Source organism: Pseudomonas gingeri, from assembly GCF_013385635.1.
GTDB classification, from domain to species: Bacteria; Pseudomonadota; Gammaproteobacteria; order Pseudomonadales; family Pseudomonadaceae; genus Aquipseudomonas; species Aquipseudomonas gingeri_A.
Genome location: NZ_JACAPR010000012.1, coordinates 112202 through 224603, shown reverse-complemented (window position 1 = coordinate 224603; position 112402 = coordinate 112202). Strand labels below are relative to the sequence as shown.

Here is a 112402-nt window from a genome sequence, read left to right as displayed (position 1 = left end):
TCTTCGAGCAGTTCGCCGATGTGCAGCGGTTCTTCGAGGCTGGAGACCCCGGCATAGGACTGCTGGGTGGAAACGATGTCCTTGATGTGGTCGACGCTTTTGCCCAGTTGGCCCAGTTCGTCGGCCATGCTTTGCTGTTCCGTGGCGATGGCCTCGACAAGCTGGTTGAGGTAGCCCGGCAACAGCTTGCCCTTGGCGTCATGGGTGAGGAACTCGCCGAGGTCGTCGGCATGCTCGTTCATCAGCCCGACCGCACGCCCCAGGCCCAGCGCCTTGCTGGCGCGCAGCTTGCGGGCCACCAGGTCGGCGGAGATGTTCACGCTGTTGAGCACATTGCCGACGTTGTGCAGCACGTTGGTGGCGATCTCGGCCATGCCGGCGTGGCGGGCGGTATCCACCAGTTCGCTCTGCGCTTCGCGCAGCTCGCGGGTGCGTTCTTCGACCCGTTGCTCCAGGTATTCGTTGGCGGTTTGCAGGTCCCGGTTGATCTGGTTGATCTGAGCATAACTGCGGGCCAGGCGGCTGGCCATGTATAGCAGCAGGACAGCCATCAGCGCCGAGAAGATCAGCAGGTACAGATGGTATTGCTGGTCGATATGGTCGGCGATTTGCTGGTCCTGGTTCAACTGGTCGGTTATCGCATCCAGGCTCTCGGACACCGGTACGGCGGCGATATCGTCAAGCAGCGTGTTGACCAGGGGTTGCTCGCGCAGGATCAGTTGCACATGGTTGAGCAGGATGTCCATCGGCACCTTGAAGGCCGCGGGCAAGCGCTGCTGATCTACCGTAATCTGGTTGATCCCCAGCAGAATGTCGTTGGCTCGCTCGTCGGTGGTGGTCTGGGCAAACTCCAGGGTGCTGAGCAACAGGTCGTAGATATCGTTGGAAGTGGCCTGGAGCATCAGCTTGTCGTAGTCCTGCAGCCCGCTGAGCTGGCGCTGGATGTCGTCCTCCGCTGTCGGCAGGAACGCCAGGGAGTTGCGCAGCACCGCGTTATGCGACTTGAACTGTTCGACCAGCCGGCTTTTCTCGGCAAGCGCCTGTTCCAGGGTAGCCCGGCGATCCTTCCAGGCGCTGGAGCTGCTGCTTGCCTGCGTCAGCCCCAGGTTTTCGAACGTCTCCAGGTGTGTCTTCATACCGACCAGGGGCTTGATCAGCGGATCATAGTTGCGGGCCACCGCAATCCTTGCCTTGAGGATCTCTGTGTCCCACCGCGCATCCAGTTGCTTGGCATGGGCGATCAGATCGCGGGCACTGGCGTAGTCCTGGGTGCCTTCGCTGCGGGACATGAGGTAGAGGAACACCAGCACCGACGCCAACACGAGGGTGAGCAAGGGCAAGAGCACCCGGTTCAACAGGCGACGTGTCAGCTTCATAGCGGCTTGCCTCCCAGTTCACCGGTGAGGGTCTTGAGAAACAGAACGATCAGGCGTTTGTCCTCATCGGAAGGGATACGCCCCAGTTGGTAGGTGAACATCACCGTGACAGCCTCATCGAGAGTCTTGGCCGACGCGTCATGAAAGTACGGCGCGGTGAGGGCGACGTTGCGCAGGCTGGGGACCTTGAACACATAACGATCTTCCTCTGCCTTGGTCGTCAGATAGCGCCCCAGGTCGGCTTCGGTCGGGTTGCCGCGGGCCTTGAAGTAGTCGCCCATCACGCCGAATTTCTGATACATGTTGCCGCCGATATTCACTCCCTGGTGGCAGGCGATGCAGCCGTAGTCCTTGAAGCGCTGGTAGCCGTATTTCTCGTCGAGGGTAAGGACCTCGGTGTTGCCCTGCAGGTACTGATCAAACCGCGAGTTGGGCGTCAGCAGCGTGCGCTCGTAAGTGCTCAGGGCGTTCTGCACATTGACGGCGGTCACGCCATCGGGATAGGCGCCGCGAAAAGCGGCCTGGTAAGCCGGGTCCTTGACCAGGGTGTCGATGATGTTCGGCCAGGTGTTGCCCATCTCGATCGGGCTTTGCACCACCTCCTCGGCCTGGGCTTCCAGGCTCTCGGCGCGACCGTTCCAGAACTGGCGGAAGTTCAGTGCGGCATTGAGCACGGTCGGGGTGTTGATGCCGACAGTGGCGCCATGGAAACCGATGGACAGCGGCTTGTCATCGGCGCCACCTTTTTCCAACTGGTGGCAGGTGGCGCAGGACAGGCTGTTATTGACCGACAGGCGCTTTTCATTGAACAACTGGCGACCCAGTTCCACCCGGCGCGGGTCCTGTTGCGCAATATCCGGCAGCGGCTTGAGCGGTTCGTCCAGGGGCGCAGCCAGGGCAGGCAGGCACAGCGCCGTCCAGAGCAGCAACACAAGCGTTCCAGGTGATGACATCGCGTGCTTCCTTGGCGGTCAGGGCGGTGGTGTCAATCAGTCGTGTCCCGGCGTTTCGAAGCGCCGGTTCTTCAGCAGGCGGGCGAACTCGTCGGCTTCAACGGCTTTGCTGAAGTAGTAACCCTGGGCTTCTTCGCAGTCATGAGCCCTGAGAAAGTCCAGCTGTTCCAGGGTTTCCACACCTTCGGCGATGATGTTCAGGCTCAGGCTCTTGCCCAGGCTGATGATCGCGTTGACCAGTGCGGCATCGTTGCCGTCACCCTTGAGATTGCGCACGAACGACTGGTCGATCTTCAATACGTCGATAGGGAAGCGTTGCAGGTAGCTGAGGCTGGAATAGCCGGTGCCGAAATCGTCGATCGCCAGGCGGATACCCAGGGCCTTGATCTCACGCAACAACTCGACCGTGGCCTCGACGTTCTGCATCAGTACGCTTTCGGTGATTTCCAGTTCCAGCAGCCCGGGGGCCAGGCCGGTTTCCTCCAGCACCTGCTCGATACCCTTGAGAAAACCCCGCTGTCGGAAGTCGATCGCCGAGACATTCACGGACATGATGATGGGGGCCAACCCTTGCTGCTGCCAGCTCACGGACTGGGCACAGGCCTGGCGCAGTACCCAGCGGCTCAGCGGGACGATCAGGCCGCTGTCTTCGGCCACCGGGATAAACTCGCCGGGGTAGATCCAGCCACGTTCAGGGTGGCGCCAGCGGATCAGCGCTTCGGCGCCGACCACAATGCTCTGGCTCAGGTCCAGCTTGGGCTGGTAGTGCAACACGAACTCATCACGTTCCAGGGCCAGGCGGATACCGGACTCGATGGACTGCTGCTCGCGAGCGCGCTGGTTCATGTCTTCGATGAAAAAGGCGAAACCGTTGGCAGCGTGTTCCTTGGCGCTGCGCATGGCCGTTTCAGCCTTCTTGATCAGGCTCAGCGCATCCATGCCATCTTCGGGGTAGATGCTTATGCCCAGGCTTGCGGTGACCCGCAGATCATGCCCGGCCACCTCCAGCGGTGTGTTCACCGCGGCGAGGGCCTTTTCGGCGATCCCCTTGGTCTGGTGGGGATGGGCGATATCGGGCAGCACCAGGACAAACTCGTCGGAGCCGTAGCGAAACACCGAGTCCGACTGGCGCAACGCGCCGATCAAGCAGTTTGCTACATGCTTGAGCATTTCATCGCCGGCCGGATGGCCGAGCGCATTGTTGATGCGCTTGAAGCGATCCAGGCCGAGGAACATCACCGCCACCTGTTCATCGTGGCGCCGGGCCAGGGCGATCGCCTGGCCCAGGCGGTCACCGAGCAGGGTACTGTTGGGCAGTTCGGTCAGTACATCGAATTGCAGCAGGCGCGAGACCTGCAACAGTTCCTGGACCCGTTCCTCGATCGTCCGTTCCAGATCGGACATCCGTGTGGCCATGTCCTGGGCCAGTTGCCATTTCCAGGTCAGGGCACTGGCCATCTGGCGGATTTCCAGGCTGTCGAAGGGCTTTTTCAGGATCAGCAACTGATCGCCGAACTCCAGGCGGTCGGCCATGGATTCCCAGGAGTAGTCCGAATAGGCCGTACACAGGGCGATCTGCAGGTCCGGGGCGATCTTCCACAGCCGCTCGATGGTTTCCAGGCCGTCCCAGCCGGGTGGCATGCGCATGTCGATAAAGGCCATGGCGTAGGGGCGACTGGCGGCCTGCGCGAGTTTCACCAGTTCCAGGGCTTCCTGGCCCTGGTACGCGGAGTCCAGTTCGAAGGTCTGGCGCTGCGGCGTGGAAACACCGAACAGCAAGGTTTCGGTGGCGTCCAGGCTCAGTTCATCGTCCTGCTCCGGACCGAGGATCTTGCGAAAGTCATCATGAATCGAGGTGGTGTCATCGATGATCAGGATGCGCCGGTTGGCGGCGCCGGCCAGGACGTTCATCACTGCACCTCGCGATCGAACGGTGTTTCAGGGTTTATATTGCCCACCTGCAACAACTGCGAGGCGTGCTGGCTGTCGACGGCCTTGCTGAAGTAATAGCCCTGGGCGTTCATCGGTGAGCCGGTGGAAATCAGCGAGCTGCGCTGCTCCAGGGTTTCCACGCCTTCGGCGATGATGCCGATCCCGACTTCCCGGGCGAAGTTGATGATGGCACGCAGGGTATTGGCGCTCTCGGCATCCTGGGTCGCGTGATGGATAAACGACTGGGCCAGTTTCAGGTGATTGACCCGGTAGGTCCTGAGGTAGTCGAACGACGAATAGTCGGTGCCGAAATCGTCAATGGCGATCTTCACCCCGAGTTCGCGCAACTGCGGCAGCACGTCGTTCTGTGTCCATTTGGTCTGAGCCAGGGTCGCCTCGGTGACATCGAACTCCAGGTCCGCGGGCGAAATACCCCACTTGGCCGTGGTGTTCACCACGTCGCGAACCAGTTCGCCGCCACTCTTGAGTTGGACCAGTGACAGGTTGATCGCGATCACCGGCGGTGCCATGCCTTCGTCACGCCATTGGCGCATCTGCTGGCAGGCCCGGTCCAGCACCCAGTGACCGAGGGCGACGATGGTGCCGGTCTTTTCCGCCGCCGGAATAAACACATCGGCCCCGAGCAGGCCGCGTTCGGGATGGTTCCAGCGTACCAGCGCCTCCATGCCGAGGATCTTGCCGCTGGCCAGGTCGACTTCAGGCAGATAGTGCAACTCCAGCTCGTTGTGCTCGATAGCGTGTTTCAGGTCATTGGCAATGGCGACACGGTCGGTGACTTCCTGGTTGATCTCCTCGGAATGGAAGTGGTACTGGTTGCGGCCCTGTTCCTTTGAGCGGTACAGGGCCATGTCGGCCTGCACCAGCAGGGTGTCGGCATTATCGCTGTCCGGAGCGTAGGTGCTGATGCCGATGCTGACGGAGATCCGCACATCGTTGCCATCGAGGCTATAGGGTTCGACCAGGGCATTGCGGATCTTCGCCGCCAATGCCCCGGAGACGGCCGGGTCGCTCATTTCGGTTTGCAGCACGGCGAACTCGTCGCCGCCGAGTCGCGCCACGACGTCGGTTTCACGTGTACAGTTCTTGATGCGACGGGAGACTTCCTGCAGCAGCAGGTCACCCACCGGATGGCCGAGGGTATCGTTGATGCGCTTGAAGTGGTCCAGGTCGAGGTAGAACACCGCGAACGGCGAGGCGCCGCGCTGGGCGGCGGCGAAGCTCTGGTGCAGGCGCTCGATCATGGTCGAGCGGTTGGCCAGCCCGGTGAGTCCGTCGGTGCGGGCGAGCAGGGCGATCTTCTCCTCGGCCAGCTTGCGCTCGGTGATGTCGATGATGATGCCTTCGACCTCAAGCAGGCGACCTTCGCCATCGCGCACCGGCACGTAGCGGTTCTCGACCCAGCGCCAGTGGCCGTCGCCGGTGCGCAGGCGGTATTCGATGGAGGCACCCAGGGCGTCCTTGTCCAGGACCCGGGCCATGGCCGTGTCGACCTTGGCCTGGTCCTCGGCGTGAATCAGCACGTCGCGCCAATCGTCCGAGCCCACCAGTTCCTTGGCCACATGGCCGAACTTGGTGATGTTGTGGGAGATATACATCAGCGGAAACGACGGCTCGCCCCGCAGGCGGTAGAGAATGGTCGGGCTGTTCTGCACGATGATATTGGCATCGGACAATTCGCGGGTACGCTCTTCGACGGCTTGTTCGAGCTGGTCCATCTTCAGCGCCGCGTCTTCGGTCATCTGCCATTTGGCGGTCAGGGCGCTGGCCAGTTGGCGGATCTCGATCGCATCGAACGGCTTTTTCAGGATCAACAGGCGATCGCCCATGTCGACGCGTTCGTGCATGTCCTCCAGCGAGTAGTCGGAGTAGGCGGTGCACAGGGCGATCTGCAGCTTGGGGTCGACCTGCCAGAGCCGTTCGATGGTTTCCAGGCCATCCCAGCCGGGTGGCATGCGCATGTCGATAAAGGCCATGGCGTAGGGGCGATCCCCGGCCAGCGCCTGTTCGACCCTGGCCAGGCCTTCCTGGCCCTGGAACGCGGAGTCCAGTTCGAAAACGTATTGCGAACGGCTGACGGTGGTACCGAACAAGGCTTCCTCGGCCGATTGCAGGTCGTCTTCGACGACGTGCGGGCAGAGAATCTTGCGGAAGTCTTCATGGATCGACGCCGTGTCGTCAATGATCAGGATACGACGGTTAATCCGGTCCGCCACGCTGCTCATCACAGGGCCCGGATCGTATGACTGTCGAAATGTACCGAATGCATGCAGAAATCCTTTCCCGATGGGCACACAACGACTGCGCGCTCGACTGCCAGGAGCATAGATCGACTTGTGTACCGATGTCGAAATAGTTGCATCCATCGGTGGTCGCGGCGGCGATAAAAATCTACCCTAAGGGCGAAGACAGGGATCGTCGGCCATTTAGAGATCCCGCACTCGAAAGTCCTACGCTGACATGAGGTGCACCATGGATGAACCCGCCGTCGTTTCCGTGACCAGGCCCCGTGTCCTGTTGGTCGATGACGAAGAATCGATTATCAATAGCCTGCGCCGCCTGCTGCGCAGCCAGCCCTATGAGCTGTTCCTGGCCGACAGCGGGGCCAAGGCCCTGGAAATCATGGCCGGGCAATCCATTGACCTGGTCATCAGCGATGCACGCATGCCGAACATGGACGGTGCGACGCTGCTGGCGCGCATTCATGAGCTGTATCCCGCCACGCTGAGAATTCTGCTGACCGGTTATGCCGATATGGACATGATCATCAAGGCGATCAACGAAGGGCAGATCTACCGCTATATCAGCAAGCCCTGGAACGACGAAGAACTGATGCTGACGGTACGCCAGGCATTGGCATTCCAGCACTCGGAAAGTGAGCGTCAGCGTCTGCAAGTGCTGGCCCGGGAACAGAACCAGCAGTTGCAGACGCTCAACGCGACCCTGGAAAAACGCGTGCTGGCGCGCACCAGTGAAGTCCAGCAGACCGCCGACATGCTCGACCTGGCCTATGAAGAGCTCAAGCGCAGCTATGCGGTGACCGCCGAGGTGTTTTCGCGGATGGTCGAGTGGCGTCTGCCCCAGGACAAGCAGACCAACCGGGCGATCATCGATCTGGTGAAGGCCTGGTGCAAGGCCCACGAGATGGACGAAGCCGATACCCGTAACCTGGCCATGGCGGCCGCCCTGCACAATATCGGCAAGATGAGCTGGACCGACGGCATGATGGGCGCGCCGGCGGACCTGCTGCACCATACCGATCGCGAGCGTTATCGCAGCTATCCGAAACAGAGCGAGTCATTGCTGATGACCCTGGAGCCGATGCAGGACGCGGCCCGGTTGATCCTGCATCATCAGGAGCGCTGGGACGGCAGCGGTTTCCCCGACCACCTCAAGGGCGAGGCGATTCCCCACGGTTCGCGAGTGCTGAAACTGGCCGTCGATTTTGTCGAGTTGCAGCGCGGGCTGATTCTCGAACGGCAGATGAACAGCGACGAAGCCCTGGTGTTTATTCGCAAGTATGCGGGCCGCCTGTACGACCCGGAACTGGTCGAGGCCTTCGTCAAGGTCTGCGCCGACCACCTGAGTGACGTCACCGCCGGCGATCCGAGTGTCAAGGTCCTGGAGACCCGCGAGCTGGTGGCGGGCATGATCCTGGCGCGCAACCTCAATGCCGACAACGGCATGTTGCTGCTCAATGCCGGCAAGGTGTTGAGTGCTCTGCTGGTGGAGAAGCTGATCAGCTTCGAGGCCATGGAGAAAGCCAAGTACAGCGTTTTCGTCAAGGTGCCCGAGGAGGTGGCACAGCTGGAGCAGACAACCTGAACCTGCCCCGACGACGTGTAGGAGCCGGCTTGCCGGCGAGGCGTCCGGGTGGGCACCGCAAGGCTCGAAGGCCTCATCGCCGGCAAGCCGGCTCCTACAGTACGGCGTGCATCCGGACTTCCCGAGGTGTACGCGGTCGTTGTAGGGGCTGTGTTTGCGCTTGCCTGTCGGCCTCCCAGGATGTGATCCTGGCGGCCTTTTTCAGGACGGTGTCGAGACCATGACCGCCTTTTCCTCTTCCAGGACTATCCGTATCGCCGCCGCCCTGTTGATCGGTCCCGATGGCCGAACCTTGCTGGTGCGCAAGCGTGGCACCCAGGCCTTCATGCAGCCCGGTGGCAAAATCGAAGCCCATGAGCAACCGGCCAAGGCCCTGGCCCGCGAGCTTGAGGAGGAGTTGGGATTGCGCGTCGATCCCGCTGCCGTGCGCTACCTCGGGCAATTCTGCGCACCGGCCGCCAATGAGCCCGGTTTCGACGTCACTGCCGAACTGTTTCTGCTCACTATCACCGAAGCAGTCGAGCCTGCGGCCGAGATCGAAGAGGTGGTGTGGATCGATCCCGCTACCGACGGCAATCTGTGCCTGGCGCCATTGACACGGGACCTGATCCTGCCGTTTTATCGTGCCTCGCTGCAGGCCACTGTCTGATCCCGGCCGAACCTGTTTTTTGTCGAACAAGGACCGTCCATGATTCCCGCCCAAGAGTTGCTGCTGTTCGCCGCCGCCTGCCTGTTGATGGTCCTGACGCCGGGACCGAACATGATCTACCTGATTTCCCGCTCCATCTGCCAGGGGCCCAAGGCCGGGGTGGTGTCACTGCTCGGGGTGGTGGGCGGCTTCTTCATCCATCTGTTTGCCGCCGCGGTGGGGCTGACCGCAGTGTTCATGGCCGTGCCGGTGGCCTATGAAGTGCTCAAGTGGGCCGGTGCGCTGTACCTGCTGTGGCTGGCCTGGCAGGCGCTCAAGCCGGGTGCCCGCTCGCCGTTCGAGCCCCGCCAGTTGCCACCGGACTCGTCGGCGCGGCTGATCGCCATGGGCTTTCTCACCAGTGCCCTGAACCCGAAGATCGCGGTGTTCTACCTCTCGGTGTTTCCGCAGTTCATTACCCCGGAGCACGGTTCGGTATTCGCCCAGAGCCTGATGCTCGGCGTGACCCAGATCAGCGTCAGTTTCATCGTCAATCTGCTGATCGCGCTGTTCGCCGGCGGCCTCGCCGCCTGGTTCATGCACAACCCGCTGTGGCTGGCGGTGCAACGTTATTTCATGGGTTTCGTGCTGGCCGGGCTGGCCGTGCGCCTGATGCTCGAACAACGCCGTACGGCTTGAGCGGGAGTGATGGGTGTCAGCGGACCGCGCTGACGCCATCCAGGGTCGAGAACGAAGTGTCCTTGGCCGTCAGCAGGAAGTCGCGCATATAGGGGGCATCGAGCATGTCCGCGCGGATCGCCGCGTACAGCGTGGCGAACAGGCCTTTCTCACCCAGGCGCTTGGCCTTCACATAACCCCGTGAGCTGTATTCGTGCAGCGCCCAGTGGGGCATGCCGCAGACACCCCGGCCGCTGGCCACCAATTGCATCATCATCACCGTCAGCTCCGAGGTACGCACCTGGGCCGGTTCGATATCCGCAGGTTCCAGGAAGCGGGTGAAGATATCCAGCCGGTCGCGTTCCACCGGGTAGGTGATCAGGGTTTCCTTGAGCAGGTCCTCGGGCACGATATAGGCCTTGTTCGCCAGCGGATGCTGGTTGGCGACCGCGAGCATCGCCTCATAGGTGAACAGCGGCACATAGGTGATACCCGCCAGCTCCAGTGGGTCGGAGGTCACCACCAGGTCCAGGTCGCCGCGCGCCAGGGCCGGCAGCGGAGCGAAGGAAAAACCGGAGGCCAGGTCCAGTTCGACTTCCGGCCAGGCATCGCGGAACTGGTCGATGGTCGGCATCAGCCACTGGAAGCAACTGTGGCACTCGATCGCCATGTGCAGCCGCCCCGCGGTGCCGCCGGCCAGCCGCGCGATATCCCGTTCCGCCCCGCGCAGCAGCGGCAAGGTGGCGTCCGCCAGTTGCAGCAGGCGCAAACCGGCGCTGGTGAAGCGTACCGGCTTGGTCTTGCGCACGAACAATGGCATGCCCATGCGCTCTTCCAGTTCCTTGAACTGGTGGGACAAGGCCGACTGTGTCAGGTGCAGGCGCTCGGCGGCTTCCACCAGGCTGTCGGCTTCACGCAGGGCGTGCAGGGTTTTCAAGTGACGGATTTCCAGCACCAGGAGCTCCATGAGCAAAGTTTGTAATGAACGCGCAAGGGGTGAGTTTGTCTCATGCAGGGGCGGCTGTCGACCAGCAGCCGTCAGCCTCGGGGGCTGTGGCGTCTGATCGGTCGTCTTCGCTGGCAAGCCAGCTCCCACAGGGGCTACGGGTTCCACAGGTCCTGTGGGAGCCGGCTTGCCGGCGATGGCGTCCGGAAGGGCGGCGCAACACTCAAGGGACACATCCCTGGCAATCTTCATCAAACTGTCATTGAACTGTGGCAGCGCGCTTGAACAGATTTCATCAGACTCGCGCTCTACTGGGGTTCTGCGTTTCGGTGTTTTTTCATGCGTGTAGTTATTCTCCTGGCCGCACTGTTGTTCGGCCTGCCGTCCTTTGCGGCTTCTCGATGTGATGTCAATGTTCCAACCGAGCATGTCGACCTGGCTCAGGTCAGCCTGGCCTACCAGAGTATCGGGCGTGCCTCGGATCCGGCCTTGCTGCTGATCATGGGCCTGGGTGGGCAGTTGATCCACTGGCCGGATGAAGTGGTGGTCGCTCTCTGCCAGCAGGGTTTCCGGGTGATTCGTTATGACAACCGCGATGTCGGCCTGTCGAGCTGGCGTCAGGCGCCGGCGAGCGCCAACCTGACCTTCGAGGTCCTGCGCTACAAGCTCGGCCTGCCGGTGGCTGCGCCGTACAGTCTGACCGATATGGCCGGCGATGCGCTGGGCTTGATGGATGCCTTGCAGATCGAGCAGTTCCACGTGCTGGGCGCGAGCATGGGCGGCATGATCGCCCAGCATGTCGCGGCCATGGCCCCGCAGCGGGTCGAGAGCCTGACGCTGGTGATGACCAGTTCCGGCGCCGAAGGCCTGCCGGCGCCGAGTGCGGCCCTGGTGCAGTTGCTGTCGCGACGCAGTGCGCCGAATCGCGAGGTGGCGATCGAACAGCAGGCCGACCTGCTGGCGGCGCTGGGCAGCCCGGAGGTCCGCGATGACCGGCACAAGCTGTTGCAGCAGGCGGCGACGTCCTATGACCGGGCGTTCAATCCGGAAGGGGTGAAGCGCCAGATCATGGCCATTCTCGCCGAACCGAGCCGCGTGCCCTTGCTCAACCAGCTGCGGGTACCGACCCTGGTGGTGCATGGCACCGCCGATCCGTTGTTGCCGGTGATGCACGGGGTGCACCTGGCGGCGCATATCCAGGGCAGCCAACTGGTGCTGATCCCGGGGCTGGCCCACCGTTTCCAGGAGGCGTTCAAGGCGCCGTTGCTGGCGGCGGTGCTGCCTTATCTGCGTCAGCACCAGCAGGACGTCAGCCACTGGGCGCAACTCTGAGTCGGGTGTATCGTGCAGGCTTTACGGCGAATCAATGCCTGTGAGGTTGATCATGAGTACCCCGTTGAAAATCGATTTTGTCAGTGATGTTTCCTGCCCCTGGTGCGTGATCGGCCTGCGCGGCCTGACCGAGGCGCTGGATCGCCTGGGCGCCGAGGTCCAGGCCGAGATTCATTTCCAGCCGTTCGAGCTGAACCCGAAGATGGGCGCCGAAGGGCAGAACATCACCGAGCACATCACCCAGAAGTACGGCTCGACGCCGGAGCAGTCACAGAAAAACCGCGAGATGATCCGCGAGCGTGGGGCCGAGGTGGGCTTCAGTTTCCGCACCAGCGGCGACAGCCGTATCTACAACACCTTCGATGCCCATCGACTGTTGCATTGGGCCGGCCTGGAAGGGCGCCAGTACAACCTCAAGGAAGCCTTGTTCAAGGCCTACTTCACCGACCAGGGCAATCCGTCCGATCATGCCCAGTTGAGCCTGATCGCCGAGAGCGTCGGCCTGGACCGCCAGCGCGCCGAGGCCATTCTCGTCTCCGACGAGTATGCCGCCGAGGTCCGTGAGCAGGAGCAGTTGTGGGTATCGCGCGGGGTCAGCTCGGTGCCGACCATCGTCTTCAACGATCAGTACGCGGTGAGTGGCGGGCAGCCGGTGGAGACCTTTGTCGGCGCGATCCGGCAGATCATCGCCGAATCCGCCAAGGCCTGACCTTGATGGGGGAGCTGGCTGGTGCAGGAGCTGGCTGGTGTAGACGTGGGCTTGTGGGGAAATGGCTTGTTTGGGAGGTGGTCTTGTGGGAGGGGGCTTGCCCCCGAAGCTTTTGGCGCCCTTGAGGGCCTCTTCGCGGGCAAGCCCGCTCCCACACAAGCCCGCTCCCACACAAGCCATTTCCACACCAGCCCCTCTCACAGAGCTCCTTCCCGCGAGCCCCCTCTCACAGAATTCCTCCCTCAGGCGTTTGCTACCGTCGCTGCCCAGGATGTTCAGCGAATGATCTTGTCCACCTGGATCGCCAGCTTCTTCAGGCGATACCAGAAGCTGCGCTCGGAAATCCCGATCATCTGCGCCGCGGCGGCCTGGACCCCATTGGTTTCATGCAGCGCGGCGAGGATGTAGGCCTTCTCCACTTCCGCCAAGGCCGCGTCGAGGTCCTTCGGTACCGCCGCGCCGACGCTCAGGGCCGCCGCCGCGTTGCCCGGTTCCGCTGACTGCGGGGCAAACAGGTAGGCCGGCAGGTCGCTTTCCTCGATCACCGGACTGGCGGCGACAATGGTCGCCCGTTCCACGCAGTTCTGCAGCTCACGGATATTGCCCGGCCAGCTGTAGTTGGCCATGGCCTGCATGGCCTGCGGGCTGAAACCGCTGATGCGCTTGCCGGCGCTGGCCCCCAGCGAATGGGCGAAATGCCGGGCTAGCGGGGCGATGTCTTCGACCCGCTCGCGCAGGGCGGGCAGGGGAATCGGGAAGACGTTGAGGCGGTAATACAAGTCTTCGCGAAACTCCTTGTTCGCCACCGCTTCGAGCAGGTTCTTGTTGGTCGCGGCAATCACCCGCACATCGACCTTGCGTTCGCGCGGATCACCCACCGGCTCGATCACCCGCTCCTGCAGGGCGCGCAGGATCTTCGCCTGCAACGCCAGCGGCATGTCGCCGACTTCATCGAGGAACAGCGTGCCCTTGTCCGCCTGCATGAAACGCCCGACGCGGTCGGAGACGGCACCGGTAAAGGCGCCCTTGCGGTGACCGAACATTTCGCTTTCCAGCAGGCCTTCGGGAATGGCCGCGCAGTTCACCGCGACAAACGGCTTGTCGGCGCGGTTGCCGTGCTTGTGGATCGCCCTGGCGACCATTTCCTTGCCGGTGCCGCTTTCGCCGGTCAGCAGGATGGTGGCACTGCTGTCACGGACCGAGTCCACTGCTTGCAGGACCCGGCGGAAGGCCGGGCTGTCGCCCACCAGGCTGTCGATCTGCTGGTGTTCGTCGAGCTCGGCGCGCATCCGCGCGTTGTCGCGCAGGATGTCGCGAAACTGCAGGGCCTTGCTGACGGTGATGTCCAGCTCGTCGATATCGAAGGGCTTGGCGATGTAGTCGAAGGCGCCATTGCGCATCGACTGCACGGCGTTTTTCACGGTGCTGTAGGCCGTCATCACGATGACCGGCAACTGCGGAAAACGCAGTTTTATCTCGGCCAGCAGTTGCGGGCCGTCCATGCCGGGCATGCGCCAGTCGCTGATGACCAGGTCGATGTCTTCCTGATCCAGCACCACCAGGGCCTGGATACCGTTGCCGGCGGTGAATACCTGGATCTCGTTCTGGCTCAGGGCCGAACTGAGCAGGTCGCAGAGCTTGGGTTCGTCATCGACCACCAGCACCTTATGCGTCATCGTCGTGTTCCTCGTCATCCTCGACATCCAGGTCTTCGCCATGGGCCGGAATGTACAGCTTGAAGCTCGCGCCTGCATCTTTCTCGCTGATGCACTCGACCCGTCCGTCATGGTTTTCCATGATCGAGAAGACCTTCGCCAGGCCCAGGCCGGTGCCCGAGGCCTTGGTGGTGACAAACGGCGTGAAGATCCGTTCGATCATGTCCGGTTCGATACCCTGGCCGGTGTCGGAGACGCTGATGATGGTGTTTTCCTGGTCCTTGGCAATGCCCAGGGTCAGGCGGCCGCCCTTGGGCATGGCGTCGATGGCGTTGAGGATCAGGTTCAGGCAGGCCTGCTTGAGTTGCCGGGCGTCGGCGTACAGGGTGGCGCCGGGTGCCTGGTCGTCGATCCGTGCATCGATGTTGTGGGTGGCCAGCTCCGGCGCACAGAAACCGAGGATCTCCTCGGCCAGTTCCCGTGCCGGTTGGATCGAGCGGATCGGCGCGCTCGGCTTGGCAAAGTCGAGGAACTCGGTGATCAGGTCGTTGATCCGCGACACTTCGCTGATCACGTATTCCAGGTGGCGCTTGTCGGTATCCGGCAGGTTGGCCCTGCGGTGCAGCAATTGGGTGGCGGTCTTGATGATGCCCAGCGGGTTGCGGATTTCATGGGCCAGGCCCATGGCGACCTCGCCCAGCGCGTGCAGGCGATCGCGGCGGCGCAGCTGGGCTTCGAGATGGTGCAGCTCGCCCAGGCGTTCGGTCATGTGGTTGAAGGTATGGCTCAGCTCGGCCAGTTCGTCGCTGCCGGTGACCGGAATGCGCTTGCTGTAGTTGCCGGAGATCACCGCCCGCACGCCTTCGGAGAGGCCGCGCAACGGTTGGGTCAGGCGCTGCGAGACCAGCCAGCCGACGCTCAGGGACAGCGCCGAGCCCATCAGGAAGATCAGGATGAACAGGTTGCTCTGGTTGACCAGGCCGACCAGGCTGCTGTGGCGCAGCAGGCCGCTGAAGATCACGCCCTGCAGGTCACCGGTATCGTTGAAGATCGGCCAGTACAGGCCGCTGTAGCGGTTGGTGAACAGTTCGCTGGGCAGGCGGGTGTCACGCAAGGTCTTTTCGATTTTCGCCGGGATCTGCAACGGGTGGTCTTCGAAGCGCTGGGTCGAGAAAATCTCGGAAAAACCCTTGGAGTTCGCCAGGTACAGGCGCAGGTCGAGGGAGTGCACGTCCGCCACGCTGTTGAGGAAGCTGCTGTCCAGGTAGGTGGCGATCAACAGTTGGTAGTCGACGCCTTCCTGCGAGGTCTGGAAGGTCGAGACCACCACGCCGGTCGGTACCCCGGCGACCTTGATGGTCTGCAGGACCGCATTGGGCGCGAGGCTGATCTGGCTGACGATATCGTCGGGCTCGGTGGTGAACACCACCTTGTGGTCCTGGGTGCGGATCAGTGCCACCAGGTCGATGCCCATGGCATCGGCGATGTCGGCGGTAAGCTTGTCGTGCTTGGCCGCCTGGCGTGAGGTCGGCGGCCGGGTGTAGAGCAGGAACAGTTGCGCGACCCGGGCGTTGTCACGCTGGATCTCGCTGATCTCGTCCTTGACGATCTTGGTCGACTCCTGCAGCCAGATGCGCACGTTGCTGTCGAAGATCTGCGACAGGGTGGTCGCCGCCAGTTCGGCGGCGATCATGGTCGGCACCACGCTGACCAGCCAGAACGCCAGCAGCAGTTTGCGTTGCACACTCCAGCGCGAGATCGAGAAGGGGCGACGTTTACGGCGGCGTTCTGGAGTAGAAGTCATCAGGTTTCGCTTATCGCAGCAGCCATGGCAGGGTCGAATCGGTCCGGGCGGATAAACAGTTTGACCAGTCGTAGGACATTGTTGATCAGCCAGTTGCGATGGTGAAAGAACAGGTTGTTGCCCTGGAAGGTACAGCCCAGGCGAATCTTGCTGGCATAACCGGCCTGGCCGCATTCGTAGAGGGGGATGCCCTCACGGATACAGTACTCGACATTGGCCAGCCAACTGCGGAAATACAGGTTGTGCTCGCGGCTCTGATTCAAGTCATGGCCGAAGAATTTGTCGATCAGCCGTTCGCCGTCCAGCAGGATCAGGTTGAATGCCACCAGTTGCTCGTCGATCCAGTAAAGGACACAGGCCGCACGTTCGTCCAGGTGTTCCAGCACGCTGGTGAAGTAATCCGCCGGCAGGCGTTCGAACTGGGTCTCGCTGCGCTCCAGGGTCGCCTCGTACAGCCGCATGATCTGCGGCAGGACGTCATCGATATTACGTCGCCATTCGATCCGCGGTCCCGGCGCCCGCAGCTTGCGCCGCAGGTCCTTGCGGGTGGACTTGCCCAGGGTGCCCAGGTACGCGTCGACCGAACCGAACGGGATCGGCAGCAGCGCGCTGGGCAGGCTGAGGACCTTCTGGAAACCGGTGGCCTTGCAGCTGGCATTCCAGTCGTCGTCGGCGCTGGGCGCGTCCTTGACCGCGGTCAGGCGGATTTTCAGCGCCGTGGCGTCCTCGCGGGCCAGCACCAGCAGGCGCTCCAGCAACGCCTGGCGCTGTTGCGTGGGGACATGGCTGGCGGTGCCGGCACTGCAGCGTTCCGCCACCGGCGAACCGATGGCGTAAAGGGGAAATTCGAGCAAGCCCGGCAGGATCCGATTGATCCAGCCGGTAATGCGTTTACTGGTGCCTTGCACCGTGGTGTCGAGCTTGTAGCGGGTGATGAAGGCGGGGGCGACCGCCAGCAGCCGACCCTCCTCGAACAGCGCCAGGTAGCGCCATTCGAAGTCGTCGATGCGGGCTTTTTCCACCGCCAGGTAGTACTCCCAATTCTCCAGCGCACCCGGGAAACAGTCGTTCCAGGCTGCGCGTTCAATCGCCTCGATGCTAGAGAAGGCTTGGGCGGTAATCACGGGTCTTTCCTTAGGCCAGTTGCCGGTAGTCTTCGCGCACGCTCGGGACGTCACTCAGACGTTCGATGAAGTCGGCACTCAACTCGATCACTTCGCGGTACTGCAGGTCGACAGTGATCATGTGGTAGCAATTGTCGAGCATGACCTTGGTGACAGGGCCACCCAGGTGACGTTCGACGTAGTTGGCGTTCCACGGGCTGGTGATATCGTCCTCGACGGAGTGGATCACCAGCGCCGGGGTCTTGATCGACGGCATGCGCCGCATGACCACGGCGTTCATCCGGTGCAGTTCGCGCACCGTGATGCCTTCCATGGTCAACAGCCCGGCATCGCTGCTCTGGCCGGCTTTCATCTGGCGTTCGACAATCGCCCGCAGGCGTTCGTTCTTGATGCCATACGGCGGCTTCTCCTCGAAACGACAGATATGCACGCCGAACGGAATCTTCATCAGCAAGGGCGTCAGGAACGCCAGCTTGTGGATGCTCCAGCCGTCATAGCGCAGGGTGGTCGAATACATCAACAGGCCGGCCACTTGCCCGGGGAACTCGGAGGCCACGTACATGGACATCACCGCACCCATGGACAAGCCGCCGACGAACACCTGGGCATGACGCTGCTGCACACCGACGAACGTCTTGCGCACACCTTCGTACCAGTCCCGCCAGCCGGTGGCCTGCAGGTCCGCGTTGCCGCCGCAATGGCCGGGCAGGGTGGGCACGTAGACCGTGCAACCACCGCGCTTGACCAGGCCCTGGGCGACCCGGCGCAGTTCCGCCGGGGTGCCGGTCAGGCCGTGGATCAGCAAGACTCCGACCGGACCGTCGCCGAGGACGAAGCCCGCGTCGCCTTCGCCCAGATCGATCGCTGCCATGTTCACCGCTTCATGGCCCGGTTCAGCAACTGCTCGAGCAGTTTCAGGCCCAGGTCGATTTCCGCGTAGCTGATTTCCAGCGACGGCGCCAGGGTGATCACGTTCTTGTAGTAGCCGCCGACGTCGAGGATCAGGCCGAGTTTCTGACCGTCAACCACCATGTCGCCCTTCATGCCTTCCTCGACCATATAGTCCAGGGTGGCCTTGTCCGGGGTGAAGCCGTCGGTGGTGCAGATTTCGCAGCGCAGGGCCAGGCCCAGGCCATCGACGTCGCCGATGATCGGGAAACGTTTCTGCAACTCTTGCAGGCCGTCGAGGAAGTACTTGCCCTTGGCCATGACCATCGCGCCGTAGTCGACTTCGCTGGTCATCTTGAACATTTCCAGGCCTACCGCGGTACCCAGCGGGTTCGAGGCGAAGGTGGAGTGGGTCGAACCTGGCGGGAAGACCTTCGGATTGATCAGCTCTTCACGGGCCCAGATGCCGCCCAGCGGGTTCAGGCCGTTGGTCAGCGCCTTGCCGAAGACGATCACATCCGGCTTGACGTCGAAGTGCTCGATCGACCACAGCTTGCCGGTACGCCAGAAGCCCATCTGGATTTCGTCGACGACCATCAGGATGCCGTGCTGGTCGAGGACCTTCTTCAGCTCGCTGTAGAAGTTCATCGGCGGGATCACGTAGCCGCCGGTGCCCTGGATCGGCTCGACGTAGAACGCCGCGTATTCGCTGGAGCCGACTTTCGGGTCCCAGACGCCGTTGTATTCAGTCTCGAACAGGCGGGCGAACTGCTGCACGCAGTGGCTGCCGTATTCTTCCTTGGTCATGCCTTTCGGGCCGCGGAAGTGGTACGGGAACGGGATGAACTGCGCACGCTCGCCGAAGTGGCCGTAGCGGCGACGGTAGCGGTAGCTCGAGGTGATCGAGGACGCGCCCAGGGTACGGCCGTGGTAACCGCCTTCGAAGGCGAACATCAGGCTCTTGCCGTTGGTGGCGTTACGCACGACTTTCAGCGAGTCTTCGATGGACTGCGAACCGCCGACGTTGAAGTGCACGCGACCGTCGAGGCCGAACTTGTTCTTGGCGTCGACCGCGATCATTTCCGACAGTTCGATCTTGCCTTTGTGCAGGTACTGGCTGGCGATCTGCGGCAGGGTGTCGATCTGTTGCTTGAGGGCGTTGTTCAGGCGTGGGTTGGCGTAGCCGAAGTTGACCGCCGAGTACCACATTTGCAGGTCGAGGTAGGCCTGGTCTTCGGTGTCCCAGACGTAGGAACCTTCGCAGCGGCTGAAAATGCGCGGTGGCTCGATGTAGTGGACGGTATCGCCGTAGGAGCAATATTTGGCTTCTTTTTCCAGAAGCACCTGGTCTTCGGCGGTAGCGATACGAATCTCAGACATGGTGGAAGAGTTCCTGAGTTTGTGAAGAGTTTTCAGCGCTGTCGAGCGCGAAAGTGGTGGCATTGGCGGCTTCGCTGCTCGGCAGCAGGGCCAGCAGTGCCGGGAGTTCGGCGAACGATTCGAAACGCACATGGGGGATGCCGTTGCGTTCGCAGTGTTCGGCCAGGCGGTCCTTGGCGAACACGAAGTCGGCGGTCGAGGCCACGCACATGTCCGATTGACCGTCACCGATCACCAGCACGCGCTTGCCCTTGGGCGTGGACTTGCATTTGCAGTTGCCGGAAGCGGCCCGGCAGGCGTCGCTGGAATAAGGGAAGTCGATGCGCCAGCTGTTCTGGTCGACCTGACGCAGGCGGTTGGCGAGGATCGGTAGCAAGGTCACGTAGTTGCGTGACAGAATCCGCGCGATGCCTTGTTCGATACCGTCGCTGACCACTTCGATGGTCGCGCCCAGGCTCATCACATGGTCGACGAAATCGGGGAAGTCCGGATCGATGTCGATGGTGTCGAAGTAGGCCAGCAACTCGGCGGGCGTTGCCTTGACCAGCGCCAGTTGGCGGCTGAGGCATTCACGCGAACCGATGTGACCGTCCAGCCATTCCTGTTCGATCGTTTCCCAGCTCGGGTCGGCGAATTGTTCCAGGATGTTGTCGATCGCGTCGGTGCGGGAGATGGTCCCGTCGAAGTCACACACGATATGCCAGTGCATCATCTGCAGTTACCTGTTGAATAAGAGCGCACTTTGCGCATGCCAGGTGCCAGAGCACGGAGCGTGCCAACCGACCGCAACGCCAGTATTCGCGGGCTCTCCCCGGTGTTTGTATTGGAATGAGTACAAAGAGCTACAAATTTTGTAGCTTGCTACAAAGAACATCAGTGCTTGCCTACACGGCGTGCGCTGGTGATTGATGCGCGCATGTTCAGAACAAGGAAACGATTCATGGCCAGGTTTACCTCCACATTGCTGCTTGCCGGCTTGGTGTCCCTGAGCGGCTTGAGCACCGGCGTGCTGGCCGAGGAAGGGCTGACCGGGCAGATCGGTGCCGGTATCGGCTATCAGCCCCACGACCCCACGGGCAGCAGCTATGACACGGTGCCCTTGCCTTACCTGGACCTGGATTGGGGTGACGTCAGCCTCAGCGGCGACGACGGCCTGACCTGGGATGCCTTCAAGGACAGTGGTTTCACCGCCGGGCCGTTCATCAACTACCTGCCGGGTCGCAATTCCGATGGCGACCTGCGCGGCTTGCGCAATGTGCCGAACATGGGCCAGGTCGGCGGTTATGTGCAGTACGCGCCGGCCGATTTCTGGCGGGTATTCGTCCAGCTGGGCAGCGCGGTCGGCGGCGGCAACGGCCAGGGCGGCCTGCTCGGCAAGATCGGCGGCGAGCTGGGTTATCCGCTGGGCATGGGCATCATCGGCAGCAGCAACCTGAGCGCGCACTTCGCCGATGCCCGGCAGACCCGGACCTTTTTCGGCGTGACCGCTGAAGAGGCCCAGGCCTCGGGGATCGAGCAGTACAAGCCGGGTGGCGGCCTGCAGAACTATACCCTGACCCAGAATTTCGCGATTCCGCTGGGCGGCGCCTGGTCACTGATGACCAGTGCGAGCTGGATCCACCTGGTGGGTAACGCCGCCGACAGCAGCATTGTCAAAGAACGTGGCGACAACAATCAGGGCCAGGTACAGACCGCCATCAGCTACAAGTTCTAAAGCTGCCTGCACGACGATCATGCGCAACTGAAAACAGGTTAGCCTGATCGTCGCCTGGCGAGTTTTTGCAAAGAACGCAAAGCTGGTCTGGTGTTTGCAGCGACGCCCCGGAAATCATTTTCCGGGAAGTTTTTCAGATGGCTCGTCCTGCTTATCGCCTGTTGGCCTATTCGCTCTGGGACCTGGTGCCCATTGCCATGGCGCTGGCGCATTTCTCCTTTGTGTTGTGGCTGGTGTTGGGCTTTCATGACCAGTCCTGGTGGATCATCATCCCCGCGGCGCTGCTCTATGCGGTCAGCCTGTCGTGGAGCATCAACAGCATCTCCCACAACCAGATCCATAATCCCTACTTCACCCCGTACTGGCTGAACCGCGGGTTCGACCTGTTGCTGTCGTTGACCATCGGGTTTTCGCAGACGATGTACCGCGATATCCACAACCGCCACCATCGCGGCAACTCCGATTTGCCACGGGAGGACGGGACCACCATCGACCCGTTGTCGATCTACCTGCACGGCAAGGATGGCCAGCCGGACAATGTCTGGGCCTACACCTTCCTGAGTTTCTTCCGCGATGACCCCAAGGCCTATTACGAGGAAATGAAGCGCAAGCATCCGGCGGATGCCCGTTGGGTCAAGGTCGAGATCTATGCGACGGTGGCGTTCTACCTGGCGCTGGCGGCCTGTGACTGGCGCGCGGTGCTGGTGTTGCTGCCGTTCTGGTACCTGGGGCAGTCGCTGTCATCGCTCAATGGCTACTACGAGCACCTGGGCGGCAACCCGGACCTGCCGATCGCCTGGGGCGTCAGTTCCTACAGCCGGCTCTACAACCTGATCTGGATGAACAACGGTTATCACGCCGAGCATCACTACCGGCCGAAAATGCACTGGACCAAGGTCAAGGCATTCCATGCGCAGATCAGGGACCAGCAGCGGGAGGCGGGGGTGAAAGTGATTCCGGTATCCCATGGCCTGGGCTTTCTGGTGAAACACTTGTAGGAGCCGGCTTGCCGGCGATGAGGCCCTTCTGATCGTTCCCACGCTCCGCGTGGTAACGCCGCGATGGACGCTCTGCGTCCGCTTCTGTGACGCAGAGCGTCACGGGCTGCATTCCCACGCTGGAGCGTGGGAACAATCAGGACTGCAAACCTCTGGCGGGTGTTTTTTGCTGGCCGTTCTCAGTTCTTCTCGCCTTCTGCCAGCAGCGCGATCCCGCCGACAATCACCAGCACGCCGACCCAGTGCAGCACACTGATCTGCTCGCCCAGGCCCAGCCAGGAGCCGAGCAATACCGCGACGAACACCAGCGAACTCAGTGGGAACGCCAGGGACAGGCTGCTGCGGCGCAGGATCAGCATCCACACGAAGAACGCGCCGATATAGCAACTGATCGCCACCCAGACACCGGGGTTGACCGCGACCGAGGCCAGCCATTGCAGGTTGAAATTCATCTGCCCCAACTGATCGCCGCCGACTTTGGTGGCGATCTGTCCGGCACTTTCGAATGTGATCAGCAGGGCCCACAGCACGATCGTGCCGAAGCGCCCGTGGAGCCAGTCCACGTGCTTGGAAGTGCTCATAAATCCGTTCCTTCAAACATGAATTAAGCCTCAGCTACCGGCAATGGCGACCAGCATGACGCCCAGGGTGATCACCAGCGTGCCCATCCAGCGGCGCCGGCTGACGGTTTCCCCCAGCACCAGCTTGCCCGCCAGGACCACCCCGCAATAGGCCAGCGCGGCGGAAGGGAACAGCAGGCTCAGCGGCGCCCGCGACAGGGCTTCGAGCCAGACCAGGAATTCGACGGCGTAGGCGCCGATACCGCACCACAGCAGCGGCGCATTGAACACCTGGCCCCAGAAGGCATTCAGGCGAAAGCCGCCTTCGAGCTCCGGCAGGCGGTCCAGGCCGATTTTGAAACAGAGTTGGCCGACCACGTCGAGGACAATGGAAAAGGCTACCAGCAGAACAACGGTCAGGGTCACGGAAACAGCTCCTCGAACAGCGTGATCAGCGCCTGGTTGGTGGTCGCGTTGCGTTGCAGGTCGGCAGCGCTCCAGCGTTCGGCGGGCGGTTGATCGGATTTGGCTTCCCAGCGCTTGAAGGCATTGCTGAAGGCCGGTTTGGCGAATTCGCCGCAGATATCGATGCCGAGGATGCGCTTGTGCGCCGCCAGGGCCCGGATGGCGTCGAGCAGGTGGGTCAGGCGCATGCCGCCCTGGTCCCAGTTGGTGGCGGCATCTTCGCTGGCCAGCACGTCCTTGTCGATGGTGATCCAGATGGCTTCGGTGGGCAGGCCCCGGATCAGTTGTTCGAGGAAGTCCGGCCAGTGTTCGTCGGCCAGGTTGCGCCAGTGCAGGTGGTTTTCCTGCTGCTGGTGGCCGGCGCCGTCGCCGATCCGTCCCCAGACCTTGGACGGCGCGTGCTGCCAGGGAAACAGTTGCAGGGCGCCACGGCGCAGGGCGCCGAGGTTGCCGCCGCGCAGTTGCGGGGTGTCGAGGTCTTCGCTGCACGGGCCGAGGGTGACGATGCGCATGATGTTCGGCAGCTTCAGCGCGCGGTTGACCCACGAACCGCAATGCCGGCGTGGCGCCAGGTGTACCCAGTCGGGGTGGTTGTCGAAGTGGATCAGGCTGACCGGTTCCGTCAGGTTGCCGAGGAAGGCCGGGGTCAGGTGGTGGTAGTCGCCGGAACCGACAAAGTAGATCTGCGGTTTGCCGGTGGCGGGCGCCGGAAGCTGGCGCAGGCGTTCGGCAAAGCGGCGGTATTGGCGTTCGGTGGTCCAGAGTCGCAGTTTGGGCCCCAGGTCCAGCAGGTCCAGGCGTTTCGCGCGACCGCTGTCGAGCAGGTGCTGGATCGGCGCCTGGGCCGTCAGGCTGTGGTCGAGATCTAAAATGTTCACAACGTCGATTTATCCGTGGCAGCGCCCGCACATCAAAGTACCTGGCCAGGCTGAAAGGCAGGCAGTGCGGGCTTTGCCGGGTAAATGCAAAGGACGGGCCAGCCGTGTAGTGGGCGTTTGCATGCGCCGATACACCTGTAGGAGCCGGCTTGCCGGCGATAGCATCCTTGAGATCAACGCCGGACCCAAGGTCCTCATCGCCGGTAAGCCGGCTCCTATAGGGGAATGTATGCCGGCGAAGGTGCTTGACCGCGCAAGCGCAGGTCCGTATCAGTGGCTCAGGCCGTATTTCTTGACCTTGTCGAACAGGGTGGTCTTGGCCATGCCCAGTTCCTGGCTGGCCTGGGTCAGGTTGCCGCCGCTGCGCTGCAGGGCATCGTTGAGCAGGTTGCGTTCGAAGGCTTCGACCGCTTCGGCGAAGCCCAGGCCGCCGGTGCTTTGCGCGCCGGTTTTCTTGAAGGCCGGCAGGCCGAGGGCGAAGCGTTCGGCGACATTGCGCAGTTCGCGTACGTTGCCCGGCCAGTCATGGCTCATCAGGTTCGACAGGGTCTGGTTGTCCAGCTCCGGCGCCGTACGGTCAAAGCGCAACGAGGATTGCTGCAGGAAATGCTCGAACAGTTGCAGGATATCCTCGCGCCGTTCGCGCAGTGGCGGCAGTTCCAGGGTCACCACGTTCAGGCGGTAATAGAGGTCGCTGCGAAATTCGCCGGCCTTGCCCAGTTCGTCCAGGTCGGACTTGGTGGCGGCGATCACCCGACAGTCCACTGCCACGCTCTGGTTCGAGCCCAGGCGTTCCAGGGTGCGTTCCTGCAGGACCCGCAGCAGCTTGATCTGCAGCGGAATCGGCATGCTTTCCACTTCGTCGAGGAACAGCGTGCCGCCATGGGCGTGTTCGATCTTGCCGATCCGCCGTTTGCCGGCACCGGTGAAGGCATTGGCCTCGTGGCCGAAGATCTCGCTTTCGAAGAGGTTTTCCGGCAAACCGCCGCAGTTGAGGGCAACGAACTGTTGCGACTGGCGGCGACTGAAGTCGTGCAGGCAGCGGGCGACCAATTCCTTGCCGGTTCCGGTTTCTCCCTCGATCAGCACGTTGGCCGAGGTATCGGCGACGTTGGCGATCAGTTCCCGCAGATTCTGCATGGCCGGGGAACGACCGATGATCCGCCCTTCCAGGGAATCGCGTTCGGCCAGTTGCCGGCGCAACGACCAGACTTCCCGCGCCAGGCCGCGTTGCTCCAGGGCGCGGCGGGCGACTTCGACCAGGCGCTCGGGAGAAAAGGGTTTCTCCATGAAGTCGTAGGCGCCGCTGCGCATCGCGCCGACGGCCATGGAAATATCGCCATGGCCGGTGATCAGCACCACCGGCAGGCTGCGGTCGCGGGCCTTGAGGCGGGTCAGCAGTTCCAGGCCATCGATACCCGGCAGGCGGATATCGCTGATGACGATGCCGGCAAAGTTGTCGCCGATCCGCGCCAGGGCTTCTTCGGCACTGCCGACGCCTTCGCTGGGAATATCCTCCAGGGACAGTGCCTGCTGGCAGCCGAGCAGCACATGGGGATCGTCTTCGACGATCAGGACGGTCAGGTCGTTGTTCATATCGGCTCGGCCTTGGCAGGGTTGACTCGCGGTAAATGGAGGACGAAAGCGGTGCCGCCGGTGGCCGGGTGTTCCACGCCCAGGTGGCCGCCGGCTGCCGCGGCGAGGCTCGCGGAAAGGGTCAGGCCCAGCCCCAGGCCCTGTTCCCCGGGCTTGGTGGTGAAGAAGGGTTCGAACAGGTGCTTGCGCGCTTCGAGCTCGATGCCATGGCCGTTGTCGCGCACCAGCAGGCGATACTTGCCTTCGACGAAGTCGCCTTCAAGCCACAGCTCCGGCAGCGGCTGGGCCTGCATGGCATCGAGGGCATTGCCGATCAGGTTGACCAGGATCTGTTCCAGGCGCGTCTGGTCGATCGCCAGCTGGACATCGTCATAGTCGCGATGGCTTTCCAGGTGCAGGGCTTCGATACGGCTGTTGAGAACCTGCAGCGCCGCCTCGATGGCCTTGCCCAGGCTCGCCTCGCCCTTGTCGTCGCCGCGGCGCGCAAAGGAGCGCAGGCTGGCGGTGATGCGACCCATGCGATCGATCAGTTCGTTGATGGTCCGCAGGTTGGTGCTGGCGGTGTCCAATTCACCGCGCTCGAGGAAACGCACGGTATTGCCGGAGAGCGTACGCAAGGCTGCCAGCGGCTGGTTCAGTTCATGGGCGATGCTGGTGGACATCTGGCCGATGGCCGCCAGCTTGCCGGCCTGGACCAGTTCGTCCTGGGCCCGGCGCAGGGTTTCCTCGGCCTGGCGCCGTTCGCGGATCTGGTCCTTGAGACGGTCGTTGCTGGCGCGCAGGTCGACGGTGCGTTCGGTGATCCGCCGTTCCAGCTGGTTGTTGGCTTCCTGCAAGGCTTCGCGGGCGGCCAGGCGGGTGGCGATGACCTTGCGCCGTTCGTTCCAGGCGATCAGCAGGAACGCCACCAGGGCAAAGGCCACGGCCACCAGGATGCCCTGGTTGGCGGCTTCCCGGCGCAGGTCCTGCAACGGCGTGAGCAGGGTGAAATGCCAGGGTGTGTCGACGAGGCCGCGGGTCTGGGCCAGGTAGCTGACATTGTCGCCATCCTTGACCAGTTCGCTGTTGGCGGGGAAGGTCAGGGTTTCCACCCCTTCGGCGAGGCGCTCGCGGGCCAGGGGCTGCAGTTCGTTCAGCGGCCACCAGTAGTATTGCAGGCTGCGGGCCAGGCGTTCCTTGATCTCCGGGGTCAGCGGCCGGACCGACTTGAGGCGCCGGGTCGGGTCGCTGGAGAGAATGATGATGCCGTTCTCGTCGCTGACGAAGGCTTCCAGGCGTGCCCGCTGCCAGCGTTCTTCGAGGGCTTCGAGGCGGACCTTGATCACCGCCACGCCGATGATCTTGCCTTGTTCCTCAAGCCCGTGGGCCAGGTAGTAGCCCGGTTCGCCGAGGGTGCTGCCGATGCCGTAGAAACGTCCGGGCTGGCCGCGCACGGCGTCCTGGAAGTAGGCGCGGAACGACAGGTCTTCGCCCAGGTAGCTGTCGGCGTCGCGCCAGTTGCTGGTGGCGAGGACCCGACCAGAGGTGTCCAGGACATAGATGGCCCGGCTGCGACTGCGGCGATTGAGGCCTTCTAGGTACTCGTTGACGGTCTGGCGGTGTTCGGCGTCGGGATCCTTGAGCAGGGCCGAGACGCTGGATTCGAGCTCCAGCAGGCTGGGCAGGTAGGTGTATTTGCTGATCTCGCTCTCGACGGTCCGGGCATGCAGCTCCAGCGCCCGTTCACCGCTCTCGCTGAGGGTGCGGATGCCATAGTGTTCGCTGATGCGATAGCCGGCGTAACCCAGGCCGATCATCAGCAGGATGACCAGGGGCGGCAGGAACAGGTGGCGGATCAGGCGGGGTTTCACGGCGAGTGATGGCGGCGTCGCGCGATAGGAATTGGGGTCGCATTTCATCACAGATGCCTTGGGTCAACCAGATCGTGTTGCCGTGGGGACGCATGATCGGTGTGTACGCGGAACCTGTAGGAGCGGGCTTGCCCGCGAAAGCGATACGGCTCGCGACATCGGCTGTCGCCTGGAATAACGCCTTCGCGGGCAAGCCCGCTCCTACCTATACGTGCTCGCGCGCCTTTGCAGGTGCGCAAGCCTGGTCGTTTCAGTGCTGCAGGATTTTCTCGAGGAAGTGCTGCGCACGATCGGAGCGGGCGCTGATGTCGCCGAAGAACTCGTCCTTGTTGCAGTCTTCGATGATCTTGCCCTGGTCCATGAAGATCACGCGGCTGGCAACCTTGCGGGCGAAGCCCATTTCATGGGTCACGCACATCATGGTCATGCCTTCATGGGCCAGTTGGACCATCACGTCGAGCACTTCGTTGACCATTTCCGGGTCGAGCGCCGAGGTCGGTTCGTCGAACAGCATGACGATCGGATCCATCGCCAGTGCCCGGGCAATCGCCACGCGCTGCTGCTGGCCACCGGAGAGTTGGCCGGGGTGCTTGTGGGCATGGGCCGAGAGGCCGACGCGCTCAAGCAGTTGCAGGCCTTTCCTGGTTGCCTCTTCCTTGCTGCGGCCCAGGACCTTGATCTGCGCGATGGTCAGGTTCTCGGTGATGGTCAGGTGCGGGAACAGCTCGAAGTGCTGGAACACCATGCCTACCCGCGAACGCAATTGCGGCAGGTTGGTCTTCGGGTCGGCGATGGAGGTGCCGTCGACCACGATGTCGCCTTTCTGGAAGGGTTCCAGGGCGTTCACGCACTTGATCAGGGTCGACTTGCCGGAGCCCGACGGGCCGCAGACCACGACCACTTCACCCTTTTTGACTTCGGTGCTGCAATCGGTCAGCACCTGGAAGTCGCCATACCACTTGTTGATGTTCTTGATAGAGATCATACGGCAAACCTTTTTTGCAGACGCTTGACCAGCAGCGAGGCGGCAAAGCTGATTGTGAAGTAGACCAGACCGGCGAAGATCAGGAACTCATTGGAACGGCCGACGATGTCGCCGCTCGAACGCGAGGCGTTGAGGAAGTCCACCAGGCCCACGGTGTAGACCAGCGAGGTGTCCTGGAACAGGATGATGCTCTGCTGCAACAGCAGCGGGGTCATCTTGCGGAACGCCTGGGGCAGGATGATCAGGCGCATGGTCTGGCCATAGCCCATGCCCAGCGCCTGGGCGGCGCCCATCTGGCCCTTGGGGATCGACTGTACGCCGGCCCGGACGATTTCGCAGAAGTACGCCGCTTCGAACATCATGAAGGCCACGATGCAGGAAGTGAACGCACCGATCGGTGTGTCTTCGCCGGTGATCCAGCGCAGGACGAAGGGTACCGCCAGGTAGAACCAGGTGATCACCAGCAGCAGCGGGATCGAACGGAAATAGTTGACGTAGGCCCCGGCGATCCGCGACAGCAGTTTGTTGTGGGACAGGCGCATCAACGCCAGGAGGGTGCCGATGATGATCCCGCCGACGACGCCGAGGATCATCAGTTGCAGGGTCATCAGCATGCCGTTCCACAGGCCGGGAATGGCCGGGACGATGTCACTGAAGTCGAATTCCATTATTTACCCCCCACGGAGATCAGGCCGGGCACCGAGACTTTCTTCTCGACCACGCGCATGAGCAGCATCAGGCTCATGTTCAGGGTGAAGTAGATCAGCGTCGCCAGGGTGAAGGCTTCGAACAGGTTGGCGGAGAATTCGGCGGTCTGCTTGGTCTGCGCCAGCAGTTCCATCAGGCCGATCAGCGAGGCCACGGACGAGTTCTTGAAGATGTTGAGGAATTCCGAGGTGAGCGGTGGAATGATGATGCGATAGGCCTGGGGCAGCAGCACGTTCCAGTAGATCTGTGGCAGCTTGAAGCCCATGGCACGGGCGGCCGCTTCCTGGCCGCGTGGCAGCGCCTGGATCCCGGTACGTACCTGTTCGCAAACCCGCGCGGCGGTGAACAGGCCGAGACAGATGACGACACTGAGGTAGGCCGAGGTGGTCGGGTTCAGGTCCTGCTTGTACCAGTCCTGCAGGTTCTGCGGCAGCAGGTCGGGCACCAGGAAGTACCAGATGAACAGCTGGACCAGCAGCGGCACGTTACGGAACAGCTCCACGTAGCAGGTCGCGATGCCCGATACGATGCGGTTTGGCACAGTGCGCATGACGCCCAGAATGGAGCCAAGCAACAAGGCGATAATCCATGCCACGACAGCGATGGCGATGGTCCAGCCCAGGCCGGCGATGTACCAGTCGAGATAGGTCTCGCTGCCCACGCCGGTGGACTTGAAGAACACGCCCCAGTCCCAGTTGTAATTCATTAGGGTCTCCCCTCGGATTCGATCGATGTACAAGCACGTGCTTCCCGGGACTCCGCCCCGCCTGACTGCGTTTGTCAGGCACACGCGCACCGCTCGCGGTCCGAGTGTTGTTCCATGCAATCAATAAGAAGCCAGTACAGCAGGTGGTCAACAAACCTCCAGGACTGCCTCGGCAGTCCTGGAGACAAGGTTAGTCGCGACTCAGATTTTTACTTCAGGCGCCGGCTTGTCGCTCGGATTGGAGATCAGTTCCTTGACCTTGTCGCTCATCGGGAAGTTCAGGTTCAGGCCTTTCGGTGGAATCGGGCTTTCGAACCATTTGCTGTAGATCTTGTTGATCTCGCCGGATTTGTAGAGCGCAACGATGGCGTCATCCACGGCTTTTTTGAAGGCCGGGTCGTCTTTGCGAACCATGCAGGCATAGGCTTCGAAGGACTGTGGAGTACCGGTGATCACCCAATCATCCGGTTTCTTGGCCTTGGCTTCTTCACCGGCCAGCAGGGCGTCGTCCATCATGAACGCCACGGCACGGCCGCTTTCCAGCATCTGGAAGGATTCGCCGTGGTCCTTGGCGGAGATGACGTTCATGCCCATCTGCTTGTCGGCGTTCATCGCCTTGATGATGCGCTCGGACGTGGTCCCGGCGGTGGTCACGACGTTCTTGCCCTTAAGGTCGGCAAAGTCTTTATAGGATGGGTTGCCATCCTTGTCTTTCTTGACCAGCAGGCGGGTGCCGATTTCGAACATGTTGATGGTGAAGTCAACTTGCTGGGCGCGTTCGGCGTTGTTGGTGGTGGAACCGCACTCGATGTCGACGGTGCCGTTCTGGACCAGCGGAATACGGGTCTGCGAGGTGACCAGGTTGTACTTGGCCTGCAGGTTGGGTTTGTTCAGGTCTTTTTTCAGCGCTTCAACGATGGCCAGTTGAATATCGTGGGAGTAGCCCACTGGCTTGCCGGAAGCATCCGCGATGTAGGAAAACGGAATGGAGCTGTCGCGATGCCCGAGGGTGATGGTGCCGGACTCATTGATCTTCTTCAGGGTGCCGGTCAGTTCGGCGGCGAAAACTGGAGTGCTGATCAGAGCGGCAGCGATTGCTGCGCCCAGGATATGGGGAACGATGCGCATCAGATAATTTCCTCGAGATTGTTTTTTTTATGGAGCCGTTCAACCGACTCGCGGATACCTCGAACGGTTCGGCCGGCTCAAGGGCGGGCAGAACATTCGCTCAGAAGTGTAGAGCATGAGTCATGCCAGGCCAGGAGTAAGAGCCTTAGCTATTGATTTAAAAGGAATTTAAGTTCTTTTTTGGGCGGCGGGGCGAGGCTGGCTGTCCGGTAAGCCGAATACTGGCCAGTGATGGCGTTCGGAAAGCCGAATGGGGGATGGGCTATAGGCTTGGCTTATGTTCAGCGCTTGTGATGATTGCAGGAGCGGGCCGTGGTAGCGGCGATATTTTGCGGTGAAACGCAAACGTGCAGGAGCCGGCTTGCCGGCGATGGCGTCCGGATAGACGCTGCAAGGCTTGAGGGCCTCATCGCCGGCAAGCCGGCTCCTGCAAAGGCGGTCCTATTGACCTGAAATCAGGCCGCTTCGATCTTGCTGCGGTTCTGTTCGACCTTTTCGAGGTAGTCCTGCAGTTTTTGCTGTTCTGCCGGGCTTGTGAACAGGCCCAGCTTGCTGCGGCGCCAGAGAATGTCCTGGGCGCTGGTGGCCCATTCCTCGCTGCACAGGTAATCCACTTCGCGGGTGTACAGGCCGCCACCGAGGTGCTCGCCGAGGTCGCCCAGGTTCTGCACGCCGTCCAGCAGGCGCCAGGTGCGGTTGCCGTAGCTGGTGGCCCAGCGGCGGGCGATTTCGCTCGGTACCCAGTCGAAGCGGCTGCGGATCGCCTGGGCCAGGGCCTGCGGCGTGGTCATCTGCTCGCCGCCGGGCAGCGTTGCGGTGGCGGTCCAGCTCGGGCGCATCTGGGTGAAGAATGGCAGCAGTTGGGCCATCGCCGACTCGGCCAGCTTGCGGTAGGTGGTCAGCTTGCCGCCGAATACCGACAGCAACGGCGCTTCCCCGGTATTGGCCGACAGGGCCAGAGTATAGTCGCGGGTCACCGCCGAAGGGTTGTCGGATTCGTCGTTGCACAGCGGCCGGACGCCGGAGTAACTGTGCAGGATATCGCCGAGGCCCAGTTGCTTCTTGAAGTGGGCGTTGACCACCTTGAGCAGGTAGTCGGTTTCCACTTCGGTAATCGCGACCTTGGCCGGGTCGCCCTGGTATTCACGGTCGGTGGTGCCGATCAGGGTGAAGCGTTCCAGGTACGGAATGGTGAACACGATGCGCTGGTCTTCGTTCTGCAGGATGTGCGCATGTTCGCCTTCGTACAGGCGCGGCACGATCAGATGGCTGCCCTGGATCAGACGGATGCCGTAGGGCGAGTCCAGCTTCAGGTCATCCTTGATGAATTTGGCGACCCACGGTCCTGCCGCGTTCACCAGTGCCTTGGCCTGGATCGAGAAGCGCGCGCCATCGGCGCGTTCCATCTCCAGATGCCACTGGCCCTTGCTGCGGCGAGCACTGACGCAACGGGTGCGGGTATGGATATGGGCACCTTTCTCGCGGGCGGCCATGGCGTTGAGTACGACCAGGCGGGCATCGTCGACCCAGCAGTCGGAATATTCGAAGCCTTTGCTGATCTCGGCCTTGAGCGGGCTGTCGGCACCGAACTTCAGGCTGCGGGAACCGGCGAGTTTTTCGCGCTTGCCCAGGTGGTCATAAAGGAACAGGCCGGCACGGATCATCCACGCCGGGCGCAGGTGCGGGCGGTGCGGCAGGACAAAACGCATCGGCTTGACGATGTGCGGTGCCTTGGCGAGCAGCACTTCGCGCTCGGCCAGCGCTTCACGCACCAGGCGGAACTCATAGTGCTCCAGGTAGCGCAGGCCGCCGTGGATCAGCTTGCTGCTGGCCGACGAAGTGTGGCTGGCGAGGTCGTCCTTTTCGCAAAGGAACACCGAAAGACCGCGACCGGCTGCGTCCGCGGCAATCCCGACACCATTGATACCACCGCCAATCACGGCGATGTCATAGATCTCGGCAAGGGGTGGTGCAGGCAAGGTGCTGGGGTTCATCGGTGAGCCTCGCGTTGGTCATTCTATATTTGAATTCGAACATTTATGTTCATTTTCGAAAATAGTAGCGGATAAACGCGCACACGACCACCCGGACTTGATTGAAAAAATTGATCAAGACGGGCCGAAAGGAAAATTATCGAACATTGTAGGGCGATCGACGATGCGCCCGGACGGGATATGGCGGCATGATCGTTCCTGCGCTCCGCGTGGGCATGCAGCCCGTGACGCTCCGCGTCACTTGCAGGACGGACGCGGAGCGTCCAGTAAGGCGTTCCCACGCGGAGCGTAGGAACGATCGTCAACGATCAGCGATTGAAACTCAGACCACTTCCAGGCGGATCTTGTGCTGGTTGAGCAGTTGCGCCAGGGCCGGGACCGGGGCCTGGTCGGTCACCAGGCAGTCGATCAGGGTGATCGGCCCCAGGCGCACCATGGCATTGCGGCCGAATTTGCTGGAATCGGCCGCCAGGATGACCTGGCGGGCATTGGCGATGATCGCCTGGGAAACCCGCACTTCCTGATAATCGAAATCCAGCAGGCTGCCGTCTTCGTCGATGCCGCTGATGCCGACGAGGGCGAAGTCGACCTTGAACTGGTTGATGAAGTCGACGCTGGCCTGGCCCACCACGCCGCCGTCGCGACGGACGTTGCCACCGGCCAGTTGCACTTCGAAGTCGTCCTTGGCACTGAGGATCGACGCCACATGCAGGTTGTTGGTGATGATCTTCAACTGGTTGTGGTTGAGCAGGGCGCGGGCAATGGATTCGGTGGTGGTGCCGATATTGATGAACAGCGAGGCGTGATCGGGGATCTGCGCGGCGATGGCTTCGGCGATACGCTGTTTTTCATCGCGCATCTGGTCGGCGCGCATGGCGTAGGCGGTGTTCTCCACGCTGGAGTCGTAGGCGGCACCACCGTGGTAACGGCGCAGCAGGTTGGAGTCCGCCAACTGGTTGATATCGCGGCGGATGGTTTGCGGGGTCACGACAAATAACTGGGCCATTTCCTCGATGCTGACATAGCCGCGTTCGCGGACCAGTTCGAGGATTTGCTGCTGGCGGGGAGGCAGATTCATGGGGCGTCCTTTTGGGCTGCCGTACAAATTCTTCCATCATGCCGCAGGAAGGACCGGTCTGCCACTTGCAGGGCCAATGAATCGTGGATGGACGGTGGTTGCGTCGTAAATCGGGCAATGTTTGTCGGTTAAGTCCCGAAAGCGGATTCCCCTGTAGGAGCCGGCTTGCCGGCGATGAGGCCCTTGAGCCTTGCTGCGCCTCTCCCGACGCCATCGCCGGCAAGCCGGCTCCTACCAGAGGGGTGTCCGGATTAGTGGTTGCCTTCGTGCGGTTCCCAGTCGCGGGTACGGCTCACGGCTTTTTTCCAACCGTCATAGAGTTTTTCCTTTTCGCCTTCGGCCAGTTGCGGTTCGAACTCACGCTCGATCACCGCCTTGCCGCGCAACTCTTCCAGGCTGCCCCAGAAGCCGCACGCCAGGCCGGCCAGGTAGGCGGCACCGAGGGCGGTGGTCTCGCGCATTTGCGGACGCTCGACGTGGGTGCCGAGGATGTCGGCCTGGAATTGCATCAGGAAGTTGTTCGCTACCGCGCCACCGTCCACGCGCAACGCCTTGAGGCGCTCGCCCGAATCCTGCTGCATGGCGTCCAGTACGTCGCGGGTCTGGTAGGCGATCGACTCCAGCGCGGCTCGGATGATGTGGTCGACACGCACGCCACGGGTCAGGCCGAACAGCGCGCCACGGGCATAGGGGTCCCAGTACGGCGCGCCCAGTCCGGTAAAGGCCGGGACCAGGTAGACGCCGTTGCTGTCCTTGACCTTGTTGGCGAAGTACTCGGTGTCGTGGGCATCGTTGATGATCTTCAGCTCGTCACGCAGCCACTGCACGGTGGAACCGCCGTTGAACACCGCGCCTTCCAGGGCATAGGCCACTTCGCCGCGCGGGCCGCAAGCGATGGTGGTGAGCATGCCGTGGTTGGATTTCACCGCCTTGGTGCCAGTGTTCATCAACAGGAAGCAGCCGGTGCCATAGGTGTTCTTGGCCTGGCCGGGCTCCACGCACATCTGGCCGAACAGGGCGGCCTGCTGGTCGCCGGCGATCCCGCCGATGGCAATGCCGCTCTTGGTACGGCCGTAGATTTCCGAGGACGACTTCACTTCCGGGAGCATTTCCCGGGGAATGTCCAGGAGTTCGAGCATCTTCGCATCCCATTCCAGGGTGTGGATGTTGAAGAGCAGGGTGCGCGAGGCGTTGGTGTAGTCGGTGACGTGGGTCTTGCCACCGGTGAATTTCCAGATCAGCCAGCTGTCGACGGTGCCGAACAGCAGCTCGCCGTTGCGTGCGCGTTCGCGGCTGCCTTCGACATTGTCGAGGATCCATTTCAGCTTGGTCCCGGAGAAGTACGGGTCGGTGACCAGGCCTGTGGTTTCGCGGATGTAGTCTTCATGGCCGTCGCGCTTGAGCTGCTGGCAGATCTCGGTGCTGCGACGGCATTGCCAGACGATCGCGTTGTAGATCGGGCGGCCGGTGGTCTTGTCCCAGACCACGGTGGTTTCACGCTGGTTGGTGATGCCGATGGCGGCGACCTGGTCATGGTGCAGGCCGGCCTGTGCCAGGGCCTCGACCATCACCGCGCTCTGGGTGGCGAAGATTTCCATCGGGTCGTGCTCGACCCAGCCGGCCTGTGGATAATGCTGCTGGAATTCACGTTGGGCGGTGCAGACCACATTGGCGTCGCGATCGAAGATGATCGCCCGGGAGCTGGTCGTACCCTGATCGAGGGCAATGATGTAGTTCTTATTCTGAATGTCGGTCATTTTCGATTGCCTTGGACTGAAATAGGGAAAAGTTGAGTCAGCAGGCACCATCAGGGAGAACGGTGCCGGCAGGGTCGGACGTGTTGCGGTGTTTCAGGAAGCCTGGACCTTGTTGGCCGCGGTCGTCGGTTCATCCTCTACAACGGCGGCACTGGGCAGGTGGCGGGCAATCATCCCGCGATACAGCACAGCGCCAAGGCAGGCACCGACAATCGGTGCAAAGATCGGAATCAGGAAATACGGGATATCGCGCCCGCCGGTAAAGGCTATTTCACCCCAGCCGGCGAAGAAGGTCATCAGCTTCGGACCGAAATCCCGTGCCGGGTTCATCGCAAAGCCGGTCAGCGGGCCCATCGCACTGCCGATCACTGCAATCAGCAGGCCGATCAACAGCGGCGCCAGCGGACCGTTGGGCAAGCCGTTGTTGTCGTCGGTCAGGGACATGATCACGCCCATCAGGATGGCAGTGATCACCACTTCCACCAGGAAGGCCTGGGCGGTGGTCAGGGCCGGATGAGGGTAGGTGGAGAACACCGACGCCAGTTCCAGGCTGGCCTGCGAACCACGGATCATGTGGTGAGTCTGTTCGAAATCGAAGAAAAGATTGCTGTAAAGCGTGTAAACCAACGCGGCGGCACAGAAGGCACCGGCGACCTGGGCGAGGATATAGAACGGCAGTTTGCGTTTTTCGAAGTCGGCGAACAGGCACAGCGCAATGCTGACGGCCGGATTGAGGTGAGCGCCGGAAACGCCAGCGGTCAGGTAGATCGCCATGCTTACGCCGATCCCCCAGATGATGCTGATTTCCCACAGACCAAAGCTGGCACCCGCGACCTTGAGCGCGGCAACACAACCTGTGCCGAAGAAAATCAATAATGCGGTACCGAGAAACTCGGCAATGCATTGTCCCGACAGCGACGGTTGTTTCAAAGCAGTGGTCATTGGATACCTCGATTTTTGTTGTTGTCTGACGCCAATCCCGATGGTTGGCGTGGTCTTTCGTCGACTTGCGGGGATCCCCATCCCTGAAAGCGGTTTGCCGCTGAGTACTGTTGGTGTAGGACTATGATCTTCAGATTCGAAAAAATATAGACAAGAAACACTGCTGTCAAAGGTCGAAAGTGAACTATCGTCCACATTCTGACTATTGATCGTGTGAATGAGGTGGTTTTGTCTGTCGGGCCCTGGTGATGGATACGTTGCTTTCGGCGTGTCCAGTCCCCTGAGATAGAGGCTTGCGAGTGTGTAATAGAGCCTTTTGCCCAGCGATGGCCTAAAATCCGGGCTTACCTTCCTATCTGTCGGGAACGATCATGACGCCTGCCTTGGACCTGCTGAAAAAAGTTCGTGCCGAACATCGTGTGCACAGTTACGAACATGATCCGAAAGCCGCTTCCTATGGCCTGGAGGCCGCGGAAAAACTCGGGCTCGCGCCGGCCCAGGTGTTCAAGACCTTGCTGGCCAGCAGCGAAAAAGCCGAATTGCTGGTGGCGGTGGTACCGGTCGTCGGAAGTCTGGATCTGAAGGCCCTGGCCCAGGCGGCAGGGGTCAAGAAAGTCGAAATGGCCGACCCTGCCGCGGCCCAGCGAGCCACCGGCTATCTGCTGGGCGGTATCAGCCCGCTGGGGCAGAAGAAGCGCCTGCGGACCTTTATCGACCAGAGTGCGCAGTCTTTCGCGAGCATTTTTGTCAGCGCCGGGCGTCGCGGCCTGGAGGTGGAGTTGGCGCCGGCAGTGCTGGCCGAGCATACCCAGGCGAAGTTCGCCGATATCGGTCGTGCCTGATTGGCGGGCTGCGGCTGTATGGTGGAAATCGGACGTCTCTGTCACTAGGCGTCGAGCGACGTCGTCGTCATGCTTGTGAACTAAAGACAAGGAGAGGACGTCATGCAGCTTGAATTTCACCAGGTCGACGCTTTCAGTGAGCGCCCCTTCGGCGGTAATCCGGCCATGGTCTACCGGCTCGACGCCTGGTTGGCCGACGAACTGATGCAGCAGATTGCCGCCGAGCACAATCTGGCGGAAACCGCGTTTGTGGTCCGCGAGGCATCGGGGTGGCGCATTCGCTGGTTTACGCCCACTACTGAAGTCCCGCTCTGCGGCCACGCGACACTGGCCAGCGCCTTTGTCCTGTTCGAGGTCTATGGCGAAACGGCTGAAACCATCAATTTCGTCTGCAAGTCCGGTCCACTGAGTGTCAGCCGCGAGGGCGACTTGCTATGGCTGGATTTCCCGGTACGAGCGCCCAGCGCGATCGGCGTGACCCTTGAGGTCGAGCGTGCACTGGGCACGACCGTGGTCGATGTCCTCGGGGCCAACGAGTTGTTCGTGGTCCTGGCCTCGGAACAGGCTGTACGTGAATGCGCGCCCGATTGGGCAGCGGTGGCGAAACTGCCGTGGCCGGGGGTGATTGTGACCGCGCCGGGCCGGCAGCATGATTTTGTCTCGCGTTATTTTGCCCCCGCCATTGGCATCAACGAGGATCCGGTCACCGGGTCGACCCATTGCGCGCTGATTCCCTACTGGGCGCAGCGCCTGGGCAAGACCGACTTGACGGCTTACCAGTGCTCGCAGCGGGGTGGTGAGTTGTCCTGCCGACTGGAAGGCGATCGGGTGAAGATCGGTGGCAGGGCGACGCTGGTGGCGAGCGGGCGGCTGAGCCTGGCCTGAGAGAACCGGAGCTGAGCCGCCGCTTCGACTCAGGCGGCGTGGTTTGACGCCTGGAACAGCACCAGGTGTTCGGCCGCGACGCGAATTCCGACATCGTCTCCCGGCCGGTGATCGGCATGGCTGGGGAAGATCGACTCCAGTTGGCTGCCGGTCGGCAATTGCAGGCGATAGAGGGTCGAGGCGCCGAGGAATGTCTTGCCGATGACCCTGGCTTTCAGCGGGCTGTGGGGCGCGTGGACGATATCGTCGGGACGCAGCAGCACATCCACCGGGCCGCCCACCGGCCAGGCATAGGCCCGGTTGCCACGCAGCAGGCCCAGCTCGGTCTGTACCGACTCCGGGCTGCTCAGTTGTCCGCGAATAAAGTAGCCCTGGCCGATAAAGCTGGCGACAAACGGTGTCGCCGGCTCGTGATAGAGGTTGTACGGGGTGTCCCACTGCTCCAGCCGACCTTCCTTGAACACGCCGACATGATCGCTGACCGCAAAGGCTTCCTCCTGATCGTGGGTGACCAGGATCGCGCTGGTGCCGCGCAGCTTGAGGATGTCGCGTACTTCGTGGCTGAGCTTGCGCCGCAGTTCGCCATCGAGGTTGGAGAAGGGTTCGTCGAGCAGCAGCAACTGCGGCTCCGGAGCCAATGCCCGGGCCAGGGCCACGCGTTGCTGCTGGCCGCCGGAAAGCTCATGGGGATAACGCTTGCCCAGGCCCTTGAGGTTGACCAGTTCCAGCAACTCGTCGGTGACACGAGCCTGTTGCGGATGCTTGCGAATGCCGAAGGCGATGTTTTGCGCGACGCTCAGGTGTGGGAACAGCGCGTAGTCCTGGAACACCATGCCGATCCGGCGTTTCTCCGGGGCCAGGGTAAACCCGGCGCTGGAGATGACTTCGCCCGCCAGCTGGATCTCGCCCTCGTGGATCGGCTCGAAACCGGCGATGGCGCGTAGCGTGGTGGTCTTGCCGCAACCGGAGGAGCCCAGCAGGCAGCCGATATCACCGGCGTTCAAGTGCAGGTTGAGGTTCTGCACTACCCGTTGGTCCTGATAACCGCAGGCCAGGTTGTGCAGATTCAACAGCAGGGGATGACTCATGCCGGGCGATACGCCGGCTTGACCAGAAACTCCAGCAAGGCCTTTTGCGCGTGCAGGCGGTTCTCGGCCTGGTCCCAGGCGACCGAACGCGGGTCGTCGAGCAGGTCGAGGCTGATTTCCTCGCCACGGTGGGCCGGCAGGCAATGCAGGAACAGGACGTCGGGAGCGGCCAGGTCGAGCAGTTCGCGGGTGACTTGCAGCGGCGCGAACAGGGCGAGGCGCTTGGCGGTTTCTTCTTCCTGGCCCATGGAGGTCCAGACGTCGGTGCTGACCAGGTGCGAACCGCGCACGGCCTCCCGTGGGTCGCGAACCAGCTGGACCCGCTCGCCGGCCAGGGCCAGGAGTGCCGGACTGGGCTCATAGCCCTCGGGGCAACTGACGCGCAGCTGGAAGTCGAACTGGATCGCCGCTTCGATATAGCTGTTGCACATGTTGTTGCCGTCGCCGATCCAGGTCACGGTCTTGCCCTGGATCGAGCCGCGATGTTCGAGGAAGGTCTGCATGTCCGCCAGCAACTGGCAGGGATGCAGGTCATCGGACAGGCCATTGATCACCGGTACGCGGGAGTTGTCGGCGAACTCGGTCAGGGTGCTGTGCTTGAAGGTACGCAGCATGACCACGTCGAGCATGCTCGACAGGACGATGGCGCTGTCGCCGATCGGCTCGCCACGGCCCAGTTGGGTGTCGCGCGGCGAGAGGAAGATCGCCTGGCCGCCGAGCTGGATCATGCCGGCTTCGAACGAGACGCGGGTACGTGTCGAGGACTTCTCGAAGATCATGCCGAGAATCCGACCCTTGAGTGGCTCGAACAGTACACCGCGATCACGCAGGTCCTTCAGCTCGATGCCTCGACGAATCACGCTGACCAGCTCTTCGGGCGTGCAATCCATCAGGGAGAGAAAGTGCCTTGCGCTCATCATTAACTACCTTTTTGCAACAGACCGCAGATACTCAAAGCCGGGTTTTTCGGAAAAACGGGCGAGACCTGCGGCGTAAGCCGCACGGGGCGACGAAATAGGGGAAGACGCGATCGTATAAGAAAATGTCGCGTGTTACCAATAGGAGGCTTTGTTTTGGCGCGTTGTAGCGAGGGAATGGAGCTGTCCCCAGCGGTTTTTCCACGTCTGTCCAAGCCTGTTGCCATCATTACAGCCGGTGCACTTGTACACTGGCGCAGCGTCGCTTGGCAATTGAAGGGGACGGCTACAGGCGGCTTCTGGTCGTTTTCCGGATCTCCGGTCGGGGTGTTTGCGTGCAGCATCACGCTCTCGGTCAAAAGCGGAAACATTTCCTAAACAATGCTGCTAGGTTATAAATGTATCACTGCAGACACACCGAGGCTTTGGAATGGAATCGAAGGAACAACAACTCATGGAGTTGCTGAAGCTGACCGCGCAGACGCTGACGCACATGACCGCTTCGGTGACGTCAATGTCTTTCGAATTGTTACGCAGTGAAGACGAGGTCACGCGCGCGGCCGGGCGGCGAATGATTGACCGCATGGCCACCATCAGTTCCGGTCTCGACGATCACTGGCGCCTTATCGGTGAGCTGACCGGTGTGCATGTGGCCCACGAACAGGTCGAAACCATCCAGGAAATCCAATTGCAACCCGCCCCCAGGCTGCCCCTGGCCTGATCTTCGCGAGTGTCATCGGCTCGCCTGATGCCCCTCGATTCACAAGACGAACGTCGCTGGCGGGCTTATCCGTCACGGGCCATAGTTCTATTCCCGCAACCTGAGCGAGGTTGCCCCGAATAAAACAGAGACTGGCCATGACCAAGACTCTTCATCACCGTGCCTGCCATCTGTGCGAAGCCATTTGTGGCCTGACCATCGAAACCACCCGCAGCGAAGACCGGGTGCAGATCACCTCGATCAAGGGTGACGCCCAGGACACCTTCAGCCGTGGCCATATCTGCCCGAAAGCCGTGGCCCTGCAGGATATCCAGAATGATCCGGATCGCTTGCGCCAGCCCATGCTGCGGGTCGGCAGCGAATGGCAACCGATCGAATGGGAGGCGGCCTTTGCGCTGGTTGCCGAGCGCCTCGGGGCGATCCAGGCCCGCCATGGCCAGAACGCCGTGGCGATCTACCAGGGCAATCCCAGCGTGCACAATTACGGGCTGATGACCCACAGCAACTATTTCCTCGGTTTGCTGAAGACCCGCAACCGGTTCTCCGCGACCTCGGTCGACCAGCTGCCGCAGCACCTGAGCAGCTACCTGATGTACGGCCACGGGCTGCTGCTGCCGATCCCGGACATCGACAACACCGACTTCATGCTGATCCTGGGCGGCAATCCGCTGGCCTCCAACGGCAGCATCATGACCGTACCGGATGTGGAAAAGCGCTTGAAAGCCATCCAGGCTCGCGGCGGCAAGCTGGTGGTGATCGACCCGCGACGCAGCGAAACCGCGGCCATGGCCGATCAGCACCTGTTCATACGTCCCGGGGGCGATGCGGCTCTGCTTTTTGGCCTGCTCAATACGTTGTTTCAGGAAGGCCTCACCCGCGACAGTCATCTGCCGGTGGATGGCCTGGATGAAGTGCGCAAGGCCGTGGCGGGGTTCACGGCTGAAACCATGAGCCCGCTGTGTGCCGTGCCCGCCGGGCAGATCAGGCAACTGGCGCGGGATTTCGCGGCGGCGGACAAGGCCGTCTGCTATGGGCGTATGGGGGTTTCCACCCAGGCCTTCGGCACCCTCTGTCACTGGCTGGTGCAATTGATCAACCTGGTGAGCGGCAATCTCGACCGGGTCGGCGGTGCATTGTGCACCAGCCCGGCGGTGGACCTGGTGGCTTCGACCGGGGGCGGGCATTTCAACCGTTGGCAGAGCCGCGTCTCCGGCTTGCCGGAGTACGGTGGCGAGCTGCCGGTGTCGGCGCTGGCCGAGGAGATGCTCAACGAAGGTGAAGGGCAGGTACGCGCACTGGTCACCGTGGCCGGCAACCCGGTGTTGTCGACACCCAACGGCCGCCAGCTGGAACAGGCGCTGGATGGTCTGGAGTTCATGGTCAGCATTGACCTGTATATCAATGAAACCACCCGTTACGCCGACCTGATCCTGCCCTCGACTTCCGCACTGGAGAACGATCACTACGACACGACGTTCAATATGTTCGCCGTGCGCAACGTCACGCGTTTCAACCGGGCGATCCTCGCCAAGCCGGAGGGGGCACTGCACGACTGGGAGATCTTTGTCGGCCTGGCCAAGTCGTTTGCCGCAATGACGGGCAAGGAGTTGAAGCCGACGATGCCACCGGCGCAGATGATCGACATGGGGCTGCGCCTGGGGCGTTATGGCGATGCCTCCGAGCACAAGTTGTCGGTACAGGCCCTGGCCGGGCATCCCCATGGCGTCGACCTCGGGCCTCTGCGGCCGAATCTTGGCAAGCGTCTGAAAACCCCGGAGCAACGTATCCAGGCCGCTCCACCGGAGATCCTCGCTGATCTGGCGCGCTTCGCCGCGCAGCAGCTGCCCGAGGCGGGCGAACTGCTGATGATCGGACGGCGGCATGTGCGCAGCAACAATTCCTGGATGCACAATTACCACCGGCTGGTGAAAGGCAAGCCGCGCCACCAGTTGCTGATGCACCCTGACGACCTGGCCAGCCGCGGGCTCGATGACGGGCAGCGGGTGCGGGTCAGTTCGCGGGTCGGGGTGATCGAGGTCGAGGTGCTCGCCAGCGTCGAGATGATGCCGGGAGTTGTGAGCCTGCCCCATGGCTGGGGACATGCACGGCCGGGTGTGCAGATGACGATCGCCAGCGGTCAGCCGGGTTCCAGCGCCAATGACCTGACCGATGAGCGCCAGCTCGACGAGCTGTCGGGCAATGCCGCGCTGAACGGAGTGCCGGTGCGGGTGGCGGCGGCTTGAGTGGTATGTCGCCTGGTCGCTGCGCGGTTCGCAGGCAAGCCAGCTCCTACAAGTTTCGAGCAAGGCTTGGAATTTGTGTATCGCTGGGGGACATTGTGGGCTTGGTCCGGGCGGCGTTCCGACGAACCGCCGCAGGCGGCCATGCCAGAGCGATATCCGTCGGGGAGACCGAGCACCACGCTCGGCTTTCCGATACAATGCGTCACCGTGCCGACAACTGAGTCGGAAAGTTTAGCCGAGGTGTTCCATGGATATCATCGAAACGATTAAAGAGCAGATTGCCAACAACACCATTCTGCTTTACATGAAAGGCTCGCCGAATGCCCCACAATGTGGCTTCTCCGCGAAAGCCGCTCAAGCTGTCATGGGCTGTGGTGAGAAGTTCGCCTACGTGGACATCCTGCAGAACCCGGAAATTCGCGCCAACCTGCCAAAGTACGCCAACTGGCCAACCTTCCCGCAACTGTGGGTCGGCGGTGAGCTGGTTGGCGGTAGCGACATCATGGCTGAAATGTTCGCCAACGGTGAGCTGCAAGCCCTGGTCAAGGACGCTGCCGAGAAAGCCGCGGCCAAGACCGAAGCCTGATCGGCCTTGCAGGAGCCGGCAAGCCGGCTCCTGCAGGAATAGGTGTCTGCTTATCCGGCACCTATAAAAAAGCCCCGCACTCTGAACAAGAGTGCGGGGCTTTTTATTGGGGGCGGGTTATTCGTCGCCCATCTGCGATTGCAGATAGTTTTCGATGCCGACCTTATCGATCAGGCCCAGTTGGGTTTCCAGCCAGTCGATATGTTCTTCTTCGGACTCGAGGATATCTTCCAGCAGTTCACGGCTGCCGAAATCACCGGTCTTTTCGCAGTGGGCAATCGCTTCTTTCAGATCCTTGTGGCCTGTTCTTTCAATCTTCAGGTCGCACTCGAGCATTTCCTTGGTGTTCTCGCCGATATGCAGCTTGCCCAGGTCCTGCACGTTCGGCAGGCCCTCGAGGAACAGGATGCGCTTGATCAGCTTGTCCGCGTGTTTCATCTCGTCGATGGACTCGTGGTACTCGTGCTTGCCCAGCTTGTTCAGGCCCCAATCCTCATACATGCGGGCATGCAGGAAGTATTGATTGATCGCGACCAGTTCATTGGCAAGGATCTTGTTGAGATGCTGGATGACTGATTTGTCGCCTTTCATGATGGGGTCCTGCCCTGTAATAGCTGTCTATAAGGCAGAGTTTGATCCCGACAACTTCGAGTGTCAAACCTAAGTTATTGAATAATATATGAAAATTAATCGGAATAAGAATGTTTGTGTTCCGCGTCTTGAGGCTAAGCGATTGAATTACAGGCATAAAAAAACCGGACACTAAGTCCGGTTCTTTGAATCGCGGCATTTACGCCGCTGAAAATTCTGCCGCGTAGGGCAAGGCTGCCTGGCTGCTTTGCAGTTCGGTCAGGGTTTCGCGTACCACTTGCTTGGCCAGGCACGCACATTTGCCGCATTGGCTGGCAACACCGGTGGCCTGACGCACTTCGCGGTAGCTGCAGCAACCCTCGAAGATCGCATCGCGGATTTGTCCGTCGGTGACGCCAGTGCAGAGGCAGACATACATAAGGTGAGAACCGTCGCTGGTTAGGGCTCAATTGCCATGGATCTTAATGTTAACGAGAATGATTGTCAAAGTGGTTTATGTAAGCTTTTTGTCAGATCGGTCGTTGGCTGACGAACGGGGGGTGGCGCGTGGTAATCGGCGTCGGGGGCGACTTTGCAAAAACCGTTTAGGAACGTCAAAAAACGCGGTGTATGATGGTCGGTTCCAAGGAAACGGGATCGTGTCACAGGCTTGTCGCTCAAGGCTGGCAGGCTGGGTGCGATCTTGTTCTGAACGTTACTACACCAGGAGATATCCAATGAGCGTACTCGTAGGCAAACAAGCCCCCGACTTCACCGTCCCGGCCGTACTGGGCAATGGCGAAATCGTCGACAGCTTCACCCTGTCCTCGGCCATCAAAGGCAAATACGGCCTGGTGTTCTTCTACCCGCTGGACTTCACCTTCGTCTGCCCGTCCGAGCTGATCGCCCTGGACCACCGCATGGACGATTTCAAGGCGCGTAACGTTGAAGTGGTTGCCGTTTCCATCGACTCGCACTTCACCCACAACGCCTGGCGCAACACTGCCATCAATGATGGCGGCATCGGCAAGGTCAAATACACCATGGCTGCCGACATGAAGCACGACATCGCCAAGGCCTACGACGTCGAGTCCGTCGATGGCGTGGCTTTCCGTGGCGCGTTCCTGATCGACGACAAGGGTGTTGTCCGTTCGCAGATCATCAACGACCTGCCGCTGGGGCGTAACATGGAAGAGCTGATCCGTCTGGTCGACGCCCTGCAATTCCACGAAGAGCACGGTGAAGTCTGCCCGGCCAACTGGAAAAAAGGCGACAAGGGCATGGACGCTTCGCCAGAAGGCGTTGCCAAGTACCTGACCGAGAACGCCGGCAAGCTGTAAGCCGTCGTTTCACGGACAAAAAAACCGGCCTTTGAGGGCCGGTTTTTTTATGGGCGGGATCTGCGCTGGCAAGCGATCAGTCGTTGAAGTCTTCCCAGCCGCCCATTTCCTTCCAGCGATTGACGATGCCGCAGAACAGTTCGGCGGTCTTCTCGGTGTCGTAGCGCGCAGAGTGGGCTTCACGACCATCGAAGTCGATATCGGCGGCCTGGCAGGCCTTCGCCAGCACGGTCTGGCCATAGGCCAGGCCGGCAAGGCTGGCGGTGTCGAAGCTGGAGAACGGATGAAACGGATTACGTTTCATGTCCAGGCGCGCGACGGCGGCGTTGAGGAAGCCCAGGTCGAAGCTGCTGTTGTGTCCGACCAGGATCGCGCGCTTGCAGCCGTTGGCCTTCAGCGCCTTGCGCACCCCACGGAAGATGTCGGTCAGCGCGGTTTCTTCGCTGACGGCCATGCGCAGCGGGTGATCGAGCTTGATCCCGGTGAACTCCAGGGCCGCGGCCTCGATATTGGCGCCTTCGAAGGGTTCGACCCGGAAGAAGTAGGTGTGCTCGGGGAACACGAAACCTTTTTCGTCCATGCCGATGGTGGTCGCGGCGATTTCCAGCAGCGCATCGGTGGCGGCGTTGAAGCCACCGGTTTCTACATCGACGACGACCGGCAGGTAGCCGCGAAAGCGCGCGGCCATCGGGTGACGGGAGCCACCTGAGTTGCCATTGCCTTCCAGTTCGTCATCGAAATGGTCTTCACTCACAGCGTTTCCTCCAGCAGGCGCCAGCGCAGTTTTTCACCGGCGCGCAGCGGGATTACGGACAGCTCGCCAAATGGCAGGCTGGCAGGGGCGGTCCACTCTTCGCGGACCAGGGTGATGCGCTCGCTGTTCGGTTCCAGGCCGTAGAAGCGTGGGCCGTGCAAGCTGGCGAAACCTTCGAGCTTGTCCAGGGCATTGCGTTGTTCGAATGCCTCGGCATACAGCTCGATGGCTGCATAAGCGGTATAGCAGCCGGCGCAACCACAGGCGGCTTCCTTGGCGTGCTGGGCGTGGGGGGCCGAGTCGGTGCCGAGGAAGAACTTCTCGCTGCCGCTGGTGGCGGCGTCGAGCAGAGCCTGCTGGTGGGTGTTGCGCTTGAGGATCGGCAGGCAGTAGAAGTGCGGCCGGATACCGCCCACCAGCATGTGGTTGCGGTTGTAGAGCAGGTGGTGCGCGGTGATGGTCGCGCCGACGTTGGCTGAAGCCTCGTTGACGAACTGCACCGCGTCGGCGGTGGTGATGTGCTCGAATACGACTTTCAGCGTCGGGAAATGTTCGACCACACGGCGCATGTGTTCGTCGATGAACAGCTTCTCGCGGTCGAACACGTCGACGTCGCCGCGGGTCACTTCACCGTGGATCAGCAGGGGCATGCCGACTTCGGCCATGGCTTCCAGGACCGGGAAGATCTTGTCCACGCTGGTCACGCCGGAGTCCGAGTTGGTGGTCGCGCCGGCCGGATAGAGCTTGGCTGCGTGGACAAAACCGCAGGCCTTGGCGGCGCGGATTTCCTCGGGCTGGGTGCGATCGGTGAGGTAGAGCACCATCAGCGGTTCGAAACGGCTGCCGGCCGGCCGCGCCGCGAGAATGCGCTGGCGATAGGCATTGGCCTCGGCGGCGTTGCGTACCGGAGGCACCAGGTTGGGCATGATGATGGCGCGACCAAAGGTGCGCGCAACATCCGCTACAGTGTGGGGTAACACAGCACCATCGCGAAGATGAATATGCCAGTCGTCGGGACGCAGCAGGGTCAGGCGGTCGGACATTGGGGATTCCAGGCGGGTCGAACTGATGGGAATGCTACCGGAAAAGACTCTCTCAGGCACCCGCTATCAAGTTTTGCCGCAAGCGACCGATATCCAGAACGTATGGCGTAGAACCGGTACGCCAGTCTCAAAGTCGTGGAACCATTGGAGCCTCCCGTGCGCCAGCGTTATTTAGCCCTGCTCAGTATGTTCGCCAGCCTGCCCGCCATGGCGCTGACCTTCCAGACCCGTCTGGAGAGCATCGAGTGGAAGGTGGAAGGTGACAAGTTCGAGTGCCGGCTGGCCCAGCCGATCACCGACTTCGGTTCGGGCGAGTTCGTGCGCCGCGCCGGCGAGCAGGCGATCTTTCGCCTGAAATCCTATAACCACGTGCTCGGCGGTGGTTCGGCGACCCTGCTGGCCGCAGCCGCGCCCTGGCAACCCGGGCGTGGCGATATCAACCTGGGATCGGTGAAGGTCGGCAACGGTGATGTCCTGTTCAACAGTTCCCAGGGCCAGGCCGGTGGTTTGTTCCACGGCTTGCTCGATGGCCGCAGCCCGGTCATCCGCCATTACTCGCGGGACGGCGGGGTTTCCGAAGTGCGGCTGCTACCGGTGAAGTTCACCCAGGCCTACAGCGACTTCCAGGCCTGTACCGCCAAGTTGCTGCCGAAGAACTTCGAGCAGGTGAAGCAGACCGAGATCGGTTTTCCCGGTGGTGGCATCGACCTCGACGCCCAGGCCAAGGCCCAGTTGCAGGTGATGCTTGACTTCATCAAGGCTGACCCGAGCGTCAATCACATCGAACTCGACGGGCACTCGGACAACAGCGGCAATCGCCTGACCAACCGCGACCTGTCGCGTCGTCGTGCCCTTTCGGTGATGGAGTTCTTCAAGGCCAACGGCATCCCGGAGTCGCAGATCGTCATGCGTTTCCATGGCGAGCGTTATCCGCTGGCACCCAATACCAACCCCGCCAACCGGGCGAAGAACCGCCGGGTCAATATTCACCTCGAGCGCGTCCCGGCGCCTGAAAAGCCGGCCCCGACCGCATCGGCGGGAAATGCGGCGGCGACTTCCTGAATCGGCTGTCGTCGTCGCCCGTTCGACATTATCTGTCGCTTTGTCGTCCTTAGCTGTCGCGCCCCTGTAAATCCATGGTTTTGGTCGGTAGAATCGACGTCTTTCCGTACAACCCCGTGGAGTGATGGCATGGCCGACGTAAACAAGGTCGTTCTCGCGTATTCCGGCGGCCTGGACACTTCGGTGATCCTCAAGTGGCTGCAGGATACTTATAACTGTGAAGTGGTGACCTTCACTGCTGACCTGGGTCAGGGCGAAGAGGTCGAGCCTGCCCGTGCCAAGGCGCAGGCCATGGGCGTGAAAGAGATCTATATCGACGACCTGCGCGAAGAATTCGTGCGTGATTTCGTCTTCCCGATGTTCCGCGCCAACACCGTCTACGAAGGCGAGTACCTGCTGGGTACTTCCATCGCACGTCCGCTGATCGCCAAGCGCCTGATTGAAATCGCCAACGAAACCGGCGCCGATGCCATTTCCCATGGCGCTACCGGCAAGGGCAACGACCAGGTTCGTTTCGAACTCGGTGCCTACGCCCTCAAGCCTGGCGTCAAGGTCATCGCTCCATGGCGCGAATGGGACCTGTTGTCCCGTGAAAAGCTGATGGATTACGCTGAAAAGCACGCGATCCCGATCGAGCGTCATGGCAAGAAGAAATCCCCGTACTCGATGGATGCCAACCTGCTGCACATCTCCTATGAAGGCGGCGTGCTGGAAGACACCTGGACCGAGCACGAAGAAGATATGTGGCGTTGGACCGTCTCCCCGGAGAACGCTCCCGACAAGGCTCAGTACCTGGAGCTGACCTACCGCAACGGTGATATCGTCGCGCTGGACGGCGTCGAAATGACCCCGGCCACCGTGCTGGCGACCCTGAACCGCATCGGTGGCGAACACGGTATCGGTCGTCTGGATATCGTCGAGAACCGCTATGTGGGCATGAAGTCCCGCGGCTGCTACGAAACCCCAGGTGGCACCATCATGCTGCGCGCGCACCGGGCGATCGAGTCGATCACCCTGGACCGTGAAGTCGCTCACCTGAAAGACGAGTTGATGCCCAAGTACGCCAGCCTGATCTACACCGGCTACTGGTGGAGCCCTGAGCGTCTGATGCTGCAACAGATGATCGATGCGTCCCAGGCACACGTGAACGGTGTGGTGCGCCTGAAACTGTACAAGGGCAACGTGATCGTGACCGGGCGCAAGTCCGACGAGTCGCTGTTCGATGCCAATATCGCGACGTTCGAAGAAGACGGCGGCGCCTACAACCAGGCTGACGCGGCAGGCTTCATCAAGCTGAACGCACTGCGCATGCGCATTGCCGCAAACAAAGGGCGCAAGCTGTTCTGATCCGCCCGTTTGCATGAAAAACCCCGGCCGGCAGGTTGGGGTTTTTTTTGCCCGGTAATCGATGTTCCGGTGGCTCCTGGGGAGCGTCGGGCTATGCGGTCAGGCGGAAGGGGTATCAGGCGGGAGACAGGGTAGGGAGAGGTTCTCTTCATCTGGGAATAAACCTGGTGTTCATTCCCTTGGGTCGTCTCGATGATGCCTGAGTTCGAATCGATAGCTCCTGCCGAGCTCCCATACCTGGCGGACCGTCAGTTCCAGCGCCTGGGCAATCTCCATGGCGGTATATCCCAATGCAGCGTAGTGCATGGCGTGTCCGGCGATTACATCGTCTGCGAGTGAGTCGGCAGGCTCTGAAAGAGTACTTCGGTATTTTCGGGTCGTGGACAATGGACGGCGATGGGGGATCCTCAACCCTTGTTCCTGGGCAATTCTTCTTATCTCGCCTTTATTCATTTTCAATGAGTATTGCAGGGCAGATATTCCAGCACCCTTTGTTATGAGGTTTTTCAGTAACTCAACTTTTCTTGCATATTCTTCCTTTGTGTCGATTTGTTTTTCCGCGGGGATCAGGGTTTCACAATTATCCCTGATCGTTTCTTTGGCCGAGGCGGACTCTATCGCTCCGCCGCGCTTGATGAACTCGCTGATGGCGAACTCTAGATCATGGGGTTTGTAGTTGTTCTTCTGTTTGTTTATGGTGGTGTTTTTCATGAAGTATAGCCTGCTCGTAAAGGGGGATAGGCCGTCGTGACGTTTTCGTCTGAAAAAGTCAGTTGTTATGGTGTTTCCTGTTTTAAAAAGCTAGCGGGAGAACATATGGTTTGCAAGAAAAATATGCCGCTCAATTGTTTGTTTTTTTCTCGAAAAGCTGGTTTTAAATATTTGGTAAGTATTCCCTGTGCTGCGTAGTACGTTTCCTTTAGTTGCGAGGGTGATGGATTTAAATGTTTTGGTGGTATTTACTGGAAGTCGAAAGAGCTATTGCTGGAAATATATCAGGGGTTTTTCATGATAGGCAATCCGGTATTCAAATACACATGAAGACTATTCAAAAGCGCTTTTACACGTGCTGTCATATCTGCACTTACAGGGCGCCGGGCAGGATGCTGGATGTTTAATGTTTCCTTCCGGTGGCCGTATAGTGGAGTAGTGGCGGTGTTTGTTTTCAGTGTGTCCTGACGTTTTTCAGCTCCAGCTCCGGCGGCTCTCTGCTGATGATCTTCGGGAGAGCACTCGGGGGAAGGGTTATTTCTTGTTGCAGAAAACCATTAGACACTCAGCGCCTGGCGTCTCTAATGTTTATGTGTGACGGATAGCGTCTTGCGTGCAGGTGTTTGCCCATCCTGTTTATCTGCATCTTCTCCTGCATCATGAAGCTGCATCCCTACGGCGGATCAGATGGTTATGAGGTAACGTTCTTGACTGTTGGATAAATCGATTGTCACCTCGCTCCTGAAAACAGCACTTTTCTTGCGGTGCTTTTTTTGTAGGGTAAATCCTTGTTGTTTGTAGGGAAGGTCTTTGGCTGGTACTGCTCGGGGTAGGCGCTATGCCCAGGAGGTTGTGACTAGGCTATTGTGCTGACTCTGAAAATTCGAACAGCGAAAATTGGACTTGCCCATGAATAAAGTGCTGATCGTGGATGATCATCCCGTCATTCGCCTTGCCGTACGCATGCTGATGGAACGGCATGGCTACGAAGTCATTGCGGAGACGGACAACGGCGTGGATGCCTTGCAACTGGCGCGAGAGCATGCACCGGATATTGTTATACTCGATATTGGAATTCCCAAGCTGGACGGGCTGGAAGTCATTGCTCGTCTAACTTCCATGGGGCTCTCTTTCAAAGTGCTGGTACTTACTTCACAGGCTCCCGGCCATTTCTCCATGCGTTGCATGCAAGCGGGCGCTGCCGGTTATGTATGCAAGCAGCAGGACCTCACCGAAATGCTGAGTGCCATAAAGGCTGTTCTTTCCGGCTACAGCTATTTCCCCAACCAGGCGTTGCACACCGTGCGCTCGAGCATGGGCAATGCCAGTGAGGCGGACATGGTCAACCGGCTTTCGGGTCGTGAAATGATGGTCCTGCAGCAACTGGCCAGGGGCAAAAGCAACAAGGAAATTGCCGATGGGATGTTCTTGAGCAACAAGACGGTCAGCACCTACAAGACACGCTTGTTGTTGAAACTGAATGCCCGCTCACTGGTTGACCTGATCGAGCTCGCCCAGCGCAATGGCCTGGTTTGAGACGAACAGGCGCATCATTCGGGCCGCATGCAGGGAGAGTGGGTGACCTCAGGGTCATGAGGGCGGTACGACAGACGAGTCGTCATAGCCAAAAAGCCTCCGATCAGGAGGCTTTTGATGGGCGGATCTACATCACTTACAGATCAAAATCGTAATCAGCCAGCTGCTTTTGCAGGCGGCGTTCTTCCAGCAGGTTGTCGATGGTGCGACGCTTGCTCAGATTGGTCTTCGCTACCTCCACCGGAGGTTCTGTTTCGTCCGAATCGACCTGCATCAGGTCGTCCTCTACATCCAGTGCTTCTTTATCGGTACTCATAAAGTCAACTCCGGGCTAAGACTGCCGTTGGCGCTCCTTATAACGATAAATACCTGTCGGGTAAAAAAGATTTTTTCAATCGACTTATCAATAAAAGCAATAACGCCTCAATCGTCGGATGTCTTGTGCTTGTATTCGCACAGGTCTTCGATCCGGCAACTGCCACAGCGCGGCTTGCGGGCCTGGCAGACGTAGCGTCCAAGCAGGATCAGCCAGTGATGGGAGTCAAGCAGGTATTGTTTTGGCACGAATTTCATCAACTGTTTTTCCACCTCCACCACATTTTTCCCCGGGGCCAGTCCCGTCCGGTTGCTGACTCGGAAAATATGCGTATCGACGGCCATGGTCAGTTGTCGAAAGGCCGTGTTGAGGACCACGTTGGCGGTCTTGCGACCAACTCCCGGCAGGGCTTCCAGCTCTTCCCGGGTCTGCGGGACCTGGCTGCCATGGCGTTCGATCAGCAGGCGGCAGGTCTCGATGACGTTTTTCGCCTTGCTGTTGTAGAGACCGATGGTCTTGATGTACTCGGACAGGCCTTCCACTCCCAGCGCATGGATCGCTTCGGGGGTATTGGCCACCGGGTACAGCCGGGCAGTGGCCTTGTTCACGCCGACGTCGGTGGCCTGGGCGGAGAGAATCACGGCGATCAGCAGCTCGAACGGTGACGAGTAGGCCAGTTCGGTCTTGGGCTCCGGGTTGTCCTCGTGGAGCCGACGGAAAATCTCCAGGCGTTTGGCGGCATTCATGGGGCAGTCATTTCCTTTGAAGCACTGGGTTTGAGGTTGAGCGCAGGGTCCAGGCTTTCTTCCCGGCCAGCAGCAAGCCCAGCAGGAGAAAGGCCCCCGGGACCCGTGCGGCCAGATGCAGGCCGTTCTCCGCGGCGAACAGGCTGATGGCCCGGTGGCTGGCGACTCCGGTCCACCATTGCAGATGATCCAATAGCGTGCCGTTTGCCAGTAGCTCGCGCAGCAGGCCGAGGCTGAGCATCAGGGCGCCGAAGCCAGCGAACAGACGAATATTGTCGTTCAGCCTGCCCGGTTGGAAAAATCCCAGGTACTCAAGCGCCAGGCACTGCACGCTGAGCAGCGCCAGGTAGATGCCCAGGGCCTGGTAGAGCTCCCAGGACCAGGCTTGCAGTCCCAGGGAAGCCAGGCTGGCGCTACCGGCCGCCAGCAGGATATGTGCCGGCCACCTCAGTTCCGTGCTGATCCAGGGCTTCAGCGCACGGCCCGCGACAGCGTAGATCAGCACCACCACCACGCTCGCCAGCCATAACGAGATGGCCTTGACCAGCAAGTCGCTGGCGCCGAGCAGGAATGGCAACATCAGTGAGCCTGGCAACCATCGGGTGCTATTCATGGGCGCCGCCTCCCAGCAATTGATCCCGGTGTTCGTCAAAGTAACGCAGGGCATCATGAATCGTGTTGATCGCTGCCCGGGAGGTAATCGTTGCCCCGGCCATCTGGTCGAATTGTCCGCCGTCCTTTTTCAGCTCCCACGCCGTATCCGGGGGCTCGTTCCGGGATGTTCCAAGAAATCCCCTCAGCCAGGCACTGCCTTCTTCGGCGATCTTGCCACCCAGGCCCGGTGTTTCCGTATGGGACAGGGTTTTCACACCCAGCAGCTTGCCGTTCGCGCCGATGCCGATCAGCAGTTCGATGGGACCGCCATAGCCCTGGGTTCTGCTCTGGAGGATCACCGCCACCGGTTGCCCTTGCTGCAGCATCCGATAGCCGTGTATCAGGCTGCTATGGGACAGTGGCTCGGCGCTCAATGCCAGCGGCGTCTGCTCGTACTCGCCAGCCGGCAGCACCTGCGCGAGGGCCCGGGTCTGGATCGCCTGCTGCTGTGCCTGGATGCGTGGTGCCGCCTGCTGCTGCAGCGCCCAGGTCAGGCCGGCGATGAGCGCCGTCAGTGCGGCCAGGACAAGCAGCGAGCCCGCTTTGCTCATGGCGCCACCTGTACCGAGCGTGGCACGGACCAGCGTTCCAGCGCCGGTACCATCAGGTTCATCAGCAGTACCGCGAAGGCCACGCCATCGGGGTAGCCGCCCCAGGTGCGGATGATGTAGGTAAGCAGCCCGACGCCGGCGCCGAACAGCAGGCGGGCCCTTGCACTCCGAGGGCCTGAAACCGGTTCGGTGATGATAAAGAACGCGCCGATCATGGTGGCACCCGTCAGCAGGTGAAACAGCGGGGAGCCGTTGGAGTCCGAGCCGGAGCCGTTCCAGCAGACCAGGCTGATCAGGAACAGGCTGCCGAGCATACCGACCGGGGCATGCCAGCTGAACACCCGTTGTTTCAGCAGGAATAGGCCGCCAGCCAGAAAGGCCAGGTTGACCCATTCGGCACCTTTGCCGCCCCAGTGCCCGAAGGCGCCCTTGGCGGCGAACAACTCCTCCATCGTCAGGCTTTTATTGATCCGCAGCGTATCCAGGGCAGTCGCCTGGGCCCAGGCGTCCGGTTGCCCGGCGAGATGGAGGCCCAGCACCTGCTGCAAGCCACCCAGCAGGTCCATCCCATGGGAGACGGGCCAGTGGGTCATGGCTTGGGGAAAGGTCACGAGCGCCAGGGCATAGCCCAGCATCGCCGGATTGAAAGGGTTCCTGCCGACTCCGCCATACAGGTGTTTGCCCGCCAGCAGGGCGCCGGCGCTGGCAAACACCGGCAGCCACCAGGGACTGTAGGGCGGCAGCGCCAAGGCCAGCAGCGTGGCGCTGACCAGGGCGCTGCCATCCATCAGCGCGGGGCGGACTGGTCGGACGCGCAGGCGCAGCACAGCGGCTTCCACCAGCAGTGCGGTGAACGCGCAAAACAGCAGGTTGATCAGCACGCCCCAGCCGTACCACAGGAGCAGGGTCAGGGCCGCGGGCAGTGTGGCGAGCAGCACCCATTGCATGGCTTGCTGCAGGCGCTCATCCGGCTGCACGCCGGTTTCACGGCGTGGCATGGGCGTCGACCTGGCGCTGTGCGTCGTCGAGTGCCTGTTCCGCGGCCTCGAACTGCTGCTGGAGGATTGCCAGTTGGGCGGCCTGTTCGGCAATCGGTGGATGACCGAAAGCCTTCAATGACTTGTTCAGTTGCGCTCGGCTCATGGCCAGGTCGATCTTGGCCTTTTTCAACGCGGCATCGGAATCGGGCGCCTTTTGTGCCTTGACGCGCTCCAGGGCGGCCATGACCGGATCGTGCGTCGCGCTGTCCGCTTGCGCCGGGCGGGGCGCGCGGGCCTGGCGTTCGGCGTGGCGGCGTTCCTCTTCGGCGTGCAGCCGGGTATTGCGCTGGTCGAAGCGACGGCGGGCACGTTTGCGCTTTTCGCCGCGCGCCAGTTGCTGCTCGATATCGAAGGCCAGTCCGCCGACAATCGGCACGACCTCGGCAAGGGGCAGTGGGTGCATGTCAATGCAATCCACCGGGCACGGCGCGACACACAGGTCGCAACCGGTGCACTCATCGACGATCACCGTATGCATCAACTTGGCCGCGCCGACGATGGCGTCCACCGGACATGCCTGGATGCACTTGGTGCAACCGATGCACTCGGCTTCGCGGATAAAGGCGACCTGGGCCGGCGCCGTGCCGCGCTCCGGGTCCAGCTCCAGCACTGGCACCCGCAGCAGGCCGGCGAGGGCGGCAATGGTTTCACTGCCGCCCGGCGGGCACTTGTTGATGGGCTCGCCCCGGGCGATGCCTTCGGCGTAGGGTTTGCAGCCCGGATGACCGCATTTGCCGCATTGGGTCTGCGGCAGCAGCGCATCGATACGTTGAATCAGACTCATGGTTTGAGCAGTCCGTTGAAGCCGAGAAAGGCCAATGCGATGAGGCCGGCGCTGATCAGTTCGATCGGCAGCCCGCGAAATGGCAGGGGCACTTCTTCATGATAGGTGCGCTGGCGCAGGTCGTTGAACAGTCCCAGGACGAGCCAGAACCCCAATCCCGTGCCCAGGCTCAGCATGGCCGCGTGGCCGGGTCCGTGGTCGTTCTGCGTGCTGGTCAGGGCCAGGCCGAGAATGCCGGCGTTGACCAGCAGCAGGGGCCAGAGCGCTGCGAAAGGCAGGCTCGGCAGCCCGCGCGCGAGCAGCTTGAGGCTCGGGCTGATCAGCGCGACGCTGAGCGGCAGGAAAATGAACAGTTGCAGTACACCCAGGTCGAGCGGCAACAGCAGCAGGTGATAGAGGCTGTAGTTCAAGAGGGTGGCGACCAGCATCAGCCAGGTGGTGGCGATACCCAGTGCGTGCAGCTTGCGCCGTTCGACCTCTGGCGTGCGTGTCGCCTGTAACAGCGGATCGACGCCCAGCGGCCATTGCAACACAAGGTTGTTGATCAGGGCGGCGCTGACAAGGGTGAGAAAAAGGTCGGTCATGATCGTGCCGGGTGAACGGATAGCAGTGATTATCCGGCAAGGAGGGGAGCTGCACTAGTTATGAAGCGTCGCGGGCCACGATTGTTCGTGGCCCGCGAGGGTCGGGCGGGATTACTTGATCCGCTGGCCCGGCCTGGCGCCGCTATCCGGGCTCAGCAGGTAGATTTCCTCACCGCCGGGGCCCGCCGCCATCACCATGCCTTCGGAGATGCCGAAACGCATTTTCCGTGGTTTGAGGTTGGCGATCATCATGGTCAGGCGGCCTTCCAGCTCGGCCGGGTTCGGGTAGGCGCTCTTGATACCGGAAAACACGTTGCGTTGCTCGTCACCGATATCCAGGGTCAGGCGCAGCAGCTTGTCCGCGCCCTCTACCGCTTCGGCCTTGACGATCAGCGCGACGCGCAGGTCGACGGCGGCGAAGGCATCGAAGTCGATTTCCGCCGACAGCGGATCCTTGGCCAGTTCGCCGTTGCCTTGCGGGGCGGCGCTGCCGGTATCGGTCTGGCTGGCGACGAGGTCTTCTTTCGAGGCATCGGTCATGGCCTGCACTTTTACCGGGTCGATACGGGTCATCAGTGGCTTGAACTCGTTCAACTGATGATTGCCAAGCAAGGTGGCGTGATCGTTCCAGGTCAGCGGCGCGACATTGAGGAACGCCTCGGCATCGGCGGCCAGCAGCGGCAGCACCGGCTTGAGGAAGATGATCAACTGGCGGAACAGGTTGATGCCCACGGCGCAGACGGCCTGGACTTCATCCTGCTTGCCTTCCTGCTTGGCCAGGGACCACGGGGCCTTGTCGGCGATCCAGGCGTTGGCGCGGTCGGCCAGGGCCATGATTTCGCGCATGGCGCGAGCGAAGTCACGGGCCTCGTAGGCTTCGGCGATGCTCGGTGTGGCGGCGAGGAACGCGTCGGTCAGTTCCGGCGCGGCGTTGCCCGCCACCAGCACCCCGGCGTTGCCCTTGTGGATAAAGCCGGCGCAACGGCTGGCGATGTTCACCACCTTGCCGACCAGGTCCGAGTTGACCTTCTGCACGAAGTCGTCCAGGTTCAGGTCGAGGTCGTCGACACCCTTGCTCAGCTTGGCCGCGTAGTAGTAGCGCAGGTATTCCGGCGAGAGGTGGTCGAGGTAGGTGCGGGCCTTGATAAAGGTGCCACGGGACTTGGACATTTTCTGGCCGTTGACGGTCAGGTAGCCATGCACGTTGATCCCGGTCGGCTTGCGGTAGCCCGCGCCTTCGAGCATCGCCGGCCAGAACAGGGCGTGGAAGTTGACGATGTCCTTGCCGATGAAGTGGTACAACTCGGCGGTGGAGTCCTTGCCCCAGAACGCGTCGAAGTCCAGTTCCGGACGACGTGCGCAGAGGTTCTTGAAGCTGGCCATGTAGCCGATCGGCGCATCCAGCCAGACATAGAAGTACTTGCCCGGCTCATCCGGGATCTCGAAGCCGAAGTATGGCGCATCGCGGGAGATGTCCCACTGCTGCAGGCCGGCATCCAGCCACTCGGCGATCTTGTTCGCCACGGCATCCTGCAGGGAACCGCTGCGGGTCCAGGTTTGCAGCATGGCCTGGAAGTCCGGCAGCTTGAAGAAGAAGTGCTGGGAATCCTTCAGCACCGGGGTCGCCCCGGAAATCGCCGACTTCGGGTCTTTCAGGTCGGTGGGGGCGTAGGTGGCGCCGCATTTTTCGCAGTTGTCGCCGTATTGGTCTTCGGTGCCGCATTTCGGGCAGGTGCCCTTGATGAAGCGGTCGGCCAGGAACATCTGCTTTTCCGGGTCGAAATACTGGGTGATCGAGCGCGTGGCGATATGCCCGGCGTCGCGCAGGCGCAGGTAGATCTGGTTCGACAGCTCGCGGTTTTCTTCGGCGTGGGTCGAATGGAAGTTGTCGAACTCCACCAGGAAGTCGGCGAAGTCGGTGCTGTGCTCGACCTGGACATTGGCGATCAGCTGTTCCGGGGTGATGCCTTCCTTTTCCGCGCGCAACATGATGGCCGAGCCGTGGGCGTCGTCAGCGCAGACATAGATGCATTGGTTGCCGCGGTGCTTCTGGAAGCGCACCCACATGTCCGTCTGGACATACTCGACCATGTGGCCAAGGTGGATGGAACCATTGGCATAGGGCAGGGCGCTGGTGACGAGGATCTGGCGTGGCTCGGACATGGGGCTCGGCTACTTGAAGTGAAACGGAGACCGAACACTATAAAGCGCCGGCGCGCATAATTCACCCCTTGTGGCATGTCTCTGCTTCTCAGAACGGGTAGGATAGCTGCCTGTTTTACTCAGTCTTTTTCGGGAGTTGCCCATGAGCGCAGTCAATCGCGCAGCGGTGGAGGCCGTCCTTCGCCAGTACACCGACCCTTATCTGAACCAGGATCCCCTCAGTGCCGGGTGCGTGAAGGCCATCGATATCCAGGCTGACCGTGTCAGCGTCCGGCTTGAGCTGGGCTATGCCGCCGGTCTGTTCAAGAGCGGTTGGGCGCAGATGCTGCAAATGGCGATCGAAGGCCTCGATGGCGTGGCCTCGGCCAAGGTCGAGATCGAGTGCGTGATCGCCGCGCACAAGGCGCAGGCGCAGATTCCCGGCCTCGCCAACGTGAAGAACGTGGTGGCGGTGGCGTCGGGCAAGGGCGGGGTGGGCAAATCCACCACGGCGGCCAACCTGGCGCTGGCGCTGGCCCGTGAAGGAGCGCGGGTGGGGATTCTCGATGCGGATATCTATGGCCCGAGCCAGGGCGTGATGTTCGGCATCGCCGAAGGAACCCGGCCGAAGATCAAGGACCAGAAGTGGTTCGTGCCCATCGAGTCCCACGGTGTCGAGGTGATGTCCATGGCCTTCCTGACCGACGACAACACACCGATGGTCTGGCGCGGGCCGATGGTTTCCGGCGCGCTGCTGCAACTGGTGACCCAGACCGACTGGGGCAACCTGGATTACCTGGTGATCGACATGCCGCCAGGTACCGGCGATATCCAGCTGACCCTGGCGCAGAAAGTCCCGGTGGCCGGCTCGGTGATCGTCACCACCCCGCAGGACCTGGCCCTGCTCGATGCGCGCAAGGGCGTGGAGATGTTCCGCAAGGTGAATATCCCGGTGCTGGGCGTGGTGGAAAACATGGCGGTGCATATCTGCTCCAACTGCGGCCATGCCGAGCATCTGTTCGGCGAGGGCGGCGGCGAGAAGCTGGCCTCGCAGTATGGCGTCGAACTGCTGGCGTCGCTGCCGCTGTCGATGGTCATCCGTGAACAGGCCGATGGTGGCAAGCCGACCGTGGCCGCTGATCCCGAGGGTCAGATCGCCATGGTCTACCAGGAACTGGCACGGCACGTGGGCGCGCGGATCGTGTTGCAGGAAGCGGCCAGCCAGGCGATGCCGAATATCACCATCAGCGACGATTGAGGTGTAACGCTGTACCTGTAGGAGCCGGCTTGCTGGCGATTGCAATCTGACAGTCGACATCATTGTCGTCTGATAAGCCGCCATCGCCTGCAAGTCGGCTCCTACAGGTTTGGTGCCGTACAAAACAATCGCCCACAAAAAAGCCCCGCATCTCGTGAGAGAGCGGGGCTTTTTACTGGATCAGTACAAGTTAGATAACTTGAACTTCTTCAGCTTGCATGCCTTTCTGACCGCGGGTAGCGATGAAAGAGACCTGTTGGCCTTCTTTCAGGCTTTTGAAGCCGTCGGATTGGATTGCTTTGAAGTGTACGAACAGGTCGTCACCGGATTGTGGAGTGATGAAGCCGAAGCCTTTTTCATCGTTGAACCACTTGACGGTACCGGTTTGGCGATTAGACATTTGATGTCTCCTTGGACAAAGTTAACTGCGACTCAGGAAAAGCCCTGGCCGAGACTGAGTGCAAAGAGCAGGAAAAATTCTTGGAGATGGTTGGATCGAAATTCAACATCGTGTAGAGATTCTCAGTGACACAAGCAGCACAGTGGCGCCACCTTAACCCTTTTTCCGGAACGTGCCAATGGTCTTTGCCAAGGTTTCGCCTATTTCATGACTGACGGCGGCCCGCAGGGCCCGCAAGCGCCCCCGTCGCGGTGCTTTGCGCGGCTCGGCGGACGTGTCCGGCAAGGCTATTTTGGCGCAAATCGGCGGCGGACTTTGAACCCGGCGACGCGCCCCGGTAAGATGCCGGACAGAATTTTTCCACCTCGCTATTCAGGACACCCGCCATGAGCATCAAATCGGACAAGTGGATTCGCCGCATGGCGCAAGAGCACGGCATGATCGAACCCTTCGTCGAGCGCCAGATGCGTGGCGAAGGCGCTGACCGACTGATTTCCTTCGGTGTGTCGAGCTATGGCTACGACGTGCGTTGCGCCGATGAATTCAAGGTGTTCACCAATATCAACTCGGCGACCGTCGATCCGAAAAACTTCGATGAGAAGAGCTTCGTCGACGTCAAGAGCGACGTCTGCATCATCCCGCCGAACTCCTTCGCCCTGGCCCGTACCGTCGAATACTTCCGCATCCCGCGCAATGTACTGACCATCTGCCTGGGCAAGAGCACCTACGCCCGTTGCGGCATCATCGTCAACGTCACTCCGCTGGAGCCGGAATGGGAAGGTCACGTGACCCTCGAATTCTCCAACACCACCACCCTGCCGGCGAAGATCTATGCCAACGAAGGCGTGGCGCAGATGTTGTTCCTGGAGTCCGACGAAGAGTGTGAAGTCTCCTATAAGGACCGCGGCGGCAAGTATCAGGGCCAGCGTGGCGTGACCCTGCCGCGCACCTGACGAAGGGCGCTTCGCCCGAGGGAATTCCTGGACGGTGGCACACTCTATTGGGTGTACCGCCTCGGTTGGCGCAAGGCCAGCCGGGCCACAACGTTCAGGAGTCGCCCATGAAGATCGATCCAAGTATCAGCGCCCAACTGGCGAAACTGGAACCCAATCAAGTGGGCCTGCTGGCCTGGTCGTTGCTGGCTCATCCCCATAGCCTGGCCGGCGGCATTCCGGGCCAGCCCGATCCCGATACCCCCAACGAGCAACCCACCGAGCCCGGTGAGCCTGTGCTGCCCGACGAGCCACCGCCCGTTCCGGTCGCCTGAGCCCGTTGGGGCGTGTCGATGAATCGTTGCCGAACACCTGCCCCGTAGGAGCCCGGCTTGCCGGCGATGAGGTCGGTATGGACACCGCATGATCAAGCCGGCGTCTAGATCACAAGAGCTGGTCGACGCTGGGTCGTGTTTACGCTACAAACCCAATGGCCAAGACCAAGAAAAAAGGCCACTCATGACGTTTGCCATTCCCACTTGTTTTTCCCGTGCCCTGTTCGTCGGGCTGTTACTGGCCGGTAGTGCCGTTGCCGCGCCCGCGCCGCCGGACGGTAGCGCTCCCCTCCAGCAGGAAACCGCCATCAGCCGCCTCGACCGGATTCTCCAGCAGGGCGTGCTGCGAGTCGGTACCACGGGCGACTACAAACCCTTCAGCTACAAGGCCGGCGAGCGCTTTATCGGCCTGGATATCGAACTGGCCGAAGGCCTGGCGAGTTCCCTGGGCGTCAAGCTGGAACTGGTGCCGACCACCTGGCCGACGCTGATGAGCGATTTGCAGGCCGACCGCTTCGACCTGGGCATCAGTGGCATCTCGGTGAATATGGAGCGCCAGAAGCAGGCGTTCTTCTCGCAGCCTTACCAGCGTGACGGCAAGACGCCGATCACCCTGTGTTCACGGCAGCAGGACTTCCAGACCCTGGAACAGATCGATCAGCCCGAGGTACGGGCCATCGTCAACCCCGGTGGGACCAATGAAAAGTTCGCCCGGGCGAACCTCAAGCAGGCGCAGATCGTGATGCACGGGGACAATGTCACCATCTTCCAGCAGATCGTCGACGGCAAGGCCGACTTGATGATGACCGATGCCGTGGAGACGCTGGTGCAACAGAAACTGCATCCGCAGTTGTGTGCGGTGCATCCGGACCAGCCGTTCGACTTTTCCGAGAAGGCCATGCTGCTGCCCCGGGACATCGTGCTCAAGCAGTACGTCGACCAGTGGCTGCATCAGGATCTGGAAAGCGGGCGCTTTGCCAAGCGCCTGCAGAAGTGGCTGGCCTACCCTTGGCAGGCCGCCCACAACTGACGCTTACTTGAGGTTACCGCTGAGGAACTGGCGCAACCGCTCGCTTTGCGGATTGCCCAGCACATCGTCCGGCGCGCCCTGTTCCTCCACCAGGCCCTGGTGAAGGAACAGCACCTGGCTCGAGACCTTGCGGGCAAAGCTCATTTCGTGGGTCACCATGATCATGGTCCGACCTTCCTCGGCCAGGCCCTGGATCACCTTCAGCACTTCGCCCACCAGTTCCGGGTCGAGGGCCGAGGTCGGTTCGTCGAACAGCATCACTTCCGGTTCCATCGCCAGTGCCCGGGCAATTGCCACGCGCTGTTGCTGGCCGCCGGAGAGAAACGCCGGGTACTGTTCCGCAACCCGGGCCGGCAGGCCGACCTTGTCCAGGTAGCGACGGGCGCGGTCCTCGGCGTCCTTCTTGCTGACCCCCAGCACCCGGCGCGGGGCCATGGTGATGTTTTCCAGCACGCTCATGTGGCTCCACAGGTTGAAGTGCTGGAACACCATCGCCAGGCGGGTGCGCAGGCGCTGCAACTCGGCGTCGTCGGCCACGCGCATGCCGTGCTTGTCGTTGACCATGCGGATCGCCTGGCCGTCGAGGCTCATGGCGCCGTCATTGGGCGTTTCCAGGAAGTTGATGCAGCGCAGGAAGGTACTCTTGCCCGAGCCGCTGGCGCCGATCAGGCTGATCACGTCACCGGTCTTGGCCTTCAGCGAGACGCCCTTGAGCACCTGGTGTTCGCCATAGCTCTTGTGCAGGCCTTCAATGGTCAGTTTGTACATGGGCACCTCAAGGAGAAAGTAGATAGCCGCTGCGATAGGCCTCACGGCCGGCAACATGGGCGACGACCATGCCGGCGGTCGCCATGCGGCGCAGCGAGCGGGCGTAGAGTAGGCCCGCGGTGCTGCAATGAATGGGGGTGACGCGGTCGGTGATCGGGTCGATGACCTCGGCGATCAGTTGTCCGGCTTCCAGGTATTGCCCCGGCAGGGCACTGAATACCAGCAGCCCGCCTACCGGCGTGGCGACGGGCTCGACGCCGGCCAGCGGGGTGGCCGGATACGGCAGTTCCGGCAGGGGCGCAATGTCGCCATCGATGACGCCGAAGTGCGTCAGGTAATCGAGTATCGCCTGGCAGTCGAGGCCCGCCAGCGGGTGATTGACATCGCCCTGGCCGCGTAACTCGACGGTCACCGAGAAGCTGCCCTGGGGAATCGCGAAGCGTTCGCCGAAGCGTTGCTGCAAGTCCCACCAGAGCAGGGTGAAACATTCGTCGAACGACTGGCCACCCGAGTCGGTCGCCAGCAGGCTGGCCTCGGAACCGATGTAGCGTGCCAGCGGCTCGACCTGTGGCCAGGCTTCGGGCGTGGTGTACAGGTGGGCCACGGCTTCGAAATCGCAATGCAGGTCGAGCACCATGTCGGCATCGCAGGCGATGCGTTGCAGGGCCAGGCGCTGCGATTGCAGTTGGGTGGCCGGTACTTCGGCCGCCAGGGCGGCCTTGAGCAGCCGGCGAATCAGCCACAGGTTGTGCTGCGGGTCATCGTTGAGCAGGGTTTCCAGCTGGTTGCCGATCTCGTCGCTGAGGTCGATGAACCAGCGGTTGAAGTTCTGCCCGCTTTCCAACTCGTAGCGCCCCAGGGGCACGTCCATCAGCACCTGTTCCAGGCCAACCGGATTGGCCACCGGTACCAGCACGATCTCGCCGCGCAGGCGGCCGTCGCGTTCCAGTTCGCCCAGGCGCTGCTTCAGGTGCCAGGCGACCAGCATGCCGGGCAGTTCGTCGGCATGCAGGGACGACTGGATATAGATCTTGCGTCCGGCCTGTTCCGGGCCGAAGTGAAAGCTGTGGATCTGGCGGGCGGTGCCCGGTACGGGCGCCAGCAGATCGTGAGTGACATGACGCATGAGCGGAAGTCCTAGTGAGCCGGGCCGAGAAAGGCCAGCCAGCGGCGCTCGGCCAACCGGAACAGGCCGACCAGGGTGAAGGTGATCGCCAGGTAGATCACCGCGGCGATGCCGAACGACTGGAAGGTCATGTAGGTCGCCGAGTTGGCGTCCCGGGCAATCTTCAGGATATCCGGAATGGTCGCGGTAAAGGCCACGGTGGTGGAGTGCAGCATCAGGATCACTTCGTTGCTGTAGTACGGCAGCGAGCGACGCAGCGCCGACGGCATGATCACGTAGGCGTAGAGCTTCCAGCCGCTGAGGCCATAGGCCTTGGCCGCTTCGACCTCACCATGGTTCATGCTGCGGATCGCTCCGGCGAAGATCTCCGTGGTGTAGGCGCAGGTGTTCAGGGCGAAGGCGAGGATGGTGCAGTTCATCGCATCGCGAAAGAACGAGTTGAGCAGCGGCTGGTTGCGCACCGCTTCCAGGCTGTAGATCCCGGTGTAGCAGATCAGCAACTGGATATACAGCGGCGTGCCGCGGAACAGGTAGGTGTAGAACTCCACCGGCCAGCGGATGCGGCGCTTGGGCGAGACGCGGGCGATGGACAGCGGGATCGACACCAGGAAACCGAAGAAGATCGAGGCGCTGAGCAGCCACAGGGTCATCGCCAGGCCGGTGATGTGCTGGCCGTCGCTGTAGAGGAACGGGCGCCAGTATTGTTCGAGGAGTTCGATCATCGTACGGCCTCCCGGGCACCGGCGGCATAACGCCGTTCAAGCCAGCGCAGGACATAGTTCGAGGCACTGGTGATAAGCAGATAGATCAAGGCGGCGAGTACCAGGAAATAGAACAGTTGATAGGTGCTCTTGCCGGCATCCTGGGCGGCCTTGACCAGGTCGGCGAGGCCGATGATCGAGACCAGCGCGGTAGCCTTGAGGATCACCATCCAGTTGTTGCCGATCCCCGGCAGGGCGAAGCGCATCATCTGCGGGAAGGTCACGAAGCGGAAACGCTGGGCGCGGGTCAGGCCATAGGCGGTGGCGGCTTCGAGTTGCCCGCGCGGTACGGCGAGAATCGCGCCGCGAAAGGTCTCGGTGAAATACGCCCCGTAGATGAAGCCCAGGGTGATGACCCCGGCGGCGAACGGGTCGATTTCGATGTATTCCCAGTCCATGGCATCCGTCAGGGTGGAGAGCCAGGTTTGCAGGCTGTAGAAAATCAGCAGCATCAGCACCAGGTCGGGTACGCCACGAATCAGCGTGGTGTAGAGCTGGGCGGGGATCCGCAGCAGGGAGATGCTGGAGAGTTTGGCACTGGCGCCGAGCAGGCCGAGCAGGACGGCCACCAGCAGCGACAGTATCGATAATTTGATGGTCATCCAGGTGCCGTCCAGCAGGATCGGGCCGAAGCCCCTCAAGCTGAAGGCTGAAAGCCCCAGGGTTTGCAGGAGGTTGTCGAACATGAACGGGTGCCTTTGGCTGTCAGGAAAGCGCCCCTGGCGAGGGGGCGCCCAGGGGATTATTTCCCGCTATACAGATTCAGGTCGCCAAAGTGTTTCTTCTGGATTTCGGCGTACTTGCCGTCCTTGTGTAACGCTTCGATACCTTTATCCAGCAATGCCTTGAGGTCTTTGTTACCTTTTTTGATACCGACCGCGGTTTTCGCTGGCAGCAGCGGATCGTCGATCGCCTTGCTGACTTCGTAGCCGGCACCGGCTGGCGACTTCAGGAAGCCCAGTTCAGCCTGGAGCATGTCCTGTACCGAAGCGTCGAGACGACCGGAGGTCAGGTCGGCATAGACCTGGTCCTGGTTGGCATAGGCCTTGGTGGTCACACCGGCCTTGTCCAGCACGGCCTTGGCGTAGGCTTCCTGAATGGTGCCTTGCTCGTAGCCTACGCTCTTGCCCTTGAGGGACTCAGGCGTGGAGTAGTTTGCACCCTTTTTGAACACCAGCGAGGTTGGGCCGGAGAACAGTTCGTTGGAGAAGTCGATGGCCTTCTGGCGGGCTTCGGTCACGGTCATCGACGAGATAACGCCGTCGAATTTGTTGGCGTTGAGGCCGGGGATCATGCCGTCGAAGTCACTTTCGACCCATTTGCACTTGACCTTGAGTTCGGCACAGATGGCGTTGCCCAGGTCGATGTCGAAGCCGACCAGGCTGCCGTCAGCGGCCTTGGATTCGAAAGGCGCGTAGGACGGGTCCACGCCAAAGCGCAGTTCCTTGTATTCCTTGGCCGTGGCGACGCCGGCGGCCATGCAGAGAGCCAGTGCAGAAAGGGTCAGCAATGCTTTTTTCATTATTCAATCCCTAAAAACCAAGATGAGCGCTTGTGGCGCACTAAGTACTGTTACTGGAACGCGTATGACTCGGTAAAAGTAGCAATTTCCGAACCAGAGTCCCGAACGAGCGTTTTAAAAGGCAGGAATATGGCTACGAGCCATCCAATCATGCCCGAAATCGTGCACTAAAAAACAAGTGCTTCATATTGGTGCAATAACTTTATGGCAGATCGTTCCTACGCTCTGCGTGGTGGTGCCTCTGCGAACGCTCCGCGTCCGCGCTTGTGACGCGGAGCGTCACGGGCTGCATACCCACGCGGAGCGTGGGGAGGATCAACTTGGAGCAGTAACCTTTGAAAGATCGTTCCCACGCTCTGCGTGGTAACGCCTCTCTGGACGTTCCGCGTCCGCTCTGGTGACTGTCGGGACTACTTGCTCGGCGTCAGCGTCAGGCGCGTCGTGCCGTAGGCCTTGTCGAGGTTCTGCGGCTGCATCGGGAAACTGACGTACTGCGCCTTCAACCAGCCATCGATACCGCTGGCGTAGTATGGGCTGGCCGGGTTGCCGGACTGGCCGGGGCTTTGCTGGCCCATCATCGGTTCGATCTGGCCGAAGTCGACGATCAGTCGCAGCGCCGGCGCCAGGGTGATATCGAAATTCGTCCCGCCCCACAGGTAGGCCGCAGTGTTCAGGGTGGTGTGATCGCCGCCGGCCTGGATCGGACCGCGGATCACCTGGCCGCTGGCATTCTTCCACTCGTAACGGTGCAGCTTGCCCCATTGCCAGGCCTTGTGGTCGGCCCCCAACTGACTGTCGCCGGCGGTGATCGTCGCCGCCAGGCTGCGGGCCAGGATGGCCGGCTTGTCTTCTTTCTGCGGGGTGCGGCTGTCGTCCCAGAACGGGCTGTCCTCGCGTCCCAGCAGATGGTCGGCCTGGGCCGAGTAGGACAACCGGCCATCGGCGATAAACGCCTGCCATACCACGCCGTTTTCCGGACCGAGCTTGTCGAGGAAGATCTGCTTCATGCTTTCCTGCAGGAACAGTTCGTACAGCGCGGCATCGGCCGAGGTCGGGCTGAGCTTGCCGTCGAACGCCATCAGTCGGCTGAAGGCTTCCCGTGCCTTGCTGCGCTCGGTTTCGGGCAGGGCATCGATGGCCTGCTTGAGCGGCTGGGCCATGCCCGGGGCCTCGAACATCTTCTTCAGTTTGTTGGCGAAGGTGGTGCTCTGGTCGTACTGCATCGCGATCACGCTGCGGGTGTCCTGCTTGCCGGAGCCGGCCAGTTCCGCGAGGCGCTCGCCACGCTCCGGGTAATACCAGGAGTTGGACAGTTGCATACCGTAGCCCTTGGCCGCCGTGCGCTGGTTGGCGGTGCCCAGCCAGCCCTGCTGCGGGTCCTGGTCGTAGGGGTGGAGCATCGCGTCGGCGTAACCGTCCCAGTCGAAGCGGCTGTCCCAGCCCGGTGACGGGAACAGGCCTTCGCCTTCGCGACGGTTAGGGTAGCGACCGGTGACCTGCCAGCCGATATTGCTGGCGTCGGCGAAGATCATGTTCAGGGCGATGGCGCGGATTTCCCGGCTGGCGTCCGAAGCCTTCTCGGTGCTCTGGGCCCGGGACAGGTCGAAGAACGCATCGAGGCTCTTGTCGTCCTTGAGCGACGGGGTCTGCAGCGCCAGGCCATAACCGCTGGCCAGTGGCGTATCGCCCAGGGCGCTGTTGAGCAACGGCCCGTGGCGGGTTTCGAAGACCAGCTCGCGGATCGGTCGCTGGCCCTTGATAAAGTAGGTTTCGTTGCGCGCGATGGCCGGCAGCCATTTGCCGTCTGCTTCGTAATAGAGCGCGTTGCCCTGGCGCTTGAGTTTTTCCAGGAACAGGTCCTGGTTGTCGCCGAGCACCGAGGCCATGCTCCAGGCCACCTTGCCGTTGAAACCGGAGAGGATCGCCGGCAGGCCGGCAATCGAGGCACCGGCGGCCTGGTACTTCGGCGCGCGGATCTGCACGTAGTTCCAGGCGGCGGGGGCGCTGCTCGGTTGTTGCAGGTCGGCGGCCAGCAGGCTCTTGCCGCTGCGGCTGCGTTGCGGGCCGATAGCCCAGTTGGTCGAGGTGCCGGCGCCGAAGCCGTTCAGGGTCGCCACTTGCGTAGCCGCCTTGTTGACGGCGCCGAGCCCGGCAATCTGGCTCAGGGCCACGCCCTTGAGCTTGTCCGCGTCAGCCTGGGGCAACGGTTCGTCCGGTGCGGTCGGGGTCAGCCAGGCGAGTTTGTCGATGCCGACCTTCTGCGCGATCACCAGCGACGAAATCTCTTCCGGCAGGTTGGCCGACAGCTGGAAGTTCAGCAGGCAGAACATCAGCGCGGAATCTTCCGGTTTCCAGTATTCCGGCGTATAGCCGCTCTGGGCCAGGTCCGCCGGTAGCTTGTCGCGATAGCGGAACAGGTAGGCGTTGACGCCCCGGGCATAGACTTCGAAGAAGCGCTTGAGGCGTGGCGACGCGGCGTTGTACAGCTCTCCGGCGCTTTTCTTCAGGTTGACCGCGCGCATGAACCGGTCGGTGTCCAGGGCATCGGCACCGTTCATTTCCGCCAGGCGACCCTGGGCCAGCAGGCGCAGGGTGACCATCTGGGTGATGCGGTCGCTGGCGTGGACGTAGCCGAGGGTGAATAACGCGTCATGGAAGGTGTTGCTTTCGATCAACGGTATGCCGACGGCGTTGCGGCGCACCGACACGTTCTGCGCCAGCCCCTTGAGCGGTTGCACGCCGGAAGTCGGCGGCAGGCTGTCCTGGGTGTTCCAGGCCTGGCAGCCGCCCAGGCCGAGCAGGCCTGCCACGGCGGCGGCAACGCCACATTTGTGAAGAAAAGGGGGAAAGGCTGGCGAGGCCATGGCAAGGCTCCTGCGGGGGTAGCGTCAGTAAAGGCGCTACGTTAGTGAGCAGGAGGAAGCCGCGCAAGACGGGGGCTGCGCTTATTTTCGGGTTTTGCGCAATCCTGGCTGTTTCTGTCGGGCGGGGGAGGGGGGCAAGCTGGTTTTTTTGGGTGGGAGGAGGATTGGTGGGAGGAGGGAGTGTGGGAGGGGGCTTGCCCCCGAAGCTTTTGGCGTTCTCACTGGCCTCTTCGCGGGCAAGCCCGCTCCCACAGTCTCAGTCTCAGTCTCAGTTCCAGGCTTCAGGCTTCAGGTTCAGGGCTTGGGCGGGTTGATTTTGTCCACCCAAGCATAGGCCCGCCCGGTGGCCGGCCGGGCCTGGATGACCTTGAACCAGCGATGCAGATGGGGGAAGTCTTCCAGCTTCTGGCTCTGGCGCTGGTGGGAAACGATCCACGGGTAGATCGCCATGTCGGCGATGCTGTATTCGCTGCCGGCAACGAATGCGCGGTCGGCCAGGCGCTTGTCCAGCACGCCGTACAGACGGGCGGTCTCGTCGATATAGCGTTTCATCGCGTAGGGAATCTTTTCCGGCGCGAAGACGTTGAAATGATGATTCTGCCCGGCCATCGGCCCCAGGCCGCCCATCTGCCAGAACAGCCATTGCAGCGTTTCCTGGCGTCCGCGCAGGTCCTGGGGAATGAAGCGGCCGGTCTTTTCCGCCAGGTACAGCAGGATCGCGCCGGACTCGAACAGCGACAGCGGTTCACCACCGTCGGCCGGCGTGTGGTCGACAATCGCCGGAATCCGGTTGTTGGGGGCAATCTTCAGGAACTCGGGCCTGAACTGCTCGCCGGCACCGATATTCACCGGGTGAACCTGGTAGGGCAGGCCGGCCTCTTCCAGGAAAATCGAGATTTTGTGGCCGTTGGGGGTGGTCCAGTAATACAGGTCGATCATGCCGCGCTCCAGGTCAGGTCTGCTTGAACCGCAGTGGATCTTGCCCGGCGGTTCGCCGTGAGCCGACTGTTTTACTCCCAATGGCTTGTCGAGTGGAAGCCCTGGATGCTCAACTGCAAGGCTTCAAGGCAGATAACAGGGACACGGGGAATGGCGACTATCGGGGACCGCACGGCATTGATCGTGATCGACCAGCAGCAGGGCATTCAACAGCCGCGGCTCGGGCCACGCAACAATCCGCAGGCTGAAGAAAGAATGGCCGAGTTGCTGCGGCACTGGCGCGGCAACGCGCGTCCGGTGATCCATGTGCAGCACCTGTCCCGCTCACCGGAGTCGGTGTTCTGGCCAGGGCAGTCGGGGGTGGAGTTTCAGCAGCGTTTCCGGCCGTCGGCGGGGGAATGGCTGGTGCAGAAGGACGTGCCGGATGCCTTTTGCGCCACCGGCCTGCAAGTCCGTCTGCAAGAGGCGGGCATCGAGCAGTTGGTGATCGTCGGCGTGGCCACCAACAACTCCGTGGAGTCGACGGCGCGCACCGCCGGCAACCTGGGGTTTGCCACCTGGGTGGTCGAAGACGCCTGCTACACCTTCGACAAGGTGGACTTCTTCGGCCAACCCCACAGCGCCCAGGAGGTACACGCGATGTCCCTGGGCAACCTGCATGGCGAGTACGCCACCGTGGTATCCAGCCGCGAGCTGCTTTGAGCGGTTAGCCGACCGCCTCGTCCACCAGTACCTGCAAGGTCTCCCGCGAGCAGCGCTCGATCCGTGCCCGCACGCCATAGACCTCGGCGAACAGACGGGTATCGAGAATCGCCTCGGGCGCGCCGCTGGCGAACAGTTGGCCCTGGCGCAGCACCGCGAGGTTGTCGGCATAACGTGCGGCGAGGTTGATATCGTGCAGCACCACCACGGCGATCAACCGGTGTTCGCGCACCAGCGATTGCACACAGGCCATGACTTTCAACTGGTAGTTGAGGTCCAGGGCGCTGGTGGGCTCGTCCAGCAGCATCACCTGCGGTCGCCGGGCAATCAACTGCGCCAGGCTGACGAGTTGGCGCTGGCCGCCGGACAAGGTGCTCAACCACTGGTCCGCCAGATGCGTGATGCCGATGCGCTGCAGCGCCTTGAATGCTTCTTCCAGGCATTCGGCGCTGGACAGCTGGCCGACACGCAGGGCGGCGATCACGCTTTCCAGCACGCTGAGGCTCAGGCCCGGCGGCAGGTTCTGCGGCATATAGGTGACCCGTCGCGCCCGTTCGGCGACCGACAGGCGGGTCAGGTCCTCACCCTGCAGGCGCACCGCGCCGCTCATCTTTTCCAGGCCGGCGATGCCGCGCAGCAGGGTCGACTTGCCGGCACCGTTGGGGCCGATCAGCGCCGTCAGGGTGCCAGGTTGCAGCGTTGGCATGCTCAGGTCGCGCACCACCTGGCGCCGTCCGTAGCCAATCACCGCATGTTCGACCCGCAGGCCGTGTTCCTGCTCGCTCATGGCCGCCTCCCGCGCTTGAACACCAGCAGCACGAAGATCGGTACGCCGACCAGTGCCGTGACAATGCCCACCGGTACGATCACGCCGGGCATGATCAATTTGCTGGCAATCGACGACAGCGACAGCAGCAAGGCGCCGACCAGGGCACTGGCGGGCAGCAGGAAACGTTGGTCTTCGCCCACCAGGATCCGCGCGATATGCGGTCCCACCAGGCCGATAAAACCAATGGTGCCGACAAAGGCCACCGCCGTCGCCGACAACAGGCTGATGCGCAGCAGCGAGGCGAAACGCAGGCGCTTCACATCGACGCCGAAACTCATGGCGCGATCCTCACCCATGCGTAGCAAGGTCATGCGTGGCGCGGCGGAAAAGGAGAAGGGCATGACCACGACGATCACCAGCGCGAGGATGCCCAGCTTGTCCCAGTTGGCCCGGGTCACGCTGCCCAGGGTCCAGAACACCAGTTGTTGCAGCACGTCTTCGGTGGCGACCAGTTGCAGCAGCGCCACCACCGCGTTGCAACTGAAGACCAGGGCGATGCCGAACAGCACCAGGCTTTCCACCCCGGCGCCGCGCAGGCGTGACATGGCTTGCAGGAGAAATACCGAGGCAGCGGCGAAGACAAAGGCCGAAAGCGAAATCGCCGTATTGTTCGACAGCCACACAGTGGAAACCGGGAACACGATCACCAGCGAGGCGCCGAGAGCCGCGGCGGAGGACACGCCCAGGGTAAACGGGCTGGCCAGCGGGTTGTTGAGGATCGCCTGCATTTCCGCGCCGGCCAGGGACAACGCGCAGCCCACCAGCACGGCCATCAGGGTGTAGGGAAGGCGCACGTTCCAGATGATCACCTGGTCGGTCAGGCTCAGGTGGGCCGGGTGCAGCAGGCCGTCGAGCAGGGCCGGCAGGCCCATCCCGGACGGGCCGCTGGCCAGGTCGACCAGAATCGCGCAGAGCAAGGCGCCGCCCAGCAGCACCAGTAACCACAGGCGGCGCAGCAACAGGCGGCGATAACCCTGGCTGGCAGTTGCCAGGTCCAGGGGAGAAACACTCAAGGATGTACTCATCGTCTTCAGGCTTGTCACAACTCCAGTGGGAGCCGGCAAGCCGGCTCCCACAAAGGGGCGCGTGACAGCCCTTGATCCTCAATGATGGGTTGGCGCGTCGATCCAGTACGCGCCCTTGAGCGGCGTATCGAGGAACTGCTGGTTCATGGCGTCCATGGTGTCCTGCGGATTCAACTGGGCGAACAGTTGCGGATGGATCCACTTGGCCAGGGCTTCGATGGCCAGCAGGTTGTAGGGCGAGTTGTAGAAGTCATGCCACAGGCCGTGGGCATTGCCCATGCGGATCGCCCGCAGGTTCTTGAACTCGGGACGGGCGAGCACGCTGTCGAAGGCTTCGCTCGCTTCGGCCTGGCTGACCTCTGCACCGAGGATCAGCCCCGGCTTGTGATTGCCGGTGGCGACATACAGGTCCGGATCGGCCTTGAGCGCATATTCGACACTGATATCCCCCAGCGCACCCGGCACCACGCCTTCGGCGATATTGACCCCGCCGACGGTGCGGATTACTTCACCCATGCCACTCTTGCCGGTGGTGTGTCCCGGTGCCTGCCAGGCCCCGGCCAGCAGTTCGAGGAAGACTTTCGGGCGCTGGCTTTCCGGCAGGTTGCCGACCTTGTCGGTGATCGCCTTCAGGTGCTGGTCATAGAAATCCAGGTACGCCTTGGCCTGTGGCTCGCGGTCGAGGGCCTGGCCCAGGGCACTGAGGCTGTCGTGGGTGCCCTTGATCGGATTGATCCGGAAGTCGACGAACAGCACCGCGATGCCGGCCTTGGCCAGCACATCGGCCACCGGACTATGCTCGGTCGGGCCGTGGCCGGAGATACTGAACACCGCCAGGTCCGGTTTCAGGCTGAGAATTTCTTCGGCGCTGACGCTCTGCTCCGAGGCCTGGCCGATCAGCGGGATGTCCTTGACCTTGGGGAACTTGGCCGCATACGCCGCGTAGGTGTGCGGGTCGAGCAGGCGCAGGTCGTTCTGCCAGCCGACGATGCGCTGGAACGGTGCCTCGCGGTCGAGCAGGGCGAAGGCGGAAATCAGCCGGCCTTCACCCAGCACCACGCGCTGGACATGGTCCGGTACATCGACCTTGCGGCCGAGCACGTCGGTGACTTCATGGGCCGAGGCCACCGCTACGGGGCCGAGCAGCAACACGGTGAACAGGGCACTCAGGCGCAGCAGCGCACGGGATTTGGTCATCACGATATCTCCGGGAAAGGCAGGCGGCGCATCAGACGTCACTCCAGCGCCGCAGCAGGTTGTGGTAGGCGCCGCTCAGTTGCAGCAGGGATTCCGGGTCGGCGTGTTGCGCGCTCAGGCGCTGGATCGCCACATCCATGTCCAGCAGCAGGCTGCGCTGGCTGTCTTCGCGGACCAGGCTTTCGGTCCAGAAAAATGCGGCGATCCGTTCGCCACGGCTGACCGGGTTGATCTTGTGCAGGCTGCTGCCGGGGTAGAGCACCAGGTGTCCGGCGGGCAGCTTGACGGCGTGTTCGCCGAAGGTGTCGCGGATCACCAGTTCACCACCGTCGTAGCTGGCCGGATCGGCGAGGAACAGGGTCGCGGAGAGATCAGTGCGGACCCGTTCGCGCACACCCTTGAGGCCGCGAATGGCGTTGTCCACATGCAGGCCGAACGACTCGCCGTCGCTGTAGCGATTGAACAGCGGCGGATAGATTTTCTTCGGCAGGGCGGCGGACATGAACAGTGCGTTGTCCGAGAGCCGGCCGAGGATGCGCTCGCCGAGACGGATGCCCAGGGCCGAGTCTTCCGGCAACTGCCGGTTGTGCTTGACCCGAGCCGAGTCGAGCCCGGCGGTGGCCTTGCCGTCGATCCACGGCTCGGCCAGCAGGGCCGCGACCATGTCGCGGGCTTCGGCGGCGCGGAACAGTGCGGGAATCTCGATCAGCATGCCGGTTCAGAACTCATAGTCGACACTGGCCGTCAGCGTGCGGCCGGCGCCGGGAATCCCGTACAGCTGGAAGCCATCGAGGGATGCGCCGATCTGGCTGTAGTAGAAGGTGTTGAAGACGTTGTTTAGGTTCAGGTTGACCCGGGTCTGCGGGTTGAACTGGTACTGTGCCGCCAGGTTGTGCAGCCAGTAGCCGGGGGCCTTTTCGTTGTCCTTGACGTAGATCGCGTTGACCCCGGACGGGCCGTTGGCGTAGCTGCTGTTATTGTTCAGGCCACCGACATACTCGTTGTCGCTGTAGCGTCGGCGCCCGACATAGTTGGCGCCGTAGCTGAGGCTGAGGGCATCGGTCACCGCGTAGGTGGTCCACAGGTTGGCGGTCAGGTCCGGGACGTTCTTGGCCTCGGAGCCCTTGTTGGCGCCCTTGGTCTGCACGCTCTTGAGGGCGGAGAAGCCGCTGTAGGCGGTCCAGCGCGGGGTGATATTGCCCTGCAGGCCGAGTTCGACGCCGTCGACCCGCTTGGCCGGCAAGGCCCGTACCGGGGCGGTTTCGCCGTCCTGGTATTCCCAGGAGTTTTCCAGTTCGGTACGGAAGATCGCCGCCGTGACATTCAACTGGTCGTGGGCGATATCCCACTTGGTGCCGACCTCGTAGGTCTTCGACTTGGCCGGCGTGTAGTTGCTGGTGGTCGAGGCGCCGTAGATCTGGTTGTTGGTCGAGGCACCGACCGCCGAAGGTTCCGCCGCCTCACTGTAGGAGGCGTAGATGCTGCCGTTGGGCAGTGGCTTGTAGACCACGCCGGCGCGTCCGCTCAGGGCGCCATCGTCGCTCTTGATATCGGCCTGGCCGCGCTGGGTGGTCTGGGCGCGCCAGTTGTCATAACGCAGCGAGCCGAGGACCTGCCATTGTTCGGTCAGGGTCACGGTGTCGCCGAAGTAGACACCGGCGTTGTCGATGATCGAGCGGGGATCGCCTTCGCCCTTTGTCACCCAGGTGCTGGCGAAGTCGTGCTGCGGGTCGGCCATGTTGAACAGCATGTCGCCGGTGGGCACTTCGGCGTTGCGCTTCAGGCCGCCGTAGGTCTCGTGGTAGAGCTCGATACCGCTGACCGCCGCATGGGAAAAACTGCCGGTGTTGAAGCCGAAACTGAAGTCGGTCTGGTTGTCGAGGATGGTATAGCGCTTCGATTGGCCGAAGTCGTCACCGCGCAGGATGCCGTAGGCGGTGTTGTCGTTGCTGGTGTAGCCGGGGTAAGCGTTGACGGTCGAACCCGGCACCTGGCTGACCGGACCGACGCCGGTATAGCCCAGGGTCGCGCAACGGGGGCCGGTACAGGTTTTCTGGCCGTTGGTGTTGGCGGCGAAGAAGCGTGCCGGCGACAGCACGCCGAAGTTGTCGGTGCGTTCCCAGCGGATCTGGTTCTTGAGTTTGGCATCGTTGTCGAAGTCGTGCTCGAGGCGGGCAGTCAGCGAGGTGGTTTCGGTCTGCTGGGTGTACAGGCTCGAATCGCCGTACCAGTTGGAGCGTTTCACGCCCGGCATGGTGTCGCCGTTAGTGCCGCGCTGGATCGGCAGGCCGGTGTCCGGGGTGTTGTTGTCCTTCTGGTAGAACAGGTCGACAAACATCCGGGTCTGGGTGCCCAGGCCCAGACCGAGGGAAGTGGCGATGCCCCAGCGGTCATAGTCGACATCGTCGCGGTCGGCCACGGCGTTGTAGTGGCGCATCAGGTTGATGCGCAGGGCGCTGGTGTCGTTCAACTCATGGTTGATATCAGCCGTCAGGCGCCGGTAGTTGTCGCTGCCGACCCCGGCCGAAACCTTGTTCGCATCACCCAGATGAGCCTCCTTGCTGACCAGGTTGACGCTGCCGCCCACCGCCGAGACCCCGGACTCGATGGCCCCGGTGCCCTTGAACACCTCGGCCTGTTGCAGGTTGAAGGTATCGGTGCGGGTCGACATGCCGGCATCACGCACGCCGTCCACGGTCAGGCTCTGTTCCGAGGAGAAACCGCGGATCGAGAACAGGTCGCCCCAGCCCAGGTTGCCCTCGCCGGACATGAAGGTGATCCCGGGTACGTTGCGCAGCACTTCCTGCAGGGTCTGGGCGTTCTGCTCCTTGAGCACCTGCTGCGGCACGACGGTGACGCTTTGCGGGGTATCCAGCAGTGGCTGGCTGAGCTTGGCCGAACTGGCCCGGTCGACCTTGTAGGGCGAGCTATAGTCACCTTCGACCTTCAGGTCGGGCAGGGTCAGTGCGCCCTGGGCCTCGGTATCCTGAGCCAGTGCCTGGGGACTCAGCGCGCCCATGGCCATCAGGCCGAAAACAGGGGCCAGCGTACGTGGCAGGGCCAAGGGCTGGAGACGTGAAGTGGAGGGCTGGGACAACGATGGCATGCGCGACAACCTATGCTAAATTAAAATCAATCTTATTTAGATTCGGTAGTCTAAAGAGCCGGGTTCGCCGGGCGGAGCGCGCTTTGTATTGGAATCGCATACAAGCGCGACTCAACACATTCCATTACATTTCACTCCAACAAGCCGTGAGCTTTCGGCTATCTCCTAGTTTTTTTTCGGATGCTGACTTTCTTCCATGACCAAGCCAGATCACCTGTTGATCGTCGATGACGATCCGGAAATCCGTCAGTTGCTGTCCGAGTACCTGAGCAACGCCGGTTACCAGACCTCCACCGCCTGTGACGGCAAGGAAATGCGTCGGCGCCTGGAGCTGAATGTCATCGACCTGATCGTCCTCGACCTGATGTTGCCGGGCGAGGACGGGCTGAGCCTGTGCCGTGAACTGCGGGTGACCTCCAATACGCCGGTGATCATGCTGACCGCCCGCGGCACCCTGGTGGACCGCATCCTCGGCCTGGAGCTGGGCGCCGATGATTACCTGCCCAAGCCGTTCGATCCCCGTGAGCTGTTGGTCCGTATCAAGGTGGTGCTGCGCCGTGCCCAGAGTTTTCCCGAGCGAGCGCGGATCGACGATGTGCCGACCATCCGTTTCGCCGGCTGGCAACTCGATACCCGGGCCCGCCAGGTGCTGTCCCCGGAAGGATTGGTGATCAGCCTGGGGAATTCGGATTTCCGTGTCCTGCGCCTGCTGCTGCAACATCCCAACCGTCCGCTCAGCCGCGACTTCCTGCTCAACCACGTGTTTGACAAGGACAGTACGCCGTTCGACCGTTCCATCGATGTCTGTATCAGTCGCCTGCGCCAGCAACTGGAGCCGGGCCTGATCAGGACGGTGCGCAATGAAGGCTATATGTTGACCGCCACCGATGTGGATCCCCAGTCGTGAGGGTGTGGCCGCGCTCGCTGTTCGGCCGGTTGGTGCTGATCCTGGTGGCCGGCATGCTCGCGGCCCAGGTGGTGACCAGCAGCATCTGGTACGACGTGCGCCACAGCCAGGTACTGGAGATTCCCACCCGGCTGATCGCCACCCGCCTGGCGAATATCGTCCGCCTGTCCCATCTCGATCCGCAGCGCGTCGACACCCTGATCGGTCTGATCGACTCGCCGAACTTTCATCTGACCTTGAGTGACCAGGCCAGCGATCTGCCCGATGAACTGGAGGACGCCGACCAGGGCACCGAGCGCCTGCTGAACAAGGTACTGTCGGAAAAAACCGGTTATGCCCAGACCGCGCGGCTGTTGCAGTTATCCGTGCTTGACCAGCAGGGCCAGGTCGCGGGCCTGCCGACGCTGTTCGGCAGCAACCCGGCGGTCGGCCATTTCCTGATCGACCTGCGCCTGCCCGACGGGCGTTGGCTGATGGTCGATGCCAGCGAGGAACAGGGCTGGACCAGCACCTCGCCGGTGGATGTGCTGTTCGATTACCTGATGCGCATCTATCTGTTGCGGATCGTGGTGCTGGTGATCATCGCGCTGCTGGCGGTGCGCCTGGCGATTCGGCCGTTGAATGCCCTGGCGCGGGCGGCCGAGGCTCTGGGGCGGGATATCCAGCGCCCGCCGCTGCCGCTGGACGGGCCGACCGAAGTGCGTCGGGCGGCCCAGGCCTTCAATGCCATGCAGCAACGGTTGATCGCCAATATCGCCGAGCGTACGCGTTTCCTCGCGGCGATTTCCCATGACCTGCGCTCGCCCATCACCCGCCTGCGCCTGCGCACCGAGTTGCTGGAGGACAACCAGGTCAAGGAGCGCTTTCGCACGGACCTGGAAGACATGGAGCATATGGTCTCCAGCACCCTGGACTTTGTCAGCAGCGGTGAAGTCAACGAAGAGCGGCAGAACATCGATATCAATGCCCTGCTGCGCAGTCTGCAGGCGGACCTGCAGGATATCGGCGAGCCGGTCAGTGTCGAGGGCTGGGCGCAGCGTCCCTTGCCCGGTTATGCCCGCAGCCTCAAACGTTGTGTGCAGAACCTGCTGGAGAACGCGGTGCGCTATGGCTGCGAGGTGGTGGTGCGGGTGGAGGATCAGCCGCAGTGGCTGCGCATCGTCATCAGCGACCGCGGGCCGGGCGTTCCCGAGGCGTTGCTGGAGCAGGTGGTGGAACCGTTCTATCGGGTCGAGGGGTCACGCAATGCCAGGACCGGCGGTTATGGCCTGGGGCTGAGCATCGCCCATACCATCGCGGCCGCCCATGGCGGCCGGATGACCCTGCGCAATCGCGAGGGTGGCGGGCTCGAGGTGGTGCTGGCGTTCGAGCGCCGGCTCGACGGCTAGCGGGGAGCCCCGAGTGACCCCGCTTGGCGCCTGATCATGACTAGCGCTCAGCCGGCACGGGCCAGGTAGCGGTTGACCGCGGCCGGTGCATACACCTGGTCGCGAACCAGATGCGCCGCACCGTGCAACGCAGCGAGGTCGCCCAGCTGACTGCTGACCACCTGCAGGTCGCGGGTGGCCAGGGGCAGTGAGCGCCGGTAGATGGTTTCGCGCACACCGGCGAGCAGATGGTCCTGGCATTCGGCAAGTACACCGCCCAGCACCACCAGCGACGGGTTGATCAGGCTCACCGCCTGGGCCAGTGCTTCGCCGACGAAGCGTCCGGAGGATTGCAGCAGATTGACCACATTGGCCTGGCCCTGGCGTGCCATGGCGGTGATGTCGCTGAGGGCCGCGCGGCTGTAGCCGTCGGCCTGCAATTGCTTGCTGATCGCCCAGCCGGAAGCATAGGCCTCCAGGCAACCGGTATTGCCGCACCGACACAGCGGCAGTTCGCCCAATTGCGTGTTGCCGACGAACAGGTGGCCGATATCGCCGGCGGCGCCCTGGGCTCCACGCTGCAGGCGGCCATCCATCACCAGCCCGGCGCCGATGCCGGTGCTGATGGTCAGGAACATCAGGTGCGTCGAGGTCGGCCAGATCTGCCGGTGTTCGCCGAGCGCCATCAGGTTCACGTCCTTGTCGAGCACGATCGGGCAATCGAAGGTGGCGCGGAAGAAATCCGGCACGCAGCAACCGTCCCAACCGATCATCAAGGGCGGGCGCACCAGTGTCCCGGTGGCGAATTCCACCGGGCTCGGGATGCCGATGCCGATGCCCCTGACATCGTCCAGGGTTTTCCCGGCCCTGCCCAGCAGGTCGAGGAAGCAGCCTTCGACAGCACCGAGAATGTGCTCCGGTCCATCGTTGATCTCTATCTGGAAGTGTTCCTGCAGCAGCATCTGGCCGTGCATGTCGCTCAGCGCGATGCGCATCTGCTGGGCACCGATATCGGCCACCAGCATCACGCCGAAATCCTTGTCGATCTCGAAGCGCCCCGAGGGGCGGCCACCGGTCGAGCTTTCATGGCTCGCCGTGCGGATGTAGCCGTTGGCGAGCAGGGTGTCGAGCCGCTGGGTCACGGTCGATCGCGATAATCCGGACACTTCCATGATCGCCGCCCGGGTCAATGCCTTGCCGGTGTGGATCAGGTTGAGGATGGCGCCTGCGCTGTTGGGCGACAGCATCTCTTCGATTCTGGTTGGCATCACGCGGATCTTTCCACCTTGTTTTCTGTCAGGCCGTTTTCTTCAGGGCCATTTTCTGTAACGGAGGGCGCTTTGAAAAGGCTGCTCGTTCACTTTTGTTTTATTTTAAATCAAAAGTTGTTTTTATTTAGGTTTTTCTGTGTTTTTATTATCCCACAAGCACGGTCGCCCCTGGCTGGCCGATGCCCATCCGTCCAATCAATAACAAAGACACGGAGACGATATGCAGCCACGTTCCATTGCGATCATTGGCACCGGGATGATCGGTGCCGTGCATTGGCAGGCGGCGCGCCAGGCGGGTGCCCGCTTGCGTGGTGTGCTGGCGTCATCGCCCGAGCGTTCACGGCAGATAGCCAGCGAGTGGGGCGCGGAGTGCGCCTACACGTCCATCGAGGCGGTCATGGCCGATCCCCTGGTCGAGGTCGTGCACATCTGCTCGCCCAATGCCTTTCACTTCCCGGCCGCCGAGGCAGCGCTGAAGGCCGGCAAGCATGTGATCTGCGAGAAACCGCTGGCGACCACCCAGGCCGATGCCCAGGCGCTGGCGGCCCTGGCGACCGAGCGTGGTCTTGTCGCAACCGTGCCTTTTGTCTATCGCTACCACCCGATGGTGCGCGAAGCCCGGGCGCGGGTGCGCAGCGGCGACATCGGCGCGCTGCAACTGATTCATGGCAGCTACTTGCAGGACTGGCTGCTGGACAGCCGCGACAGCAATTGGCGGGTCGACCCCGGCAAAGGCGGCGCGTCCCGGGCCTTCGCCGATATCGGTTCGCACTGGTGCGATCTGGTCGAGTGGATCAGCGGCGAGCGCTTCGAGTCGGTGGTGGCCAGCCTGTCGACCACCATCAAGAGTCGCCCGGCCCTGGCGAGCCAGACCTTCAGCGCCGCGGCCGCATCGCCCGCCGGCCCCACGGTGGCGGTCAATACCGAAGACGTGGCGGTCGCTCTGTTGCGCACCACCACCGGCACCCTCGCCAACGTCACCATCAGCCAGGTATCGGCCGGGCGCAAGAATCGCCTGTGGTTCGAGATCGACGGCGCCAAACACAGCCTGGTGTTTGACCAGGAAACCCCGGAGCAGCTCTGGATCGGTGGTGTCGATTCGGTGGAGCTGCGGGTCAAGGACCCTTCGCGCGGTGCCTGCGAACAGCGTCGCCTGGCCACCGTGCCTGCCGGTCATGGCCAGGGTTATGTCGACTGTTTCGCGGCGTTTATCGGTGATACCTACCGCGCCATCGATGGCGAGTCCCCCGAGGGACTGCCCACCTTCATGGATGGGCTGCGCTCGGCGGCGATAGTCGATGCCGTGTTGAACTCCGTGGCACAGCAAGGCTGGGTAGCCATTGCTGCTGACCCGAGAACGCTGCGGGAACCGACGCAATAGCCCGCCCCGAACCCTCGAAATATCCCGTTTCTTGTCTTCTACAACAATAAGAACGCCTCGCGGCGTACAGGAGATAAACCATGAAATCGAAATCCATGGTGGCAGTGCTGATGGGCGGTTGTCTGTTGCTGGGCTCTCTCCAGCAGGCGATGGCCGCACAGGCGGACTATGCGGTGATCCTCAAGACGTTGGCCAATCCGTACTGGATATCGATGCGTGACGGCATCGAGCAGGAAGCCAAGGCCAAGGGCGTCACCGTCGATATTTTCGCGGCAGGGAGCGAGGACGATATCCAGGGCCAGCAACGCTTGCTGGAGGACGCGATCAACAAGAACTACAAGGCCATCGGCGTGGCCCCGATCACCGCGGTCAGCCTGGTCCAGCCGATTGCCGCGGCGAGCCGCAAGGGCGTGTACATCGTCAACCTGGATGAAAAGGTCGATGTCGAGCAACTGAAGGCGGCAGGCGGCAGCGTGGTGGCTTTCCTCGCCACCGACAACAAGCTGGTGGGTAAAAAGGGTGGCCAGTATATCGTCGACCGCCTGGGCGCCGGCGGTGGCAAGGTCGCGATCATCGAAGGCAAGGCGGGTAACGCCACCGGTGACGCGCGTCGCGATGGCGCCGCCGAGGCGTTCAAGGGCTGGGACCGGATCAAGGTGGTCGCCAGCCAGCCGGCCGATTGGGACCGGGCACGGGCGCTGGACGTCACGACCAACATCCTGCAGCGCAACCCCGACCTCAAGGGCATCTATGCCGCCAACGACACCATGGCCCTGGGCGCGGTGCAAGCCGTCAGGAACGCCAACCTGCAAGGTCAGGTCATCGTGGTTGGCACCGACGGAGCACCCGAGGCCCTCGATTCGGTGAAGAACGGCGAGCTCACCGCCACCGTTGCCCAGGACTCGGCGGCCATGGGCGCACGCGGGCTGGACATCATGATTGACACCCTGAAGAACAAGCCGGCCATCAGCGTGGAAAACGCGGCGCAGTTCATCGCCATCGATTCGCATCTGATCACACAGGGCCAGTAACCCGTGCGGGTGTTGTCCCGGGGTCGTTGCCCCGGGCGATAACCAGGTCGTGTTTCTTGTCGGGAGAGCATCATGGGAGCGCTGGTTTCAGTGCGCAATATCGTCAAGCGCTTCGCCGGCACGGTGGCGCTCGATGGCGTGAGTTTCGATATCCATGCCTCGCAGGTGCACATCCTGCTCGGCGAAAACGGTGCCGGCAAGTCGACACTGATGAAGATCCTCAGTGGCATCTATGAGCCCAGCGAAGGCCAGATACAGCTCGGCGATACGCAGTACGCCAGCCTGACCCCGAGTATTTCGAAGGCCTACGGCATTGCGCTGATCTACCAGGAACTCAGCGTCATCGATTACCTGAGCATCGAGGAGAACCTGTTTGTCGGGCGCCTGCCGACGCGCAAGGTGCTGGGGGTGTCGATGATCGATCGGGCCCTGATGCACCGCAAGACGCGCGAGACCCTGGCGCGGATCGGCCTGGCCCGGCACCCGGCGACCCTGGTCGGCGAACTGAGCATTTCCGAAAAGCAGCAGGTGGAGATTGCCAAGGCGCTGGTGTGCGATGCCAGGGTGATCATCATGGATGAGCCCACTTCGTCGCTGACCGATACCGAAGTACAGCACCTGTTCAAGGTGATCAACGAACTGAAGTCCGCCGGTATCGGCATTGTCTACATCTCGCACAAGCTCAAGGAGATCGCCGAAATCGGCGACTGCGTTTCCGTGCTCAAGGACGGTCAGTGCGTCGGTACCTTCGACGCCAGGACCACGCCTCTGCGGACCCTGGTGGCAAGCATGGTCGGGCGTGAAATCAACAGCAGCCGACCTGACGGGGCCGGGGTCCGACCGGACGAGCGGGTGCTGGAGGTGCGTCACCTGTCATCGCGGGACGGGCGTGTCAGGGATGTCTCGTTCGATCTCTTCCAGGGCGAGATTCTCGGTTTCGCCGGGTTGATGGGCGCCGGTCGCAGCGAACTGATGGAAGTGATCTTCGGTGCCCGGGCCCGTGCCGGCGGCACGGTGACCCTGGGGGGACGAGAGGCCACGGTCGACAGCCCCTATCACGCGGTGAAGGCAGGCATGGCGTTCGTCACCGAGGACCGGCGCAAGACCGGCTTCTTCCATAACTTCTCGATTGCCGAAAACATCTCCCTGGTGTCGTTCCTGCGCAACGCCAGGCGGCAGATATCGCTGGAGCGTATCGACCGGGCCGAGGAACAGCGCTTCGGTGTCGATTACCAGCAGCGCCTGCGTATTCGTTGCACGTCGCCGGAGCAGAACATCACCGAACTTTCCGGCGGCAATCAGCAAAAGGCAATTATCGCGAAATGGCTGGCGGCGGATTGCGAGCTGTTTATTTTCGATGAACCCACGCGCGGTATCGATATCGGTGCCAAGAGCGAGATCTATCAAATCATGCGCGACCTGGCCAACGCCGGCAAAGGCATTGTCATGGTCTCATCGGAGTTGCCGGAACTGCTCGCGGTCTGTGATCGCATCGCTGTTTATAAAGAAGGCCGTATTGCCGAGGTCATGAACAATGGTGATGCCAGCGAGGAAGGCATCATGCGTATTGCAATGGGCTAGCTCAATTATCCGGGAATCTGCCATGACACAAGTCGAACAAAAAACTGCTGCTGCCCCAGTGCCCATGAAACGAAGCGGTGCCGATCTCTGGCAGTCCTATGGAACCGTCGGCATTCTGGTCCTGCTGTTGGTGTTGTCGGGCATCCTGTCTCCCGACTACTTTCTTACGGCCAACAACTTGAGCCAGATACTGGTGCAAAGTTCGGTGATGGTGCTGTTGGCCTGCGGGGTGTTCTTTACCATCCTGATCGCCGGTATCGATCTGTCGGTCGGCTCGATGCTGGCGTTGACCGGCATGATCACGGCGAAGCTGATGATCGCCGGGTGCCCGTTCTGGGCGGCGATCCTGCTGGGCGGTTTACTGATGGGCGCCGTGCTGGGCGCGATCAACGGCGCGCTGGTTAATATCACCCAGTTGCATCCGTTCATCATCACGTTGGGTACCACGGCGATTTACCGGGGGCTGACCCTGATCATTTCCGATGCCCGTTCGGTATTCGGTTTTGATCGGCACTTTATCGAGCTGATTTCCGGTCGCCTGCTCGGTGTGCCGATCCCGGTCATCATTACCGTGGTCGTGGTGGGCTTCCTGTACTTTCTCAGCATGCACACCAAGTTGGGTCGCAATATCTACGCGCTGGGCGGTAATGCCCAGGCGGCATGGTTTTCCGGGATCAATATCAAGTCGCACACCTTTATCGTGTTTCTGATTTCCGGTGTGTGTGCCGGTGTGGCCGGTATTGTCACCACGGCGCGAACGGGGGCAGCCGAACCCAACGCCGGTTTCGGCTTTGAAACCTTTGCCATCGCCTCGGCAATTATTGGCGGCACCAGTTTCTTTGGTGGTCGCGGAAAGATAACCGGCGTGGTGATCGGCGGACTGATCATCGGTGTCATCAGCAATATTCTCAACATCATGAACGTGCAGTCGTACTACCAGCAAATCGTGATGGGGGCGCTGATTATCCTGGCGGTCACGCTGGACAAGTTATTCAGCAAAAAGAGCCGTTGATTCTTCCTGATTATCTTTTGCCCGCTGCCGGTACTGGCAGCGGGTGGACATTTCTTGCCGTTCCAGGAGTCATTCATGTCACCAGTCATACCGCCTGCCCGTATCTTTCTCGCCCCGGCTCCACGCGCGGTCAGCGATATCTTCGACCAGGACGATCTTGCCGCCCTGCATAACCTGGGGGAGGTGTGCATTCATGAAGACGGGCCGGTGACCGAGGCCATCTTCAACGAAAAAGTGCTGGGCTCGACGATGATCATCGGCCAGATCGACCTGCCGGCGGAGCGTCTGGCGCAACTGCCCGAGTTGACCGCGATCTTCAATGTCGAGGGTAACTTCCTCGGCAACATCGACTACGCCTACTGCTTCAGCCATGGCGTACGGGTGCTGAATGTCAGCCCGGTATTCGCCGAACCGGTGGCCGAGGTGGCGTTGGGCATGGCGATCGACCTGGCTCGCGGCATCAGCCGCTCGGATCGACGTTTCCGCACGCATTCGGAGGCTTATGGCCTGGACGCCAACCGCGACGCCTACAGCCTGTTTCGCCAGAAAGTCGGGTTTATCGGTATGGGCGATCTGGGAAAAGCCATCGTGCCATTGCTCAAACCCTTCAATTGCGAGGTGATGGCCTATGATCCGTGGCTGCCGGCTGACTACCTGGGCACACTGGGTTGCCGGGCCGCCACGCTGGAGCAAGTGCTGAGGGAGTCGAAAATCATCTTCGTGGTGGCCGGCGTCACGGCGCAGAACCAGGGTTTTCTCGATGCCGGGCAGTTTGCATCCATGCAGCCGGGGGCGTCCTTTATCCTGGTGAGCCGGGCCGGGGTGGTGGATTTCGATGCCATGCTCGATGCGGCGGCCAGCGGGCATATCCGCGTGGCGACCGATGTCTTCCCGGTCGAGCCGGTACCGGCGGAGCATCGCCTGCGCGGTATCGACAACCTGTTGCTGTCACCGCACCAGGCGGGCGCGATGGACGAGGCCCTGCGGCAGATCGGCAAACGCGTGGTCGCTGACGCGCAACTGATCAGCCGGCGCATTGCCCCGGTCATGTGCAAGGTCGCGCAGCCCGAGTCGGTGTTCCTGCTGCGCAGCAAACCGGTCGACAAGAGTTGAGGTGAAAAGGTGCAACTACATTCAGGGGAGTTTCTCGGCTGGCCGGCGTGGACACTGCGCCACGGCGAACTGGCGTTGCAGGTGGTGCCGGACATCGGCGGGCGGCTGATGGGTATCGAGTGCGCCGGCACGCAATTGTGTTTTATCCACCCACAACTGGCTGGCGAACAGGCCAGTGACGATCCGCAGGTCTGGGAGCGACTGTGTGGCAGTTGGTCGTTTCCCCTCTGGGGCGGCGGCAAGACCTGGGTGGCGCCGGAAACCGCCTGGCCCGAAGGCAATCCCCACCGCGACCTGGACAGTGGCCGCTATACGGTCCTGCAGACCTGGGTGGACGACTCGTCGGCGGGCATCGAACTGCTGAGCCCGGTCTGTCGGCAAAGCGGATTGCGGATACGCCGCAAGATTACCCTCCAGGCGCAGACACAATCCTGGACGGTGCAGCATACGTTGAGCAACACCGGCGATGGGGTGGTGCCCTGCGGGATCTGGGACGTGCTGATGCTGCGCCGCGCCGGCCAGGTCGTGGTCGATCTCGGCGATAGCAGGGACGAACCCTTCCGAGCGATTGCCGGTCAAGGCTCGCTTGAGGACCTGACGCGCCAGGAGCTGATTGCTGTGGATGCCGGCAATGCGCTGGTTCGCTGTGAGCACGGCCAGCAGTTCAAGGTGGGATTGGGCGGGGGTACGGGACTGGCGAGGGTTCGACTGGATTTGCCCGAGGGCCGTTACCAGTACTGGCGGTTCGCGCCGGTGGTGCCCGGGACAGCAGCGCAAGCCTACGCCCATGGGCATCCGACCGAGGTGTTCAATGCACCCGACTTGCCCTACTTCGAGATTGAAAGTCACTCGCCGAAGATCGATCTGCTGCCTGGACGCAGCATCAGCTACACCCTCACCGAGGGCGTGAGCCGCGGTTGAGCCCCGGTCAGCGACCTGCTGATAAAAAGAGACCTGCGCTCAGGCAGGTCTTCTTTTGCACCGGCAGGCGCTCAGGCGCCGTGGCACTTCTTGAACTTCTTGCCATTGCCGCAAGGGCAAGGGTCGTTGCGGCCCACGTCCTTGAGTGCGTTACGCACCGGCTCCTGGTGAGCGTGCCCGCAGTTCGGCCCGTGAACATGGCCATGGTCGTGATCATGGTGCGCGTGATCATGATCGTGATCGCAATCAGGGCCATGGACGTGAGGTTGCTGAGTCATGCTGGAACTACTCCGAAATTAAATCGCCGGGAATTATCTCGCCTTTACGCTCAAGGTGCACGTCATAGCCGATGAATAATCCGGTTTTCAGTTCGCCCTCCAGGCGATAGGGGATCGGCTGGTCGGGTTTTTCCAGGCGCTTGGCCAAGGGCTTCATGTGTTGCCAGAGATTGGTCCGCACCGACACGACGAAAAACGCCCGGCTGTTGGGCTCCACCGTCAGCCATTCGTCGGACTCGCCCTCGGTCAGCAACCACTGGTCGAGGTAGATCCGATAGCGCAGCCCGCGCACGGTCAGGGTGTTGTCGTTGGGGTTGTCGACGCGAAAGTGCAGCTTGAATTTCTGCTGCAGCAACTTGGCCTTGACCAGTTCCACCCGTACCAGGTGCACCTCGGGGTCACGGGGCCCGGCATCGAGCCAGGACGCGCAGCCGGACAACGCCAGCAGCATCGTCAGGCCAAGCATCATTGGGCCAAGGCCACCGAGTATCCGTGAGTGCATAGATTCCTCCACCGAAAACTCAGTCTAGCAAGGTGACAGGGCAAGCGTTGCAAGGTTGTGATGGCAAAACCACCTGGGTGATACTTCCGCTCATTCGCGCAACGGATCCGAGCCCGGCGCACAGGAGTGTGGTCATGAGTCTTTACGAGATTGTCTTCAGCGGCGAATTGGTTCCCGGCGCCCCGGCCGAGCAGGTCAGGAACAACCTGGCGCGGCTGTTCCAGGCCGATGCCCAGCGTATCGAACTGCTGTTCTCCGGGCGCCGCCTGGTCCTGAAGAACAACCTCGACGTGGCCGCCGCCGAGAAGTACCGGGCGACCATCGAACGTGCCGGTGCGGTGGTCTCGGTGGTCGAGATGGCGATGGAAGAGATCGAGATGATCGCCGCTCCCGAGCCCGCCGGGCGTGCCCGGGTGGTGCCGCGAGATGCCTATATGGCCGCCTTCAGCGAGGTCGACGCGCCGGACTATGTGATTGCCGAGATCGGCAGTGATGTGCAGGACCTCAAGCCGGCGCCTGTGGCACCGGCCCTCGACCTGTCGGCGTTCAGCGTGGCCCCGGTGGGCAGTGACATGGGCCAGCTACCGGCGCCGCCTGCCGCGGCGGTGCCCGATACGTCGCATCTGAAGCTCAGATGATCAGGTAGCTCGAACAGCACTTCTTGTATTTCTGCCCGCTGCCGCAGGGGCAGGCGTCATTGCGTCCGGCCTTGAGCGGGACGGTTGGGTCGATGAAATACCAGCGGCCGCTGTTCTGCACGAAGGATGAGCGCTCACGGTGGCTGTGTTCGCCGCCGTGGTCATGCCAGCGCGCGGTAAAGGTCACGAAGGCGTGCTCGGGTTGGCCGCCGAAGACCTCCGAGCTTTCCACCTGCAGGCCCAGCCAAGTGCTTTGCGCGCTCCAGTCGGCGATGGACTGGCGATCCAGCCCGTGCTGCTGGCCGGGCAGGGTGGTCGTCACCAGGTAATCGACCAGGCCCAGCACGTAGGCGCTGTAGCGCGAGCGCATCAGGGCCTCGGCGCAGGGCGCGGGATGGCCCTCATGGTAGTGGCCGCAGCAGGCGTCCAGCAGGTTGCCGCTGCCGCAAGGGCAAATGGATGTACTCATCGGATTACCACCAGTACTTGCCGAAGTTTTCCGGGTTGGCCCAGAACTTGGCGTTGAGCCAGTCCGGCACCTGTTTGTATTCCCGCAGATCGTAGGTGAACAGCGTCAGCACCTGCTGGTCGCGCTGGAAACGCTCGCTGCTTTGCAGGGCCAGGGCAAAGAAGTCGCTGTCCTGCCAGCCACTGGCCGGCATGTCCACCAACACCGCGATACGGCTGGCATTGAGGTTGCGGATGCCGCCCAGCAGTTCCCGGCCGGCACGCTTGGGCAGGTGTTCGAGGCAATCGACCACCAGCGCCAGGTCGAAGCGCCGTGCCGCCAGCTCGGCCGGCAGGGCCCCCGGTTTGGCGAGGGCGACCTGGGTCTGCGGGTGCGCCGCCTGGAACGCCTCGAGTGCCGGAAAGCTGCCTGCGCCCACCAGCAACAGGTTCTGCGGTGCATAGCGGTCCAGGAGTGCCGCCAGGGCTTGCTGGGGCGTGCGGGAAGAAATGCTCTCGGTCATCGAAAATCCTCAATCAGAACTGCAAAGACTAGCCTGCCCGAACGGCCCGGCCTAGAGCGCGGTTCGGGAAATCGCCAACAGGCTGGAGGAGGCCCCCTGCACGGGTGTCGGTCAATGGCTGGACAGCCGCTCTGGACCGGTGAATTTCGCCGAATGGGTGGGCAGGACGACCGTTGGAGAATAATTTTCCGGGGCCACTGGCAAATTGCCTGTGCAAGCCGTTACTGTGCGCCCAAAGAATAATGTACCAAGGGGGGCGTATGAAGGTGCTTTGGGGGTTGGGGAAGGTCCTGACGCTGCTGTTCTGGCTGGTGGTGTTGATCAACCTGGTGAATCCGCTGGTCAGCCCGTTTCGTTTATTGGTGAATCTGGCCGGGAGCCTGCTGTTGCTGACTCATCTGCTTGAGATACTGCTGTTCAACGGCAGCCTGCAAGGCCGTTCGCACCCTTGGCGTGACCGGGCGCAGATCCTGCTGTTCGGTATGTTCCACCTGCAGATCCTGCCATTGCCGGCGCGTGAGGAAGTCAGCCATGCGTAGTCTGTGTCTGTTGGCGGTGCTGTGCAGCCCGCTGGCCTGTGCCGAGGTCGTGACTGTTGAAGCCAATTCCCTGTTGCGCCTGCCGGGCAATACCAGTGTGTTGCAACTGGAACGCCTGGACGTGGCCGACAATGGCACCCTCCTGGTGCCGGCAGGTATCACCCGATTGGACGTGGGCGAACTGCACCTGGGCCGCGAGGCGCGTATCGCCATCGTGCCCAGCGAACAGAGTTTCGAGCTCAGGGCTGCTCGCGCCGACCTCGGCAGCGGTAGCCAGATTACCGCGCGAGGCGCTCCGGGCAGTTACCAGAAGGCACCGCTGCCAGGCCGTAACCTGAACCTGCGGATCGATGCCCTGAGCGGCCCTGTGTTGTCGGTGGATGCCCGTGGCGGTACCGGCATTCCAGGTTATGTCGGGCTCGACGGCGCCAATGGCGAGGAACCGGGTTGCACCTGGGGCCAGGCCGGCCGCGGGGCCGATGGCGACAACGGTGGCGATGGCCGTCCGGGGGCGCCGGGAGCGCAGGTCCGGCTCGAACTGCCGCGGGATTATCCGGCCGAGCAGATCAAGGTCCAGGTCGAGGGTGGTGCCGGTGGCCCGGCAGGCGCGGCGGGGCGTCCGGGCGCGGGCGGCAAGTCCAAGGGCTGCTTTGTCTACAAGACCGATGGTGGCAAGTCCGGGCGTCCGGGCCTGGCGGGACAACCGGGGCCGCAAGGTGCGCCGGGTAGCGTGACCATCCAGCGTCTTTGACGGCTGCCGGTCGATCGTTCCCACGCGGAGCAAAGGAATGCCTCACTGGACGCTCGCGTGGGAACGATCATCAATGATTATCTTCTCCTCAGAAGGTCGGGCGCGCAGCGACTATCGCCACCAGCGCCAGGCCGATCAACAGATTGATCCCCACCAGTCGGCGAATCCGCCCCAGTGCGGCGCCACCTTCGGCCCATTGTTCAGCCTCCACCGCCTTGCGCAGTTCCGGCAGTTGCAATGACTGGATACGAAGAAACAGTGCCAACATCACGATATACAGCCCCATCATCACCTGCACATACCGCGGCGCGGTCTCGAACCCGCTGAAACGCAGCTGGATCAAGCCCACGCCGCTGATCGGCAGGATCACCACCGCGACCCAGACCCAGACAAAAAAGCGCTGAAACACCTGGACCCACAATTTCAGGCGGGCGGGGCCTTCGAGCGCCGCCATGGCGGCCGGGCGCAGGATCATCCAGGCGAAGAACATGCCGCCGACCCAGATCAGGGCGGCCAGCAGATGCAGGGTATAGACGAGTGCAAAAGCGGTCATTCGGGTACTCCGTTCGGCGCGGGATGAATTAGCGGGGTATGATAGCGGCCATTCGAACCACTGAAAATTTATCCAGCGTTTTTCGCGCCCGAAGACTCATGATCAGCACCGAACTCAAAACCACGATCCAGGGCGCCTACTCGCGTTTCCTCGAAGCCAAGAGCCTGAAACCCCGCTACGGTCAGCGCCTGATGATCGCTGAAGTGGCCAAGGTCCTGGGCGATATCGACACCGACGATGAAGGCCGCCGCGACGGCGAGCCGGCCGTGGTCGCCGTTGAAGCCGGCACCGGTACCGGCAAGACCGTGGCCTACAGCCTGGCGGCGATTCCCACCGCCAAGGCCGCCGGCAAGCGCCTGGTGATCGCCACCGCCACCGTCGCCCTGCAGGAGCAGATCGTCTACAAGGACCTGCCCGACCTGATGCGCAACAGCGGGCTGAATTTCAGTTTCGCCCTGGCCAAGGGGCGTGGGCGCTACATGTGCCTGTCCAAGCTCGACATACTATTGCAGGAGGGGCACGCGCAGACCGCCACGGCCCAGTTGTTCGAGGAAGAAGGCTTCAAGATCGAGATCGATGAGGCCAGCCAGAAACTGTTCACCAGCATGATCGAGAAACTGGCCGGCAATAAGTGGGACGGTGATCGCGACAGCTGGCCCAATGCGCTGGAAGATGCCGACTGGGCGCGCCTGACCACCGATCACAGCCAGTGCACCAACCGCCATTGCCCGAACTTCGGCCAGTGCGCCTTCTACAAGGCCCGCGAGGGAATGGGCAAGGTCGATGTGATCGTGACCAACCATGACATGGTCCTGGCCGACCTGGCCCTGGGCGGTGGTGCGGTGTTGCCGGACCCGCGCGATACCTTGTATGTGTTCGACGAAGGCCATCACCTGCCGGACAAGGCTATCGGCCACTTTGCCCATTACACGCGGCTGCGGTCCACAGCCGACTGGCTGGAGCAGACCGCCAAGAACCTGACCAAGCTGCTTGCCCAGCACCCGCTGCCGGGTGACCTGGGCAAGCTGATCGAGCAGGTCCCGGAACTGGCGCGGGAGATCAAGACCCACCAGCAGTTCATGTTCACCGCGTGCGAGCAACTGGCCGACTTCAAGACCGGCGAAGACATGGAAGGTCGCGAGCGGCCGCGCCATCGCTTTGTCGGCGGGTTGATCCCGGATCACCTGCGGGAAATGGGCATCGAGCTGAAGAAGGGCTTTGCCCGCCTCAATGACCTCTTTACCCGCCTGACCGAACTGCTCAAGGAAGGCATGGACGGTGAGGTCAATATCGGCATCACCAGCAACCAGGCCGAGGAGTGGTACCCGCTGTTCGGCAGCCTGCTGTCCCGGGCCCAGGGCAACTGGGAGTTGTGGACCGCGTTCACCGTCGAGGACCCGGAAGACAACCCGCCCATGGCCCGCTGGTTGAGCCTGGCGGAAAGCGGGGCGCTGTTCGATATCGAGGTCAATGCCAGCCCGATCCTGGCGGCGGAAATGCTCCGGCGCAATCTGTGGAACGTGGCCTACGGCGCCTTGGTGACCTCGGCGACCCTGACCGCCCTCGGCACTTTCGACCGTTTCCGCATGCGCGCCGGCTTGCCGAAGAAGGCCGTGACGGCCGTGGTGCCCAGCCCCTTCCACCACGCCGATGCCGGTGTGTTGCGAGTGCCGGACCTCAAGGCCGACCCGCGGGATGCCGTGGCCCACACGGCGGCGATCATCCGTGACCTGCCGGAGCTGGTCGAAGGCTCCAGGGGCACGCTGGTGCTGTTTTCCTCGCGCAAGCAGATGCAGGACGTGTTCGACGGCCTGGATCGCGACTGGCGCAAACAGGTGTTTATCCAGGGCAACCTGTCCAAGCAGGAAACCCTCAACAAACACAAGGCGCGGGTCGACGGTGGTGACTCCAGTGTGCTGTTCGGCCTGGCGAGCTTCGCCGAAGGCGTGGACCTGCCGGGGGCCTATTGCGAGCATGTGGTGATCGCCAAGATCCCGTTCTCGGTGCCGGACGATCCGGTGGAAGCCGCGCTTGCCGAATGGATCGAGGCCCGTGGCGGTAATCCGTTCATGGAAATCTCGGTGCCGGACGCCTCGCTCAAGCTGGTCCAGGCCTGTGGCCGGCTGCTGCGCACGGAGGAGGACCGGGGCATCATCACCTTGCTCGACCGGCGTCTGGTCACCCAGCGCTACGGTAAGGCTATCCTCAATGCCTTGCCGCCATTCCGCCGTGAAATTTCTTAGTGTGATGTAGGTTAAATCGCCTATTTCATTGTCTATGGGTGGCGCGTTACCCGCGTCACGCAGGCCCTTGACCGGCCGTTAGGGAGAAAATGATTCATATGATTCGCCGCACGCTGCCTGCCGTTTTTGCTTTGTTGTTCGCCGCGCCGTTGTTGGCCGCGCCCGCCGGGCAGCAGATGCTGTTCAATTTCGTTCGTCCGGCCGATGTGGTGCAGGTGGTGACCAACGGCACCGACCTGCCGCAATCCAATGCCGAACAGACCGCTGAAGGTGAAGTGCTGCGGCGTGTCACCTTCACCCCGACCGCCCAGCCGAGCCTGCGCCTGACGCCGCAGAGCGGTGCCTGGGACTGGTCGCAGTCGGGGGTGATGAGCCTGCGGATCCAGAGCGCGATGGATTGGGCACTTACGCTCAACGTGACCATCCAGAGCAATGACGGCAAGACCCTCACCAGTCGTGTCGACCTGCCGGCCGGCCCGGCGCAGACCCTGCTGGTACCGTTGCAGGCCTTCTCGCCCCTGAGCCAGGGCATGCGCGCCGGCCCGCCGATGCCGCTGACCGTGGAGGGCCAGCGGGTCCTGCTGGCGAGCAGTGCCGGTGAACTGGATCGCACGCAAGTTGTGTCGGTGACCCTGTCGATGGACAAGCCGAAAGTCGCGCAGAACATCCTCCTGGAGCGTTTTGGCGTGCAGAATGGCGACGATGTGATCAAGGCCGCCTACAGCTCGCTGGTGGACGGCTACGGCCAGTCCAGTCGCGCCCGTTGGCCGGAAAAGATCAGTTCCGACGACCAGCTCAAGGCTGCCTCGACCCGGGAGTCGCAACAGTTGAAGGGCTGGCTGGCCGAGCGCGAGCGCAGTGGCCTGGACAAGTTTGGCGGCTGGACCAAGGGCCCGAGCTTCGAAGCCACGGGCTTCTTCCGTACTGAAAAGCATGATGGCCGCTGGTACCTGGTGACGCCGGAAGGCCACCCGTTCTATTCGCTCGGGGTGAATACCGTGAGCGCCGGCGACCAGCAGACCTATGTCGAAGGCCGCGAATGGATGTTCGGCGACTTGCCCAAGGACGGCGAACCGCTCGCCGGCTATTACGGCAAGGGCGATAACAGTGTCGCCCTGGCTTCCAACGCCGGGCGCGGGTTCAACCATGGCAAATGGTTCGACTTCTATGGTGCCAACCTGCAGCGCACCTATGGCCAGCCCTGTGCACAACCCAAGGAAGGCGAGCCGAAGGTGCCGTGTGCCGGGGGCTTTGACACCAAGCGCTGGCAGGCCCATACCCTTGACCGCTTGCAAGCCTGGGGTTTCAACACCCTCGGCAACTGGAGCGATCCGGCGGTGGGCCTGAACGATCGCGTGCCGTACACCTTGCCGCTGTCGATCGTCGGCGATTACGCCAGCATCAGCACCGGTAGCGACTGGTGGGGCGGCATGCCCGATCCGTTTGATCCGCGCTTTGCCATGGCCACCGAGCGTGCGGTCGCCATCGCCGCCCGCGATCACCGCGACGATCCGTGGCTGGTAGGCTATTTCGCCGACAACGAGCTGGCCTGGGCCGGTCCCGGCGATGACCCGAAATCCCGTTATGCGCTGGCCTACGGCACCTTGCGCATGACCACCGACGTCCCGGCCAAGCGCGCGTTTCTCAAGCAACTGCGCGACAAGTACCGCAATCAGCAGGGCCTGTCGAAAGCCTGGGGCGTGGATATCCCGACCTGGGAGCAGATGGAGGACCCGGGTTTCGAAGCGCCATTGCCGAATCCGCAGCACCCGGAAATCGAGGCTGACCTCAAGTACTTCCAGAAAGTCTTCGCCGACACCTACTTCAAGACCATTTCCGACTCGTTGAAATGGCATGCGCCGAATCACCTGCTGCTGGGTGGCCGGTTTGCCGTCAGCACACCTGAGGCGGTGGCGTCCTGTGCGCAGTATTGCGATGTGCTGAGCTTCAACTTCTACACCCAGCAGCCCCAGGACGGTTACGACTTCAGCCAGCTGGACGCGCTGGACAAGCCGGTGCTGATCACCGAGTTCAACTTCGGTTCGCGCGACCGTGGCCCGTTCTGGGGTGGCGTGACCGAGTTGTCGAAGGAAGAAGACCGTGGCCCGGCCTACGCCAACTTCCTCAAGCAGGCGGTCAGTGAACCGTCGGTCGTCGGCGTGCACTGGTTCCAGTACCTCGACCAACCCGTTACCGGTCGTCTGCTGGACGGTGAAAACGGCCATTTCGGCCTGGTCGGCATCACCGACGTGCCGTTCCAGGGGTTTGTCGAGAGCGTGCGCAAGAGCAACCTGCAGGCCCTCGAATTGCTGGCCAAGGCCGCCGAGAAAGCCAAGGTCGATGCCCAGCAAAAAGCAGCGAAGGGTATCGATCACGACGGTGATGGCGGCAAGGGCCGCTCGGGCAGCGCCGGTGGGACGGGCGCGGGCCATGCCGGCGGGCACTCAGGCAACGGCCACTGATCGAATTCACTGCATCTGGATAGCCTTGCCGGAGCTTTTTCCTACAGGGCGAAGGTGCGAATCGTCCGACCTGTGTCTGTTCCCAAACCGGGCAATCGCTGGAACAATGCATCCCACTTTGTCAGGCGTTAGCCCCGGGGGAATTCAAGGGTGCAGATTCAGGGTCATTACGAGCTTCAATTCGAGGCGGTGCGCGAGGCGTTCGCGGCTCTCTTCGACGATCCCCAGGAGCGCGGTGCAGCGCTGTGCATCCAGGTCGGCGGGGAAACCGTGGTCGATCTCTGGGCCGGCACCGCCGACAAGGACGGCGCCGAGGCCTGGCACAGCGATACCATCGCCAACCTGTTCTCCTGCACCAAGACTTTTACCGCCGTCGCCGCGCTGCAACTGGTGGCTGAGGGCAAGTTGCAACTGGACGTTCCGGTGGCGCGCTACTGGCCCGAGTTCGCTGCTGCCGGCAAGGAAAACATCACCTTGCGCCAACTGCTCTGCCATCAGGCCGGGTTGCCGGCATTGCGCGAGTTGCTGGCTCCCGAAGCGCTCTATGACTGGCAGGTGATGGTCGACGCCCTGGCCGCCGAAGCGCCCTGGTGGACGCCCGGCGACGGTCACGGCTACGCCGCGATCACCTACGGTTGGCTGGTGGGCGAGTTGTTGCGTCGGGCCGATGGTCGTGGGCCGGGTGAATCCATCGCCGCGCGGATTGCCCGGCCGCTGGGACTGGACTTCCATGTCGGCCTGGCGGACGAGGAGTTCCATCGGGTAGCGCACATTGCCCGTGGCAAGGGCAATGTCGGTGACGCCGCGGCCCAGCGCCTGCTGCAGGTGACCATGCGCGAGCCCACGGCGATGACCACCCGTGCATTCACCAACCCGCCGTCTATCATGACCAGTACCAACAAGCCGGAATGGCGGCGCATGCAACAGCCGGCGGCCAATGGCCATGGCAACGCACGCAGCCTCGCGGGTTTCTACAGCGGCCTGCTGGACGGTAGCCTGCTGGAAGGTGAAATGCTCGACGAGTTGACCCGGGAGCACAGCCTGGGCATGGACAAGACCCTGCTGACCCAGACCCGTTTCGGCCTGGGTTGCATGCTTGATCAGCCGGACGTCGCCAATGCCACGTTCGGCCTCGGTTCCAGGGCTTTCGGGCATCCGGGGGCAGGGGGCTCGATCGGCTTTGCTGATCCAGAGCATGATGTCGCTTTCGGTTTCGTGACAAATACTCTTGGGCCCTACGTTCTCATGGACCCACGGGCGCAGAAGCTTGTACGGATTCTTGCCGGCTGTCTGTAGAATGCCGGCAGCAGGTCGCAGGCCGGAACCCTGTGGCTTTTTTGCTTTCAAAGCACCTGTTTATGCGGCCTTCTGGCCCTTGTACCTCTATCTCATTTTGTGGATTTCCAATGTCATCGAATAAGTCCCTCGCCCTGGCCATTTGCCTGACCGTTACCGGTTGCGCACAAACTCCACAGAATGCAGATGGCGGCCACTGGTGGTCGTTCGGTTCGTCCGACAAGGTCGCCGGGAAGGACGCGGCGCAGGCCTCCACGGCTCCTGCGGCTGCTCCGGCACCGACGGCCAAGGCCGCCGCGCCGGCTGCGGCACCTGTTGTGGCAGCGGCTCCAGCCCCGGCGGCTGAAGCGAGCAGCGGCAGCAGCTGGTGGCCGTTCGGTTCTTCCGACAAGAAGGACGCGACAAAGGATTCGGCCGCAGCCGCCAAGCCCCAGGACAAGCCCGTCCCCCTGGCGACCGCGGTAGCGGCGGCGACCAACCCTGCTCCCCAGGCTGATCCGGCGACCCACTGGTGGTGGCCGTTCGGCAGTTCGGACAAGGCCAAGGAAACTACCCAGGCGCCGGTCAAGGCCGTGCCGATGCCCGATCCGAAAATCACCCAGGCCTGGCTCGACGACTATGAGCCGCGCCTGCGCACGGCGATCCAGGATTCCTCGCTGAAGCTGGAACGTCGCGAAAATGTCCTGGTGATCATTGCCCCGGTGGATGGCTCCTACAACCCGAAACGCCCGGAAATGCTGCTGCCAGTGACCCTCGGGCCGTTCTCGCGCATTGCCAAGACCGTTGAAGGCGATCCGAAAACCGCGGTACTGGTCCTCGGCCACGGCGACAACAGCACCGGCGCCGATGCTGCCCAGGCCCTGAGCCAGCAGCGCGCCCAGTCGGTGGCGGCGATTTTCCGCCTCAGCGGCCTGCAGCGCGATCGCCTGATCCTGCGTGGCATGGGCTCGGTGATGCCACGTGCGGCGAATGACAGCAACGAGGGCCGCGCCCTGAACCGTCGCGTGGAAATCCTCCTGACCCCGCAGAACACCATGGTGGCATTGCTCAGCAAGTACAGCATTCCGCCTTCGGCGTTGGCTCCAGCGACCCTGGTGGCGGCACAGGACGTCAAGCCTGCAGTGGCTCCGGCACCGGTTGCGAAGAAAGCGGCGGCAACCTCCAAGGCCAAGGCCCCGGCCAAGAAAGCGGCGGCCAAGGCCCCGGCGAAGAAAGCCCCGGTCAAAAAAGCTGCACCCGCCAAGCCGGCGGTTGCGAAGAAAGATCCGGCGGCTGATAGCGCGGCCAAGAACTGATTCGCGATTATTGATTCGGGATTAGAAGGGAAAACGCCATGACCCAGTCCCTGGCCGATATGCGCCGCGACTACACCCGCGACGGCCTCACCGAGGCCCAGGCCCCGGCCGAGCCGTTCGCGCTGTTCCACCAGTGGTTTGCCGATGCGGTGAAGACCGAGCAGCCACCGGTGGAAGCCAACGCCATGACGCTGGCGACCGTCGATGCAGACGGTCGTCCCCATTGCCGCATCCTGTTGTTGAAGGGCCTGGATGAGCAGGGCTTTACCTTCTTCACCAACTACGAAAGCGACAAGGGCCGGCAACTGGCGGTACGGCCGTTCGCCGCCATGACCTTCTTCTGGCCGAGCCTGGAACGCCAGGTACGGATCGAGGGGCGGGTGGTCAAGGTCTCGCCGCAGGAGTCGGATGCCTATTTCCAGGTCCGCCCGATGGGCAGCCGCCTGGGTGCATGGGCGTCACCGCAGAGTCGGGTGATCGCCGACCGGGCCGAACTGGAGGAGCTGCTCAGGGTCACTCAGGCCCGGTTCAGCGATACCCAGCCGGATTGCCCGGAGCATTGGGGTGGCTATCGCCTGCTGCCGGAGCGCATCGAGTTCTGGCAAGGTCGCGCCAGCCGCCTGCATGATCGCCTCGACTATCGTTTCGTCAACGACGGCTGGAGTCGTTCGCGACTCGCACCCTGATCGGGGCATTCTGCAGCGGCGGCCTCCAGCCAACGCTGCAGATCCCGGCGTTTCACCTTCTGTTTTCTGGCGTCGTCGAGACGCTGCAGCATGAACTTTTGCCGTGCTTCGCTGTCTCCCGCTAGCGACAATGCGAGGTCGCGGTCCATCCAGCGTCTGATTCTCACGTACAGCCAGCCGTGGAAATACAAGCCGGCGGCGGTCGTGATGACAATGATGAAGTAATCCATGACAGTCCTTGTGGCAGGCGGGGCGGGCGAGTTGAAAGCACGCTACCCTGTTCTCAGTCTTGTTGTGCGCCGGCTGTACCGGTGCTGAATGAAAACCATTTTATCCGCCGGCTGCCGTGACAGAGATCAAGCCGCGGAGTTTAATTGAGTCATGTCCTTTTGGAGTTGCCCTTATGCGTAAGTCTGTTTTGTTGATTGCTTCCTTCTCCACCATGGCCATGCTGCTCGGTGGCTGCACCAACAGCCTGACCGGCGACACCTATTCCCGCGATGAAGCCCGTCGTGTGCAGACCATCCGCCTGGGCACCATCGAGTCCCTGCGTCCGGTACAGATCGAAGGCAGCAACTCGCCGATCGGTGCCGGTGCCGGTGCTATCGTGGGTGGTGTCGGCGGCAGCGCCATCGGCGGCGGCCGTGGCAGTATCGTCACCGCGGTGATCGGTGCGGTAGCCGGCGGCGTGCTCGGTAACATGGCCGAGAAAGGCCTGACCAAGACCCAGGGCGTGGAAATCACCGTGCGTGAAGACGACGGCAGCCTGCGTGCCTATGTACAGGAAGTGGCGCCGAACGAAATCTTCCGGGTTGGCGAGCGCGTACGTATTTCCACCGTGGGTGGTACCAGCCGTGTTTCCCACTGATCCGACGATCAGCCTGTAAAGAAAAACCCCGGCCAGGGAACTGGCCGGGGTTTTTCTTTATGGGGTTACTGCCGGGCCTTTCGATCGTTCCCACGCTCTGCGTGGGAATGCCGCCTGGGAGGCTCCGCGTCCGCTTCATGCGATCACTGAGTCTTGCGACTGGCCATTGCCGTCACCGCGTAACCGATCAACGCAGCCAGGATCGAACCGGTGAGGATGCCCATGCGGTCCATGCCGACGTACTCGCTGCTCCCTGGCACAAAGGCCAGGGAGCCGACGAACAGGCTCATGGTGAAGCCGATGCCGCAGAGGATCGCCACGCCGAGTACCTGGCCCCAGTTGGCCCCGTGGGGCAATGCGGCCATGCCGGCCTTGACCGCCAGCCAGGTCAGGCCGAATACCCCGACGGTCTTGCCGATCAGCAGGCCGGCGGCGATGCCCAGCGGGACATGATGGGTGAAGCTCTCGAGGTTGACCCCCGTCAGCGACACACCGGCATTGGCAAAGGCGAACAGCGGCAGGATGCCGAAGGCTACCCAGGGATGCAGCGCATGTTCCAGGCTGAGCAGTGGCGATGTCTCGGAGTTCTTCGTGCGCAAGGGGATGCAGAAGGCCAGGGTGACGCCGGCCAGCGTCGCGTGCACGCCACTCTTGAGTACACAGATCCAGAGGATCAGGCCGATGATCATGTAGGGCCCGAGCTTGACCACGCCGAGGCGATTCATCGCGATCAGGGCCACCAGGCAGGCGCCGGCCAGCAGCAGCGACAGGGTCGACAGTTCGCTGGAGTAGAACACCGCGATGACGATGATCGCGCCGAGGTCGTCGATGATCGCCAGGGTCATCAGGAACAGCTTCAGCGATACGGGCACGCGTTTGCCCAGCAGGGCCAGTACGCCGAGGGCGAAGGCGATATCGGTGGCCATGGGGATCGCCCAGCCACCCAGCGCTGCCGGGTTGTCCTTGTTCAGGAACCAGTAGATCAGCGCCGGCACCACCATGCCGCCGATCGCCGCGGCTCCCGGCAGGACGATCTGCGAAGGCTTGGACAGATGGCCTTCGAGCACCTCGCGCTTGACCTCCAGGCCGATCAGCAGGAAGAACATGGCCATCAGGCCGTCGTTGATCCACAGCAGCAGCGGCTTGGCGATTTTCAAGGCGCCGACCTGGGCCACCACCGGTACGTCCAGCAGGCCGTTGTACAAGTACGACAGCGGTGAGTTGTTGATGATCAGGGCCAGGGCTGCAGCGGCAATCAATAACAGACCGCTGGCAGCTTCCAACTGAAAGAAACGTGTGAAAGTGCTACGCAGAGGCAAGGTCGCTCTCCATTGATAAAGTCAAAAGGTGGGACACCCTAACCCGTACTGTTAGTTGTTAAAACAAAAGTTATATTCTTTTTTGTTATAAGCGGAAAATAGAGATGCCAATGGAAAGGAGCCTAGCAGTTGTGTGTCCAAATGCGTCTTCACTGTATCTGTGCGGACTGTAGGAAACTTCCTATAGTTGGTGTTGAGTCCTGGCGGAGCTGTCCGCCTTTTTCCTTCAGCGGTTTGGCCCAGAGCCAGTGGCGCAGCAGTTCGTCAGCGCCTTCGAGCGTGCCCGTTCCAACGAGTAACCGATCATGAGCGACAATCGACAGTGGGCCCGGGAAGCGATCCGGATCATCGAGGCCGACTTCCAGCGCAGTGCCGACACCCACCTGATTCCCTTGCCGCTGCCGGGCCTGCCGGGCATCGAGCTGTATTTCAAGGATGAATCCAGCCACCCCACCGGCAGCCTCAAGCATCGCCTGGCGCGCTCGCTGTTCCTCTATGCCCTGTGTAATGGCTGGTTGAAACCGGGGGCGCCGGTGATCGAGGCATCCAGCGGTTCGACGGCGATTTCCGAGGCCTACTTTGCGCGTTTGCTGGGCCTGCCGTTCATTGCCGTGATGCCAGCGACCACGTCCCAGGAAAAGATCGCGCAGATCGCCTTCTACGGCGGCCAGAGCCATCTGGTGCAGGATCCGACGCAGATCTATGCCGAGTCCGAGCGCCTGGCACGGGAAAGCGGCGGGCACTTCATGGACCAGTTCACCTACGCCGAACGGGCCACCGACTGGCGGGCGAACAACAATATCGCCGAGTCGATTTTCCAGCAGTTGCGGTTCGAGCGGCACCCGGAGCCGAGCTGGCTGATTTCCAGCCCCGGCACCGGCGGCACCACCGCAACCCTGGGGCGTTATGTGCGCTACCGCCAGCATTGCACGCGGGTGCTGTGCGCCGATGCCGAGCGTTCGGTGTTCTTCGAGTATTACCAGACGGGCGACGCCGGCCTGCGCCTGGAGTGCGGTTCACGTATCGAAGGAATCGGCCGGCCGCGGGTCGAGGCATCGTTCCTGCCCAAGGTCATCGATGCCATGGTCAAGGTGCCGGATGCCTTGTCCCTGGCGGCCATGCATTACCTGGCACGCCGCCTGGGCCGGCGGGTCGGCGGGTCCAGCGGGACCAACCTGATCGGCGCGCTGGTGGCGGCACGGCAGATGGTCGAGGCGGGGGAGAGCGGCTCGATCGTGGCGATCCTCTGTGATGGTGGCGAACGTTATGCCACCACCTATTACGACGAAGCCTGGCTGAAGGCCCAGGGCTATCGCCTGGACGTGCTGATCGAGCGCGTCGCCGCCAGTGTCGAGCGCGGCGAGGCGTTGCCCGAGGATGTGCTGCGGGCCGGGATCTGATCGGGAACTGAGGGCCTGACCTGATGGCCCCTTCGCGGGCAAGCCCGCTCCCACAAGTGTTCGAGGCCCTGCCAATGTGGGAGTGGGCATGCCCACAAGTGTCCGAGACCCCTGCCCCTGTGGGAGTAGGCATGCCCACAAGTGCTCGAGACGCCGCCCCTGTGGGAGTGGGTATGCCCACAAGTGTCCGAGACCCCTGCCCCTGTGGGAGTAGGCATGCCCACAAGTGCTCGAGACGCCGCCCCTGTGGGAGCGGGCTTGCCCGCGAAGAGGGCGGCACAGGCGCTGCATGGGGCTGCTGACCAAGGCATCTACAGGCTGAAACCACCGTCCAGCGGGATGATGTTCCCGGTCATGTAGGCACCGGCGGTACTTGCCAGGCTGATGGCCAGCGCCGCCATTTCCTCCTCGCGGCCCCAGCGTTTCATCGGGATCAGCGCAGTATCGTCGGCCAGTGCCTGTTCGTCGTTGCCGATATGCTGGGTCATCTTGCTCGGGAAACGCCCCGGCGCGATCACGTTGACGTTGATGTGCTGGCCCACCAGTTCGCGGGCCAGGATCCGCGACAGCTGGTGCAGGGCGGCCTTGCTCGGCCCGTAGGCATAGGCCTGTTCGCCGAAGGAGGAGATCCCCGCCACCGAGCCGATATTGATGATGCGCGCCGGGTTCTGCGCCGAGCCGGCCTGGCGCAGCAAGGGCAGGAACTGCTGGATGCAATTGAACACCGATGTCACGTTCAGTTGCATCACCTTTTCCCAGCCCTTCACCGGATAGCTCTCCAGTGGCGCGCCCCAGGTGGTGCCGGCGTTATTGACCAGGATATCCAGGCGGTCGATCAATCCCCCCAGGCGCGTGGCCAGTTCCAGCACGCCGTCTTCGGTGGCGAGGTTGGCGGCCAGGGCATGACAGGTTCCCAGCGCGCCGAGCTCCTCGGCGGTCTGCCGGCAGACCTCGGCATCGCGGGCACAGACATAGACCGTGGCGCCGGCCTCGACATAGGCCCTGGCGATCATCTTGCCGATACCACGGGTACCGCCGGTCACCAGGGCGGTGCGGCCTTGCAGGGAGAAGTAGGGATGCATGGCGAGTCCTGAACACGAAAGGGTGCCGATACCCTAGTCGTCAGGTGCCGAAAACGGAGCCACTATTTTGCGGGGGAATGAACCATCATGCCTGCCCGCGGGGCCGTATGGCCGCCGCAGGCAGTGCTGTCAGCCGCGCACGCGCAGGGTCAGGCCCTTGAGGAAGTTGCGCAGCAACTGGTCGCCACAGGGACGGTAGTTGGTATGGCCGAACTTGCGGAACAGCGCGCTCAGTTCCGGCTTGGACACCGGGAACTCGGCGGCCTTGAGGATCGCGTGCATGTCGTCTTCCTTCAGTTCGAAGGCGACCCGCAGTTTCTTCAGGATGATGTTGTTGGTCACCGGCAATTCCACCGGCAGCGGTGGACGGCTGTCATCCTTGCCACGCTTGAAGATCACCAGGCCGTCGAGGAAGTGCGCCATGACATCGTCTGGGCAGTGCACGAAACCTTCTTCCTCGTCCTTTTTCAGGTAGGTGACGATATCCGCCTTGGCAACTTCGAAACCGGTCAGCTTGATGATCTCGACGACCTTGGCGTCGCTGATATCGAGCATGTAGCGCACGCTGCGCAGTACATCGTTATGAATCATGTGGGCAGTCCTGGGTGATAAACGCCGCGCATCTGGCGCGGCGTTGGAATAATGGGGGGTTAGAACTTTTCCTTGGCCGACAGGTAGCGCCATTGGCCCACCGGTACCTTGCCGATGGAGACGCCGCCGATACGGATGCGGCGGATAGCCACGACCTTGAGCCCGACGGCTTCGCAGAACAGCGCGATCACACCCGGCTGCGGGTTTTTCAGGGCGAAGCGCAGGCGGTTTTCGTTCTGCCAGCTGGCCTTGACCGCCGGCAGTTCCTTGCCCTTGTAGGTCAGGCCGTGGTTCAGCCGGTTGAGGCCGTGGGCGACCATATCGCCGGCGACTTCGACCACATACTCCTGCTCGATCTTGGCGGCATCGGCGGTCAGCTTGCGCAGGATCTTCCAGTCCTGGGTGAATACCACCAGGCCGCTGGCCTTGGCCTGCAGGTCGGCGGCGGCGGTCAGGCGCAGGAAGTGCCCCTTGAGCGGGCGCTTGCCGTAGCGGTGCTCCTCGGACAGGTTGGCGGCGTCGAGCAGTTGCAGGGCGCCGTCCGCGCTCATGCCGGCCGGCTGGTGCAGCAACAGCGTCACCGGCTCCGGCGCGGTGGCCTTGGCTTCGGGGTCCAGCTCGACCTTCTGCCCGTCGACCTTGAACTGCGGCTCGTCGATGACTTCGCCGTCGACCGTGACCCAGCCGCCTTCGATAAACAGCTCGGCCTCCCGACGGGAGCAGCCGACCAGCTCGATAAGGCGTTTGGAAAGGCGAATGGGTTCAGACATGACAGCGGCCGTAGGAAAGGAGGGCAGCCATTGTACCCGCCTGGCGCCGGTTAAGCCCGGCAACATTTGTCGCACTGCGTCGGTAGGGCACAAAACCCCGTAGGAGCCGGCTTGCCGGCGATGGCGCCCGGAAGAACGATGCAAACCTCAGCGTTTCAGGCGCAGATGCAGCAGCGGATACGGTTGCCCCATGCCGTCCTGTTCCGAGCGGCCGATCACTTCGAAGCCCTGCCTGAAATAGAAGCCGATGGCCTGCGGGTTCTGCTCGTTGACGTCCAGTTCGTCGGCATTGAGGTGTTCGATCGCGTACCACAGCAACCGCTTGCCCAGGCCCTGGCCGCGGTTCTGTGGGGCGATGAACAGCATCTCGACCTTGCCCGCGGCCACGCCGGCAAAGCCGGTGATGCGCTGGCGGGCGTCGCGGGTACAGATCAGCATGACGGCGTCCAGGTAGCGGGTCAGCACCAGGTTCTTCAGCAGTTCGATGTAGCTGTCCGGGAGGAAATCATGGGTGGCGCGAACGGACGCTTCCCAGACCGCGGTCAGCTCGGGGTAGTCGCCAGGTTTCGGGGTATGGATGACCGGGTGCTGGTGCATGTCGCCGTTCCTTGTCTGGCGCAGGCCTGGTTATTGAGGCAAACAATAGCCGTAAAAAAGCCCCGCATCTCGTGGAAAGAGCGGGGCTTTTCGATTTTTTTACGACTTACAGGGTTTCTGCCCAGAGGTCGTACTCATCGGCGTCGGTCACCCGGCACCAGACCTTGTCGCCCGGCTTGAGATCGCCTGCACCGTCGATAAAGACGTTGCCGTCGATTTCCGGGGCATCGAAGAAGCAGCGGCCGACAGCACCGTTCTCGTCGACTTCGTCGATCAGCACTTCGATTTCCTTGCCGATGCGCAGTTGCAGGCGCGCCGAGCTGATGGCCTGCTGGTGCGCCATGAAGCGCTCCCAGCGGTCCTGCTTGACGTCATCCGGTACCACTTCGAGGTCCAGGTCATTGGCCGGCGCGCCTTCGACCGGTGAGTACTGGAAGCAGCCGACGCGGTCTAGCTGGGCTTCGGTCAGCCAGTCGAGCAGGTACTGGAAGTCTTCTTCGGTTTCGCCCGGGAAGCCGACGATAAAGGTCGAGCGGATGATCAGCTCAGGACAGATTTCGCGCCAGTTCTTGATCCGCGCCAGGGTCTTGTCTTCGAAGGCCGGGCGTTTCATTGCCTTGAGCACTTTCGGGCTGGCGTGCTGGAACGGGATGTCCAGGTACGGCAGGATCTTGCCGGCGGCCATCAGCGGGATCAACTCGTCGACGTGCGGGTACGGATACACGTAGTGCAGGCGGACCCAGACGCCCAGGCTGCTGAGGGCTGCGCACAGCTCGGTCATGCGCGTCTTGACCGGTGCGCCGTTCCAGAAGCCGGTGCGGTACTTGACGTCCACGCCGTAGGCGCTGGTGTCCTGGGAGATCACCAGCAGTTCCTTGACGCCGGACTTGACCAGGCGCTGGGCTTCGTCGAGCACGTCGCCGACCGGGCGGCTGACCAGCTTGCCACGCATCGACGGGATGATGCAGAAGCTGCAGCTGTGGTTGCAGCCTTCGGAGATCTTCAGGTAGGCGTAGTGGCGCGGGGTCAGCTTGATGCCTTGCGGTGGCACCAGGTCGATCAGCGGGTTGTGGTCTTTGCGCGGCGGCACCACTTCGTGCACCGCGTTGACCACCTGCTCGTACTGCTGCGGTCCGGTCACGGACAGCACGCTCGGGTGCACGTTGCGGATATTGCCTTCTTCCACACCCATGCAACCGGTGACGATGACCTTGCCGTTTTCCTTGATCGCTTCACCGATCACTTCCAGGGATTCGGCCTTGGCGCTGTCGATGAAACCGCAGGTGTTGACCACCACGACATCGGCGTCCTGGTAAGTGGAGACGACGTCATAGCCTTCCATGCGCAGTTGCGTGAGGATGCGCTCGGAGTCGACCAGGGCCTTGGGGCAACCCAGGGATACGAAACCGACCTTCGGGTTGGCCGGCGCGGTGGGGGTGGACATGTCTAACCTCGGTATAGGGATCGCTGCGTTTGGCGGTTTGGGTAAAACCACTCACGACGGACGGGCGCTTGATGCGCCTCTGATCAAAAAGTGCGCAATTCTAGCGATGGGCGACGCACTTGACCAGCTTTATGGAGGGAAATGCGACGAGTGCTGCGCTATGCTTCGCCGCGTCGCGGCTAGGTGTCATTTTTTGTTTCAAATTGCCGACAAAAGATTAATCGTCGGCAACTGTAAGAAAATCAGCGCATGCTGCGCTGGAGCAGCTGTACTGATAAACGCTGCACCTGAAAAGCCGCACCAAAAAAAGAGTAGCGCTTCTTCGAAGAAGCCCGGTCCAAGTTGTAGTAGGGGAGTAATTGATGGGTCAGGCAGTGAGTCAGGCGCAAGCCGGGCACTCGGCGGCAAAGCCGCTGGGCATGCTGGTTGCAGCGGTGGGGGTGGTGTACGGCGATATCGGCACCAGCCCGTTGTACACCCTCAAAGAGGTGTTCTCCGGTGGGTATGGGGTCCAGGTCAACCACGATGGGGTATTCGGGATTCTCGCACTGATTTTCTGGTCGTTGATCTGGGTGGTTTCGATCAAGTACGTGTTGTTCATCCTGCGGGCGGACAACCAGGGCGAAGGCGGGATCATGGCCCTGACCGCGCTGGCACGGCGGGCGGCATCGCCGTATCCGCGGCTGCGCGCGGTGCTGGTGATCCTCGGGTTGATCGGCGCGGCGCTGTTCTACGGTGACAGCATGATCACCCCGGCGATCTCGGTATTGTCGGCGGTGGAGGGCCTGGAGCTGGCTTTTGACGGCCTGGAGCGCTGGGTCGTGCCGCTGTCGCTGGTGGTGCTGGTGGGGCTGTTCCTGATCCAGAAGCACGGTACGGCCAGCATCGGCAAGTTGTTCGGGCCGGTGATGGTCGCCTGGTTCCTGGTCCTCGGGGTCCTTGGCGTGCACGGCATTCTCCAGCATCCGGAAGTGCTCAGCGCATTGAACCCGATGTGGGGCGTGCGGTTCTTTATCGTCCACCCCGGCATGGGCGTGGCAATTCTCGGCGCGGTGGTACTGGCATTGACCGGTGCCGAGGCGCTGTATGCCGACATGGGCCACTTCGGTCGCAAGCCGATCGCCCGTGCCTGGTTCGCGCTGGTGCTGCCGGCACTGGTGCTGAACTACTTCGGCCAGGGTGCCCTGTTGCTGGAGAACCCGGAAGCGGCGCGCAACCCGTTCTACCTGCTGGCGCCGTCCTGGGCACTGGTCCCGCTGGTGGGGCTGTCGACCCTGGCGACGGTGATCGCTTCGCAGGCGGTGATTTCCGGGGCCTTCTCCCTGACCCGCCAGGCGATCCAGCTCGGCTATATCCCGCGCATGTATATCCAGCACACCTCCAGTGCCGAACAGGGGCAGATCTACATCGGTGCGGTGAACTGGACCCTGATGGTCGGCGTGATCCTGCTGGTGCTCGGCTTCGAGTCGTCCAACGCCCTGGCCTCGGCCTACGGGGTGGCGGTGACCGGGACCATGTTGATCACCAGCATCCTGGTGTCGGCGGTGATGTTGCTGCTGTGGAAGTGGTCGCCGATTCTCACGGTGCCGATCCTGGTCGGTTTCCTGCTGGTGGACGGGCTGTTCTTCGCCGCCAACGTGCCGAAGATCGTCCAGGGCGGTGCTTTCCCGGTACTGGCGGGGATTGTCCTGTTTATCCTCATGACCACCTGGAAGCGCGGCAAGGAGCTGCTGGTGGATCGCCTGGACGAGGGTGGCCTGCCGCTGCCGATCTTTATCGGCAGTATCCGTGTGCAGCCGCCGCATCGCGTACAGGGCACGGCGGTGTTCCTCACCGCCCGTGCGGACGCGGTGCCTCACGCCTTGTTGCACAACCTGCTGCACAACCAGGTGCTGCATGAACAGGTGGTGCTGCTGACGGTGGTCTACGAAGACATTCCGCGGGTGCCGAGTCAGCGACGGTTTGAGGTCGATTCCTACGGCGAAGGCTTCTTCCGGGTGATCCTGCACTTCGGTTTCACCGACGAGCCGGACGTGCCGGAGGCGCTGAAGCTGTGCCACCTCGATGAACTGGATTTCAGTCCGATGCGTACTACCTACTTCCTCAGCCGTGAAACCGTGATCGCGTCGAAGATCGTCGGCATGGCGCGCTGGCGGGAGTCGCTGTTCGCCTTCATGTTGAAGAACGCCAACGGCAACCTGCGCTTCTTCAAGCTGCCGGTGAACCGGGTGATCGAGTTGGGTACCCAGGTCGAGATGTAATCTCACCGTGTCTAGTCCTGAAATAGGTTTACACCTGTTTCAGTCTCAAAACGCCCGATGCACCGCATCGGGCGTTTTGTATTTCAGGGACAGATGTGGCCGTTCCCCGTTGTAGATCAGCACCGACTCATCCACCATTTTCACTGCGTCCGCCAGATTTTTAGGGCGATACAGTAGGAACTCGGTCTTCAAAATGCCGTTTATCCTCTCCGCCAGAGCATTCTGGTAGCAGTCATAGCCGTCGGTCATTGAGCACCTGACGCCATGACTAGCGTGCAAGCGTTGATAAAGCTCAGAGCAGTATTGGGCTCCACGGTCTGAGTGATGGATCAGTGGCAGCGTGCTTCGGCGTTCACCAACGGCCTTTTCCATCGCCTTGATCACCGACTCGGTATGCAAGCTCTCATGCACATGATGGCCTACGATCTTGCGCGAGTAGGCGTCTGTCACCAGGCTCACATAAGCCACGCTTTCCTGTGTCGGCAGGTAGGTTATGTCTGCAACCCAGACCTGCTCTGGCCTATTGGCCACGATCTGCTCCTGACCTGCTTTGAGCAGGTTAGGATGGCGGCGAAAACGGTGATGGCTATCCGTCGTTTTGTGGTAAGCCCGTTTGCGCACAACCAGTTCTCGAGCGTTGCGCAGGATGCTAAACAGGCGGTCTCTGCCGACCCGCACTGATGCGCCAACTTCGACGTTCATCAGGTAATGCAGCTTGCGCGTACCTATCCGGGGCTGGCGGCGGCGCTTTTCAAGAACAAAGTCCATGACTTCTTGATCTTGACGAGCCCTCTCGTCAAAAGCCCGATTGCGTTGGTAATACGCTTGGCGCGAAATGCTCATAAACAGGCAAGCCCTCGTGATGCTCAGGCCTTGGATTTGCCCTTGCGAGAGGACTTGCCGGGTCGCTTTTTTACGACGGAAACACCGTAGTCATTCTTCAGAACATTCGCGACGGCTTCGAAGAATTGCGCTTTCTGATTGCTTAGCGCCAGCTGTTCTTCGAGCTCTTTGATCCGCTGCTCGGGGGTCAGCGGGAGGGTTGGCTCGGTCATGGACCTGCTCCTCGGCTCTCGAATTGAGGCGCCTTGACTCCAGTCCTGCCGGCCGTGCTTGCGTAGCCAGACCAGTACCGTGGACCGGCCCTGAATGCCATAGCGCCGTTGAGCCTCTTTATAACTCAACTCGCCCTTTTCGACCTGGTCTACGACCGATAATTTAAAGGCTAGCATGTAGTCACGCTGGCTCCGCCTTTTGCCCGAATCCATTGACTCCTCCTGAAGATAGGTCAGAAGGCGTAAACCTTATTCAGGACGGGACACCGAGCAGAAAAAAGCCCCCGTTGCCTTGCGGCAGCGGGGGCTTTTTTGTCGGAGTCGCCTTGGCTTATTCGCTCTTGGCCTGGCGCT

The 112402-nt window shown here is 62.1% G+C and carries 106 protein-coding genes and 1 pseudogene (2 of these 107 cut by a window edge); 40 read left to right on the top strand and 67 right to left on the bottom strand.

Features of this window, described 5'->3' with window-relative positions; all coding sequences use genetic code 11:
- The 4 genes in view from HX851_RS39780 to HX851_RS39765 are tightly spaced (at most 36 nt apart) and all read right to left on the bottom strand, a layout consistent with a single transcriptional unit that may run on beyond the window.
- Positions 1–1376, bottom strand: partial view of a DAHL domain-containing sensor histidine kinase gene (locus tag HX851_RS39780; protein WP_177057799.1) — the 5' portion only. It extends 439 nt beyond the left edge of the window; only the first 1376 of its 1815 coding nucleotides appear in the window; its start codon is at positions 1374–1376; the stop codon falls past the left edge of the window.
- Positions 1373–2329: a cytochrome-c peroxidase gene (locus tag HX851_RS39775; RefSeq protein ID WP_177057798.1), complete on the bottom strand. Its 957-nt coding sequence runs from the start codon at positions 2327–2329 to the stop codon at positions 1373–1375. The genes HX851_RS39780 and HX851_RS39775 overlap by 4 nt, the downstream gene beginning before the upstream one ends.
- Positions 2330–2365: 36 nt before the next feature.
- Complete coding sequence (locus tag HX851_RS39770; protein WP_177065246.1) at positions 2366–4240, bottom strand: putative bifunctional diguanylate cyclase/phosphodiesterase; 1875 nt, start codon at positions 4238–4240, stop codon at positions 2366–2368.
- A complete protein-coding gene (locus HX851_RS39765) occupies positions 4240–6504 on the bottom strand; it encodes a putative bifunctional diguanylate cyclase/phosphodiesterase (RefSeq protein WP_177065247.1) in 2265 nt (754 codons plus the stop codon). The genes HX851_RS39770 and HX851_RS39765 overlap by 1 nt, the downstream gene beginning before the upstream one ends.
- 247 nt (positions 6505–6751) lie before the next feature.
- Between HX851_RS39765 and nosR the strand changes: the two genes are divergently transcribed.
- The 3 genes from nosR to HX851_RS39750 all read left to right on the top strand — a co-directional run bounded on the left by nosR (position 6752) and on the right by HX851_RS39750 (position 9431).
- Complete coding sequence (nosR, locus tag HX851_RS39760) at positions 6752–8104, top strand: response regulator c-di-GMP phosphodiesterase, NosR family (protein WP_177065248.1); 1353 nt, start codon at positions 6752–6754, stop codon at positions 8102–8104.
- A gap of 220 nt (positions 8105–8324) precedes the next feature.
- Positions 8325–8753: an NUDIX hydrolase gene (locus tag HX851_RS39755; protein WP_177065249.1), complete on the top strand. Its 429-nt coding sequence runs from the start codon at positions 8325–8327 to the stop codon at positions 8751–8753.
- Between the two features lie 39 nt (positions 8754–8792).
- Entirely contained in the window at positions 8793–9431 is a 639-nt protein-coding gene (locus HX851_RS39750; protein ID WP_177057793.1) for a LysE family translocator, read from the top strand.
- Between the two features lie 16 nt (positions 9432–9447).
- Here HX851_RS39750 and metR read toward each other — a convergent pair whose 3' ends face one another.
- Positions 9448–10365 (bottom strand): transcriptional regulator MetR, encoded by a 918-nt coding sequence (metR, locus tag HX851_RS39745; protein ID WP_177057792.1) that lies wholly within the window; start codon positions 10363–10365, stop codon positions 9448–9450.
- Between the two features lie 330 nt (positions 10366–10695).
- Between metR and HX851_RS39740 the strand changes: the two genes are divergently transcribed.
- The gene (locus HX851_RS39740) at positions 10696–11688 is read left to right on the top strand and encodes an alpha/beta fold hydrolase (RefSeq protein WP_177057791.1); all 993 of its coding nucleotides are present in this window, start codon (positions 10696–10698) and stop codon (positions 11686–11688) included.
- 52 nt (positions 11689–11740) lie between these two features.
- The gene (locus HX851_RS39735) at positions 11741–12397 is read left to right on the top strand and encodes a DsbA family oxidoreductase (RefSeq protein WP_177057790.1); all 657 of its coding nucleotides are present in this window, start codon (positions 11741–11743) and stop codon (positions 12395–12397) included.
- A gap of 275 nt (positions 12398–12672) precedes the next feature.
- Here the strand turns inward: HX851_RS39735 and HX851_RS39730 are convergent, their stop codons facing one another.
- From HX851_RS39730 to HX851_RS39705, 6 genes are read right to left on the bottom strand one after another with little or no spacing between them, the layout of a single operon-like run.
- A complete protein-coding gene (locus tag HX851_RS39730; RefSeq protein ID WP_177065250.1) occupies positions 12673–14073 on the bottom strand; it encodes a sigma-54-dependent transcriptional regulator in 1401 nt (466 codons plus the stop codon).
- A complete protein-coding gene (locus HX851_RS39725) occupies positions 14063–15856 on the bottom strand; it encodes a sensor histidine kinase (protein ID WP_177057788.1) in 1794 nt (597 codons plus the stop codon). Before HX851_RS39725 ends, HX851_RS39730 begins: the two co-directional genes overlap by 11 nt.
- A complete protein-coding gene (locus tag HX851_RS39720) occupies positions 15856–16980 on the bottom strand; it encodes a GNAT family N-acetyltransferase (RefSeq protein WP_177065251.1) in 1125 nt (374 codons plus the stop codon). The genes HX851_RS39725 and HX851_RS39720 overlap by 1 nt, the downstream gene beginning before the upstream one ends.
- Before the next feature lie 10 nt (positions 16981–16990).
- Positions 16991–17857: an alpha/beta hydrolase gene (locus HX851_RS39715; RefSeq protein ID WP_177057786.1), complete on the bottom strand. Its 867-nt coding sequence runs from the start codon at positions 17855–17857 to the stop codon at positions 16991–16993.
- Positions 17854–19248, bottom strand: a complete 1395-nt coding sequence (locus HX851_RS39710; RefSeq protein ID WP_177057785.1) for an aspartate aminotransferase family protein — start codon at positions 19246–19248, stop codon at positions 17854–17856. Before HX851_RS39710 ends, HX851_RS39715 begins: the two co-directional genes overlap by 4 nt.
- Positions 19241–19960: an MtnX-like HAD-IB family phosphatase gene (locus HX851_RS39705; protein ID WP_177057784.1), complete on the bottom strand. Its 720-nt coding sequence runs from the start codon at positions 19958–19960 to the stop codon at positions 19241–19243. Before HX851_RS39705 ends, HX851_RS39710 begins: the two co-directional genes overlap by 8 nt.
- Before the next feature lie 228 nt (positions 19961–20188).
- Between HX851_RS39705 and HX851_RS39700 the strand changes: the two genes are divergently transcribed.
- Both HX851_RS39700 and HX851_RS39695 read left to right on the top strand, forming a co-directional pair.
- On the top strand, positions 20189–20962 hold the full coding sequence (locus HX851_RS39700) for a MipA/OmpV family protein (RefSeq protein WP_177057783.1): 774 nt from the start codon (positions 20189–20191) through the stop codon (positions 20960–20962).
- A gap of 137 nt (positions 20963–21099) precedes the next feature.
- Positions 21100–21960: a fatty acid desaturase gene (locus tag HX851_RS39695; RefSeq protein WP_177065252.1), complete on the top strand. Its 861-nt coding sequence runs from the start codon at positions 21100–21102 to the stop codon at positions 21958–21960.
- 179 nt (positions 21961–22139) lie between these two features.
- Here HX851_RS39695 and HX851_RS39690 read toward each other — a convergent pair whose 3' ends face one another.
- From HX851_RS39690 to HX851_RS39630, 13 genes are all read right to left on the bottom strand, one after another.
- Positions 22140–22541 (bottom strand): DMT family transporter, encoded by a 402-nt coding sequence (locus HX851_RS39690; protein WP_177057781.1) that lies wholly within the window; start codon positions 22539–22541, stop codon positions 22140–22142.
- 30 nt (positions 22542–22571) lie between these two features.
- Entirely contained in the window at positions 22572–22946 is a 375-nt protein-coding gene (locus HX851_RS39685) for a DMT family transporter (protein ID WP_017126336.1), read from the bottom strand.
- Positions 22943–23863: an arginase family protein gene (locus tag HX851_RS39680; protein ID WP_177057780.1), complete on the bottom strand. Its 921-nt coding sequence runs from the start codon at positions 23861–23863 to the stop codon at positions 22943–22945. Before HX851_RS39680 ends, HX851_RS39685 begins: the two co-directional genes overlap by 4 nt.
- Before the next feature lie 270 nt (positions 23864–24133).
- Entirely contained in the window at positions 24134–25411 is a 1278-nt protein-coding gene (gene aauR, locus HX851_RS39675; protein WP_370590471.1) for a two-component response regulator AauR, read from the bottom strand.
- Positions 25412–25455: 44 nt separating this feature from the next.
- On the bottom strand, positions 25456–27357 hold the full coding sequence (gene aauS / locus HX851_RS39670) for a two-component sensor histidine kinase AauS (RefSeq protein WP_177065253.1): 1902 nt from the start codon (positions 27355–27357) through the stop codon (positions 25456–25458).
- Positions 27358–27559: 202 nt separating this feature from the next.
- The gene (locus HX851_RS39665) at positions 27560–28294 is read right to left on the bottom strand and encodes an amino acid ABC transporter ATP-binding protein (RefSeq protein ID WP_177057777.1); all 735 of its coding nucleotides are present in this window, start codon (positions 28292–28294) and stop codon (positions 27560–27562) included.
- A complete protein-coding gene (locus tag HX851_RS39660) occupies positions 28291–28962 on the bottom strand; it encodes an amino acid ABC transporter permease (RefSeq protein ID WP_177057776.1) in 672 nt (223 codons plus the stop codon). The genes HX851_RS39665 and HX851_RS39660 overlap by 4 nt, the downstream gene beginning before the upstream one ends.
- Positions 28962–29708, bottom strand: a complete 747-nt coding sequence (locus HX851_RS39655; RefSeq protein ID WP_177057775.1) for an amino acid ABC transporter permease — start codon at positions 29706–29708, stop codon at positions 28962–28964. The genes HX851_RS39660 and HX851_RS39655 overlap by 1 nt, the downstream gene beginning before the upstream one ends.
- Positions 29709–29909: 201 nt before the next feature.
- The gene (locus HX851_RS39650; protein ID WP_177057774.1) at positions 29910–30836 is read right to left on the bottom strand and encodes a glutamate/aspartate ABC transporter substrate-binding protein; all 927 of its coding nucleotides are present in this window, start codon (positions 30834–30836) and stop codon (positions 29910–29912) included.
- A 455-nt stretch (positions 30837–31291) separates the two neighbouring features.
- Positions 31292–32830, bottom strand: a complete 1539-nt coding sequence (glpD, locus tag HX851_RS39645) for a glycerol-3-phosphate dehydrogenase (protein WP_177057773.1) — start codon at positions 32828–32830, stop codon at positions 31292–31294.
- A gap of 322 nt (positions 32831–33152) precedes the next feature.
- Positions 33153–33908 carry a DeoR/GlpR family transcriptional regulator gene (locus HX851_RS39640; RefSeq protein ID WP_177057772.1) on the bottom strand — a complete coding sequence of 252 codons (756 nt, stop codon included), beginning with the start codon at positions 33906–33908 and terminating at the stop codon, positions 33153–33155.
- Between the two features lie 251 nt (positions 33909–34159).
- The gene (gene glpK / locus HX851_RS39635) at positions 34160–35665 is read right to left on the bottom strand and encodes a glycerol kinase GlpK (RefSeq protein WP_177057771.1); all 1506 of its coding nucleotides are present in this window, start codon (positions 35663–35665) and stop codon (positions 34160–34162) included.
- 93 nt (positions 35666–35758) lie between these two features.
- Complete coding sequence (locus HX851_RS39630; protein WP_177057770.1) at positions 35759–36607, bottom strand: MIP/aquaporin family protein; 849 nt, start codon at positions 36605–36607, stop codon at positions 35759–35761.
- A gap of 371 nt (positions 36608–36978) precedes the next feature.
- On the opposite strand from HX851_RS39630, the gene ybaK reads away from it, so the two are divergent.
- On the top strand, positions 36979–37449 hold the full coding sequence (gene ybaK / locus HX851_RS39625; RefSeq protein ID WP_177057769.1) for a Cys-tRNA(Pro) deacylase: 471 nt from the start codon (positions 36979–36981) through the stop codon (positions 37447–37449).
- 102 nt (positions 37450–37551) lie between these two features.
- On the top strand, positions 37552–38334 hold the full coding sequence (locus HX851_RS39620) for a PhzF family phenazine biosynthesis protein (protein ID WP_177065256.1): 783 nt from the start codon (positions 37552–37554) through the stop codon (positions 38332–38334).
- A 29-nt stretch (positions 38335–38363) separates the two neighbouring features.
- Here the strand turns inward: HX851_RS39620 and HX851_RS39615 are convergent, their stop codons facing one another.
- Together HX851_RS39615 and argF are read right to left on the bottom strand one after the other, a co-directional pair.
- Positions 38364–39422 carry an ABC transporter ATP-binding protein gene (locus tag HX851_RS39615; RefSeq protein ID WP_177057767.1) on the bottom strand — a complete coding sequence of 353 codons (1059 nt, stop codon included), beginning with the start codon at positions 39420–39422 and terminating at the stop codon, positions 38364–38366.
- Entirely contained in the window at positions 39419–40339 is a 921-nt protein-coding gene (argF, locus tag HX851_RS39610) for an ornithine carbamoyltransferase (protein ID WP_177057766.1), read from the bottom strand. Before argF ends, HX851_RS39615 begins: the two co-directional genes overlap by 4 nt.
- Positions 40340–40769: 430 nt before the next feature.
- Here argF and plzR point away from each other — a divergent pair, with 430 nt between their 5' ends.
- The 3 genes from plzR to grxD all read left to right on the top strand — a co-directional run bounded on the left by plzR (position 40770) and on the right by grxD (position 43889).
- Positions 40770–41060 (top strand): PlzR type 4 pili assembly inhibitor, encoded by a 291-nt coding sequence (gene plzR, locus HX851_RS39605; protein WP_177057765.1) that lies wholly within the window; start codon positions 40770–40772, stop codon positions 41058–41060.
- A 137-nt stretch (positions 41061–41197) separates the two neighbouring features.
- On the top strand, positions 41198–43303 hold the full coding sequence (locus HX851_RS39600) for a molybdopterin oxidoreductase family protein (protein WP_177057764.1): 2106 nt from the start codon (positions 41198–41200) through the stop codon (positions 43301–43303).
- A gap of 247 nt (positions 43304–43550) precedes the next feature.
- Positions 43551–43889: a Grx4 family monothiol glutaredoxin gene (gene grxD, locus HX851_RS39595; RefSeq protein WP_177057763.1), complete on the top strand. Its 339-nt coding sequence runs from the start codon at positions 43551–43553 to the stop codon at positions 43887–43889.
- A gap of 117 nt (positions 43890–44006) precedes the next feature.
- On the opposite strand, the gene bfr is transcribed toward grxD, so the two are convergent.
- Together bfr and HX851_RS39585 are read right to left on the bottom strand one after the other, a co-directional pair.
- On the bottom strand, positions 44007–44480 hold the full coding sequence (bfr, locus tag HX851_RS39590) for a bacterioferritin (protein WP_017126317.1): 474 nt from the start codon (positions 44478–44480) through the stop codon (positions 44007–44009).
- 199 nt (positions 44481–44679) lie between these two features.
- Complete coding sequence (locus HX851_RS39585; RefSeq protein ID WP_177057762.1) at positions 44680–44898, bottom strand: bacterioferritin-associated ferredoxin; 219 nt, start codon at positions 44896–44898, stop codon at positions 44680–44682.
- Positions 44899–45196: 298 nt separating this feature from the next.
- Here HX851_RS39585 and HX851_RS39580 point away from each other — a divergent pair, with 298 nt between their 5' ends.
- A complete protein-coding gene (locus tag HX851_RS39580) occupies positions 45197–45799 on the top strand; it encodes a peroxiredoxin (RefSeq protein WP_177065257.1) in 603 nt (200 codons plus the stop codon).
- Between the two features lie 76 nt (positions 45800–45875).
- Here HX851_RS39580 and rnt read toward each other — a convergent pair whose 3' ends face one another.
- Both rnt and pyrC read right to left on the bottom strand, forming a co-directional pair.
- Positions 45876–46553, bottom strand: a complete 678-nt coding sequence (gene rnt, locus HX851_RS39575) for a ribonuclease T (protein WP_017126314.1) — start codon at positions 46551–46553, stop codon at positions 45876–45878.
- A complete protein-coding gene (pyrC, locus tag HX851_RS39570; protein WP_177065258.1) occupies positions 46550–47596 on the bottom strand; it encodes a dihydroorotase in 1047 nt (348 codons plus the stop codon). Before pyrC ends, rnt begins: the two co-directional genes overlap by 4 nt.
- Positions 47597–47752: 156 nt before the next feature.
- On the opposite strand from pyrC, the gene HX851_RS39565 reads away from it, so the two are divergent.
- Together HX851_RS39565 and HX851_RS39560 are read left to right on the top strand one after the other, a co-directional pair.
- Positions 47753–48658 carry a flagellar protein MotY gene (locus tag HX851_RS39565; protein ID WP_177057759.1) on the top strand — a complete coding sequence of 302 codons (906 nt, stop codon included), beginning with the start codon at positions 47753–47755 and terminating at the stop codon, positions 48656–48658.
- Between the two features lie 129 nt (positions 48659–48787).
- On the top strand, positions 48788–50005 hold the full coding sequence (locus HX851_RS39560) for an argininosuccinate synthase (protein WP_177057758.1): 1218 nt from the start codon (positions 48788–48790) through the stop codon (positions 50003–50005).
- A 171-nt stretch (positions 50006–50176) separates the two neighbouring features.
- On the opposite strand, the gene HX851_RS39555 is transcribed toward HX851_RS39560, so the two are convergent.
- A complete protein-coding gene (locus HX851_RS39555) occupies positions 50177–50716 on the bottom strand; it encodes a hypothetical protein (protein WP_177057757.1) in 540 nt (179 codons plus the stop codon).
- Between the two features lie 909 nt (positions 50717–51625).
- On the opposite strand from HX851_RS39555, the gene HX851_RS39550 reads away from it, so the two are divergent.
- Positions 51626–52252 carry a response regulator transcription factor gene (locus HX851_RS39550; RefSeq protein WP_017129960.1) on the top strand — a complete coding sequence of 209 codons (627 nt, stop codon included), beginning with the start codon at positions 51626–51628 and terminating at the stop codon, positions 52250–52252.
- 136 nt (positions 52253–52388) lie between these two features.
- Here HX851_RS39550 and HX851_RS39545 read toward each other — a convergent pair whose 3' ends face one another.
- The 8 genes and pseudogenes from HX851_RS39545 to metG form a co-directional block, all read right to left on the bottom strand.
- On the bottom strand, positions 52389–52568 hold the full coding sequence (locus HX851_RS39545; protein ID WP_017126307.1) for a PA3496 family putative envelope integrity protein: 180 nt from the start codon (positions 52566–52568) through the stop codon (positions 52389–52391).
- A 107-nt stretch (positions 52569–52675) separates the two neighbouring features.
- Entirely contained in the window at positions 52676–53314 is a 639-nt protein-coding gene (nth, locus tag HX851_RS39540; protein WP_017126306.1) for an endonuclease III, read from the bottom strand.
- A gap of 7 nt (positions 53315–53321) precedes the next feature.
- Complete coding sequence (locus HX851_RS39535; protein WP_177065259.1) at positions 53322–53927, bottom strand: Rnf-Nqr domain containing protein; 606 nt, start codon at positions 53925–53927, stop codon at positions 53322–53324.
- Entirely contained in the window at positions 53920–54519 is a 600-nt protein-coding gene (locus HX851_RS39530) for an RnfABCDGE type electron transport complex subunit G (protein ID WP_177065260.1), read from the bottom strand. The genes HX851_RS39535 and HX851_RS39530 overlap by 8 nt, the downstream gene beginning before the upstream one ends.
- A complete protein-coding gene (locus tag HX851_RS39525) occupies positions 54516–55517 on the bottom strand; it encodes an RnfABCDGE type electron transport complex subunit D (protein WP_177057754.1) in 1002 nt (333 codons plus the stop codon). Before HX851_RS39525 ends, HX851_RS39530 begins: the two co-directional genes overlap by 4 nt.
- Positions 55507–56343 (bottom strand): annotated as a pseudogene (gene rsxB, locus HX851_RS39520) (electron transport complex subunit RsxB); the annotation flags it as partial. The gene HX851_RS39525 and the pseudogene rsxB, both read right to left, overlap by 11 nt.
- The gene (locus HX851_RS39515) at positions 56340–56927 is read right to left on the bottom strand and encodes an Rnf-Nqr domain containing protein (RefSeq protein WP_177065261.1); all 588 of its coding nucleotides are present in this window, start codon (positions 56925–56927) and stop codon (positions 56340–56342) included. The pseudogene rsxB and the gene HX851_RS39515, both read right to left, overlap by 4 nt.
- 111 nt (positions 56928–57038) lie before the next feature.
- Complete coding sequence (metG, locus tag HX851_RS39510) at positions 57039–59090, bottom strand: methionine--tRNA ligase (RefSeq protein ID WP_177057752.1); 2052 nt, start codon at positions 59088–59090, stop codon at positions 57039–57041.
- Positions 59091–59232: 142 nt separating this feature from the next.
- On the opposite strand from metG, the gene apbC reads away from it, so the two are divergent.
- Positions 59233–60327 carry an iron-sulfur cluster carrier protein ApbC gene (gene apbC, locus HX851_RS39505; RefSeq protein WP_177057751.1) on the top strand — a complete coding sequence of 365 codons (1095 nt, stop codon included), beginning with the start codon at positions 59233–59235 and terminating at the stop codon, positions 60325–60327.
- 190 nt (positions 60328–60517) lie between these two features.
- Here the strand turns inward: apbC and HX851_RS39500 are convergent, their stop codons facing one another.
- The gene (locus HX851_RS39500; protein WP_002554837.1) at positions 60518–60727 is read right to left on the bottom strand and encodes a cold-shock protein; all 210 of its coding nucleotides are present in this window, start codon (positions 60725–60727) and stop codon (positions 60518–60520) included.
- Positions 60728–61113: 386 nt separating this feature from the next.
- Here HX851_RS39500 and dcd point away from each other — a divergent pair, with 386 nt between their 5' ends.
- The 3 genes from dcd to HX851_RS39485 all read left to right on the top strand — a co-directional run bounded on the left by dcd (position 61114) and on the right by HX851_RS39485 (position 63024).
- The gene (dcd, locus tag HX851_RS39495; RefSeq protein ID WP_003184751.1) at positions 61114–61680 is read left to right on the top strand and encodes a dCTP deaminase; all 567 of its coding nucleotides are present in this window, start codon (positions 61114–61116) and stop codon (positions 61678–61680) included.
- 107 nt (positions 61681–61787) lie between these two features.
- A complete protein-coding gene (locus HX851_RS39490; RefSeq protein WP_177057750.1) occupies positions 61788–61994 on the top strand; it encodes a hypothetical protein in 207 nt (68 codons plus the stop codon).
- A 184-nt stretch (positions 61995–62178) separates the two neighbouring features.
- A complete protein-coding gene (locus HX851_RS39485; protein WP_177057749.1) occupies positions 62179–63024 on the top strand; it encodes a transporter substrate-binding domain-containing protein in 846 nt (281 codons plus the stop codon).
- A 3-nt stretch (positions 63025–63027) separates the two neighbouring features.
- On the opposite strand, the gene HX851_RS39480 is transcribed toward HX851_RS39485, so the two are convergent.
- The 7 genes from HX851_RS39480 to HX851_RS39450 all read right to left on the bottom strand — a co-directional run bounded on the left by HX851_RS39480 (position 63028) and on the right by HX851_RS39450 (position 71004).
- On the bottom strand, positions 63028–63792 hold the full coding sequence (locus tag HX851_RS39480; protein WP_177057748.1) for an ABC transporter ATP-binding protein: 765 nt from the start codon (positions 63790–63792) through the stop codon (positions 63028–63030).
- A 7-nt stretch (positions 63793–63799) separates the two neighbouring features.
- Complete coding sequence (locus tag HX851_RS39475; protein WP_177065262.1) at positions 63800–64918, bottom strand: succinylglutamate desuccinylase/aspartoacylase family protein; 1119 nt, start codon at positions 64916–64918, stop codon at positions 63800–63802.
- Positions 64919–64929: 11 nt separating this feature from the next.
- The gene (locus tag HX851_RS39470; protein WP_177057746.1) at positions 64930–65640 is read right to left on the bottom strand and encodes an ABC transporter permease; all 711 of its coding nucleotides are present in this window, start codon (positions 65638–65640) and stop codon (positions 64930–64932) included.
- Positions 65637–66365 carry an ABC transporter permease gene (locus tag HX851_RS39465; protein WP_177057745.1) on the bottom strand — a complete coding sequence of 243 codons (729 nt, stop codon included), beginning with the start codon at positions 66363–66365 and terminating at the stop codon, positions 65637–65639. The genes HX851_RS39470 and HX851_RS39465 overlap by 4 nt, the downstream gene beginning before the upstream one ends.
- 56 nt (positions 66366–66421) lie before the next feature.
- Positions 66422–67201 (bottom strand): transporter substrate-binding domain-containing protein, encoded by a 780-nt coding sequence (locus HX851_RS39460; protein ID WP_177057744.1) that lies wholly within the window; start codon positions 67199–67201, stop codon positions 66422–66424.
- A 410-nt stretch (positions 67202–67611) separates the two neighbouring features.
- Positions 67612–70065: a penicillin acylase family protein gene (locus tag HX851_RS39455; RefSeq protein WP_177065264.1), complete on the bottom strand. Its 2454-nt coding sequence runs from the start codon at positions 70063–70065 to the stop codon at positions 67612–67614.
- Between the two features lie 294 nt (positions 70066–70359).
- Entirely contained in the window at positions 70360–71004 is a 645-nt protein-coding gene (locus tag HX851_RS39450; protein ID WP_177057742.1) for a glutathione binding-like protein, read from the bottom strand.
- Positions 71005–71154: 150 nt separating this feature from the next.
- Here HX851_RS39450 and HX851_RS39445 point away from each other — a divergent pair, with 150 nt between their 5' ends.
- A complete protein-coding gene (locus tag HX851_RS39445) occupies positions 71155–71706 on the top strand; it encodes a cysteine hydrolase family protein (protein ID WP_177065265.1) in 552 nt (183 codons plus the stop codon).
- Between the two features lie 4 nt (positions 71707–71710).
- Here the strand turns inward: HX851_RS39445 and HX851_RS39440 are convergent, their stop codons facing one another.
- The 5 genes from HX851_RS39440 to HX851_RS39420 form a co-directional block, all read right to left on the bottom strand.
- Entirely contained in the window at positions 71711–72493 is a 783-nt protein-coding gene (locus tag HX851_RS39440) for an ABC transporter ATP-binding protein (RefSeq protein WP_177065266.1), read from the bottom strand.
- Positions 72490–73560 (bottom strand): FecCD family ABC transporter permease, encoded by a 1071-nt coding sequence (locus HX851_RS39435; protein WP_438362382.1) that lies wholly within the window; start codon positions 73558–73560, stop codon positions 72490–72492. The genes HX851_RS39440 and HX851_RS39435 overlap by 4 nt, the downstream gene beginning before the upstream one ends.
- 78 nt (positions 73561–73638) lie before the next feature.
- Positions 73639–74757, bottom strand: a complete 1119-nt coding sequence (locus HX851_RS39430; RefSeq protein ID WP_177065267.1) for an ABC transporter substrate-binding protein — start codon at positions 74755–74757, stop codon at positions 73639–73641.
- Positions 74758–74788: 31 nt separating this feature from the next.
- Positions 74789–75469, bottom strand: a complete 681-nt coding sequence (locus HX851_RS39425; RefSeq protein WP_177057737.1) for a Fe2+-dependent dioxygenase — start codon at positions 75467–75469, stop codon at positions 74789–74791.
- A 6-nt stretch (positions 75470–75475) separates the two neighbouring features.
- Complete coding sequence (locus HX851_RS39420; protein WP_177065268.1) at positions 75476–77863, bottom strand: TonB-dependent receptor; 2388 nt, start codon at positions 77861–77863, stop codon at positions 75476–75478.
- A gap of 196 nt (positions 77864–78059) precedes the next feature.
- On the opposite strand from HX851_RS39420, the gene HX851_RS39415 reads away from it, so the two are divergent.
- Entirely contained in the window at positions 78060–78770 is a 711-nt protein-coding gene (locus tag HX851_RS39415; RefSeq protein WP_177057735.1) for a response regulator, read from the top strand.
- The gene (locus tag HX851_RS39410) at positions 78767–80158 is read left to right on the top strand and encodes an ATP-binding protein (protein ID WP_177057734.1); all 1392 of its coding nucleotides are present in this window, start codon (positions 78767–78769) and stop codon (positions 80156–80158) included. The genes HX851_RS39415 and HX851_RS39410 overlap by 4 nt, the downstream gene beginning before the upstream one ends.
- A gap of 47 nt (positions 80159–80205) precedes the next feature.
- On the opposite strand, the gene HX851_RS39405 is transcribed toward HX851_RS39410, so the two are convergent.
- A complete protein-coding gene (locus HX851_RS39405; protein WP_177057733.1) occupies positions 80206–81405 on the bottom strand; it encodes an ROK family transcriptional regulator in 1200 nt (399 codons plus the stop codon).
- Between the two features lie 223 nt (positions 81406–81628).
- On the opposite strand from HX851_RS39405, the gene HX851_RS39400 reads away from it, so the two are divergent.
- The 6 genes from HX851_RS39400 (at position 81629) to HX851_RS39375 (ending at position 88447) form a co-directional block, all read left to right on the top strand.
- The gene (locus HX851_RS39400) at positions 81629–82789 is read left to right on the top strand and encodes a Gfo/Idh/MocA family protein (protein ID WP_177057732.1); all 1161 of its coding nucleotides are present in this window, start codon (positions 81629–81631) and stop codon (positions 82787–82789) included.
- 80 nt (positions 82790–82869) lie between these two features.
- Positions 82870–83820, top strand: a complete 951-nt coding sequence (alsB, locus tag HX851_RS39395) for a D-allose transporter substrate-binding protein (protein ID WP_218170545.1) — start codon at positions 82870–82872, stop codon at positions 83818–83820.
- A 72-nt stretch (positions 83821–83892) separates the two neighbouring features.
- Complete coding sequence (locus HX851_RS39390) at positions 83893–85401, top strand: sugar ABC transporter ATP-binding protein (RefSeq protein WP_177057731.1); 1509 nt, start codon at positions 83893–83895, stop codon at positions 85399–85401.
- Positions 85388–86413, top strand: a complete 1026-nt coding sequence (gene alsC / locus HX851_RS39385) for a D-allose ABC transporter permease (protein WP_218173468.1) — start codon at positions 85388–85390, stop codon at positions 86411–86413. The genes HX851_RS39390 and alsC overlap by 14 nt, the downstream gene beginning before the upstream one ends.
- A 75-nt stretch (positions 86414–86488) precedes the next feature.
- Positions 86489–87526, top strand: a complete 1038-nt coding sequence (locus HX851_RS39380; RefSeq protein ID WP_177057730.1) for a hydroxyacid dehydrogenase — start codon at positions 86489–86491, stop codon at positions 87524–87526.
- A gap of 9 nt (positions 87527–87535) precedes the next feature.
- Positions 87536–88447, top strand: coding sequence for a hypothetical protein (locus HX851_RS39375; protein WP_177057729.1), 912 nt, complete (start codon positions 87536–87538; stop codon positions 88445–88447).
- A gap of 71 nt (positions 88448–88518) precedes the next feature.
- Here the strand turns inward: HX851_RS39375 and HX851_RS39370 are convergent, their stop codons facing one another.
- Both HX851_RS39370 and HX851_RS39365 read right to left on the bottom strand, forming a co-directional pair.
- Positions 88519–88725, bottom strand: a complete 207-nt coding sequence (locus HX851_RS39370) for an SEC-C metal-binding domain-containing protein (RefSeq protein ID WP_083875319.1) — start codon at positions 88723–88725, stop codon at positions 88519–88521.
- Positions 88726–88732: 7 nt separating this feature from the next.
- Entirely contained in the window at positions 88733–89227 is a 495-nt protein-coding gene (locus HX851_RS39365) for an LEA/WHy family protein (RefSeq protein ID WP_177057728.1), read from the bottom strand.
- A 134-nt stretch (positions 89228–89361) separates the two neighbouring features.
- Between HX851_RS39365 and HX851_RS39360 the strand changes: the two genes are divergently transcribed.
- Positions 89362–89865, top strand: a complete 504-nt coding sequence (locus tag HX851_RS39360; RefSeq protein WP_177065269.1) for a hypothetical protein — start codon at positions 89362–89364, stop codon at positions 89863–89865.
- On the opposite strand, the gene HX851_RS39355 is transcribed toward HX851_RS39360, so the two are convergent.
- Positions 89858–90334: a YchJ family protein gene (locus HX851_RS39355; RefSeq protein ID WP_177065270.1), complete on the bottom strand. Its 477-nt coding sequence runs from the start codon at positions 90332–90334 to the stop codon at positions 89858–89860. The genes HX851_RS39360 and HX851_RS39355 overlap by 8 nt on opposite strands.
- A 4-nt stretch (positions 90335–90338) precedes the next feature.
- Positions 90339–90836: a DUF6231 family protein gene (locus tag HX851_RS39350; RefSeq protein WP_177065271.1), complete on the bottom strand. Its 498-nt coding sequence runs from the start codon at positions 90834–90836 to the stop codon at positions 90339–90341.
- A gap of 260 nt (positions 90837–91096) precedes the next feature.
- Here HX851_RS39350 and HX851_RS39345 point away from each other — a divergent pair, with 260 nt between their 5' ends.
- Positions 91097–91375 (top strand): DUF1145 domain-containing protein, encoded by a 279-nt coding sequence (locus HX851_RS39345; protein ID WP_177057724.1) that lies wholly within the window; start codon positions 91097–91099, stop codon positions 91373–91375.
- The gene (locus HX851_RS39340; RefSeq protein WP_177065272.1) at positions 91368–92126 is read left to right on the top strand and encodes a collagen-like protein; all 759 of its coding nucleotides are present in this window, start codon (positions 91368–91370) and stop codon (positions 92124–92126) included. The genes HX851_RS39345 and HX851_RS39340 overlap by 8 nt, the downstream gene beginning before the upstream one ends.
- Before the next feature lie 88 nt (positions 92127–92214).
- On the opposite strand, the gene HX851_RS39335 is transcribed toward HX851_RS39340, so the two are convergent.
- On the bottom strand, positions 92215–92679 hold the full coding sequence (locus tag HX851_RS39335) for a CopD family protein (protein ID WP_177057722.1): 465 nt from the start codon (positions 92677–92679) through the stop codon (positions 92215–92217).
- 98 nt (positions 92680–92777) lie between these two features.
- Between HX851_RS39335 and dinG the strand changes: the two genes are divergently transcribed.
- The 5 genes from dinG to pdxH all read left to right on the top strand — a co-directional run bounded on the left by dinG (position 92778) and on the right by pdxH (position 100661).
- Complete coding sequence (gene dinG, locus HX851_RS39330) at positions 92778–94922, top strand: ATP-dependent DNA helicase DinG (RefSeq protein WP_177065273.1); 2145 nt, start codon at positions 92778–92780, stop codon at positions 94920–94922.
- A 98-nt stretch (positions 94923–95020) separates the two neighbouring features.
- Positions 95021–97384 (top strand): beta-galactosidase, encoded by a 2364-nt coding sequence (locus HX851_RS39325; protein WP_177065339.1) that lies wholly within the window; start codon positions 95021–95023, stop codon positions 97382–97384.
- Positions 97385–97534: 150 nt separating this feature from the next.
- Positions 97535–98680: a serine hydrolase domain-containing protein gene (locus HX851_RS39320; protein ID WP_177057720.1), complete on the top strand. Its 1146-nt coding sequence runs from the start codon at positions 97535–97537 to the stop codon at positions 98678–98680.
- 110 nt (positions 98681–98790) lie between these two features.
- Positions 98791–99975 (top strand): OmpA family protein, encoded by a 1185-nt coding sequence (locus HX851_RS39315; protein WP_177065274.1) that lies wholly within the window; start codon positions 98791–98793, stop codon positions 99973–99975.
- A gap of 38 nt (positions 99976–100013) precedes the next feature.
- Positions 100014–100661 carry a pyridoxamine 5'-phosphate oxidase gene (pdxH, locus tag HX851_RS39310; RefSeq protein ID WP_177065275.1) on the top strand — a complete coding sequence of 216 codons (648 nt, stop codon included), beginning with the start codon at positions 100014–100016 and terminating at the stop codon, positions 100659–100661.
- Here the strand turns inward: pdxH and HX851_RS39305 are convergent.
- Positions 100613–100891: a hypothetical protein gene (locus tag HX851_RS39305; protein WP_177057717.1), complete on the bottom strand. Its 279-nt coding sequence runs from the start codon at positions 100889–100891 to the stop codon at positions 100613–100615. The genes pdxH and HX851_RS39305 overlap by 49 nt on opposite strands.
- Positions 100892–101064: 173 nt before the next feature.
- On the opposite strand from HX851_RS39305, the gene HX851_RS39300 reads away from it, so the two are divergent.
- Positions 101065–101529 carry an outer membrane lipoprotein gene (locus HX851_RS39300; RefSeq protein ID WP_177057716.1) on the top strand — a complete coding sequence of 155 codons (465 nt, stop codon included), beginning with the start codon at positions 101065–101067 and terminating at the stop codon, positions 101527–101529.
- Positions 101530–101672: 143 nt separating this feature from the next.
- Here the strand turns inward: HX851_RS39300 and nhaA are convergent, their stop codons facing one another.
- A complete protein-coding gene (nhaA, locus tag HX851_RS39295) occupies positions 101673–102848 on the bottom strand; it encodes a Na+/H+ antiporter NhaA (protein ID WP_177065276.1) in 1176 nt (391 codons plus the stop codon).
- 302 nt (positions 102849–103150) lie between these two features.
- Between nhaA and HX851_RS39290 the strand changes: the two genes are divergently transcribed.
- Positions 103151–104248 carry a PLP-dependent cysteine synthase family protein gene (locus HX851_RS39290; RefSeq protein ID WP_177057876.1) on the top strand — a complete coding sequence of 366 codons (1098 nt, stop codon included), beginning with the start codon at positions 103151–103153 and terminating at the stop codon, positions 104246–104248.
- A 311-nt stretch (positions 104249–104559) separates the two neighbouring features.
- Here HX851_RS39290 and HX851_RS39285 read toward each other — a convergent pair whose 3' ends face one another.
- The 5 genes from HX851_RS39285 to rimO all read right to left on the bottom strand — a co-directional run bounded on the left by HX851_RS39285 (position 104560) and on the right by rimO (position 108732).
- Entirely contained in the window at positions 104560–105330 is a 771-nt protein-coding gene (locus tag HX851_RS39285) for an SDR family oxidoreductase (protein WP_177057714.1), read from the bottom strand.
- A gap of 129 nt (positions 105331–105459) precedes the next feature.
- On the bottom strand, positions 105460–105921 hold the full coding sequence (locus HX851_RS39280; RefSeq protein WP_177057713.1) for a YehS family protein: 462 nt from the start codon (positions 105919–105921) through the stop codon (positions 105460–105462).
- 59 nt (positions 105922–105980) lie between these two features.
- Positions 105981–106691: an rRNA pseudouridine synthase gene (locus HX851_RS39275; RefSeq protein ID WP_177057712.1), complete on the bottom strand. Its 711-nt coding sequence runs from the start codon at positions 106689–106691 to the stop codon at positions 105981–105983.
- Between the two features lie 147 nt (positions 106692–106838).
- Positions 106839–107288, bottom strand: coding sequence for a GNAT family N-acetyltransferase (locus HX851_RS39270; RefSeq protein WP_177057711.1), 450 nt, complete (start codon positions 107286–107288; stop codon positions 106839–106841).
- Between the two features lie 106 nt (positions 107289–107394).
- Entirely contained in the window at positions 107395–108732 is a 1338-nt protein-coding gene (gene rimO, locus HX851_RS39265) for a 30S ribosomal protein S12 methylthiotransferase RimO (RefSeq protein WP_177057710.1), read from the bottom strand.
- 362 nt (positions 108733–109094) lie between these two features.
- On the opposite strand from rimO, the gene HX851_RS39260 reads away from it, so the two are divergent.
- Positions 109095–110993 (top strand): potassium transporter Kup, encoded by a 1899-nt coding sequence (locus HX851_RS39260; protein WP_177057709.1) that lies wholly within the window; start codon positions 109095–109097, stop codon positions 110991–110993.
- A 45-nt stretch (positions 110994–111038) separates the two neighbouring features.
- On the opposite strand, the gene HX851_RS39255 is transcribed toward HX851_RS39260, so the two are convergent.
- Both HX851_RS39255 and HX851_RS39250 read right to left on the bottom strand, forming a co-directional pair.
- Positions 111039–112261 (bottom strand): IS3 family transposase gene (locus HX851_RS39255; protein WP_177065277.1). Its coding sequence is split into 2 segments (ribosomal slippage): positions 111039–111910 and positions 111910–112261, totalling 1224 coding nucleotides; the frame shifts between segments, so codons are not numbered across the junction.
- A gap of 118 nt (positions 112262–112379) precedes the next feature.
- Positions 112380–112402 carry the 3' portion of a virulence factor family protein gene (locus tag HX851_RS39250; protein WP_177065278.1) on the bottom strand. It continues 1258 nt past the right edge of the window, so the window shows 23 of its 1281 coding nt (coding positions 1259–1281); its start codon lies beyond the right edge, outside the window — the gene reads right to left on this strand; the stop codon is at positions 112380–112382.

What these genes read in the sequence shown, in the direction of transcription:
- HX851_RS39775 (WP_177057798.1), bottom strand. Translation starts at nt 2,329, where the DNA reads ATGTCATCACCTGGAACGCTTGTGTTGCTGCTCTGGACGGCGCTGTGC.
- HX851_RS39770 (WP_177065246.1), bottom strand. Translation starts at nt 4,240, where the DNA reads ATGAACGTCCTGGCCGGCGCCGCCAACCGGCGCATCCTGATCATCGAT.
- HX851_RS39765 (WP_177065247.1), bottom strand. Translation starts at nt 6,504, where the DNA reads ATGAGCAGCGTGGCGGACCGGATTAACCGTCGTATCCTGATCATTGAC.
- nosR (WP_177065248.1), top strand. Translation starts at nt 6,752, where the DNA reads ATGGATGAACCCGCCGTCGTTTCCGTGACCAGGCCCCGTGTCCTGTTG.
- HX851_RS39755 (WP_177065249.1), top strand. Translation starts at nt 8,325, where the DNA reads ATGACCGCCTTTTCCTCTTCCAGGACTATCCGTATCGCCGCCGCCCTG.
- HX851_RS39750 (WP_177057793.1), top strand. Translation starts at nt 8,793, where the DNA reads ATGATTCCCGCCCAAGAGTTGCTGCTGTTCGCCGCCGCCTGCCTGTTG.
- HX851_RS39740 (WP_177057791.1), top strand. Translation starts at nt 10,696, where the DNA reads ATGCGTGTAGTTATTCTCCTGGCCGCACTGTTGTTCGGCCTGCCGTCC.
- HX851_RS39735 (WP_177057790.1), top strand. Translation starts at nt 11,741, where the DNA reads ATGAGTACCCCGTTGAAAATCGATTTTGTCAGTGATGTTTCCTGCCCC.
- HX851_RS39730 (WP_177065250.1), bottom strand. Translation starts at nt 14,073, where the DNA reads ATGACGCATAAGGTGCTGGTGGTCGATGACGAACCCAAGCTCTGCGAC.
- HX851_RS39725 (WP_177057788.1), bottom strand. Translation starts at nt 15,856, where the DNA reads ATGACTTCTACTCCAGAACGCCGCCGTAAACGTCGCCCCTTCTCGATC.
- HX851_RS39710 (WP_177057785.1), bottom strand. Translation starts at nt 19,248, where the DNA reads ATGTCTGAGATTCGTATCGCTACCGCCGAAGACCAGGTGCTTCTGGAA.
- HX851_RS39705 (WP_177057784.1), bottom strand. Translation starts at nt 19,960, where the DNA reads ATGATGCACTGGCATATCGTGTGTGACTTCGACGGGACCATCTCCCGC.
- HX851_RS39700 (WP_177057783.1), top strand. Translation starts at nt 20,189, where the DNA reads ATGGCCAGGTTTACCTCCACATTGCTGCTTGCCGGCTTGGTGTCCCTG.
- HX851_RS39695 (WP_177065252.1), top strand. Translation starts at nt 21,100, where the DNA reads ATGGCTCGTCCTGCTTATCGCCTGTTGGCCTATTCGCTCTGGGACCTG.
- HX851_RS39690 (WP_177057781.1), bottom strand. Translation starts at nt 22,541, where the DNA reads ATGAGCACTTCCAAGCACGTGGACTGGCTCCACGGGCGCTTCGGCACG.
- aauS (WP_177065253.1), bottom strand. Translation starts at nt 27,357, where the DNA reads ATGAAATGCGACCCCAATTCCTATCGCGCGACGCCGCCATCACTCGCC.
- HX851_RS39665 (WP_177057777.1), bottom strand. Translation starts at nt 28,294, where the DNA reads ATGATCTCTATCAAGAACATCAACAAGTGGTATGGCGACTTCCAGGTG.
- HX851_RS39660 (WP_177057776.1), bottom strand. Translation starts at nt 28,962, where the DNA reads ATGGAATTCGACTTCAGTGACATCGTCCCGGCCATTCCCGGCCTGTGG.
- HX851_RS39655 (WP_177057775.1), bottom strand. Translation starts at nt 29,708, where the DNA reads ATGAATTACAACTGGGACTGGGGCGTGTTCTTCAAGTCCACCGGCGTG.
- HX851_RS39650 (WP_177057774.1), bottom strand. Translation starts at nt 30,836, where the DNA reads ATGCGCATCGTTCCCCATATCCTGGGCGCAGCAATCGCTGCCGCTCTG.
- glpD (WP_177057773.1), bottom strand. Translation starts at nt 32,830, where the DNA reads ATGAACCCCAGCACCTTGCCTGCACCACCCCTTGCCGAGATCTATGAC.
- HX851_RS39640 (WP_177057772.1), bottom strand. Translation starts at nt 33,908, where the DNA reads ATGAATCTGCCTCCCCGCCAGCAGCAAATCCTCGAACTGGTCCGCGAA.
- glpK (WP_177057771.1), bottom strand. Translation starts at nt 35,665, where the DNA reads ATGACCGACATTCAGAATAAGAACTACATCATTGCCCTCGATCAGGGT.
- HX851_RS39630 (WP_177057770.1), bottom strand. Translation starts at nt 36,607, where the DNA reads ATGACCACTGCTTTGAAACAACCGTCGCTGTCGGGACAATGCATTGCC.
- ybaK (WP_177057769.1), top strand. Translation starts at nt 36,979, where the DNA reads ATGACGCCTGCCTTGGACCTGCTGAAAAAAGTTCGTGCCGAACATCGT.
- HX851_RS39620 (WP_177065256.1), top strand. Translation starts at nt 37,552, where the DNA reads ATGCAGCTTGAATTTCACCAGGTCGACGCTTTCAGTGAGCGCCCCTTC.
- HX851_RS39615 (WP_177057767.1), bottom strand. Translation starts at nt 39,422, where the DNA reads ATGAGTCATCCCCTGCTGTTGAATCTGCACAACCTGGCCTGCGGTTAT.
- argF (WP_177057766.1), bottom strand. Translation starts at nt 40,339, where the DNA reads ATGAGCGCAAGGCACTTTCTCTCCCTGATGGATTGCACGCCCGAAGAG.
- plzR (WP_177057765.1), top strand. Translation starts at nt 40,770, where the DNA reads ATGGAATCGAAGGAACAACAACTCATGGAGTTGCTGAAGCTGACCGCG.
- HX851_RS39600 (WP_177057764.1), top strand. Translation starts at nt 41,198, where the DNA reads ATGACCAAGACTCTTCATCACCGTGCCTGCCATCTGTGCGAAGCCATT.
- grxD (WP_177057763.1), top strand. Translation starts at nt 43,551, where the DNA reads ATGGATATCATCGAAACGATTAAAGAGCAGATTGCCAACAACACCATT.
- bfr (WP_017126317.1), bottom strand. Translation starts at nt 44,480, where the DNA reads ATGAAAGGCGACAAATCAGTCATCCAGCATCTCAACAAGATCCTTGCC.
- HX851_RS39585 (WP_177057762.1), bottom strand. Translation starts at nt 44,898, where the DNA reads ATGTATGTCTGCCTCTGCACTGGCGTCACCGACGGACAAATCCGCGAT.
- HX851_RS39580 (WP_177065257.1), top strand. Translation starts at nt 45,197, where the DNA reads ATGAGCGTACTCGTAGGCAAACAAGCCCCCGACTTCACCGTCCCGGCC.
- pyrC (WP_177065258.1), bottom strand. Translation starts at nt 47,596, where the DNA reads ATGTCCGACCGCCTGACCCTGCTGCGTCCCGACGACTGGCATATTCAT.
- HX851_RS39560 (WP_177057758.1), top strand. Translation starts at nt 48,788, where the DNA reads ATGGCCGACGTAAACAAGGTCGTTCTCGCGTATTCCGGCGGCCTGGAC.
- HX851_RS39555 (WP_177057757.1), bottom strand. Translation starts at nt 50,716, where the DNA reads ATGAAAAACACCACCATAAACAAACAGAAGAACAACTACAAACCCCAT.
- HX851_RS39550 (WP_017129960.1), top strand. Translation starts at nt 51,626, where the DNA reads ATGAATAAAGTGCTGATCGTGGATGATCATCCCGTCATTCGCCTTGCC.
- HX851_RS39545 (WP_017126307.1), bottom strand. Translation starts at nt 52,568, where the DNA reads ATGAGTACCGATAAAGAAGCACTGGATGTAGAGGACGACCTGATGCAG.
- nth (WP_017126306.1), bottom strand. Translation starts at nt 53,314, where the DNA reads ATGAATGCCGCCAAACGCCTGGAGATTTTCCGTCGGCTCCACGAGGAC.
- HX851_RS39535 (WP_177065259.1), bottom strand. Translation starts at nt 53,927, where the DNA reads ATGAATAGCACCCGATGGTTGCCAGGCTCACTGATGTTGCCATTCCTG.
- HX851_RS39530 (WP_177065260.1), bottom strand. Translation starts at nt 54,519, where the DNA reads ATGAGCAAAGCGGGCTCGCTGCTTGTCCTGGCCGCACTGACGGCGCTC.
- HX851_RS39525 (WP_177057754.1), bottom strand. Translation starts at nt 55,517, where the DNA reads ATGCCACGCCGTGAAACCGGCGTGCAGCCGGATGAGCGCCTGCAGCAA.
- HX851_RS39515 (WP_177065261.1), bottom strand. Translation starts at nt 56,927, where the DNA reads ATGACCGACCTTTTTCTCACCCTTGTCAGCGCCGCCCTGATCAACAAC.
- metG (WP_177057752.1), bottom strand. Translation starts at nt 59,090, where the DNA reads ATGTCCGAGCCACGCCAGATCCTCGTCACCAGCGCCCTGCCCTATGCC.
- apbC (WP_177057751.1), top strand. Translation starts at nt 59,233, where the DNA reads ATGAGCGCAGTCAATCGCGCAGCGGTGGAGGCCGTCCTTCGCCAGTAC.
- HX851_RS39500 (WP_002554837.1), bottom strand. Translation starts at nt 60,727, where the DNA reads ATGTCTAATCGCCAAACCGGTACCGTCAAGTGGTTCAACGATGAAAAA.
- dcd (WP_003184751.1), top strand. Translation starts at nt 61,114, where the DNA reads ATGAGCATCAAATCGGACAAGTGGATTCGCCGCATGGCGCAAGAGCAC.
- HX851_RS39490 (WP_177057750.1), top strand. Translation starts at nt 61,788, where the DNA reads ATGAAGATCGATCCAAGTATCAGCGCCCAACTGGCGAAACTGGAACCC.
- HX851_RS39485 (WP_177057749.1), top strand. Translation starts at nt 62,179, where the DNA reads ATGACGTTTGCCATTCCCACTTGTTTTTCCCGTGCCCTGTTCGTCGGG.
- HX851_RS39480 (WP_177057748.1), bottom strand. Translation starts at nt 63,792, where the DNA reads ATGTACAAACTGACCATTGAAGGCCTGCACAAGAGCTATGGCGAACAC.
- HX851_RS39475 (WP_177065262.1), bottom strand. Translation starts at nt 64,918, where the DNA reads ATGCGTCATGTCACTCACGATCTGCTGGCGCCCGTACCGGGCACCGCC.
- HX851_RS39470 (WP_177057746.1), bottom strand. Translation starts at nt 65,640, where the DNA reads ATGATCGAACTCCTCGAACAATACTGGCGCCCGTTCCTCTACAGCGAC.
- HX851_RS39465 (WP_177057745.1), bottom strand. Translation starts at nt 66,365, where the DNA reads ATGTTCGACAACCTCCTGCAAACCCTGGGGCTTTCAGCCTTCAGCTTG.
- HX851_RS39460 (WP_177057744.1), bottom strand. Translation starts at nt 67,201, where the DNA reads ATGAAAAAAGCATTGCTGACCCTTTCTGCACTGGCTCTCTGCATGGCC.
- HX851_RS39455 (WP_177065264.1), bottom strand. Translation starts at nt 70,065, where the DNA reads ATGGCCTCGCCAGCCTTTCCCCCTTTTCTTCACAAATGTGGCGTTGCC.
- HX851_RS39450 (WP_177057742.1), bottom strand. Translation starts at nt 71,004, where the DNA reads ATGATCGACCTGTATTACTGGACCACCCCCAACGGCCACAAAATCTCG.
- HX851_RS39445 (WP_177065265.1), top strand. Translation starts at nt 71,155, where the DNA reads ATGGCGACTATCGGGGACCGCACGGCATTGATCGTGATCGACCAGCAG.
- HX851_RS39440 (WP_177065266.1), bottom strand. Translation starts at nt 72,493, where the DNA reads ATGAGCGAGCAGGAACACGGCCTGCGGGTCGAACATGCGGTGATTGGC.
- HX851_RS39435 (WP_438362382.1), bottom strand. Translation starts at nt 73,560, where the DNA reads ATGAGTACATCCTTGAGTGTTTCTCCCCTGGACCTGGCAACTGCCAGC.
- HX851_RS39430 (WP_177065267.1), bottom strand. Translation starts at nt 74,757, where the DNA reads ATGACCAAATCCCGTGCGCTGCTGCGCCTGAGTGCCCTGTTCACCGTG.
- HX851_RS39425 (WP_177057737.1), bottom strand. Translation starts at nt 75,469, where the DNA reads ATGCTGATCGAGATTCCCGCACTGTTCCGCGCCGCCGAAGCCCGCGAC.
- HX851_RS39420 (WP_177065268.1), bottom strand. Translation starts at nt 77,863, where the DNA reads ATGCCATCGTTGTCCCAGCCCTCCACTTCACGTCTCCAGCCCTTGGCC.
- HX851_RS39415 (WP_177057735.1), top strand. Translation starts at nt 78,060, where the DNA reads ATGACCAAGCCAGATCACCTGTTGATCGTCGATGACGATCCGGAAATC.
- HX851_RS39405 (WP_177057733.1), bottom strand. Translation starts at nt 81,405, where the DNA reads ATGCCAACCAGAATCGAAGAGATGCTGTCGCCCAACAGCGCAGGCGCC.
- HX851_RS39400 (WP_177057732.1), top strand. Translation starts at nt 81,629, where the DNA reads ATGCAGCCACGTTCCATTGCGATCATTGGCACCGGGATGATCGGTGCC.
- alsB (WP_218170545.1), top strand. Translation starts at nt 82,870, where the DNA reads ATGAAATCGAAATCCATGGTGGCAGTGCTGATGGGCGGTTGTCTGTTG.
- HX851_RS39390 (WP_177057731.1), top strand. Translation starts at nt 83,893, where the DNA reads ATGGGAGCGCTGGTTTCAGTGCGCAATATCGTCAAGCGCTTCGCCGGC.
- HX851_RS39380 (WP_177057730.1), top strand. Translation starts at nt 86,489, where the DNA reads ATGTCACCAGTCATACCGCCTGCCCGTATCTTTCTCGCCCCGGCTCCA.
- HX851_RS39370 (WP_083875319.1), bottom strand. Translation starts at nt 88,725, where the DNA reads ATGACTCAGCAACCTCACGTCCATGGCCCTGATTGCGATCACGATCAT.
- HX851_RS39365 (WP_177057728.1), bottom strand. Translation starts at nt 89,227, where the DNA reads ATGCACTCACGGATACTCGGTGGCCTTGGCCCAATGATGCTTGGCCTG.
- HX851_RS39360 (WP_177065269.1), top strand. Translation starts at nt 89,362, where the DNA reads ATGAGTCTTTACGAGATTGTCTTCAGCGGCGAATTGGTTCCCGGCGCC.
- HX851_RS39355 (WP_177065270.1), bottom strand. Translation starts at nt 90,334, where the DNA reads ATGAGTACATCCATTTGCCCTTGCGGCAGCGGCAACCTGCTGGACGCC.
- HX851_RS39350 (WP_177065271.1), bottom strand. Translation starts at nt 90,836, where the DNA reads ATGACCGAGAGCATTTCTTCCCGCACGCCCCAGCAAGCCCTGGCGGCA.
- HX851_RS39345 (WP_177057724.1), top strand. Translation starts at nt 91,097, where the DNA reads ATGAAGGTGCTTTGGGGGTTGGGGAAGGTCCTGACGCTGCTGTTCTGG.
- HX851_RS39340 (WP_177065272.1), top strand. Translation starts at nt 91,368, where the DNA reads ATGCGTAGTCTGTGTCTGTTGGCGGTGCTGTGCAGCCCGCTGGCCTGT.
- HX851_RS39335 (WP_177057722.1), bottom strand. Translation starts at nt 92,679, where the DNA reads ATGACCGCTTTTGCACTCGTCTATACCCTGCATCTGCTGGCCGCCCTG.
- dinG (WP_177065273.1), top strand. Translation starts at nt 92,778, where the DNA reads ATGATCAGCACCGAACTCAAAACCACGATCCAGGGCGCCTACTCGCGT.
- HX851_RS39325 (WP_177065339.1), top strand. Translation starts at nt 95,021, where the DNA reads ATGATTCGCCGCACGCTGCCTGCCGTTTTTGCTTTGTTGTTCGCCGCG.
- HX851_RS39315 (WP_177065274.1), top strand. Translation starts at nt 98,791, where the DNA reads ATGTCATCGAATAAGTCCCTCGCCCTGGCCATTTGCCTGACCGTTACC.
- pdxH (WP_177065275.1), top strand. Translation starts at nt 100,014, where the DNA reads ATGACCCAGTCCCTGGCCGATATGCGCCGCGACTACACCCGCGACGGC.
- HX851_RS39305 (WP_177057717.1), bottom strand. Translation starts at nt 100,891, where the DNA reads ATGGATTACTTCATCATTGTCATCACGACCGCCGCCGGCTTGTATTTC.
- HX851_RS39300 (WP_177057716.1), top strand. Translation starts at nt 101,065, where the DNA reads ATGCGTAAGTCTGTTTTGTTGATTGCTTCCTTCTCCACCATGGCCATG.
- HX851_RS39285 (WP_177057714.1), bottom strand. Translation starts at nt 105,330, where the DNA reads ATGCATCCCTACTTCTCCCTGCAAGGCCGCACCGCCCTGGTGACCGGC.
- HX851_RS39280 (WP_177057713.1), bottom strand. Translation starts at nt 105,921, where the DNA reads ATGATTCATAACGATGTACTGCGCAGCGTGCGCTACATGCTCGATATC.
- HX851_RS39275 (WP_177057712.1), bottom strand. Translation starts at nt 106,691, where the DNA reads ATGTCTGAACCCATTCGCCTTTCCAAACGCCTTATCGAGCTGGTCGGC.
- HX851_RS39270 (WP_177057711.1), bottom strand. Translation starts at nt 107,288, where the DNA reads ATGCACCAGCACCCGGTCATCCATACCCCGAAACCTGGCGACTACCCC.
- rimO (WP_177057710.1), bottom strand. Translation starts at nt 108,732, where the DNA reads ATGTCCACCCCCACCGCGCCGGCCAACCCGAAGGTCGGTTTCGTATCC.
- HX851_RS39260 (WP_177057709.1), top strand. Translation starts at nt 109,095, where the DNA reads ATGGGTCAGGCAGTGAGTCAGGCGCAAGCCGGGCACTCGGCGGCAAAG.